Origin of the sequence: Streptomyces sp. NPDC057565 (assembly GCF_042801455.1) — a bacterium.
Taxonomy (GTDB): Bacteria; Actinomycetota; Actinomycetes; order Streptomycetales; family Streptomycetaceae; genus Streptomyces; species Streptomyces yanii.
This window is the reverse complement of sequence record NZ_JBHVFU010000007.1, coordinates 1-115,343: the sequence shown is the minus strand read 5'-3', so window position 1 is coordinate 115,343 and position 115,343 is coordinate 1. Positions and strand designations below refer to the sequence as shown.

The window sequence follows — 115,343 nt, the reverse complement described above, 5'->3', positions numbered from 1 at the left end:
GGACTGCCGGTGGTACGTGACGCCGGGTTCACGGAGATCGCCCCGGGATCCTGCACGGTGGTCGCCGACCATCCGGCACTGCGCCGCTGAACACTTCGGTGCGCCGATACGTATCTCCCGATACTGCCGTCACCGGCACTACTGACCAGTATCTTGAACGACCAGTCAGCCGCCGGTCGTTGGAACCGGACGGTTGATTCGACGCCGTCACGCCTCGGCCCGGGAGATACCTTGTTGCGACGCATCAACGGAACTGCCGTCATCATCGCGGCACTTGTCGCCACGCTCGGCGCGCTCGCCTTCCCCGTCTGGTCCTACGCCGACCGTTCCGGCACCGGTCAGGCCAATCTCAACGCATCGTCCGTCGCGACGCAGTGGGGACCGCTCTCCGCGACCGACCGGGACTTCCTCGTGAAGGTGCGCCTGGCCGGCCTGTGGGAACTGCCCGCCGGGCAGCAGGCCATCCAGCGCGCGCCGAGCGAGGCGGTCAAGGCCGCCGGGGATCATCTGGTGGTCGGGCACACGGATCTGGACCGCCGGGCCCGGGACGTGGCCGCCAAGCTCGGGGTGGAGCTGCCGAACCAGCCGAACGAACAGCAGCAGGGATGGCTGCGCGAGCTGACGGCGGCGAGCGGCGAGGACTACGAGCGGAAGTTCGCCAATCTGCTGCGGGCCGCACACGGCAGGGTCTTCGCGCTGATCGCCCAGGTCCGGAACACCACGCGCAATTCGCTGATCCGTCAGCTGGCCACCGACGCCAACCAGACCGTGCTCGACCACATCACCATGCTGGAGGGCACCGGCTTCGTCGACTTCGACGCGATCGCCCGCGAAGCGGCGGGCGCGGCGACGGCCAGCCCGACCGGGCCCCCCGCGCCGTCCGGGGGCAGGGTGCTGCCGCTGCCGGTGCCCGCGGAGCCGACCGGGGACCAGTCCTTCACCTCGCGTCCGTCCACGATGCCGATGCCCTGAGCGGGACCGCGCCGGTCGGCGTACCGGTCCACACGCCGGTCCCGCTGTGTCCGGAACCTCAAATCATGCTCTGAACGTCCCCCTCTTCGGATTGCGCGCTGCCCGTCGGGGCCATCACCCCTGCACGCAATGGAGGAGGGGGACACCATGGAGCTGGGAATCGGCATCGGCTGGCGGCCGGAGATCGCGGATGCGGTGGAGGCACTGCCGGGGATCGACTGGGTGGAAGCGGTCGCGGAGAACCTCTGCACCGACCATCTGCCCGACTCCCTGGTACGGCTCCGCGCCCGCGGCGTGACCGTGGTCCCGCACGGCGTCTCGCTGGGCCTCGGCGGGGCCGACCGCCCCGACCCCGGCCGGCTCGCGGACCTTGCCGCGCGGGCCACGCTGCTGGGCACACCGCTGGTCACGGAGCACATCGCCTTCGTACGGGCCGGGGGAACACGCACCGCGTCGCCGGGGCTCGAAGCGGGCCACCTGCTGCCCGTGCCGCGGACCTGGGACGCGCTGGACGTCCTGTGCGAGAACGTCCGGATCGCGCAGGACTCGCTGCCGGTGCCCCTGGCGCTGGAGAACATCGCGGCGCTGATCGCCTGGCCGGGCGAGGAGCTGACCGAGGGCCAGTTCCTGGCGGAGCTGGTCGCACGCACCGGGGTCCGGCTGCTGATCGACGTGGCCAACCTGCACACCAACCACGTCAACCGCGGCGAGGATCCCGCGAGGGCACTCGACGAGCTGCCGGTGGAGGCGATCGCGTACGTGCATGTGGCGGGCGGCATCGAGAGGGACGGCGTCTGGCACGACACGCACGCCCACCCGGTGACCCGGCCCGTCCTCGACGTGCTCGCCGAACTCCGCTCGCGGGTCGACCCGCCGGGCGTACTGCTGGAGCGCGACGCCGACTTCCCGCCCGCGCAGGAGCTGGAGGGCGAACTGACGGCGATCCGCGCCACGTTGGACGCGGCAGTGAGGAAGGGGCCCGGACAGGAACAGGGAGCCGGGACGTCCGGAGACGGTGTCGCCCGGATCGGGACCGCCGGGCACCCCACCACTTCGTCCCCCGCACCCGCGACCGATGCCGCCCGCGACCGCGCCGCCGTCGCCCAGACCGCGCTGCTCTCCGCCCTCGTCGCCGGCACCCCCGCCCCCGAGGGCTTCGACCACCGCCGCCTCGGTGTCCAGAGCCGCGCGCTGGCCGCCAAGCGGGCCGATGTCGTCGCCAAGGTGGCGCCCGAGCTGCCCGAAATCCTCGGGGCCGGCTACCGGCGCGCCTTTCTCGCGTACGCCAGGACCCGCCCCATGGCCGCCGGATACCGGCGCGACGCAATGGACTTCGCCGAGCAGCTGCTGATCGCCGGGCGCCCCACCGACGACGCCGCCCGGCGCCGGCTGACCACCTGGTGGCAGGACCGCGCGGCCGCCAGGCCGCCCCGCCGCACGACCCGGCTGGTACGGGCCGCCCGCGCCGCGCTCGTCGGGAGGTGACCGGAATGAACATCGTCGCTCTGCTGGTGACGCTGGCCGTCGCGGTCTCCTCGACCCTCCTGATCGTGGGTATCTCGAACGCCCGGCGCGGCCCCGGTGGCCTCGCCCACGACCTCTACGAAGTGGCATTCCTGAACGGCGGGCCCGGCAGGGTCGTGGACACCGCACTCGCCGCCATGCAGACGGACGGGCGTCTGGCGGTCGGCGGGCCCGGCATCGTCTCCGTCCGGCGGCCGGCCGCCCATGACCCGGTGGAGCGAGCCGTTCTCCAGGAACACGCCGCCGCTCCCAGCGGTGCGCTGCACACCCTGCGGGATGCGGTGATGCGGCACCCGGCGGTGCAGGAGATCGGTGACGGACTCGCGGCCCGTGGACTGCTGGCCGCACCGGAGACCACCGTGAAGTGGCGCCGCTGGGGCCTGTTCCAGGGGCTGGGCTGCCTACTGGCCATCCCGGTCTCCTTCGCGGTGACGGTGTCACAGTTCATGGCGGAGTCCGACGGGCTCGACTTCTCCCTTCCCTTCATCGTCAAGGTGTTCCCCGCCCTGTTCGTCGGCTTTCCGATCGGGCTGATCTGCGCGGGCGTCGCCCGCGCCCGGATCACCAAGGCGGGACGGCGCGCCGCCGAGCAGTACCGCGCCGCTCATGCCTACAGCGCCGAACCCGCCCACCTCGTGGCGAATCTGGGGCTGCGCGCACTGCCCGATCCCGTACTGCGGGCGCAGTTGGCGGCGGCCGCACGGATGCGGACGGTCGGCGGGATGCGGCCGATGTCGCCCTCTCACTCCTCCTCCGGCAGCAACGACCACGTCGTCGCGACGGTGTGGTGCGCCGGTTCGGTCGGTTCCGGCTCCGGCTGCGGGAGCTCCAGCGGTTCGCCGGGCGGGGGCAGCAGTTGCGGAGGAGGCAGCGGGTGCGGCGGCAGTTCCGGATCCAGTTGCGGCGGGTCGGGCGGCTCCGGTTGTTCCGGCAGCAGTTGTTCAAGCAGCAGTGGATCCAGCTGCGGGGGGTCGAGCTGCAGCAGCAGTTCCTGACACCGGCACCTCGCAACGCGGTTCCGAATTCCGAATATTGAACAGGCCATGGCGCTCCCCCGCCCACCTCGCATAGAACTCGGACATGCTCTGGGTTCTGTTGCTGCTGGTCGCATCGGGTGCGGCGGCTCTCTCCTGCCTCCGGCTCTGCCTCGCCGCCGCAGCCGTCGACCGGGCCCGGGACCCCGGTGATGTCGAACTGACCCTGTACGAGACGGCGTTCCTGGCCGGTGGCCCGCATCGGGTCGCCGATCTCGCGCTCGTCACCATGCATCTGCGCAGGCGCCTGCTCCTCGCCCACACCGGGTGGGCGACGGTCGTCGACCCGGAGGGCCGGGACGAGGTCGAACGGACGGTGATCCGTGCCATCGGGCCGGCGGGGCAGTCGCTGATCCCTCCGATACGTGCGGCCACCGCCGCAGCCGATACCGTGCGCGCCCTCGCCGACCGGCTCGTCGCCGCGGGTCTGGCCCTGCCGGGCGGCGAACGGACGGACCTCGCATCGGCGGTACGCACGGTGCGCGGCGCGGCGCTGCTGGAGGTCGCGATGGCCGGTGCGGCGCTGCTGCTGCCCGGTCAGGAGCAAGGTCACGGCGGCCCGTCGACGACCGAGTGGGTCTGGTTCGGACTGCCGCTCGTCCTGACGCTCGGCTGCCTGGTCATCGCCCGGTGGGAGATCCATCCGTGGGACTCCTGGGCCTCTCCCACGGGACAGCGGCTGCTGGACTCGTACGCCGCCCCGGCGGGCGGCGCGGACCGTGACGTGCTGGCGGCGGTCGCCGTACGAGGGGTCGGCGCCGTCGACGATCCGGCTCTGCGGGCCGCGCTCACGGGCGACGGCCGCACAGCACACCGGGACCCTCACCTCTGACGCGAACACCCCGGCCGGTGAGGTGGCCCGCCGGGGCCGCGGACAGCACCTCGCGCTCGATGTCCGCCGGTACCTCCCCCGGTCACTCGGCGATTTCCCAGATGTGGCCGCCGGGGTCGCGGAAGCTGGCGGTCCGTATGCCCCAGGGACGGTCCATCGGTCCGTTGAGCAGCGTCACACCACGCGTGGCCAACTCCTCGCACATCGCGTCCACGTCATCCACGGTGAGGGTGAGCTGGAGTCGGGATCCGGCGTCGGCCGCCGCGACGCGCGCGGGCTCGATCAGCTCGTGCGCGGCAGGGGCCCTCAGCAGGTTGATGAGGGTGTTCCCGAAGCCGAATACGGCCGAGTCGTCGTCCTCGTAGGTCACCGGCAGCCCGAAGACCTCCCGGTAGAAACGTTTCGTGGCGTCCAGGTCCTCGACGAACAGGGTGATCGCGCTGATGCCCCCGGGCCACGCTGTATCGCTTTTCTTGTCGGTCACAGTCACTGAGGATCTCCGAATGGCCGATGCCGTGTACAGGGGGCGGATCCGAAGTCTTCCCGCGAGGACCTGCGGTGGCGCCGGTCACACGGCAGCTCTGTTTCGTCCGGACCGGGGCGGGCCAGGCCGGCCGGGGGGACAGAGGCGATGACAGGACCGGACACGCCACGGTTCGGCACACAGGCGATCCGTGGCTCATCTCGTCTTCGGCAGCAAGGATCCGGCCGACGCGTACGAGCGGGCCCAGGGCGGCACGGACCGTCGTGCCCCCGCGGGAACATGCGAACGGCCCACGCGGAGGTGGGCCGGGGACCTGCGGGGAAGGGCGGTGCGCTTCCCCGCAGGTCTCGGGAACGCCGCAGGCCGGAGCCCTCGGCGAACCCGAAGCCGAACCCGGTGTCGCTGGAGCGGCAGGCAGCGCACAGCCGTGCGCCGGCGCCCGCCGTCTGATCTTCCGGGTTGGGGTGGTCGGAGCCCGCTCGCTACGCGAGCCCGGCCACCAGGTCTGCGACGGACTTCCTGCGGCCCGTGTAGAAGGGAACCTCCTCGCGGACGTGCATCCGCGCCTCGGAGGCCCGCAGATGACGCATGAGGTCGACGATACGGTGCAGCTCGTCGGCCTCGAAGGCGAGGATCCACTCGTAGTCGCCGAGCGAGAACGAGGCCACGGTGTTGGCGCGGACGTCGGGGTAGCCGCGGGCCATCTTGCCGTGGTCCGCGAGCATGCGGCGGCGGTCCTCGTCGGGCAGCAGGTACCAGTCGTAGCTGCGCACGAAGGGGTACACGCTGATGTAGTTGCGCGGCGTCTCGTCGGCGAGGAACGCCGGGATGTGCGACTTGTTGAACTCGGCGGGGCGGTGCAGCGCCATGTTCGACCAGACCGGCTCCAGCGCCAGGCCCAGCTTGGTGCGCCGGAAGAGGTTGTACGCCTCCTGCAGCTCGTCCGCCGTCTCCGCGTGCCACCAGATCATGACATCGGCGTCGGCACGCAGGCCGGACAGGTCGTAGGTGCCACGGACGGTGATGTCCTTGGCCGCGAGCTGGTCGAACAGCTCCTGGACCTCGTCGGCGTAACCGGCACGGTCGACGGGCAGCACATCGCGCAGCTTGAAGACGGACCACAGCGTGTAGCGGATGACCTCGTTGAGGTCCTTGGCCTTCTTACCGGCGTTCGGAATCTTCTCAGACGCACTCATACGGCTATTGTCCCGCCTCGCTCCGTGTGCCCTGAACCAGGGTCCCAGTGGCAAGGATCTCTCCCGCGGTCCCGCCTGTGATGTCCGCGACGATCTCGTCCGCGGCCCGGTGGGCGCCGGCGATGCAGGCGGGGATGCCGACCCCGTCGTACACCGCTCCGCAGACCCGCAGGCCCGGCAGCTTGGCGACCTCGTCGCGGATCCGGGCGACCCTGGTCAGATGGCCGACGGGATACTGGGGCAGGCCGCCGATCCACCGGGTGACCTCGGTGTCCACCGGCTTCGCGCCGAGTCCGGTGGCTTCGGCGAGGTCACGCAGCGAGACGTCGACGAGTTCGGTGTCCTCGCGGTGGAGATGGTCCTCCTCACCGTACCGGCCGACCGAGGTGCGCAGGATGAACAGGTCGGGGGCGGCGTCGGCGACCCACTGCCACTTGTGGGTGGAGAAGGTGGAGGCCTTGATCGTACGGCCGTCGACGGGCGGCACCAGGAAGCCGGAGCGCCCGTCGAGGGCGCCCGTGACCGCCACGTCGGAGCGCCGGAACGCCAGGGTGACCAGCGCCATCGACGCGTACTCGACGCCCGCGAGCTCGGCGGAGGCGGCCGGGGACTCGGCGGCCAGCAGCGTCGACGCGGACCAGGCGGGGGCGGCGAGCACGATGCCGTCGGCGGCGATCACCCGGGTGTCGGTGCGGACGTCCCAGCCGTCGGCGGTACGGGTCAGGCCCAGGACGGGCGTGGCGGTGAGGATCTCGCCGCCTCCGGCGCGCACGGCGTCGGCAACCGCGCCCGGCAGGGTGCCGACGCCGCCGTCGATGCCCTGGAAGACCGGGCCGGTCTGCTGCCGGGCTGCGGCCTGCTGCTGGATGCGCTGCACGCCGTCGAGCAGCGAGCCGCCCTCCTGGACCACCTCGAAGAGCTGCGGCACGGCGGCGCGCATCGAGATCCGGTAGGCGTCGCCCGCGTAGACGCCGCCGAGCAGGGGCTCCACGAGCCGGTCGACGACCTCGCGGCCCAGCCGGTCGGCGACATACGCGCCGACCGCGACATCGTCGCCGACCGCGGTCGGCGTGAGGTCCCGTTCCTGCGCGATGCGGGCGAGGCCCTCCGGGGAGATCACCCCACTGAGTACTGCGGGGTCGCCGGGGACACCCATCACATGTCCCTTGGGCATCGGCCGCAGATCGCCCCGCGTCCAGACCGACGCGGTGGCGGTGGCGGGAGGCTGAAGCCGGTCGCCGAGCCCGACGGCGCGCGCCAGGTCGACCGCCTCGGGGCGTCTGGCCAGCATCGACTCCGCACCCAGATCGACCTGGGTGCCGGCGATCTCACCGGTCATGAGCTTGCCGCCCAGCCGGTCGGTCGCCTCCAGGAGTGTGACCCGCAGTCCTGCGCCGATGAGCCGGTGGGCGGCCGCGAGTCCGGCGATGCCGCCGCCGATGACGACGACATGACCCGTACCTGTGTCCACGCGGTGTGTTGAACGCTGCATGCCTCCACTCTCTCAAACCTCTTCCGAGTCCTGACCGTGACCGCTTCGAAACCGGTAAAGGGCAACCCGCACCCCCGTCTCGCACGTCGAACCGGCACCATCAACCACCCGCCCAGGGGGAGCAGTTATGCAGAGAGCGCGTCATTCGAGCCGTTCGTCCACCCGCCGTCCGCGCGCGGTGCTCGCCGCCGGGATACTTGCCGCGCTGCTCGCGCTGAGCGGCTGCGGCGGCGCCGACGACAGCTCCGACAGCAAGAGCATGGCGGACTCCGCGGACAACAAGGCGGCAGCTCCTGCGGAGCGCGCCGACTCCGCCGGCGGGGAGTCGGACCGGGGTGCCACCGACGGCAGCCCGGCTCGGTCGACCGGGTCCCCCGCGCTGACCACCACCCATGTCATCCGGAAGGCCTCGCTCTCCGTGGAGGTGAAGAGCGTGCCCAAGGCGGCCGCGACGGCCCGTTCGGTCACGGAGGACGCGGGCGGGCTGGTGGCGAACGAGTCCACCGACCGGATCGACGACCTGCGCGAGACGTCGCACCTGGTGCTGCGGGTGCCGCAGGCCGAGTACGACGCCGTGCTGCGGAAGCTGGCGGGCGGCGGAAAGCTGCTGTCCCGTACATCGGAGGCCAAGGACGTCACCGATCAGGTCGTCGACGTGGAGAGCCGGATCACCACCCAGCGGGCGAGCGTCGCCCGGGTCCGGAAACTGATGGACCGGGCCGAGAAGATTGCCGATGTGGTCGCCCTGGAAGGGGAACTGAGCAATCGCCAGGCAGAGCTGGAGTCGCTGCTCGCCCGGCAGGAGTCGCTCAAGGACCGCACCACCCTGGCGACGATCACCCTCGACCTCACCGAGCCGGAGTCCGCTGCGCAGGGCGCGGACGACGACGATCCGGGGTTCGTGGACGCGCTCGGCGGCGGCTGGCACGCGTTCGTGACCATGGTGAAGTGGATCGCGATGGCGGTGGGTGCGGCGGCGCCGTTCCTGGCGGCCGCGGCCGCGCTGCTGCTGCTCTGGCGGCTGGTGCGCACCCGGCCGACCCGGTGGGGCACGCCCCGGGCGGCCGAGCACGCCCCCGTACCGACGGCGGCGCCCGAGCACGCCCCCGTGCCTCCGGAGACTCCGTCCGCTCCCTGAGGGCCGTAGCGTGGGCCCTTCGAACTCGACACTCGAAGGGACCCGGCATGGCAGCGGAGCGACTGGTGGTCATCGGTGGGGACGCGGCGGGCATGTCCGCCGCGTCCCAGGCCCGCAGGCTCAAGGGGCCGGACGAGATGGGCATCGTCGCCTTCGAGCGCGGCCACTTCACCTCGTACTCCGCCTGCGGCATCCCCTACTGGGTCGGCGGGGACGTCGAGCAGCGGGACGACCTCATCGCCCGTACGCCCGAGGAGCACCGGGCCCGCGCCATCGATCTGCGGATGCGCACCGAGGTGACGGAGATCGATGTCGCCGGGCAGCGGGTGCGCGCGCTGGACCGGGAGACCGGCGAGACGTACTGGGCCGGCTTCGACAAGCTGGTGATCGCGACCGGTGCCCGGCCGGTGCGCCCCGCGCTGCCCGGCATGGACGCGGCCGGGGTGCACGGGGTGCAGACCCTGGACGACGGCCAGGCGCTGCTGGACTCCCTGGACCGGGCGCCCGGCCGGCGCGCGGTCGTGGTGGGCGCCGGTTACATCGGTGTCGAGATGGCGGAGGCGCTGCTGAAGCACGGCTTCGAGGTGACGGTCCTCAACCGCGGGGAGCAGCCGATGGCGACGCTCGACCCCGACATGGGGCGCCTGGTCCACGACGCGATGGACGGTCTGGGCATCACGACCGTGAACCGTGCCGGGGTCAGCAAGATCATCACTGGTGCCGACGGCCGGGTCACCGCGGTCGCCACGGAGGAGGGGACCTACCCGGCGGACGTGGTGGTGCTCGGCATCGGCGTCGAACCGGAGACGACGCTGGCCCGCGCGGCCGGCCTCCCGGTCGGCCCGCACGGCGGTCTGCTCACCGATCTGTCGATGCGGGTCGTCGGGCACGACAACATCTGGGCGGGCGGCGACTGCGTCGAGGTTCTCGACCTGGTGGCGGGCCGCACCCGGCATATCGCGCTGGGCACCCACGCCAACAAGCACGGCCAGATCATCGGCTCCAATGCGGGCGGCGGGTACGGGACATTCCCGGGCGTGGTCGGTACGGCGGTCAGCAAGGTCTGCGACCTGGAGATCGCCCGGACGGGGCTGCGGGAGAAGGACGCCCGCGCGGTGGGGCTGCGGTTCGTCACGGCGACGATCGAGTCGACGGGGCGGGCGGGCTACTACCCGGGCGCTCAGCCGATGACGGTGAAGATGCTCGCGGAGTACCGTACGGGCCGGCTGCTCGGCGTACAGATCGTGGGCCGTGAAGGAGCGGCGAAGCGCGTCGACATCGCGGCGGTCGCACTCACCGCGGGGATGACCGTGGACCAGATGACGGCGCTCGACCTGGGATACGCCCCGCCGTTCTCGCCGGTGTGGGACCCGGTCCTGGTGGCGGCACGCAAGACGGTCCAGGCCGTGCGCGCGGCGGGTGTGTAGGGCACTCGCCGTCATCAGGCGGACGGACGATCACCATGGTCATCGGCTGCGACGAAACGAGCACGTTGAATTGAGTCGATCACATGATCCGAAACTCTGCACGCGCGTGCTGCGCCGCCTCACTCGTCATCGCCCCGCTCATCATGAGCACCCCCGCCCACGCCGCGACGTCGTGCACGGTCAACGGCATGCCGACTCCGGGCCCGACCGTGAACGGCACGGCCGGCAGTGACTCGATCCGGTGCTCGTCGGTCGACGCGGGCAACTCGGTCGACGGACGACGGCAGCGACCATCTCTCGGTGAGCGGCTCCGTGGCGCCCGGCAGGCAGGTGCTGGGCGGCGCGCAGAGCGACTTCCTGCAGGTCGCCGTCAACGGTGGCACCGTCGACGGCGGTGCCGGTGCCGACTTCTGCCGGGTGAACTCCGGTGACCCGCCCATCAACGGCCCGTAGCGCCCCCGAACGCACTGCTCACCGCGGAACCCGAGGGTTTCACGGCGAGCAGGGTGCGTTTCGGCGACCGGTTCAGCGGGCCGTCTGCGTGTGGACGTACTCGACGAGCCGGGTCAGTGCGTCCGGGTCGGTCGTCGGCATCACGCCGTGCCCCAGGTTGAAGATGTGACCCTCGAGACCGGCGGCCGCGTCCAGCACCTCACGTGCCTTCGCCTCCACCGTCGCCGTCGGCGCGAACAGCACCGCCGGGTCGAGGTTGCCCTGGAGCGCCTTGCCGGGTCCGACCCGGCGCGCGCCCTCGTCCATCGGGACCCGCCAGTCGACGCCGACGACGTCCGCGCCCGCCTCGCCCATCAGCCCGAGCAGTTCGCCGGTGCCGACACCGAAGTGAATGCGCGGGACACCGTACGGGGCAACCGCGTCGAAGACCTTCGCGGAGGCCGGCATCACGGAGCGACGGTAGTCGGCGGGGGCGAGCGCGCCGACCCAGGAGTCGAAGAGCTGCACGGCCGAGGCGCCCGCCTCGATCTGCACCTTCAGGAACGCACCGGTGATCTCGGCCAGCCGGTCGAGCAGCTCGGCCCAGAGCTCCGGCTCGCCGTACATCATCGCCTTGGTGCGCTCGTGGCTGCGGGACGGGCCGCCCTCCACGAGGTAGCTCGCAAGAGTGAACGGCGCACCGGCGAACCCGATGAGCGGCGTCGACCCGAGTTCCGCGGTGAGCATCCCGATGGCCTCGGTGACGTAGTGGACGTCCTCCGGCGTGAGGTCACGCAGCCGGGCCAGGTCGGCCCGGGTACGGATCGGGTCCGCGATGACCGGACCGATGCCGGGCTTGATGTCGAGGTCGATCCCGATGGCCTTGAGGGGGACGACGATGTCGCTGAAGTAGATCGCCGCGTCGACCTTGTGGCGGCGTACGGGCTGCAGCGTGATCTCCGTGACCAGCTCCGGCATCATGCAGGAGTCGAGCATCGCGATGCCCTCGCGCACCTTCAGGTACTCGGGCAGTGAGCGCCCCGCCTGACGCATGAACCAGACCGGCGTGTGCGGCACGGGCTCACGGCGGCATGCCTTCAGGAATGCCGACTCATGGGTGGCGGAGGTCTTCGTCTGCTGGCCCGAAAGGCTGTGGTTGGCGCTCACGCACAGAATCTTCGCATGAAGCGGTAAGCAGCCGAGTCCCGCAGGGTGTCCCTCCCTGCACGAGGCTCCGGTTCCGCCTACTCTTCCCCGCATGGCTCCGGCTCAGGGACAATTTTCCGAACATTGCGACAGCGCTGACGGCAAGGACAGTGCGGAGGGCAGTTCCGTCCCGCCCGCGTTCCGGTCGGCGGTGGAAGCGTTGCGCTCCGCGCGGCTCCGCCCCGAGCTGGAAGTGGAGCCGACCCGGCCGCCCCAGCGCCTCGCTCCGCACGCATACGCCGTGGAGGCGGCGGTCGTCGACGGCGAGGACGATCTCGCCGACGGCCGCCTCGTGCTGCTGCACGATCCGGCCGGGCATGACGCCTGGCAGGGCACATTCCGGCTGGTGACGCTGGTACGCGCCGAGCTGGAGCCGGAGATGGCGTCCGACCCGCTGCTGCCGGAGGTGTGCTGGTCCTGGCTGACCGGCGCGCTGGAGGCGCGGGGTCTGTTGTTCGGGGAGGCGGGTGGCACGGTCACCCGCGCCGGTTCCCACTACTTCGGGGCACTGGCCGAGCGGCGCCCGGCCACCCAGATCGAGATCCGTGCGTCCTGGACGCCGCGCGAGGGGCGTGGCGGGGTGCCGGACACGGCGGCGCACCTGGCGGCGTGGGGAGATCTGCTGTGCCAGATCGCCGGTCTGCCGCCGTCGGGACCGGCCGACGCGGCGGTGGTGACACTGCCCCAGCGGCGCGGGCCGCAGGCGCCGTAGCGGTGGTTGCGCGGGCGGGCTCCACGGGCCGGCCCCCACGGCCCGGACCGGATGCGCGGGCCGGGCGCGCGGGCCGGATGCGCCATGTGGGTGCGTAGGCCGGATGCGCCATGTGGGTGACCAGGCCGGACGCGGAGGCGGATCCGGCGTACGCCGGTTCCGTATCGCACGGATTCCGTTGTGCCGATTTCCTTCTCGCCGGTCCGGCACCGGATCCAGGACGCAGGTTCGGCGCGTCGGCCGCCGGAAGGGGGTCCAGCACGCCGGTTCGGCACCCCGGCTTCTCACGTCGGCGAGGCCCATCGCTCCGCAGCCGGATCCCGCACGCCCCGTTCCGCCGCCACATCCGCACCCCCGGTCCCGCACGCCCGGTCGCGCCGCCGTACCCGCGGACACCCCCTCCTGCCTGCAGCGTCCCGCCATCGGTGCCGTAACCCGGATCCCGCACGCTCGTCCCGGCCGCCGGAGCACGCGGCACCGGACCGTGCCGCTCGTCCCGGCGGCGGTTCCTGGCCGTGACGGTGCGTCACAGGCTTCGCACAGTTGTCGGCATTATTTTCGTACAATCGATAGCCCGTCCGATTTGCCCGAATTGTTACGCATGAAATCGTGATCTTCCTCTAAAGGAGGACGGGTCTGCTGCCGAAGAGGTCAATGACCCTTCAAGCACGGTTCGCCCCGGCTTCATCCCCGAGCCGGCCCGTCCCGCCACTCCCCAGGAGGCCTGGTGTCCGTTCTCCTAGAGCAGCCCGCAAGCCTGGTCGCCTACCGCCCGAACAAGCCGACGGCCATGGTCGTCGTGGCCGACCCCCGCGTCCGTTCCACCGTCACCCGCCACCTGTGGGCCCTCGGAGTACGTGACGTCATCGAGGCGTCGTCCATCGCGGAGGCCCGTCCCCGCGTCGGCAACCCGCGCGACATCTGTGTTGCCGACGTCCATCTGCCCGACGGTTCCGGGCTGACCCTGTTGTCCGAAACCCGAGCCGCAGGCTGGCCGAACGGCCTCGCCCTCTCGGCCGCCGATGACATCGGCGCCGTACGCAACGCCCTCGCGGGCGGCGTGAAGGGCTATGTCGTCACCGGCACGCGCACCAATATCGGCCACCCGACCCGACCCGGCGTCGCCCCCATCGGCGCCAATGCCGCCCGTATGCACCGCCGGCCCCCCGGCACCCCGAGCCACCCGGGCGGCTACCGCGAACTGTCCGGCCGCGAGGTGGAGGTGCTCCGCCTGGTTGCCGAGGGCCAGTCCAACAAGGCCATCGGCGTCTCCATGGGGCTCTCCGCCCTGACGGTCAAGAGCCACCTCGCCCGCATCGCCCGCAAGCTCGGCACCGGTGACCGCGCCGGAATGGTCGCCGTAGCCCTGCGCACGGGCATCATCCACTGACCCCCACACGCCGGCCGGCGTGTACCGAGATACGGACCCGGCTGGTTTACATTCATCGGCGCCCGTCGACGGAACGTTCCGTCGACGGGCGCCGTACATACACAGATACCCTTGACACGTGACCGACGCCCAAGAGACCGCAGCAGACACTTCACTGCGAACCACCGGGGGCGCTCCCCCGGACGACGTCGCCCCGGCGCCGATCCCCTTGCTCGAACCTCGCGAGGGCATTCCCCCGGTGGTGGCCTCCGACGACGCCCTCGCCCGGGTGGTCGCGGCCTTCGCCGCGGGCACCGGCCCCGTCGCCGTCGATGCCGAGCGCGCCTCCGGCTACCGCTACGGCCAGCGCGCCTATCTCGTGCAGCTGCGCCGTGACGGTGCGGGCAGCACGCTGATCGACCCGGTCGGCTGCCCCGACCTGTCGTCGCTCGGCGAAGCACTGCACGGCAGCGAGTGGATCCTGCACGCCGCCACCCAGGACCTGCCCTGCCTGCGCGAAATAGGGATGACCCCCACCGGGCTCTTCGACACGGAGCTCGCCGGGCGGCTTGCCGGATTCCCGCGGGTCGGCCTCGGCGCGATGGTCGAGAGCGTGCTCGGCTACGCGCTGGAGAAGGGGCACTCCGCCGTCGACTGGTCCACCCGCCCGCTGCCCGATCCCTGGCTCCGCTACGCCGCGCTCGATGTCGAGCTGCTGATCGATCTGCGCAACGCCCTGGAGGGGGAGCTCGACCGTCAGGGCAAGCTGGAGTGGGCACAGGAGGAGTTCGACGCGATCGCGGCGGCGCCCCCTGCTCCCCCGCGCAAGGACCCGTGGCGCCGCACGTCCGGCATGCACAAGGTGCGCCGTCGCCGCCAGATGGCGGTCGTACGGGAGCTGTGGAACGCCCGCGACCAGGTCGCGCAGCGCCGCGACATCTCGCCCGGCAAGGTGCTCGGCGACGCGGCGATCGTCGAAGCGGCCCTCTCGCTGCCGGCCAATGTCCAGGCCCTGACCGCCCTGCCCGGCTTCGGCCACCGGATGGGACGGCGTCAGCTGGAGCAGTGGCAGGCGGCCATCGAGCGGGCCAAGGCGCTGCCCGAAGCCGAGCTCCCTCAGCCGGGCCAGCCTCTCGCGGGCCCGCCGCCGCCGCGTTCCTGGGCGGACAAGGACCCGGCGGCCGCCGCCCGGCTGTCGGCGGCCCGCGCCGCGGTGTCGGAGCTCGCCGAGCGGCTGCACATGCCGCAGGAGAACCTGATCACGCCGGACACGGTGCGCCGCGTCTGCTGGGAGCCGCCGAAGAGTCCGACGCCGGGTGCGGTCGAGGACGTGCTCACCTCGTACGGGGCGCGGCGCTGGCAGGTCGAACAGGTGGCGCCGCTGCTGGTCCGCGCGCTGGCCGAAGCCGCCTGAGCGTTTTCCCGAGGTCGAATTCGGGCCAGGTTGTGCGGCCCGCGGCCGCGCCGTCTCGCCGATCGCCGGGCGGGCTCATCGCGAGCCCGCCCGGCGATCGGCGTTTCCGGCCCGTCCGGCGACGGAGGGTGAAACGACCGCGCGCCCGCCCCTCCCGCATGTGACCTTCGCCGCTCCCGCCGTGGGGGGTGGGCAGTCTGGTTACTCACAAGTAGCATGAGGGGGTGCGGCACGCCTCCGGGGCGTGCTCCGCAGCAGTGCCATCCCGCACCCTGGAGGAGAGCCATCGTGCCTCGTACCATCCGGGACGTCGTCTTCGTCGACGGCGTCCGCACCCCGTTCGGCAAGGCGGGCCCGAAGGGCATCTACCACGAGACCCGCGCCGACGATCTCGTCGTGAAGGCCATCCGGGAGCTGCTGCGCCGCAACCCGGACCTGGACCCCGCCCGTATCGACGAGGTCGCCATCGCCGCGACCACGCAGATCGGCGACCAGGGCCTGACGCTGGGCCGGACCGCCGGAATCCTGGCCGGTCTGCCGCAGTCGGTGCCCGGCTACTCCATCGACCGCATGTGTGCGGGCGCCCTGACCGCCGTCACGTCGACGGCCGGTTCGATCGCCTTCGGCGCGTACGACGTCGTCGTCGCCGGTGGTGTCGAGCACATGGGCCGCCACCCGATGGGCGAGGGCGTGGACCCGAACCCGCGCTTCGTGTCGGAGAAGCTGGTCGACGAGTCCGCCCTCTTCATGGGGATGACCGCGGAGAACCTGCACGACCGGTACCCGCAGATCACCAAGCTCCGCGCCGACGAGTACGCGGTCCGCTCGCAGGAGAAGGCCGCCAAGGCGTACGCCAACGGCAAGATCCAGCAGGACCTGGTGCCGGTCTCCGTGCGCCGCACCAACGCCGAGGCCGGCGAGACGGGCTGGGGCCTGGTCACCGCCGACGAGCCGATGCGTCCGGGCACCACGCTGGAGTCCCTGGCCGGTCTGAAGACGCCGTTCCGTGCGCACGGCCGCGTCACCGCGGGTAACGCCGCCGGTCTCAACGATGGCGCCACCGCCTCGCTGCTCGCCGCCGAGGACGTCGCCCGCGAGCTCGGCCTCCCGGTCAAGATGCGCCTCGTCTCGTACGCCTTCGCGGGCGTCGAGCCTGAGGTCATGGGCTACGGCCCGATCCCGTCGACCGAGAAGGCCCTCGCCAAGGCCGGTCTGTCGATCGGTGACATCGGTCTCTTCGAGATCAACGAGGCGTTCGCCGTCCAGGTGCTCGCCTTCCTCGACCACTACGGCATCGCCGACGACGACGCGCGCGTCAACCAGTACGGCGGCGCCATCGCCTACGGTCACCCGCTGGCCTCCTCGGGTGTGCGTCTGATGACGCAGCTGGCCCGCCAGTTCGAGGAGCAGCCGAACGTCCGCTACGGCCTGACCACCATGTGCGTCGGCTTCGGCATGGGCGCGACGGTCATCTGGGAGAACCCGAACTTCGACGGAGGCAACAAGTGAGTTCCACCACTGAGCTTCTGAAGGGCGCAGCCGAGCTGTTCCCGGGTGAGGTCGTCACGCAGGCGCACGTACGCCACCTCGACCTCCCGGCGGGTGCGGGCAGGTTCGCCCTCATCACGCTGGACAACGGCCTGGACCACACCAAGCCGACGACCTTCGGGCCGCAGTCGCTGGCGAACCTGAACGCCGCCGTCGACCAGGTCGAGAAGGAAGCCGCCGAAGGCGCGATCACCGGTATCGGTATCACCGGCAAGCCGTTCATCTTCGCGGTCGGCGCCGACCTCAAGGGCGTCGAGCTGCTGAAGAACCACGACGACGCGCTCGCCATCGGCAAGGGCGGCCACGACGTGTTCCGCCGCCTCTCCGGTCTCGCGGTCCCGACGTTCGCGTACTACAACGGCGCGGCGATGGGCGGCGGTGTCGAGGTCGGTCTGCACTGCTCGTACCGCACCGTCTCCAAGGCGCTGCCCGCGTTCTCGCTGCCCGAGGTCTTCCTCGGTCTGGTCCCCGGCTGGGGCGGCTGCGCCCTGCTGCCTAACCTGATCGGTGCCGACCGCGCTGTCTCGGTGATCATCGAGAACTCGCTGAACCAGAACCGTCAGCTCAAGGGCAAGCAGGTCTTCGAGCTCGGGATCGCCGACGCCCTCTTCGAGGGTGCGGACTTCCTGGAGCAGTCGCTGATCTGGACCGCGAACGTGCTGAACGGCACGGTCACGGTGGAGCGCCCCGAGATCGACCGCGGCGACGCCTGGGACCAGGCCGTCGCCCGTGGCAAGGCCATCGCCGACTCCAAGGTGCACGGCGCCGCTCCGGCCGCGTACCGCGCGCTGGAGATCATCGCCGCGGCGAAGGACGGTGACCTGAGCGCCGGCTTCGACGCCGAGGACCAGGCCCTCGCCGACCTGATCATGGGCGGCGAGCTGCGCTCCGGGATCTACGCCTTCAACCTGGTCCAGAAGCGTGCCAAGCGCCCGGCCGGTGCCCCGGACAAGTCCCTGGCCCGCCCGGTCACCAAGGTCGGCGTCGTCGGCGCCGGTCTGATGGCCTCGCAGCTGGCGCTGCTGTTCCTGCGCCGCCTGGAGGTGCCGGTCGTCCTGACCGACATCGACCAGGAGCGCGTCGACAAGGGTGTGGGCTATGTCCACGCCGAGATCGAGAAGCTGCTCGGCAAGGGCCGGATCAACCAGGACAAGGCCAACCGCCTCAAGGCCCTGGTCACCGGTGTGCTGGACAAGGCCGAGGGCTTCTCCGACGCCGACTTCATCATCGAGGCCGTCTTCGAGGAGATCGGCGTCAAGCAGCAGGTGTTCGCGGAGGTCGAGGCGGTCGCCCCGGCGCACGCGATCCTCGCCACCAACACCTCGTCCCTCTCGGTCACCGAGATGGCCTCGAAGCTGCAGCACCCTGAGCGGGTCGTCGGCTTCCACTTCTTCAACCCGGTCGCGATCCTCCCGCTGCTGGAGATCGTCCGCGGCGAGCAGACCGACGACGCCTCGCTGGCCACGGCGTTCGGTGTGGCACGGAAGCTGAAGAAGACCGCGGTGCTGGTGAAGGACGCCCCGGCGTTCGTCGTCAACCGCATCCTCACCCGCTTCATGGGCGAGATCCAGAACGTCATCGACGAGGGCACCCCGGTCGATGTCGCCGAGAGGGCCATCGAACCCCTCGGTCTGCCGATGTCCCCGCTGGTGCTCCTGGAGCTGGTCGGCCCGGCCATCGGTCTGCATGTCTCCGAGACCCTGAACCGCGCCTTCCCGGAGCGTTTCACCGTCTCCGAGAACCTCGCGGCGGTCGTCAAGGCCGGCAAGCGCGGCTTCTACGTGTATGACTCGGGCAGGCCGGAGCTGGACCCGGAGGTCGCCGCGCTCCTCAAGCAGGGCGATGTCGTCCTGTCCGAGGAGCAGGTCCGCGACCGCGTCCTGGACGCGGTGGCGCAGGAGATCGGTCTGATGCTGGACGAGGGCGTCGTCGCCGAGGCCCAGGACATCGACCTCTGCCTGATCACCGGTGCGGGCTGGCCCTTCCACCTGGGCGGCATCACGCCGTACCTGGACCGTGAGGGCGTCTCGGAGCGGGTGAACGGCAAGAAGTTCCTGGCGCAGGGCGTGGCGAGCGTTCCGGCATAACACGTCCGCACGCATCTGACGCACCTTCACAAAAAGCGGACAAGAGCCGCCATGGCGGGCCATGCGATTTTGTCGCATGGCCCGCTTTTGGGCATCAAAAGTCCGAAACGTAGCCGGATCGGAATCTTTTATTGTCGACTTCAACCTTACTTTCTTGTTAATCTTCACCTCTATGACATGCTGGTTTCACTCGGCTGCACTGAACGGTGGATGCACCACCCCCACACTCCGCCGGACCGAGCGAACCAGCGCGTCGCTGTCACAGGTACTGGTTGCTCGCCGAGAGGCCGAGCGGGGGGACACGAGGTAATCGAGCGATGGGCAACCCCGAGACGTCTACGCTCGTGCGCCTCTACCGGCGCCTGCTTCCGCACGCATTGCGGCAGCGGATGGTAAGGATCTTCCCGGCGGACAGCCGACTGCTCCTGCAGCACGCGTTGGCAGGCCTGGGTAGCGCATGGCGAGGCCTGCGCAAGCACGTGAGCGTGCGCCTCAGCAAGCGACTCCGTCGCGACGCGCGTCGTACCGGCATGCGGCTCGTCTGGTCCGGGCGCAAGGTCCGCGCGGCCGAGGTCACCGAGGGCCTCACACCTTCCGTCGCCCGCGCCACCAACCTCCTGCGCGTCTGCGACGTTCTGGAGCGGCACGGCATTCCGTACTTCTGTGTGCGCAGCAATTCCGTCACCATGACCGCCGTCGCGGTCCCCGCGCGCGAACGCGCCCGGGCGGAGCGGGCTCTGCGAGTGAGTGCGCTCGCCGAGGGTGCACTGCTCGCGGGCGGCACAACGGGGGGACGCCCGCTGCACGCCGATCAGCGGGGCTCCTGGTCGCAACTCGGCGAAGAATCGATTCTGCGCATCTGGTGGCTGCTCACCGACCCCACGGGACATTGGACGCTTGGTCCCAATCACGCCTGCGTCATCGAATTCTGGGCCGAGCAGGGCGGGCTGCTCATCGCCCCCGTGCCCAATCTCACAGCCACGGCTGTCGTCGCCGCCGAGAATCCCGTACAGGTACCGGTCAGCCACTTCACCGGCCCGATCAGCGGCGCGGTGGGCGCCCTGCCTCAGGTGGACACCCGTTCGGAGTTCACTCTCTCCCTCCCGGACGAGGTCACCTTCCCGGTGGACGCCGTCTACACCTGGGTCGACGGGGCCGACCCGGAGTGGATCCGCCGTCGGGCCAACGCGCTGGGCCAAACCGACTACCACGAGCAAGCCATCAGTGCCGCCCGCTTCACCAGCCGCGACGAACTGCGTTACTCCCTGCGTTCACTCCACCAGTTCGCCCCCTGGCTGCGCACCATTTACCTGGTCACGGACGGGCAGGTGCCGGCCTGGCTGAACAGCGCCCATCCCGGCATCAAGGTCGTCCACCACCGCGACATCTTCACCGACCCGACCGCGCTGCCGACTTTCAACTCGCACGCCATCGAGAGCCAGCTGCACCACATTCCCGGACTCTCCGACCACTTCCTGTACTTCAACGACGACGTCTTCCTCGGCCGCAGCGTCAGGCCGGGCGAGTTCTTCCACGCCAACGGGCTCTCGAAGTACTTCCCCTCGAACGCGCTGGTCCCCATGACACCGCCCTCGCCGGAGGACCCTCCGTCGGAAATCGCCGCGAAGAACAACCGCGTCGTCATCGCCGGGACGTTCGACCGGGTGCTGACCCAGAAGATGAAGCACGTGCCGCACTCGCTGCGCCGCGACATCCTCCAGGAGATCGAGGAGCGGTACGCGGCCGAGCACCGGCTGACGCAGCACTCGCACTTCCGCAGCCCCAGTGACCTGTCGATCACCTCCTCGCTGCACCACTACTACGGGCAGCAGACGAGCCGTTCCGTGACGGGAAAGATCCGCTACACCTACCTGGATCTGGCCGCGCCCAACACCGGGCGGCACCTCAACCGCTTGCTCGCCCAGCGCGATTACCACACGTTCTGCATCAACGACACGGTCGACGACCCCGATACGGCGGAAGCCCGCACGGCGATGCTCAAGAACTTCCTGGAGAGCTACTTCCCCGTACCCAGCCCCTACGAACAACCCGGACCGGGCTCCTCGCGGCCTCCTGCAAACCAGGTCGACGCCTACCGGTCCGCGCAGCACCCAGCACCCCGACCTTTGTGAAGTGGAACGATGACTAATGACCAGCGCATGATCCGCGCAGCAGCTCCGGTGATCGGAGAGGACGAGATCGAGGCCGCCGTGCGCGTACTGCGCAGCGGCATGGTCGCCCAGGGGCCCGAGGTAGCTGCCTTCGAGGAGGAGTTCTCGAAGTTCGTCGACGGCCGGCACTGCGTCGCCGTCAACTCCGGGACCAGTGCGCTGCACCTGTCGCTGATGGCGCTCGGTATCGGTCCCGGCGACGAAGTGATCGTTCCTTCCTTCACCTTCGCCGCCACCGCCAACGCTGTCCGCCTCGTCGGCGCGACCCCGGTCTTCGCGGACATCGAGCCCGACAGCTTCTGCCTCTCCCCGCAGGCCGCCGAGGCCGCGATCACTCCGCGCACTGCAGCGATCATGCCCGTGCACCTCTATGGGCACCCGGCGGCAATGGGTCCGCTCACCGCGCTGGCCGAGCGACACGGTCTCGCGATCGTCGAGGACGCTGCACAGGCCCACGCCGCCTCCCTGGACGGAACACCGGTGGGCGCGTTCGGTGCGGCCGCCTGCTTCAGCTTCTACCCGACCAAGAACATGCACAGCCTCGAGGGCGGCATGGTCACCACCGGCGACGCCAACGTCGCCCGGACGCTGCGCCTCCTGCGCAACCAGGGCATGGAGCAGCGGTACGCCAACGAAATCGTCGGCTTCAACGTCCGGATGACCGATGTCGCCGCGGCGATCGGCCGCGTACAACTGCGCAGCCTGGACACGTGGACGCAGCAGCGCCGCGCCAACGCGGCTGCGCTCGACGCCGGTCTGCGCGGGGTCGTCACGCCGCCGGTTGCCGAGGGGGCGGAGCATGTCTACCACCAGTACACGATCCGGGTGAGTGCCGCGAGCGGCAAGGACCGAGACACTGTCTCCCGCGAGCTTCAGGAACGGGGCATCGGCAACGCTGTCTACTACCCCACCCCGGTGCACCGTCTGGCACCGTTCCAGACCGGCGAGAAGGTCCTCGGCTACGCAGCCGGGGATCTGCCCGAGACCGAGCGGGCCGCAGCGGAGGCTCTCTCCATTCCCGTCCACCCGATGCTCACGCCGCAGGAGCTCGAACGTCTGACGGCCACCGTCAACGAGGTCGTGGGGGTCCTGGCATGAGCACGCAGAATCCGCTGCGGGCCGGGCTGATCGGTCTCGGCTCCATGGGCCGCAATCACGCCCGCGTCCTGCAGGCCCTCGATGGCGTCGAACTCGTCGCCGTGGCGGACCCGGTGGCCGCCGCGGACAGCGCCCCCGCAGGCGTGCCCGTCGTGCGCTCGGTGACGGAGCTCATGGACCTGGGGATCGACTACGCGGTCGTCGCCTGCCCCACAGCCCTGCACGAGGAGGTCGCACTCGGCCTGGCCGAACGCGGCATCCACGCCCTCATCGAGAAGCCGATCGCGCCCTCGGTGGAGTCGGCCGAGACGATCAGCCGAGCCTTCGACGAGCGTGGCCTGGTGGCCGGCGTCGGCCACATCGAGCGCTTCAACCCCGCCCTTCGTGAACTGCGTACGCGCCTGGATCTCGGTGAACTCGGCGATGTCTACCAGGTGGTGACGCGCCGCCAGGGACCGTTCCCAGCCCGCATCGCGGACGTCGGCGTGGTGTACGACCTGGCCACCCACGACATCGACCTGACCGCCTGGCTCACCAACAGCCGTTACGAGTCCGTGAGTTCTGCAACGGTGTCGCGCAGTGGCCGGGCGCACGAGGACATGGTGGCCTTCGTCGGGCATCTCTCCAACGGCGTGGTCACCAGCCACCTCGTCAACTGGCTGTCCCCGCTCAAGGAGCGGGTCACCATCGTGACGGGTGAGCACGGCTGCTTCGTGGCCGACACTCTCACCGCCGACCTCTGGTTCTACGCAAATGGCTCGCAGCCCACCGAGTGGGAGGGACTGCGGCAGTTCCGGGGCGTTTCCGAGGGCGATGTGACGCGATACGCGATCGTCAAGCGCGAACCGCTGCTGGTCGAGCACGAGAGTTTCCGTGACGCCGTGCTCGGCAAGGAAGCCGACATCGTGACGTTGGAGCAAGCCACCGGGACTGTCGCCGTTGCCGAGGCCGTACTCGCCGCGGCCGCGGGCAGGACCGCGATCGATCTGACGCCCGGCCAGCCGCTGGCCACCGTCTGACCCGTCCGGTGCTCGGGGTCCTGCCCCGCAGGGCCCCGGGCCCGACGGAGTCGTTCCGGCGTCTTGAGGACGCACTGATGTACTGGAGTATTCGGTGATCCACCCGATCAATGCCGCGGTCGAACATCCGCAGCGCCCCTTGGCACCGGGCCTGCACGAAATCCCCGTGGGCATGCACCGCCGCCTGGCGCACGTGCAGCCCGGCCTCACACCGCTCGCGGTCCGCGCCCAGCACCTCCAGCTGGTGTCCGCGGCGCTGACGCGGGCCGGCGTCGAGCACTTCGTGGTGCCCGGAACCGAGGACACCTCGTCCGCAATCGGTGTCCGGGACACCCAGAGGGGCCGGGTCGCCCAGACGATGCGGTCGCTCTTCAACGCGAGCCCCGGGTACATCCAGCGCAAAGTGCCCGTCCAGCGCACCAGTGAGTTGCTGCACCTCGGCTCCCGTGAGGCGTCCTGGCAGGGGCTGGAGACCGTCGACGTGCTGCGCGCAGTCTGGTTCCAGGCCGACCCGTCGGGCGATCTGGTGTACGGCACCGAGTACGGCTGCGACATCGAGTTCTGGCGGGAGGAGGAAGGGCGGTTGCTTCCGCCGCGGATCAACCGGGGCGCGAGCTTCCTCCCCGTGCACGGTGAGATGACCCTTGTCTCACCCCACCGCTTCTCCCGCCTCGCGCCCCCGGAGGCGGAGGTCTTGCACAAGCAGCGCCGCTGGGGCCGGAAGCCGGCGCGTATCGGGCTGCCCACTCGCCAGGAGTTCGTCTGCACCGGTGCCGACGAGATCACCTTCCCCATCGACGTCGTCTACACCTGGGTGGACAGCGACGACCCGGCCTGGCAGCGCCGCCGCGCCGAGGCGTCCGGGGACGTCTTCCACGAGGAATCGGCGAGCGCCGGTCGCTACATCAACCGTGACGAGCTGCTCTACTCGATGCGCTCGCTGCACATGTACGCCCCCTGGGTGCGGCACATCTTCCTGGTCACCGACGATCAGGTTCCGCACTGGCTCAATGAGGCCGCAGAGGGCATCACCGTGGTCTCGCACCGGGAGATCTTCCGCGAGACCAGTCGGCTTCCGGTCTTCAACTCCCACGCGATCAGCGCCCAGTTGCATCGCGTTCCGGGGCTTTCGGAGCACTTCATCCACTTCAACGACGATGTGTTCGTCGGCCGGCCGATCACTCCGCACGAGTTCTTCCTGCCCAACGGGGCCTCGAAGTACTACCCGGACACCGTCCGTATCCCCATGGGTCCTGTCCAGCCGGAGGACCTGCCGCACGAGGTGGCCCGCAAGAACGTCCGGGCTCTGCTCGAGGACCGGTTCGGCCGCACCATCATCGACGCGATGAAGCACACCCCCGTGCCGCTGCGACGCAGTGTCCTGGAGGAGATGGAGCGGGAGTTCGCGGAGGTGTTCCGGGCGACCGCGGCCGCGCGATTCCGCAGCCGGACCGATATCGACGTCGGCACCTGCATGTATCCGTACTACTCCTACTTCACGGGGCGCGGAGTGCCCGACACCATTCCGTACGCCTATCTTCATCTCTCCATGGTCCAGCTCTCCAAGAAACTGGACCGATTGCTCAAACGCCGGGACGCGGCCGTCTTCTGCGTGAACGATTCCTTCACCACCGAGGACGATGTGGCCGATCAGGAAGCACTGATCCACCCCTTCTTCGAAGCGTACTTTCCGCTTCCGAGTCCGTACGAGAAGTCCACAGCGTCGCGATGAAGATCGAATTCCTGATTCAGAACGCCTATGCCGCGGACGGCTCCACCCGCGCCGTGCTCAATCTCGCGGGCGCCCTCGCCGATACGCACGAGGTCCGGATCGTCTCGGTGTTCCGCTGGCTCGACCGGGCTGCCATCGCACCCGCCCACGGGGTGAAGGTCGTCTCGCTGCTCGATCTGCGTGAGGGCCGTCGTCCCGACAAACAGGACATCCGCAGGCTCACTCCGTCCCGGATCATTCCGCGTACGCAGGAGATGTCCTGGCGCTACAGCCAGCTGACGGACGACAAGGTCGAGGAGTACCTGTCCTCCACCCAGGCCCAGGTGGTGGTCGGCACCAGCCTCGAGCTGGCCGCCTACGTCGCACGCTGGGGCCGGCCTCGAGCGCTGCGCCTGGGCCAGCTGCACCAGCTGAGCACCGTGCTGTCCCCTCAGGAGCAGAGCCGCGCCTGGGCGGGGCTCGGCCGACTCGACGCGGTCGTGGTGCCCAGTGCCGACGAGGCCGAGGCGGTGACCAGGGCGGGGCTGCCGGGTGATATCGCGGTCTACGCACATCCCGACTGCGTACCCGATCCCCGGGTTCGTCCCGCCGACGGGCGTTCCCGAGTGGTGATGGCGGCCGGACGCCTTGTTCCGGAGAAGCGCTTCGACCTGCTCATCCAGGCATTCGCGCAGGTCGCGGGAGTTCGCCCCGACTGGCAGCTGCGGATCTTCGGGACCGGTCCGGAGTACGGCCAGCTCCGGGCCCTGATCGCCGAACTGGACATGTACAACCACGTGTTCCTGATGATGGAGGAACCACGGCTGGAGGCCCAATGGGCCGCGGCCGCCATCGCCGCCGGGACATCGGACCGGGAGTCCTTCGGCCTGTCGCTCGCCGAGGCCATGCGCTGCGGGCTGCCCGTCGTCTCCACCGCCTGCCCCGGCGGGCCGCAGGAGATCGTCCGTCACGAGGTCAACGGTCTGCTCACCCCGGTGGGCGACGTCGACGCCTTTGCCGCCGCGCTACTGCGCCTGATCGATGACGAACCGGCACGCGTCGCGCTGGGTCGCCAGGCGCGGGAGGATGCCCGTGCCTACGGTCCGGAGGTCTCCGCGGGACGGTTCGAGAGCGTCATCAGAATGGCCCGCCGGACTCGCCGTGAGGGCCGACCCGCTGCCGAGGTCTCCGTCTCCTGTGCGGTGGATCGGAGCGGGCTGATCAACCTGCGCCTGGAGGGCGTGCGCGAGGGCCGCAACGACCTCGAACTGGTGCTGCACAAGCGGAAGGCGGCACGCGACGAACGGCCCGTCAGGATCCCGCTGCTGCCGGCCGAAGGGCCGTTCCCGCATCTGTACGAGGCGCTCGTTCCGTCGGATCCCGGGGTTCTTGCCGAAGGCCGCTGGGACGTCCATCTGGACACCGGCGACGGCAAGCCGGCAAAGGTCCGGCCGGGCACCCTGGATCTGCGTGGCTTCGGTCCGGTGGCCACCGGACCCGCCTACACCGTTGTGCAGCTTCCCTACGCCACCGAGAGCGGCCATCTCGCGCTGCGTACGTGGACCCGTGACCGGCACGCCGAGGCGACCGAGGTCTGGGTCGACGGGGGAGTCATGCATCTGCGGGGACTGCTCTACGGCTCCGACTTCGGTTCTGCGGAGCCTCTGCTGCTGATGCGCAGGCGCGGTGTCGAGGAATCGGGCTTCTGGCTGCCCGGCGTCTCCTCGGGCGGCGCCGACTTCGCTTTCTCGCTGCCCGCGTCCGATCTGGCCGAGCATCTGGTGTCCCGGCACGAGTTGTGGGACCTGTGGGTGGGGCTGCGCCACGACCCTGTCGTTGCGCGACTGGGCCGCTTTCTGACGGACGTGGTGGACGTGAAGAGCGTGTTCGCTTACCCCACCATGGTGGTGCCCACCGGCGAAGGCCAGCCGGTCATGGTGAAGCCGTACTACACGGCCGGCACCGAACTGTCGGTCCGGGTCTCCGAGAAGGCCGATTGACGGCGGCGCGTGAACATGACTCGCACATCGGGCGTACAGGGGAGCCGGGCGCGGACCACCAGCACCGGCTCACAGCCGGAGCCAGCTCTCCAGCGCCATTCCCTGCTGGTCGGCACGCTGCCTGGTGACCTTCATCCGGCCGTCCCCGCCGACGACCGCGACGACCAGCCGCCCGTCGCGGTCCAGAGCAAGCGCCGGGGTGCCCTCACAGGGTTCGCGGGTGTCCGCCCACCAGGCCCCGGCGGATTCCAGTTCGGTCGGGTAGGCGGTGAGGGCGAGGGTGCCTGTCTCCTCCGTCTGGGCCAGGACGGTGCAGTCGTAGCCGTCGACGAGGCACCGGCTGAGGGCGAGGGGACCACGCCCCGAGTGGCCGCCCAGCGGGGCGGGCGCGATATCGGGGACGCCTGCCGTCGGGAGGCGGTAGGCCACGACCTCGCCGGACCCCTCGTCACGCCAGTAGTGAGTGACCCTGCCTTCGTAGGTCTCGGTGCCGGAGGCCGTGTCCGGCCGGGCGATGAAGACCAGATTGGGGGCGCGGTCCAGCGGGCCTCCCGGGGTCTCCTGCCGCCAGACGTACACGCCTTTGTCTGCGGGCATGAAGAGCTCGATGCGGCCGGAGCGGGTGACAACGGCGGACAGCCCCTCACGTACCCGCTTGCACGGCATGGGCGTCCACTTGCCCCACACGCCGTTCGCGTCACGTCTGCGCGCGGACACTCCCCCCAGGGCGTTGCGGACGAACACGTGCAGTGTGTCGGCGCCGTCGACGACGGCAACGGGGGCGCCGATGGCCGACGCCTTCGCAGCGTCCTTGCCGTGCGGGTTACCGGCCGAGTGCCAGCCGGTCATCGGGCGGCCGGCCTGGTACTGGGAGGCGTAAACGATCTCGAGGGGGGACTGGGGGCTGTCGCCCGTACGCCTCAGGCCGAACAGGTCGACAAAGCCGCTCGGACCGTTGGCCACGCACGCATACGGCAGCAGCCGGGCATCGGACAGGAGGAGTTCGGGGGCCGCCCAGCCGTCGCGGCCCGTGGCGGACTCCGTCCAGCGAACGATGCCTCCGGTCCTGGCCGGGGCGTACGCAGTGAGGCGGCCATCGGGTGCGGACACCAGCCACCCCGTCTTCAGCGGTGGTGCGGCCAGGACTTCGGAGTGCCTGGCAACGTGCTGGGCCGATGCGGCAGAGGCCCTCCCGGCAGGAACTGCGGCACGGCTACGCCCAGTACGCAAACTCATCGTTCCCCGACCGTTCTCACTGAATGCCTTCTCCGGTGCCGAACGGCGTTGGGCGGAGTCCCATGTGTCTCTATTGAGCGCCCAGTTTCGCCTTAACGGCAACAACTGGTGTCACAATAATACTCGACAGGGTCGATTTCCGAGTGATTCCTGTCGCACAATGCGACTTTGAGGCACGAATCATGCCTGGGCAGAAGCGCGGTACCCCACGGAGCGACTTCGGCACAACATGGACCGCCCACCACCCATTCCTCCCCTCTCGCACGCGTTCTGGCGTGTCCCGACGGAAGAACTAGACGAGCCCATGACAGATCAGACCTCCGGTACCGAATCGCACGCGCCCCTTGCACCCCCGTCAAGACGAGCGCCCCGCAAGCGCCGTCGCGGCCTCAAGATCACGCTCGGCATCCTGCTCGTGCTGCTCCTCGCCGCGGGCGGAACCGTCTACTGGCTGTACAGCAAGCTGGACGGCAACATCAAGGGCGTCGACATCAACAAGGCACTGGGCGACGACCGGCCCGAAAAGCTGCCGACCAGCGGGCAGAACCTGTTGGTCCTCGGTTCGGACTCGCGGGCCGGCGCCGAGAACAAGGAACTGGGCGGCGGCGGCAGCGTCAGCGGCGCCCGGTCCGACACCGCGATGGTGGTGCACATTCCGGAGGGCCGCACCAGGGCCGTCGCCGTGTCCATACCGCGCGACACCCTCGTCACCCGACCCGAGTGCACGAAGGCCGATGGTTCAACCGTACCGTCGGCGAACCGCGTGATGTTCAACTCCGTCTACTCGCAGGTCGGTCCGGCCTGTGTGGTCAAGACCGTCGAGAAGATGTCCAAGGTGCGGATCGACCACTACCTGGAGATCAACTTCGCCGGGTTCAAGGATCTGGTCGACGCGATCGGCGGCGTCACCGTCGACGTCCCGCAGGACATTCACGACAAGTCGTCCGGCCTCGACCTCACAGCAGGCCAGCACAGGCTCGACGGCACCCAGTCCCTCGCGTACGTCCGCACCCGGCACGGAATCGGCGACGGCAGCGACCTGGGCCGGATCGGGCTCCAGCAGCAGTTCCTCCTCGCGCTGCTGAGCGAGGTCAAGTCGCAGGATCTGCTGAGCAGTCCGACGAACTCGTACAAGATCGCCAACTCGGCCACCAAGTCGCTGACCACGGACTCCGGGCTCGCCTCGCTGAAGTCCCTTGCCGAGTTCGGCCGGTCCATGAACGGTGTGGACCCGAGCACGATGGAAACGATCATGCTTCCGGTGGCGTACGACAAGCAGGACCCGAACCGTGTGGTGGCCGCCCAGCCGCAGGCCGGTGACCTCTGGAAGGCGATCCGCAAGGACGGCACGATCCCGGAGTCGGCGAAGAAGTCCCCCGCCACCGGCGGCTGACGGACCGTGCGGCGGCCGGAGCGTGACACCCTTCCGGCATGCCGACCGAACGGACCCTGGTGATCGTGGACGCGGCCAACGTGTTCGGGTCGGTGCCGGACGGTTGGTGGCGGGACCGGCAGGGCGCGGCCGAGCGGCTGCGGGACTCCCTGGTCCCGTTCGCCGCTGACGGTCTGCCCGGGCATCCCGGCCCCGTCGAGCTGGTGCTGGTCGTCGAGGGCGCGGCCCGCGGTGTCGCGTCGGTGCCGGGGGTACGGGTGGAGTCGGCGCCCGGCAGCGGGGACGACCTGATCGTCGAGCTGGTCGCCGCCGAAGCGGCCCGGCCGGCGGGCCACGGCTGTGTCGTGGTCACCGCCGACCGGGAGTTGCGGCAGCGGGTGGCGGCGTACGGGGCTCGGTGCGCGGGTCCCCGTACCGTGCGGCCGCTGCCGCCGTCGCGTGCGGACTGACTCACCGGCGGCGGGTATCGAGGTTGAGCCGGCTGTGACTGCGTCCGTACGTGAAGTAGATGATCACGCCGATGGCCATCCAGATGCCGAACCGGAGCCACGTCTCGGCCGGCAGATTGAGCATCAGCCACACCGACGCGGCCACCGAGAGGATCGGGAGCACCGGCACCCACGGGGTGCGGAACGCGCGGTGCAGATCGGGGCGGGTACGGCGCAGCACCACGACTCCCAGGGCGACGACGACGAACGCGAAGAGCGTGCCGATGTTCACCAGTGTCGCCAGCTCGTTGATGCTGGTGAAGCCGGCGACGATCGCGATGATCACGCCGAGCAGGATGGTCGGGCGGTACGGGGTGCCGAACTTCGGGTGCGTCTTGGAGAAGAACCGCGGAAGCAGCCCGTCGCGGCTCATCGCGAAGAACACCCGGGTCTGACCCAGCAGCAGGATCATGCACACCGTCGTCAGGCCGACGGCCGCGCCGAAACTGATGAACCCGGCGTAGACGGGATGGCCGACGGCCTTGAAGGCATCGGCCAGGGGGGCGCTCACCGACAGTTCGGTGTAGTGCTCCATGCCGGTGACCACCAGCGAGACGGCGACGTAGAGCACCGTGCAGATGAAGAGCGAAGCGAGGATGCCGCGTGGCATGTCTCGCTGCGGGAGCTTGGTCTCCTCGGCGGCGGTCGCGACGACGTCGAAGCCGATGAAGGCGAAGAAGACGATGGAGGCTGCGGTGAAGATCCCCATGATGCCGAAGTTGGTCGGTGCATAGCCGAACATCAGCTGGATCAACGGCGCGCTCAGCCCGGAGCCGGCCGGCTGCGGCTGTGCCGGCGGGATGAAGGGCGAGTAGTTGGCGGCCTTGATGAAGAAGAGCCCCGCGATGATCACGATCATGACAACGGCCAGCTTGATGGCGACCACGACCGTCGTGACCCGGGCGGAGAGCTTCATGCCGAGCACCAGGATGACGGTCAGGACGACCACCAGGGCGAAGGCCAGAACGTCGAAGCCGAATCCTGGGGCCACATCCGGACCGGAGAGCACGTCGGGCATGTGCCAGCCGACGTTCTCCATCAGCGAGCGGACGTAGCCGGACCATCCGACCGCCACCACCGCCGTGCCCAGGGCGAACTCCAGCACCAGGTCCCAGCCGATGATCCAGGCGACCAGCTCGCCCAGCGAGGCGTACGAGAAGGTGTAGGCGGACCCCGCGACCGGCACGGTGGAGGCGAACTCGGCGTAACAGAGCGCGGCCAGGGCGCAGACGATGCCCGCGACCACGAAGGCGAGGGACGTCGCGGGTCCCGCGGTCTCCTTCGCCACTTTGCCGGTGAGGACGAAGATGCCGGTGCCGATGATGACACCCACCCCGAAGACCGTGAGGTCCAGGGCAGAGAGTGACTTCTTGAGCGCGTGCTCCGGTTCCTCGGTGTCGAGGATGGACTGCTCGACCGTCTTGGTCCGGAACAGTCCGCCCTTCCTGGGTGGTGTGTCCTGCTGGGCAGTCACCGGCGTACCTCCACGCACTCGTCGTGTACGCCATGATTGGGACCTCATCGGTCGCGGGAGGCTCCGCACCGGACGATTTCACGCAGATGGGCCGGTCGAACCACCCGTACAGGGTGGCCGACCGGCCCATCTGCCGTATCGCCCGCCGGTCGCGGGGACCGTGCTCGAAGGGGTCAGTCGCGCGCGGGTTCGATCACGGAGCGGCTGTCGGCGCCGCTGTCGAAGCGGCCGTCCAGCTTGGCGACGAGCCCGGTCACCTGACGGGCGATGTCCGGCGCGGTCAGCCCGATCTCTGCCATGACCTCCTTGCGGGAGGCGTGGTCGAGGAAGCGCGGCGGGATACCGAAGTCGCGCAGCGGTACGTCGACCCCGGCGTCGCGCAGCGCCTGGGCGACAGCGGAGCCGACACCGCCGGCCCGGCTGTTGTCCTCGACGGTGACGACGACGCGGTGCTGCTCGGCGAGCGGCGCCATGGCCTCGTCGACGGGCTTGACCCAGCGCGGGTCGACGACCGTCGTCGTGATGCCCTGGGCGTCCAGCAGATCGGCGATCTCCAGGCACATCGGGGCGAGGGCGCCGACGGACACCAGGAGGACGTCCGGGCGGGCCGTGTCGGCCCTGCGGAGCACGTCCATGCCACCGACCTTGCCGACGGCCTGGACGGACGGGCCGACCGCCCCCTTGGAGAAGCGGACCACGGTCGGGGCGTCGTCGACCTCGACGGCCTCGCGCAGCTGGGCGCGGACCTGGTCGGCGTCGCGCGGAGCCGCGATCCGCAGGCCCGGCACGCACTGCAGGATCGACATGTCCCACATGCCGTTGTGCGAGGCACCGTCGGTGCCGGTGATACCCGCCCGGTCCAGGACGAACGTGACGCCGCAGTTGTGCAGCGCGACATCCATGAGGACCTGGTCGAAGGCCCGGTTGAGGAACGTGGCGTACACCGCGAAGACGGGGTGCAGTCCGCCGGTGGCGAGGCCCGCCGCGGAGACCGCGCCGTGCTGCTCGGCAATGCCGACGTCGTAGATCCGGTCCGGGAATTCCTTCTCGAATTTGGTGAGGCCGACCGGCTGGAGCATGGCCGCGGTGATCGCGACGATGTCCTTGCGCTCCTTGCCGAGCTTGACCATCTCCTCGCCGAAGACGGACGTCCAGTCGAGGCCGGAGGTGGCGATGGGGAGGCCGGTGTCGGGGTGGATCTTGCCGACGGCGTGGAAGCGGTCGGCCTCGTCGAGGAGGGCGGGGGTGTAGCCGCGGCCCTTCTCGGTGAGGCAGTGCACGATGACCGGGCCGCCGAAGCGCTTGGCCCGCTGCAGCGCGGACTCCAGGGCCTCGATGTCGTGGCCGTCGATCGGGCCGACGTACTTCAGACCGAGGTCCTCGAACATGCCCTGCGGGGCGATGAAGTCCTTCAGCCCCTTCTTGGCGCCGTGCAGCGTCTCGTACAGCGGCTTCCCGACGACGGGGGTGCGCTCCAGGATGTCCTTGCCGCGGGCCAGGAAACGCTCGTAGCCGTCGGTGGTGCGCAGGGTGGCGAGGTGGTTGGCGAGGCCGCCGATGGTCGGGGCGTAGGAGCGCTCGTTGTCGTTGACGACGATGACGAGCGGACGGTCCTTGGCGGCGGCGATGTTGTTCAACGCCTCCCAGGCCATGCCGCCGGTGAGCGCGCCGTCACCGATGACCGCGACGACGTGGTCGTCCTTCTTCAGTACCTCGTTGGCCTTGGCGAGTCCGTCGGCCCAGCCGAGGACGGTGGAGGCGTGCGAGTTCTCGATGATGTCGTGCTCGGACTCGGCGCGCGAGGGGTAACCGGACAGGCCCCCCTTGCTCTTGAGCTTCGAGAAGTCCTTGCGACCGGTGAGCAGTTTGTGCACATAGCTCTGGTGGCCGGTGTCGAAAAGCACCTTGTCCTTCGGCGAATCGAAGACCCGGTGCAGGGCGATGGTCAGCTCGACCACACCCAGGTTGGGGCCGAGGTGGCCACCGGTCTTGGAAACGGCGTCGACGAGGAAGGTCCGGATCTCTTCGGCGAGCTGGTCCAGCTGCTCGGGAGTGAGCCGGTCCAGGTCACGCGGTCCACCGATGCGGGTCAGCAGAGCCACCCGTGCCTCCTTGCGTTTCGAGCTGGTCGAGCATGCCGATCCGATGAGTCTAATGTTCCGTCCGCGCGCGAGGTCATCGGGCGGCGTGTTCGGGACCGGATCCGGCTGCGGACGTTCTCTTCGATGCGTACGTGCCTGCGTACGTGCGTGTGCCCGGCACCGCGATGGGTGCCGGGCACACGCGCGGGTTCCGCGGTCAGGCGCGGCCCGCCGTCTTCTGGGTCTTGCGGGTGACTGCGTCGATGACGACCGTGGCGAGAAGCACACCACCGGTGATCATGTACTGGATCGGCGAGGCGATGCCCTGCAGGGCGAGGCCGTACTGGATCGAGATGATGACCAGCACGCCGAGCAGCGCGTTCCAGGTGCGGCCGCGGCCGCCGAAGAGGCTGGTGCCGCCGATGACGGCCGCCGCGATGGCGTTCATCAGAAGCTCACCGCTGCCCGCGCCCTGGTTGGCGGAGGTGATCTTGGAGGCGATGAAGAGTCCGCCGATGGCGGCGAAGGTGCCGGAGATCGCGTAGACCGAGGTCCGGATCATCACCACGTTGATACCGGCGCGGCGGGACGCCTCGACGCTGCCGCCGAGCGCGAAGATCTTGCGGCCGTACGAGGTGCGGCGCAGGACGAAGTCGGTCGTCACCAGCATGACCAGGAAGATCACCACGGCGAGCGGCAGACCCTTGTACTGGTTGAACATGATGGCGACGGCGAAGGCCACCACGGCCAGCGCGACCGTGCGCACGATGATCTCGCTCAGCGGGCGGGACGGGACGCCCACCGCCTCACGGCGACGGTTGTCGAGGAAGGACGACAGGAAGTACGCCGCCACGGCGACTGCGGCGAGGCCGTAGCCGGCCGCGACATCGCTGAAGTAGTAGCTGGTCAGCTTGGCGACCAGACCCTCGGAGTCGAGGTTGATGGTGCCGTTGGAGCCGAGGATCTGGAGCATGAAGCCGTTCCAGAACAGCAGACCGGCCAGGGTGACGGCGAAGGCGGGGACACCGATCTTGGCGAAGACGTAGCCGTGGATCGCGCCGGCCGCCGCGCCGGTGAGGATCGCCAGGATCAGGGCCAGCCACTCGGACATGCCGTGGGTGACATTGAGGACCGCGAAGGTGGCGCCCGCGACACCGCTGACCGAGCCGACCGAGAGGTCGATCTCGCCGAGCAGCAGGACGAAGACAATGCCGACCGCGATCATGCCGGTGCCGACCATGGCGACCGAGATGTCCGAGAGGTTGCCCGCGGTGAGGAAGTTCGAGTTGAGGCTCTGGAAGATCGCCCAGATGATGATCAGGCCCACGACGACGGGGATCGAGCCCAGGTCGCCGGCCTTCATCTTGCGCTTGAACTCGCCGAGGTATCCGGAGAGGCCCTGCTCGCGGACGAGCAGCCGGGGGTCGACGGCGGTGACGGAGCCGTCCGCCGCGGCGGGGTTCTCGGCGGGCGCGTCGGCAGTCGCCAGCATCGGCTTGGAGGTGTTGTCGGTGCTCACTTCTGGGCCTCCCCGTTGCGCGCCGCGCGGCGGGTCACGGCATTGTCCGTGGCGCCCGTGATCGCGGAGATGATCTCTTCCTGCGAGGTGGTCGCGACGTCGAAGACGCCGTTGTTGCGGCCCAGCCGGAGCACGGCCACCTTGTCGGCGACCGCCTTGACGTCGGCCATGTTGTGGCTGATGAGGATCACCGCGTGACCGCGCTCGCGCAGCCGCTCGACGAGGTCGAGGACCTGGGCGGTCTGCTCGACACCGAGGGCCGCGGTCGGCTCGTCGAGGATGACGAGCTTCGGCTCACCGAGCATCGAACGGGCGATGGCCACGGTCTGGCGCTGACCGCCGGAGAGCGAGGCGATCGGGATACGGACGCTGGGTATGCGGATCGACAGCGTGCTGAGAAGCTCGCGGGAGCGGCGCTCCATCTCGACCTCGTTGAGGACACCGAACTTACGGAGCTCCCGGCCGAGGTAGAGGTTGCCGACGACATCGATGTTGTCGCAGAGCGCCAGGTCTTGATAGACGGTCGCGATGCCCAGGTTCTGGGCGTCGTGCGGCCGGTTGATCTGGACGCCCTTGCCCTCCCACTCGATGACTCCGTCATCGATGGGGTGAACCCCGGCGATCGTCTTGACCAGCGTTGATTTACCGGCGCCGTTGTCGCCGACCAGGGCGACCACCTCACCGGCGTGGACCTCGAGCTCTACATCGGTGAGCGCCTGAACGGCACCGAATCGCTTGGAGACCCCTCGCAACGCCAACACGGGCGTAGCGGACACGTGAACCATCTCCTTCGCCGCCTGACCGGCGGGGATGCCGCGCCGGGGGAGGGCGCGGTGGTCGAGCAGAAGAGAACAAAAGAGTGCGGAAGCGTTCCGCCCGGCGCCCCGCCCGATAGCGGGACGGTTGATGTGCGGGGCGCCGGACAGGCTTCCATGGTGCAAGCCGCCGAGAAATCAGCGGACTTGCTGCCGGAGCACAGTCAACTCGCCTTGCATGCAAGGCGATTGCCCGACCGCGCTTACGGCGAGGGTGCAGCCTACTTCAGGCCGAGCTTGTCGCAGGCGGCCTTGTAGTTGGCCGTGCAGATCTCGTCCAGCGTGTAGACGCCGTCCTTGAGGACGGTGTCCTTGATGTTGTCCTTGGTCAGCGAGACGACCGGGACCAGGAACGTGGGAACGCCCTTGTCGGTGGGGCTGTCGACCGTGGAGGTGGCGATCGAGTCGAGGCTCTTGCCCTGGGCCAGCGCCACGGCCATCGCGGCAGCGGCCTCGCCCTCGGGGCCGTACGGCTTGTAGACGCTCATGAACTGCTCACCGGCGACGATGCGCTGCACGCCGGCCAGTTCGGCGTCCTGGCCGGTCACCGGCGGGAGCTTGGAGAGACCGGCGGCCTTGAGGGCGGTGATGATGCCGCCCGCCATGCCGTCGTTGGCGGAGTAGACGCCGTCGATCTTGCCCTTGCCGAGGGCCGAGATCGCCGCCTCCATGTTGGCGTTGGCGTTCTCCGGCTTCCACTCCTTGGTGTCGTACTCCTTGCCGACCTTGACCTTGCCGTCGAGCTCCGCCTTGGCACCCTTCTTGAAGAGCGCGGCGTTCGGGTCGGTGATCGCGCCGTTCATCATCACGATCGTGCCGCCGTCGGCCTTGGAGCCCATGGCCTCCAGCAGGGCCTTGCCCTGGACGTGGCCGACCTCTTCATTGTCGAAGGAGGTGTAGGCGTCGATCGGCCCCTCGGCGAGACGGTCGAAGGCGACGACGGGGATGCCCGCGTCCTTGGCCTTCTTCACCGCGCCCGCGATGGCCTTGGAGTCCACCGAGTCGACGATCAGCGCGTCGACCTTGTTGGTGATCATGGTGTCGACCTGCTGCGTCTGCAGCGTGGCGTCCTGCTTGGCGTTGGCGTAGACGACCTTCGCCTTGCCGTCGGTGAGATCGCTGATCTTCTTCTCGATGATCGGCTTGTCGAACTTCTCGTAACGGGCCGTCTGGTTCTCGGGAAGGAGCAGACCGATCTTGAGATCGTTGCCCTTCTTCGCGGAGCCGGTGTCCGTGGCCTTGTCGCCGGACTCCTTGGCGCTGCCGCAAGCGGCGAGCGAGACAGCCATCGCGGTGGCGGCAACGGCAACGGCGGCACGACGCATACGCGTGTTCATTCTCGAACCTCCCTGACGAGGCCGCGACGTTGCGGCCGAGGTGGCTGGAAGTCAACTCGGCTGCGACGTCAGCGTCAAGGAGTAAATCCTTAACGAGATGACAACGGTGCCATTCGTTATCTAAGTGAAGGCAGGTGTGGCCGTGGGCAGAGTGCTCTCCAAAAGGGTTGAATCCCCCATTTCGCTGAGCACGAGAGCCAGCGCACCGAGCACCTCGGCCCGGCCGCCGAGGGCCCCCGGAAGGACCGACAGCTGCCGGGCGGCGCTGGGGATGGCGTAGCGCGACACCGAGTCGCGGATCGGCCCGAGGACCAGCTCCCCCGCCTCGGCGAGGGAGCCGCCGAGGACCACCCGGCTGGGGTTGAGCAGGTTGCACAGGTTGGCGACGCCGCTGCCGATGTGCCGCCCGACGTCCCCGATCACCCGGCGGCAGCCCGGATCGCCCTCCCGGGCCAGCTGGACCACCCGTTCCATCGTGAGATCGGGCCCGTGGCTGGGCTGGAGCAGGGGCAGGACGTACCGCGCGGCCGTGAAGGTCTCCAGGCATCCGCGGTTGCCGCAGCGGCAGACGGGACCCGATTCGTCGAGCGTGATGTGGCCGATCTCGCCGGCCGTGCCGCCGGGCCCCCGGTAGATGTGTCCGTCGATCACCAGACCGGCGCCGACACCGCTTGCGACCTTGATGTACGCGAGATCCTTGACCCCCCTGCCGCTCCCCCAGACCAGCTCTCCCAGCGCCCCGAGGTTGGCGTCGTTGTCGACGTACACCGGCACGCCCAGCCGTGCGGCGAGCTCCTCGCTCGGGTTGATGCCCGTCCAGCCCGGCAGGATCGACGTGGAGCCCAGCGTGCCGGACTCCACATCGATCGGACCGGGAACGCCGAGGCCCACTCCGATCACCTTGTCCGGGCCGATCCCGGTCGTCTCGATCAGCCGCTTGACCAGCTGTTCCGCCCGGCCGAAGCCCTCCGCCGACGAGGCGTCCACATCCAGCGGCTCGGACTCCTCGGCGAGCACCTGGTGGGCAAGGTTGCCGACCGCCACCCGCAGATGCGTATGTCCGAAGTCGACGCCGATCACGATGCCCGCGTCACCGCTCAGGGAGACGCTGCGGGCCCGGCGGCCGCCCGCCGAGGTGGGGGTCACCTCGACCGTGCCGCCGTCCTTCAGTTCGCGAACGATATTGGAGACCGTGGCCGCGGAGAGGCCGGTGCTTCTGGCGATCTCCGCCTGGGTGAGCGAACCCGCCATACGTACGGCGCGCACGACCCGCTCAAGGTTGGCGCGATGCAGAGATGTCTGCGACCCCGGAGTCTCCATCGACTCTCTCACTCCTACCGTTTTCTCTAACATGTGAACTCTAAGCTGAGCGTTTTGGGGCACTCCCCGTCAAGACCTTGAGCAGTCCGAGCCTCGGATGAGCGGACAGGCCCCGATGAGCGGACACGAAGAACGGACGAACCGCCCGTCGGCACAGGGCCGACGGGCGGTTCGTCCGTCCATGCGGTGTCCGGCGGGCCGCTACTTCACGGCCCCCGCGGTCAGGCCCGCGACGACCTGACGCTGGAAGACGATGTAGGCCGCGAGGACCGGCAGCATCGCCATCACCAGACCGGCGAAGAGGCCGGACCAGTCACCCTTGTATCCCTGGCTGGTGGCCAGTTCGACCAGGCCCTGGGAGAGCACCCGGTGATCCGGTTCGGTGTTCAGCACCGTCGGCAGCATGTACTGGTTCCACTGCCCCAGGAAGTTGAAGATACCGACGCTGATCAGGCCGGGCTTCGCCATCGGCAGCATGACCTGGAAGAACGTCCGGGTGTGCGACGCCCCGTCGAGCATCGCCGCTTCCGCCACCGAGGTCGGCAGCGTCCGGAAGAACGAGGTGAGGAAGAAGACGGTGAAGGGCAGGGAGTACGCGATGTAGACCAGGATCAGTCCGTGCACCGTGTTCAGCAGTCCCATGTTGTTCATCACGAAGAACAGCGGGACCAGCGCCAGGATGATCGGGAAGCTCATCCCGCCGATGAAGAGGAAGTACAGGAAGCGGTTCCCCGGGAAGTCGAACCGCGCCAGTACGTACGCCGCCATGGAACCGAGCAGCAGCGTGCCGATGAGCGAGCCGCCCACCACGACGATCGTGTTGAAGAAGTAATCGCTCATGTGCGCCTGGCTCCAGGCGCGCGACCAGTTCTCGAAGTGCAGCTTGTCGGGCAGCGCCCACGGCGTCGACAGGATCGAGTCGTCCGTCTTGAAGGACGCCATCACCGCCCAGAGCAGCGGCATGACGACCAGGATCGCCCAGATGATCAGCACGCCGTGCGAGAACACGTTGAGGACGGAGCCCTCGCTGCTCTTCTCCTTCTTGCCGCCGGGCACGGTCACCGTCGACACGGGCACGCGGTCCGCCGCAGGCGCGGGAGGGGTGTCAGTGGTCTTCATCAGAACTCCAGCCGCTCGCGCCGGCCCAGTCGCATCACGATGGCCGCGAAGGCCATGGTGACGATGAGCAGTCCGACACCGATCGTTGTTGCGTATCCTGCCTGGCCGTCACGGAAGGCCGTCTGGTACACGTACAGCGGCAGGACCGTGGTCGAGTAGTCGGGACCGCCGGGACCCACGGTCATGACCTGTACGGCCGTGAACGCCTCCACGCCGAGCGCCAGAATTCCCATGTAGACCCAGCCCGACTGCACCGTGTCCCAGAGCAGCGGCAGAGTGATCCGGAAGAACGTCGTGATGCGGTTGGCGCCGTCGAGGAGCGCCGCCTCGTAGAAGTCCTTCGGAATGGACGCCATTCCGGCGGAGAACAGGACGACGAAGAATCCGACCGTCGACCAGATCAGCACCGACATGACGCAGATGAGCGCGAGGCTCGGATCGCCCAGCCAGTCCGGCTGGACGGAGCCGAGACCGATGCCCTTCAGGGTCGAATTCAGCATCCCGTCACTGGGGTTGAACGCGAACTGGAAGAGCAGGGCGACGATCACGATCGAGAGCACCTGCGGGAAGAAATAGGCGATCTTGTAGAAGCCCGAGCCCCGCACGCCGGCGACCGTGGCGTTCTTACGCCGCCTGCCGCCGACATTGAGCATGAAGGCGAAGAAAAGCGCGAGGCCCAGCGTCACCAGCGGCAGCAGCAGCACGAGCAACACGCTGTGCTGCAAGGACTTCCAGAAAATGTCGTCCTTCAACATCCTGGTGTAGTTGTCGAAGCCGACCATCTTGAAGTCCGGGCTCAGACCGGTCCAGTCCGTGAAGGAATAGTAGATGGACTGGATGAACGGCCAAATGACGAAGACCGCGTACAACGCCAGTGGGACTGTCAAGAACCCCACAATGAAGCGGTACTTGCCGTGCTGCATCGTTTACCGACCCCGATCTTTCCGCGGGTGCCGCCGCTGGTGACGGTTGCTCACTGGTGCTTGTAGTGCTTGATGGACTGGTCCTTGGCCGCCGCGTCCGCGAAGGCCTGGATCTTCTGGATGGCCTCGGCCGGGGTCGCGCGGCCCGCCATCATCTCGCCGATGCCGGCGACGCCGATCTGCTCCTTCTGGAGCTTCACGTACCAGTCCTGCAGGCGCGGGTTCACCACGTTGTCGCCGGCCTTCTTCAGCGCGTCGACGCCGGCCTGCATGGCCGTGGACAGGGTCAGACCGTCGGTGCCACCGTTGAAGGCGCTGAGGGACTTGACCTGCTTGGTGAAGTTCTTCGAGGACTCCTCGGAGAGCATGATGCGCAGCTGCTCCATGCCGCCCTCGGGGTTCTTCGCCTTGGCCGGGACGACGAAGGGCTCACCGCCGGAGGCCCAGATGGTGCCGAACGGCATCTTGTCGGACGCGTCCAGGCTGGACGGCGCCGCGACCATCATCTTGAAGTCCTTGGGCGTGGTGGGCGCCGCCTCGTTCTCCACCCACGAACCGTTCGGGATGAAGAGCGCCTTGCCCTTGGTCCACGCGGTCTGCGACTGGATGTGGGTCATGCCGGGGGTGCCCTTGAGGATGTACCCCTTCTTGTACAGCTCGTAGTACGCCTCGAACGCCGCCTTGACCGCGGGGTCCTTCCAGGCGTTCGGCTCCAGGTTGTCGATCTTGTCGAGAACCTCCCGGCCACCGATCTTGGCGATGAACGGGTAGAGCGAGAACGGCAGGTAGTACGGGTACTTACCGGCGTACGTCCAGCCGGCGATGCCCTTCTTCTTCGCCTTCTCGCAGAGGGCGAGCATGTCGTCCCAGGTCTCGGGGTACTGCGCGTCGAGGTTGTCCAGCGCGGTCTGCGAGTACCAGACACCGTAGACCGTGTACGCGTAGTACATGATCCAGACCGGGTCGCCGTCGAACTGGCCCATTTCCAGGACACCGGGACGCAGCGTGTCACGGACCTTCTTGCTCGGGTCGTCGATGGACGGGGCGTCCATCAGCGGCGTCAGGTCGAGCAGCTGCTTCTTGCCGACGAGGACACCCATGTCCATCTGCTCGGCGCCCGAGTTGTCGATCAGGTCCGGCGGGGTGCCACCGTTGAAGCGCGGCTGCAGCTGCGACTGGATCTTCTGGGTCGCGGTGTGCTTGACCTTCGGGGCCTTGGGGAAGGCCTCGTTGTACTTCTTCTCCGCGTCGATCGCGTACTGCTGACCGAAACCGCCGTCGAAGATGACGACGTCGAGGGCAGCGGTCTCATTGACGCCGAGCGGGTTCTTGGCGCTCGTCTTGCCCTTCTTGACCGAGTCGTCGGTGCCGCTGTCGCTACTCGCACACGCCGACAGGAAGCTCATGGTCGGAACGGTGATCAGACCGAGTGCGGCAGACCGCTTGATCACGTCGCGACGGCCGAGGCCCTCATTCGTGTGGCCGGAGGTGGATCCCATGCTCAAGTCCTCGCCTTCTCCAGGACTCAGGCGGTGTGTACCGGTCGCCCGTCGAAATTCGCCTCAGGCGAAGGGCCCCGCCACCGCGGTCAGTTGCGCTTGGGTCGTGCTGATTTTGCAGGCTAGCCGGATGCAGTGGGGGATTCGGGAGATCGAGCGGCGGATGCACCTCATGGCATCCCCTCGACCGTTCCCCCGGCCCCCCTTGTCCGCCCGCACGGAAAACGGCGGGGTAGACGCCGACAGGTATAGTCCACTTGCAGCCAACTGAGCAAGATCGAATGCAGCTTTGAGCGGCAGTCTTTCCCGAGTTGAGACCTCGCGGATACATGGACCCCGTGCGCCCTCGTCCGCGTGTAACGATTTCCGCAATACGGTCGATTCGCCCGGCCGTCCATGCCCAACACCCTTGACACATCCAGCCACTTGGCTCCCTACTGGATCCTGCGCATCACTCTGACAACGTTGTCCAACGCGCACTTCCTCGGGAGGATTGGCTCGGCATGCAGCCCCGACATGGTTCTCGCAAGAGACAAAGCCGCACAGCCGCACTCATTGCGGCTTCACTGGTCCTGGTCGTGACCGCCCCGACTTCGGCCTTCGCCCAGTCGGCACGTTCCCTCGAAAGGGGTGAAAAGCCCACAGCCGACCAGACGTTCACCTCCTCGTTCGAGGCAGACGAAAAGCAGCCGGACTGGCGCAATACCGTGGAGGAGGGGTCTGACGGGACGAAGCGGTCGTCGGGTATCGATGGCGGCTTCTCGTCCGGAATACCGGGCAATGTCACGGACAAGGTCACCGATGTCCGCGCCAGTGACGAGAACACCGGCGGTGGTGAGGTGAAGGAGAACCTCATCGACGGAGAGTCCGCCACCAAGTGGCTGACCTTCGAGCCCACCGGCTGGCTGGAGTTCGATCTCGCCGAACCGGTCAAGGTCGTGACCTACGCGCTCACCTCGGCCAACGACTACGACGAGCGTGACCCGAGGAACTGGACACTCCAGGGCTCCGCCGACGGCAAGACGTGGGTGGACCTCGACTCCCGGACCGACCAGTCCTTCAGCGAGCGCTTCCAGACCAAGTCGTACGACATCACGGGCGACACGGCCTACCAGCACTTCCGTCTGGACATCACGAAGAACAACGGCGCCTCGAACATCACTCAGCTCGCCGACGTCCAGTTCTCCGACGGCAACACCGGCACACCGGCACCCGACGAGATGCGCAGCCAGATCGACCGCGGTCCGTCCGGCTCCCCCACGGCCAAGGCCGGCGCGGGCTTCACGGGCAAGAAGGCTCTGCGCTACGCGGGCACGCACAAGGCGGACGGCCGGGCGTACTCGTACAACAAGATCTTCGACGTCGACACGGCCGTCACCCGGGACACCGAGCTCTCCTACCTCGTCTACCCGCAGATGGGCGAGACGGACCTCTCGTACCCGGCCACGCATGTGGCGGTCGACCTCGCGTTCACCGACGGCACGTACCTGAGCGATCTGGGTGCCACCGACAGCCACGGCGGTCCGCTGACCCCGCAGGGCCAGGCCGACGCCAAGCGGCTGTACGTCAACCAGTGGAACAAGGTCGCCTCGCGCATCGGCACGGTCGCGGCCGGGAAGACCGTCGACCGGATCCTGGTGGCGTACGACTCCCCCAAGGGCCCGGCGAAGTTCCAGGGCTGGATCGACGACATCAAGCTCGCCCCGAAGGCCCCGGAGGAGCGCCGGGCGCACCTGTCCGACTATGCGTCGACGGTCCGCGGCACCAACTCCAGCGGCGGCTTCTCGCGCGGAAACAACTTCCCCGCCACCGCCGTCCCGAACGGCTTCAACTTCTGGACGCCGGTCACCAACGCCGCTTCGACGAGCTGGCTGTACGACTACCAGCGCGCCAACAACGACGACAACCTGCCCACTCTCCAGGCGTTCAGCGCGAGCCATGAGCCGAGCCCGTGGATGGGCGACCGGCAGACGTTCCAGCTGATGCCGTCGGTGGCCAAGGACACCCCGAACGCCTCCCGCACGGCGCGCGCCCTGCCGTTCAAGCACGAGAACGAGACGGCGAAGCCGCACTACTACGGAGTGACGTTCGAGAACGGCCTCAAGGCCGAGATGACGCCGACCGACCACGCGGCGCGGATGCGGTTCACGTACCCCGGTGACGACGCGTCCGTCGTCTTCGACAACATCTCCAACGACGGCGGACTCACTCTCGACCCGGCAACCAGCTCCTTCACCGGCTTCTCCGACGTGAAGAGCGGCCTCTCCACCGGTGCCACCCGGCTCTTCGTCTACGGCGTCTTCGATGCCCCGGTCACCGCGAGCGGCAAGCTCAAGGGCGGCGGCGGTGACGACGTGACGGGCTACCTCCGCTTCGACGCCGGCAAGGACCGTACGGTCAACCTCCGTCTGGCCACCTCGCTGATCAGCATCGACCAGGCGAAGCAGAACCTCGCCGCCGAGATCCCCGCGTCCCGCTCCTTCGGCCGCGTCGAGGACCGGGCGCAGCAGGCCTGGGACGACATCCTGGGACGGGTGGAGGTCGAGGGCGCCGATGCCGACCAGCTGACGACGCTCTACTCCAGCCTGTACCGGCTGTACCTCTACCCGAATTCGGGCTTCGAGCGGGTCGGCGGCAAGGACCAGTACGCCAGCCCGTTCTCCCCGCAGATCGGCCCGGACACCCCCACCCACACGGGGGCGAAGATCGTCGACGGCAAGGTGTACGTCAACAACGGCTTCTGGGACACCTACCGGACGACGTGGCCCGCGTACTCCTTCCTCACGCCGGACAAGGCCGGCGAGATGGTCGACGGTTTCGTCCAGCAGTACAAGGACGGCGGCTGGATCTCCCGCTGGTCCTCCCCCGGCTACGCCGACCTGATGACCGGCACCTCGTCGGACGTCGCGTTCGCGGACGCGTACGTCAAGGGCGTGAAGTTCGACGGCGAGGCGGCGTACGAGGCGGCCCTGAAGAACGCCACGGTGGTTCCGCCGTCGTCGGGTGTGGGCCGGAAGGGGATGGAGACGTCCCCGTTCGCGGGATACGCGAACACGTCGACGCACGAGGGTCTGTCCTGGTCGCTGGAGGGCTACCTCAACGACTACGGCCTCGCGCAGATGGGCCAGGCGCTCTACAGGAAGACGAAGAAGGAGCGGTACAAGGAGGAGTCGGAGTACTTCCTGAACCGGGCCCGCAACTATGTCGAGCTGTTCGACTCCAAGGCGGGCTTCTTCCAGGGCAGGAATGCCAAGGGTGACTGGCGGGTCGCCTCCGACACGTACGACCCGCGCATCTGGGGCTACGACTACACGGAGACGAACGGCTGGGGCTACGCGTTCACGGCTCCGCAGGACAGCCGCGGTCTGGCCAACCTGTACGGCGGCCGCGACGGCCTGGCGAAGAAGCTCGACACGTACTTCTCCACGCCGGAGACGGCCGGTCCCGAATTCGTCGGCTCGTACGGCGGTGTCATCCACGAGATGACGGAGGCCCGTGACGTACGGATGGGCATGTACGGCCACAGCAACCAGGTCGCGCACCACGTCACGTACATGTACGACGCGGCGTCGCAGCCCTGGAAGACCCAGGAGAAGGTCCGCGAGGTCCTCGGCCGCCTCTACACGGGCAGTGAGATCGGCCAGGGCTACCACGGCGACGAGGACAACGGCGAGCAGTCGGCCTGGTACCTCTTCTCCTCGCTCGGCTTCTACCCCCTGGTGATGGGCAGTGGCGAGTACGCCATCGGCTCGCCGCTCTTCACGAAGACCACCGTCCACCTGGAGAACGGCCACGACCTCGTGATCAAGGCCCCGAAGAACAGCGCGAAGAACATCTACGTGCAGGGTCTGAAGGTCAACGGCAAGAAGTGGACGTCCACATCGCTGCCGCACGAGGTGCTCGCCAAGGGCGGCGTCCTGGAGTTCGACATGGGCGCCAAGCCGTCGGCCTGGGGCACGGGCAAGAACGCGGCCCCGACGTCGATCACCCAGGACGACAAGGTGCCGTCGCCGAAGAAGGACGTCCTGAAGGGCGAAGGCGCGCTGTTCGACAACACGTCGGCCACGACGACGACGGTGACCGGCGCGGTGGAGCTCCCGGTCGGGTCGGCGACGAAGGCGGTCCAGTACACGCTGACCTCGGGCGCCGCGGCGAAGGCGCCGACGGGCTGGGTCCTGCAGGGCTCGACGGACGGCACGACGTGGAAGGACCTCGACAAGCGGTCCGGGCAGTCGTTCGCCTGGGACAAGCAGACCCGGGTGTTCTCGGTGGGCACGGCGGGAACGTACGCGCACTACCGCCTGGTGCCGGACGGTGAGGGGACGCTGGCGGAGGTGGAGCTGATCTCCTGACCTCCCCACTCCTGTGAACGGCCGGTACCTCGGGTGAGGTACCGGCCGTTCGTTCATCCCACTGGGCGCCGGACCAGGAGTAGTTGGCCTCGACGCCCCTGTAGGAGGAGCTCACAAAATGCTGTGCGTCGCGCGCAGACTGATCCGCCACCGGAGCCGTCGCTCCCGCAGCGGATGCCGAGGAGGACGGATCCCGAAGAGGTACGGGGACGGCATCCCCGGCCCGGCCATGGCGCTCGGGCTCAGGACGACACGGCCGCAGCCGATGTCCCCTTGAGCTCGATCTCGACGAAGGCCAGCCAGGCACTGCCGGTATTGACGACATCGTGCTCACCACCGGCCGGGCGGGCGTACGACTCACCGGCCCGCAGCTGCGACTCGGTCACCGACCCGTCGGGCGCGAAGGCACTGATGACACCGTCGACAACCGGCACGACCACATAGTCGTACGCATGGACATGGCGGCCGGTACGCGTTCCGGGCTCGAAGTCCCAGCGGGTGACCCTCACCCGGTCGTCCTCGTGCTGCACGCTCGGGCGCGCGGTTGTCGTCATCGACCTGCTCCTCGCTGTTGGTCCACACTCGTTCTCCGGGCCATAAAAGCCCACGTCACAGGCTTGATCGCCGTGTCGTACCAGCCGAATATACGTGCCGCCGCCAGCGCCGCACCGGCGCGCCGGGATCCGGCAGGAGGGTCTGTTCAGGGGGCCCGCCCCTCTCCTACGCTGCCGCGATGAGCTGGATAACGGTCGTCAGCACGGTCGCAGGCGCGGTCATCGCCCTCAGCTCGGCGCTGGTCATCGAACGTCGCCGGGATCTGCGGGAGACCAGGCGGGAGTGGCGGACGAGCCGACGGGACCTGTACAGCGCCTACTTGTCCGCTCTGGCCAAGGCGCGCAGTGAACTCTGGGCGATCGCGCGGGACAGGTCCCGGTCCGCGGAGGAGCGCTCCCGGGCCGCCCGCGCCTGCTTCACGGACTGCTACGAACTGCGCTATCAGTTCGAGGTCTTCGCGCCACGAGCAGTCGTCGAACCTGCGCTCCTGTACTTCCGACGGGTCCGTGACCTGCGCGACGCGGTCGCCGACGGTCTCCTCCACGGAATGCCGGAGTACGAGCACCATGCCGCCCAGGTGCTGGAGGCGCTGACCCGGGTGCGGGACGCGATGCGTGCCGACATGGGGACGGACGCGATGGACTGAACGGCGTGGACATGCTCAGGTCTGCTCGGGCGACTCCGGGACGGCGGCGTGGAAGAGACTCTCGGGCAGGGCCAGGTTCAGGGCGGTGATGACGGGCTGCCCGTGCTCGGTGCCGAGCCGCGAGACGGCCCCCGTGACGAGCTGGAACATGGCGCCCCCGGCCGGAGCCAGCCCCAGATAGCGGGCGGTGAGCACGCGCAGGAAGTGGGAGTGCGCCACGAGAGCGATGTCGGCGTCCCCCACCTGTTCGGCGGCCGTCCGGACCTCGGTGAGCACGCGGTCGGCGCGCTTGCCCACCTCAGCCGGCGTCTCCCCGGGGTACGCCTCGGGGCCGGGGGTGACGCCATCGGTCCACAGGTTCCACGAGGGCCGGGTCCGGTGGATCTCGACGGTGGTCACGCCCTCGTAGCCGCCGTAGTCCCACTCGCGCAGGTCAGGTGTGACACGGGGCGAGTCAAGGCCGGCGAGCTCGGCGGTGCGCCGGGCGCGCAGGGCCGGGCTGACCAGGGTGAGCCCGATCTTCCGGCCGGCGATCAGCGGCACGAGAGCACGGGCCTGACGCTCGCCGAGGTCGGTCAGGGGCAGATCGGTGTGGCTCGTGTGCCGCCCGTTCCGGGACCACTCGGTCTCGCCGTGCCGGATAAGGATCAACTCGCCCATGGGTGCCATCCGCTCTCTGTGCTGTTCGTGCCGCGTGCTGCGAAGGTTGCAAACCCGCTGATCCACGATCGCATTCCGGGCCGTCCACGATGGGGTGGCCGGTACGTCGTTTCCGAGTCCGGCGACCTGGTGTCCGGCTGGATTCCGCCACATGCCGCAACCCGAGGAACTGGACCCGTACACCAATCCGCGAGCCTTCTACGGCTGCGAGTTACGCCGCCTGCGCGAGGCCGCCGGGCTGTCCCAGGAGCAGCTGGGCGACCGTAGCGGGGAGCATCTGGAACGGTTGTGCCGGCCGGCCAGGAAGTCGAAGGTGGCGGACTACTTCGCCGAGGCCGCGGAACCGGAACAACGGGCAACTGCGATCGACGAGTTCGCCCCGATGGTGATCCCGGGCTCGGCCGCCTGGTGCAAGTCCTCCTGCAGCAACGGGGACGGCGGCAGCTGCGTGGATGTGGCCGACGGCGCTCCGGACCTCGTCCCCGTGCGCGACAGCAAGATCACGGACAGCCCGGCGTTCGTCTTTCACGCGGCCGGCTGGGTGTCCTTCATCAAAGGTGTCAAGAGCCGTGCGTTCTGAAGCAGTTCAGTAGGCACATCGAAGGTCCGGCCGGTAGCCGCACGCCGTCGGCCGCCGCTTCCGGAGTCGGCGGCGCGGGTCGCCGAGGCCCATGAGCCGTGGTGGACCGAGCCGGGGGTGCACGACTTCCGGTCGATGCCGGGCAGTGATCACATCGCTGAAACCTCACCGTCGTTCCATCGACAAATCAGCCTGTTACGGTCGCTCGTATGCGGCCGCCGTTGCCCGCCCCGACAGCCCCAGATCTGTGTCCGGCCGGTGTACGAGGAGGTCAGCCGTGCGTGTCCCGGCTCATAGAGGTGTCCGGTCCGGCCGACGGCCCGCGCCCGCCTGGCTCACCCACGTCGTGAGCCGACGCGCGGCCCCTGTCCCCCGGACCGCGATGGTGCGCGGCGCGCTCGGGGCGGGGCCGCTGCTCGGTGCCGGTATCGCCACGGGACATCCGGGGCCGGGGGTACTCGCGGCACTCGGGGCGATGCTTGCCGGGGTCAACGACCGCCCGGGGACCCGGCGCAAGGGGTTGGTGGGCATCGGGTTGCCCGCCGTGGCCGGATCGCTCGGACTGCTCGTCGGCGCCCTGGTTGCCGACTGTGCCGGGCGCTGGGCCGCGGTGCCCGTGCTCTTCCTGGTCGGGTGGGTCTCCGGTGCGCTGAGCGCGGTGGGTGCGCTGTGGTCGGCGGCGGCCCTCCAGATGCTGGTCACCACCACGATCGGCATGGGGATGCCGATGCCGGGGCCTGCCTGGGCCAAGGCCCTCTGCTTCCTCTCCGGCGCGATCTGGCTGCTGCTGTTGCGGCTGGTCCTGCGGGCGCCCGGGCACGGCGGGCCCGCACGGTCGAGCGGCGAGCACGAGGCGGTCGCCGCCGTCTTCGACGCCCTGGCGGACGCGCTCAACGCACTCGGCGGACCGCATGCCTCCGCTGCGCGTCGCAGGCTGGTCGCCGCGCAGCAGCAGGCGGACGAGGCGCTGCGTCTCATGCGGCTGCTGCCCTGGCCCGGCCGGGGCGGTGCCGCGGGCCATCCACTCGCCGAACGATTCGGCGCGGCGGTCGCGCTGTGCGAGGCGAGCATCGCGCTGCTGTGGGAGGGGCGGGTCGTCCCCTGCGAGGTCGCCGACGGACCCCGCAGGCTGGCCGCCGCCGTGCGGACCGGCGGTCCTGCGGGGCTGTTGCCGAGCCCGGTTTCGGACTCGGTCGAGCGGGCGGCGTTCGACCGTGCGCTGCTTCAGACCGCCGTCGTCTTCGACCGTACGCTGCACGGCGCTGCCGCCCCGGGCACGCGGAACACCGCCGCGCCGTCCCGGTCCTGGCGGAGCATGCTCTCGCCGGCGGGGCGGGAGTACGGGCTGCGGGTGGCGCTCTGTGTCGCGGCCACCGGTACGGTCGCCCTGATCCTGCACCAGGTCCACTGGTACTGGCTGCCGGCCACCGCCGCGTTCCTGGTGAAGCCGGACATGGGGCCGTTGTTCTCCCGGGTGGTGAACCGGTTCGCGGGCACGGTCGCCGGAGTCCTGGCGTTTCTGTTGTGCACCACGGTTCTCGGCGGCTTCGGCGCTCCGGCCACGGTGGCGCTGGTCGTCGTGGGCGCCGCGCTGGTCCCGTTCTCCGTCCGGCACTTCGGTCTGCAGACCGCCGTGATCACGGTGCTGGTGCTCTCCTTCGTCCGCACGGCAGGTGACACGGAGGCCGCGCCCGCCCGGCTGCTGGAGACCTCGCTGGCCTGCGCCATCGTGCTGCTCGTCGGGCACCTTCCCCGGCTGGCCGATACCCGAGTGCGGGTGGGGCACCGATACGCGGTCACCCTGCGCTGCACGGAGCGGTATCTGCGCCATGTGCTGACCGGACCGGGAGGGGCGCACGCCCCGCGCAGGTCGGGCGCAGAGGGTCTGGCCCTGCGCAACGCCGCGTACCGCGCGCTCGCCGAGGCACGGGCGGCGGCCGAGACGGCGGCGGCCGAACTGCCGGGCCCGTACGGCGGGAAGAAGCGTGACTGGGCGGCCGTGACGGCCTCCGCCGAACTCATCGTCGACGCGGCGACCGTGTGTGCGCTGCGGGTCGAGCTCGGCGTACCCCGGCCGTCGCCCGCCGAGGTGGAGCAGGTGACGAGTGCGCTGTCGGCGACGGCCGACGCACTGGAGGACGGTCATGGTGCGATGCGGCCCGCGCCGGGTGCGGGGCCGCGCAACTGCCGCTCGCTGCGGGACGTCATGACGCAGCTGCACGGTATTCACACGCTCACCACCGCCGCGTGACGCCGAAGGGCCGCACCCCGTCACCGGGATGCGGCCCTTCCTGCTGCTGCCGGACCTTACTTGCGGATCAGGCTGCGGAGCACGTACTGCATGATGCCGCCGTTGCGGTAGTAGTCCGCCTCACCGGGAGTGTCGATGCGGACGACCGCGTCGAACTCCACACCGGTGTCGGTGGAGACCTTCACCGTGCGCGGCGTGGTGCCGTTGTTCAGCTCGGTCACGCCGGTGAAGGAGAAGGTCTCCTCGCCGGTGAGGCCGAGGGCCTCGGCGGTCGCGCCCTCCGGGAACTGGAGCGGGAGGACGCCCATGCCGATGAGGTTCGAGCGGTGGATGCGCTCGTACGACTCGGCGATGACGGCCTTGACACCGAGGAGCGCGGTGCCCTTGGCGGCCCAGTCGCGGGACGAGCCGGAGCCGTACTCCTTGCCCGCCAGGATGACCAGCGGGGTGCCGGCGGCCTGGTAGTTCTGCGAGGCGTCGTAGATGAACGACACCGGCGCGTCGGCCTGGGTGAAGTCGCGGGTGTAGCCACCCTCGGTGCCCGGGGCGATCTGGTTGCGCAGGCGGATGTTCGCGAACGTGCCGCGAATCATGACCTCGTGGTTACCGCGGCGCGAGCCGTACGAGTTGAAGTCGCGGCGCTCGACGCCGTGCTCCGTCAGGTACTTGCCGGCCGGGGTGTCGGCCTTGATCGCACCGGCCGGGGAGATGTGGTCGGTCGTGACCGAGTCGCCCAGCTTCGCCAGCACGCGGGCGCCGGTGATGTCGGAGACCGGGGTGGTCTCCATCGTCATGCCCTCGAAGTAAGGGGGCTTGCGCACGTAGGTGGACTGCGGGTCCCATTCGAAGGTGTTGCCGGTCGGGATCGGCAGCGCCTGCCACTGGGCGTCGCCCGCGAAGACGTCCTGGTAGGACTTGTTGAACATGTCCTCGCCGATGGAGTTGGCGACGACGTCGTTGACCTCGGCCTCGGTGGGCCAGATGTCCGCGAGGTAGACCGGCTTGCCGTCCTGGTCGATGCCCAGGGCGTCCTTGGTGATGTCGACCTTCATCGAACCGGCGATGGCGTACGCGACGACCAGCGGCGGGGACGCCAGGTAGTTCATCTTGACGTCGGGGTTGATCCGGCCCTCGAAGTTACGGTTGCCGGAGAGCACCGAGGTCACGGCCAGGTCGTGCTCGTTGACCGCCTTGGAGACCTCCTCCGGCAGCGGGCCGGAGTTGCCGATGCAGGTGGTGCAGCCGTAGCCGACGAGGTTGAAGCCGACCTTGTCGAGGTACGGGGTCAGGCCCGCCTTGTCGAAGTAGTCGGTGACGACCTTGGAACCCGGGGCGAGCGTGGTCTTGACCCACGGCTTGCGGGTCAGGCCCTTCTCGACCGCCTTCTTGGCCACGAGCGCCGCGGCGACCATGACGTACGGGTTCGAGGTGTTGGTGCAGGACGTGATCGCGGCGACGGTGACGGCGCCGTGGTCGATCTCGTACGTCGTTCCGTCGGGGGCCGTGACCGTGGTCGGACGCGACGGCACACCGTTGATGGAGGCCGGGGCGTCGGACGCCGGGAAGGACTCCTTGCCGGCCTCCTCGTCCTCGGCGACGTAGTTGCGGACGTCCTGCGCGAACTGCTGCGAGGCGTTGGCGAGGACGATGCGGTCCTGCGGGCGCTTCGGGCCGGCGATGGAGGGGACGACCGTGGCGAGGTCGAGCTCCAGCTTCTCGGAGAAGTCCGGCTCCGCGGCCGGGTCGAGCCAGAGGCCCTGCTCCTTGGCGTACGCCTCGACGAGCGCGACCTGCTGCTCGTCACGGCCGGTCAGGCGCAGGTACTTCAGCGTCTCGTCGTCGATCGGGAAGATCGCGGCGGTGGAGCCGAACTCCGGCGACATGTTGCCGATGGTGGCGCGGTTCGCGAGGGAGGTGGCGGCGACGCCCTCACCGTAGAACTCGACGAACTTGCCGACGACGCCGTGCTTGCGGAGCATCTCGGTGATGGTCAGCACGAGGTCGGTGGCGGTGGTGCCGGGCTTCAGCTCGCCGGTCAGCTTGAAGCCGACGACGCGCGGGATGAGCATGGAGACCGGCTGGCCGAGCATCGCGGCCTCGGCCTCGATGCCGCCGACGCCCCAGCCCAGCACGCCGAGGCCGTTGACCATGGTGGTGTGCGAGTCGGTGCCGACGAGGGTGTCGGGGTACGCCTGGCCGTTACGGACCATGACCGTACGGGCCAGGTGCTCGATGTTGACCTGGTGGACGATGCCGGTGCCCGGGGGGACGACCTTGAACTCGTCGAAGGCGGTCTGGCCCCAGCGCAGGAACTGGTAGCGCTCCTTGTTGCGGCCGTACTCCAGCTCGACGTTCTGCGCGAACGCGTCGTTGGTGCCGAACTTGTCCGCGATGACGGAGTGGTCGATGACCAGCTCGGCCGGCGCGAGGGGGTTGATCTTCGCCGGGTCGCCGCCGAGCTCCTTCACGGCCTCACGCATGGTGGCGAGGTCCACGACACACGGAACACCGGTGAAGTCCTGCATGATCACGCGGGCCGGCGTGAACTGGATCTCCTGGCTGGGCTGGGCCTGGGAGTCCCAGCCACCCAGCGCCCGGATGTGGTCGGCGGTGATGTTCGCGCCGTCCTCGGTGCGGAGCAGGTTCTCCAGCAGCACCTTCAGGCTGTAAGGGAGGCGCGCGGAGCCCTCGACCTTGTCCAGCTTGAAGATCTCGTACGACTCGTCGCCCACGCGCAGCGTGCTGCGGGCGTCGAAGCTGTTCGCCGACACGACAGTCTCCTTCATCAATGTGCGCGTACTACCGCGCCGCGCCTCATTACGGCGGGCGCCGCGTGGTGCCGCCTACGGCTCCTCGACCATCCGCTAAGGTAAGGCTTAGTTAGGTAACCCTTACCGTTCGGCGGCTGCGGTGCACCTTCGGCAGATATCTCGATGTCGAGATAACTCTAGTACATCACCGCTGAACGGTCATGCCCACCTGCCCGTGGGATGCCGCCCGCTCCCACACGGACCCCCTCGGCACGGCGCTGCGGCGCGGCGGTCGTCCGCCCGGCAGCGCACGGCAGCCGCCCGACCCGGCTCCCGGCCGCACTCAGGGGTCCTCGGCCAGGACCTCATTGCGCGGCACGGCGCTCCTCCGCTCCTGCACACGGGCATGGGCCACGAGGCCGAAGAGGAGCGCGAGGAGCGCGAGCGACGAGCCCACCGTCCCGAGGTCGAGACCCCCCTTCGCGACAGGCTTGGTGAGGAAATCGCCGACGGTGGCCCCGAGCGGGCGCGTGAGCACGAACGCGATCCAGAACAGCAGGACGTTCGGCACGACAGGCACCCGCATGAGCGCGAGAAGCACCGTGAGCAGCCCGGTGACGAGAAGCGCGCCACCCGCATAGCCGAGTCCGGAGCTGTCGGACAGGAAATCACCCATGGAAGTGCCGAGCGTGTTCGAGACGAGAATCGCCGACCAGAAGAGAGCCTCCCCGCGGAAAGTGACGATGTCGCGGATGGAGAACGTCAGCCCGGTGAATTTCCAGATGACGAAGACGGCAATCAGGAGCGAAATCAGGATCGCGGCTCCCGTGGGGTACCCCAGCCCCAGGCCTTGCGGCCCCCAGCCCAGCGACGTGGTCCCGCCGGAAAGGTATGCGGCGCTGGCGTCACGGTTCATGAAGTCGGACATCGTGGTGCCGGCCATGCTGGTGGACAGGATGACGGTCCAGTAGAAAAAGGGGTTGTAGTGGGTGGACCTCAGCTGCACGACCAGCGTGACGACGAAGATCAGGAACAGCGCGACCGTGGTGAGGAAGTAGCCGAGTCCGAGGGTCTGGGCGAACAGATCGCCGGCCGTCTCACCGAGCGTCGTCGCGGCGATCTTCATGATCCAGAAGGCCAGGGTGACCTCCGGCAGCTTCTTCATCACGGAGCGATCGATGCCGGCGTTCACGTCGGTAAGCAATTCAGACTTTTCCAATGTCAATCACTCCTGGTCGGCCGATCGGCGCCTCGCTCTCCCGGAGTGAGCACCTTCCACGTCGCGAATGAGTGGACATCACAGTGTTGCGGGCGCAAGGCATCCCGATACTCGGCGCCGCTGCGTGTCCGCAGGTATTTATTACTTCTTTGAATACGGAGACGAGCGTGCCGCCTTCGGCTCATTCGAGGACGCGGTGGCAGTCGTTGTTTTCGGTGTCATGGAAGCCGACCGTTCCTGCCCGGCACATCACCCGGGCGCCGGGCCACGGTGCCGACGCCCGCAGGGGCGGGAGCAGGACGCCGGACACGCTGCGCCCGACCGCTGTCACGCCAGGGCGCCACGACGCAGTCGCGCGCCACAGCATCGGCGATCCCGCTGCCGCGGCGGACGAGACGCGAACACAAAAGCTCGCCCCGCCGGGGCGCACCGACTCGGCGAGACCCGCCGCGCCACGGCAGGATCGCGCTGTCCGCGGTGTGGCACTCGCACGGATGCGCGCGGCGCGCTCCGGCGCCACCCGCACGGACGCACCCCGCGTGCCGGACCGCCGCACCGGGCGGACGATGGGAACGGCCGGCAGGCACCCGGAATCGGAAACGGGGCCGGCGCGGCAACCGTCACCGCCCACCTCCCCCACCATCCCCCACACTTCCCCTCCTCACCTGCTCTCACCACACCCATCACCCGAATGCCACACCCCCATCCGATCTTCATCTCATATCTGAGATAACCTGGCGCCATGTCAGACGACTACCTCGTACGCATCGGCAAGCTCATACGTGACGCGCGTCAGCACCGGGGCTGGACTCAGAGCCAGCTCGCGGAGGCGCTCGCCACCAGCCAGAGCGCCGTGAACCGCATCGAGCGCGGCAATCAGAACATCAGCCTTGAGATGATTGCCCGTATCGGTGAAGCACTCGACAGTGAGATCGTGTCGCTCGGCTATGCCGGACCGATGCATCTGCGGGTCGTCGGCGGGCGTCGGCTCTCCGGCTCGATCGATGTCAAAACCAGCAAGAACGCCTGCGTGGCCCTGCTCTGCGGCTCGCTGCTCAACAAGGGCCGTACGGTACTGCGCCGGGTCGCCCGGATCGAAGAGGTCTACCGCCTCCTCGAAGTGCTGAACTCCATCGGTGTGCGCACCCGATGGATCAACGACGGCACCGATCTGGAGATCGTCCCGCCGGCCCGGCTCGACATGGCCGCCATCGACGCGGACGCCGCCCGGCGGACCCGGTCCATCATCATGTTCCTCGGCCCGCTGCTGCACCGCATGGACCAGTTCAAGCTGCCGTACGCGGGCGGCTGCGACCTCGGCACCCGGACCATCGAGCCGCACATGATCGCGCTGCGCCGGTTCGGCCTGGAGATAGCCGCGACCGAGGGTCTCTACCACGCCCGGATAGACCACTCGGTGACCCCGGACAGGCCCATCGTGCTGACCGAGCGCGGCGACACGGTGACGGAGAACGCGCTGCTGGCCGCCGCCCGCCACGACGGCACGACCGTCATCCGCAACGCCTCGTCCAACTACATGGTCCAGGACCTGTGCTTCTTCCTGGAGGCGCTGGGCGTACGGGTCGACGGCGTCGGTACGACGACGCTGACCGTGCACGGTGTCCCGCACATAGATGTGGATGTCGACTACTCCCCCTCCGAGGACCCGGTCGAGGCGATGAGTCTGCTCGCCGCCGCCGTGGTGACGGAGTCCGAGCTGACGATCCGCCGGGTACCGATCGAGTTCCTGGAGATCGAGCTCGCGGTGCTGGAGGAGATGGGCGTCGACTGCGACCGCACGACGGAGTACCCGGCGGACAACGGCCGTACCCGGCTGGTCGATCTGACGGTCCGGCCCTCCAAGCTGGAGGCCCCGATCGACAAGATCCACCCGATGCCGTTCCCCGGACTCAACATCGACAACGTGCCGTTCTTCGCGGCCATCGCCGCCTCGGCGCAGGGCAAGACGCTCATCCACGACTGGGTCTACGACAACCGCGCGATCTACCTGACGGACCTCAACCGCCTGGGCGGCCGGCTCCAGCTCCTGGACCCGCACCGGGTCCTGGTCGAGGGCCCCACCCGGTGGCGCGCGGCCGAGATGATGTGCCCGCCGGCGCTGCGGCCCGCCGTGGTCGTACTGCTCGCGATGATGGCGGCCGAGGGGACCTCCGTACTGCGCAATGTGTATGTGATCAACCGCGGCTACGAGGAGCTGGCGGAACGGCTCAACTCGGTGGGCGCGCAGATCGAGATCTTCCGCGACATTTGATTCAGCCGCAGGTCAGGACGCCTTTTCTGCCTCCTGGGCCGTCTGTGGGCCGTCGTCGGTGTCTCCGCCCTCGCGGAAGACGCTGTCGACGGCCCGCCTCGCCCGCGCCTGGCTGTTCGGCATGAGGTGGGTGCAGGTCCCCAGGGTGAAGCCTGGATCGCCGTGGCCGAGATATGCCGACAGATCTTTGACGTTCTCCCCCGCGTCCAGCAGTACGGGGGCGTAGAAGTGCCGTAGCGCGTGCATCCCGTGCTCGCGCGACTCCGCGAACCGCTGCGGGCAGAGGGCTTTTTCACACGGTCAGGGGGACTGGGTGGATCTCGTCGGCCCGGTGACCAGCGCGTTCGTGAATGCGCTGGACCGCTTCAGCCGAGGGGGCCTCAGAGAGGCAGTAGACAGTTCCAGACTCCGGGTCCGCCCAGGCCTTCTCGAAGTGGACGCCTTCCTCCTTCTCGATGGCCAGGTCGGCCTTGTGGGTTTCCTTCAGCTGGTCGGCCGTGAGGCCCTTCATTCCGTGGTGGACGTCCATGAACTGGGGCATGGTGTCGTGCCTCCTTCCGACTGCCGCGTCCCGGCGGATGCTGAGTCGCTTGCCAGCTTCGTTATGTCCATCCTGTGCCTCTACGACCGCGATGGCGACCGTGCGGCACCCGCCAGCCGGTTTCCAGCGCATGTGACATCGGACGAGAGGCCAGGACTGCCGGCGCGACAGCAAGCCGTGCGTGCCCTCCACGTGCCCGATCCAGCAGTACCGGACGGGGAACGACGGGGAACCACAGCGACCGCCCCCGGAACGAGCAGGTCAGAGTCTCGGCAGGTCAGCCCCCATCCAGTTGCGCGATCTTCCAAGCCAAGGGCTGTCCCCCAGGGATTACGGGACAGCCCTTGGTGCTCTGGCGCGGTTGACGGAGGCCTGCCCATTTGGTCGGCTCCGACCATGACTGCGGACCCGAGCGAGTACGAGAAGGCCATGCCCGCGGTGTCGGCGTTCCTGAAGAAGATGGAACGAGGCGTCGACCGTACGCGAGCGACGCACACGGGGCAGCCGTACTCAACAGTCCGGCAGGCCCTTGTCCTCGCCCTGGAGGAAGAAGGGGCTCACCCGATGGTGCCGCACGTGGTCGACGAGCTGGCCCGGCAGATCTCCGAGGGGACCAACCGCTGACACGGGCTCCCCCTGTTGGTCCACGGCGAGCGTGTCGGATGCGTGCCGGGTAGGGCGGGGAACAGCGGTCAACGGCGGGTGCCGGAGTGAGCCCCACGGGTCTCCCAGGCATCGAGATGGTCGGCGTCTCTCAAACGGGCGATGTCCCGGCTCGAAGTTCCCGGGCCGCCGCTGGGCCGTATGAGGGCAGCCCACGACAACTGGCAACGACCACTTCCCTGCTGGTCAATGGCATCTGAGGGTGCATCCCCTCGGGTTGCAGCGAATTCCGGACCGGGATATGTCGCCGCATCCAGCCTGACCAGCAAGAGTGCGGGCAGGAACGGGCGCGGCGACATCCGTGGGACCGCTCTGGGACTTTGCGCCGCACCAGGTTGTTTCCGGCGACGTCGGCCGTCGGATGCGTCAGCCGACCGGCGCCGGGGGCTTCGCCGTGCTCCGGCGGATCACCAGTCTGGTCGGAACCAACGTCGTGCCCCGCTCTTCCGCGTCCGATCCGATCTGCCGCAGTGCGCCCTCGACACAGCGTCTGCCCACCTCGGCGAAGTCCTGATGCACCGTCGTCAGCGGTGGTACGAACGAGCCGGAGTCCGGAATGTCGTCGAACCCGACGACGCTGACCTGGTCGGGTACGGTCCGTCCGGACTCGTGCAGCGCCCGCAACACCCCCAGCGCCATCTGGTCGTTGGCCGCGAAGATCGCCGTGCAGTCCGGCTCCTGGGCGAGGCGGAGTCCGGCCCGGTAGCCCGACTCCGCCGACCAGTCCCCGCGCAGCGGTGCCGGTACGTCCCGACCGGCCTCCTGGAGCGTGGCCCGCCACGCGTCGGTCCGGCGCTGCGCGGCGAACGACTCCTCGGGGCCCGCCAGATGCCAGACCGTTTCATGGCCGAGGTCGAGGAGATGCCGTACCGCCTCCCGGGCTCCGCCGGCCTGATCGGTGTCGACGACGCTGTAGCGGTCCCCGGCGTCCGAGTCCGCCACCACCACCCCGACGTTGGGCGGCAGTGACACGGTGGCCGCGTCGAGCAGATGAACCTCCATGATCACGATGATGGCGTCCACCGCCAGCTCGCCGAGGCGCGTGAAGGCTCCGCGGACCTCGTCCTGGGTGGGGATCGCCACGGGGAGAAGGGTGGTGGCGTAGCCGTGCTGGGCCGCCGAGGTCGCGATGGCTTCGAGGGTGCGCACGTTGCCCGTGGTGGAGAGCGAGAACGTGATGATGCCGATCGTGCGGAACTCGCCCCGTTTCAGGGCGCGGGCGGCGCTGTTCGGCCGGTAGCCGAGCTCCTTCATCGCGGCGAGGACCTGGCGTCGCGTGGTGTCGACGACGCCGGGGTGCCCGTTGGAGACCCGGGAGACGGTCTGCGAGGACACACCGGCCCGCCGGGCGACGTCGGCCATGGACACCCGCCGCTGCCGACGTGCCCCGTCGGCCGGGCCCGATGCCGCCGCCCGGTCGCCCGCGCCTGCGCTGCCGATCATCTGGTCCACCCGTGGCCTCACGTTTCGTCTTCGGCGGGTCAAGTGACATCGATGTAAATCTTGACGCCCTCCGAGAGGAGTGTAAGCATCTCACCGCGCGATGTTTACGTAAACATCTCGCACCCCCCTCCACCGCTCGCCCTGGCACATCTGCGCCTATTTCCGCCCGATTCCAGGTCCCCGGTACGACCAGCGAGGAAACCGCATGACGACGCTGTCACCGCCTGCCACGGCGGGCCGCCCAGCCCCGCCGCCCCGAGGGCCCCACCGCAGGCGAGCATGGGTCGGCTGGGGTTTCGTCGGACCGTTCGTCGCGGTCTTCGCCCTGGTGTTCCTGGCGCCGATCGCGTACTCGGTCTACCTGAGCCTCTTCCGCGCCCAGCTCGTCGGCGGCACCTCGTTCGTCGGCCTGGACAACTACAGCCGTGCGATGCAGGACCCGCAGTTCTGGTCGGCCCTCGGCCGGGTGAGCCTCTTCCTGCTGATTCAGGTGCCGGTCATGCTGGGGCTCGCGCTGCTCGTCGCCCTGGCCGTGGACAGCGGGCGGCTGCACGGCAGGAACTTCTTCCGTGTCGCGATCTTCCTCCCGTACGCCGTGCCCGCCGTGGTCGCCTCCCTGATGTGGGCGTTCATGTACGGCACGCGCTTCGGGCTGGTCGGCAACATCAACGACACGTTCGGTGTCTCGCTGCCCGACCCGCTCTCCCCCGGTCTGATCCTCGCCTCCATCGGCAACATCGTGACCTGGGAGTTCATGGGCTACAACATGCTGATCTTCTACGCCGCGCTACGGGTGATCCCGCATTCGCTGTACGAGGCCGCGGAGATCGACGGCGCCGGACAGCTTCGGGTCATCACCGCGATCAAGCTTCCCGCCATCCGCGGCGCCCTGGTCGTCGCCACCATTTTCTCGATCATCGGCAGCTTCCAGCTGTTCAACGAGCCGAGCATCCTGCAGAACCTGGCGCCCAACGCGATCACCACGTACTTCACGCCCAACTTCTACACCTACTCGCTGGCCTTCTCCGGCCAGCAGCACAACTACGCGGCCACGGTGGCGATTCTCATGGGCATCTTCACCATGATCATCGCCTACGCCGTGCAACTGCGCGGCATGCGAAAGGAAGCGTGACGATGGGAGCCTCCGCACCGACCGCCGCCCCTCTGCCGGAGGGCCTCCGCCCGCGCCGGGCCTCCGCGTTGCGCACGCCGCACGCGAAGTCCATGGGCAGACGGCCCCGGCGCAGCGTCCTGCTCACCGTGCTCACCGGCCTGATGCTGGTCTACGCACTGGTGCCGCTCGTCTGGCTCGCCATCAATGCCACCAAGACCCAGCAGGGACTGCTCCATTCGTTCGGCCTGTGGTTCGACGACGATTTCGCGCTGTGGAGCAATATCGGCGACACCTTGACGTACGACGACGGCGTCTTCGTACGGTGGCTGCTGAACACACTGCTCTACGTGGTGGCGGGCGCGGGTGGAGCGACGTTCCTCGCCGTGCTCGGCGGCTACGCACTCGCCAAGTTCGACTTCCCGGGCAAGCGTGCGATCTTCGCCGTGGTCATCGGTGCGGTGGCGGTCCCCGGCACGGCGCTGGCCGTACCGACGTTCCTGATGTTCAGTCAGATGGGGCTGACCAATACGCCCTGGGCGGTGATCATCCCCTCGCTGATCTCCCCGTTCGGCCTCTATCTCATGTGGGTCTTCGCCGCCGACGCGATCCCCGTGGAGCTGCTGGAGGCTGCGCGCATCGACGGTGCGAGCGAGCTGCGCACCTTCTTCACCGTGAGCCTCCCCCTGCTCGCCCCGGGCATCGTCACGGTGCTCCTGTTCACCATGGTCGCCACCTGGAACAACTACTTCCTGCCGCTGATCATGATCAAGGATCCGGACTGGTACCCGCTCACGCTGGGCCTGAGCTCCTGGAACGACCAGGCGTCCACCGCGGGCGGTGAACCCGTCTTCAACCTCGTAATCACCGGATCGCTCCTCACCATCGTCCCGCTGATCGCCGCATTCCTGCTTCTCCAGCGGCACTGGCAGTCGGGACTGGCCGCCGGAAGCGTCAAGGAGTGAACCGCGCCACCGATTTCCCTCTCGTTCCCGGCTGTTCACCGACAACGAAGTGAGACAACACAGATGATCAAGAAAGCACGCCGTACCGCGAGAGCCGCTGGAGTGGCCTGCGTGCTCACGCTCGCACTCGGTCTGACGGCCTGCGGTTCCTCCGACTCCGGCACCGACGGCGCGGGCGACCCGCAGGCAGCGCTCGAAAAGGGTGGCACGATCACGGTCTGGGCGTGGGAGCCCACCCTGAAGCAGGTGGCCAAGGACTTCGAGGCCGAGCACCCCAAGGTCAAGATCAAGCTGGTCAACGCGGGCACCGGCGACGACCAGTACAAGGCGCTCCAGAACGCGATCTCGGCCGGCTCCGGCGTGCCCGACGTCGCCCAGATCGAGTACTACGCGCTGGGTCAGTTCTCGCTGGCCAAGTCCCTCACCGACCTGTCCGGTCTCGGCGCGGGCAAGCTGTCGAGCAGCTACTCGCCCGGCCCGTGGAACGCGGTCGAGGACGGCGGCAAGGTCTACGCGCTGCCGATGGACTCCGGCCCGATGGCGCTCTTCTACAACAAGGACGTCTTCGACAAGCACCACATCAAGGTGCCGACCACGTGGGACGAGTACGTCGAAGCGGCCCGGAAGCTGCACAAGGCCGATCCGCACGCCTACATCGCCAACGACACCGGCGACGCCGGTTTCACCACCAGTCTGATCTGGCAGGCCGGCGGACGCCCCTACGGTGTCAAGGGTACGGACGTGTCCATCGACTTCTCCGACGCGGGGACCACCACCTACACCAAGACCTGGCAGAAGCTCCTCGACGACGACCTGCTGGCACCGGTCAGCAGCTGGAGCGACGAGTGGTACAAGGGCCTGTCGGACGGCACCATCGCCACCCTTGCCACCGGCGCCTGGATGCCGGCCAACCTGGTGTCGGGTGCCCCCGACGCCGCCGGGTCCTGGCGGGCCGCTCCGCTGCCCCAGTGGAAGGCTGGTGACCCGGCGAGCGCCGAGAACGGCGGCAGTTCGCTGGCCATCCCCGAGAAGAGCGGCAAGAAGGACCTCGCGTACGCATTCCTGGAGTACGCCAACGCGGGTGCCGGTGTGAAGTCCCGCATCAAGAACGGCGCGTTCCCGGCCACCACGGCCGACCTCAAGTCCAAGGAGTTCCTGGACGCCACGTTCGACTACTTCGGCGGGCAGCAGGCCAACAAGGTCTTCGCCGAGTCGGCGGCCAACGTCGCGGACGACTGGTCGTACCTGCCGTTCCAGGCGTACGCGAACTCCATCTTCAACGACAAGGTGGGCAAGGCCTACTCCTCGGGCACCCGGCTGGCCGACGGGCTCACCCAGTGGCAGGACGCCTCCCGCACGTACGGCACCGAACAGGGCTTCAACGTCGGCAAGTGACGTCGGCCGCACCGGCGGCGGGTGGCAGCCGAGCTGCCACCCGCCGCCCACCCCCATCCTCACAAGGAGCACGATGACCCCCGCCCCCTCGCCCCGCTGGCTGCGCTGGCCGGCCGGCACCCCCACACAGCGGTTCGCGTACGGCGCCGACTACAACCCGGAACAGTGGCCGTGCGAGGTGTGGCACGAAGACATCCGGCTGATGCGCGACGCGGGTGTCAACATCGTGTCGCTGGCCATCTTCTCCTGGGCGCGCATCCAACCGGGCCCGGAGGTATGGGACTTCGAGTGGCTCGACGAGATCATGGACCTGCTGCACGCGGGCGGCATAGCCGTTGACCTGGCCACCGCGACCGCTTCTCCACCGCCGTGGCTGACCACGCTGCACCCGGAGATCCTGCCGGTCAACGAGGTCGGCGAGACCGTCTGGCCAGGTGCCCGCCAGCACTGGCGGCCCACGTCGCCGGTGTTCCGGGAGTACGCACTGAAGATGGCCGCCGCCATGGCCGAGCGCTACGCCGGCCATCCCGCACTGGCGGCCTGGCACATCTCCAACGAACTGGGCTGCCACAACATCTACGACTACTCCGACGACGCGGCCCGCGCCTTCAGGACCTGGCTGACCGCGCGGTACGGCACCCTCGATGCGCTCAACTTCGCCTGGGGCACGTCGTTCTGGTCGCAGCGCTACTCCGACTGGGACCAGATTCTTCCGCCCAGGCTGGCCGCCTCGCACCCCAACCCGACCCAGCAGATCGACTTCAAACGGTTCTCCTCCGACGCCCTCAAGGACTATCTGCGGGCCGAACGCGACCTGCTGTCCCGGATCACCCCGGACGTGCCGGTGACCACCAACTTCATGGTGATGGGCGAAACCAAGGGCATGCACTACGCCGACTGGGCCGCCGAGGTGGACTTCGTCTCCAACGACCACTACCTCCACCCGGGACCGCAGGGCCTGGACGAACTGTCCTTCTCCGCCAACCTCACCGGCAACATCGCGGGCGGACACCCGTGGTTCCTGATGGAGCACTCCACCAGCGCCGTCAACTGGCAGGACGTCAACGCCGCCAAGCGGGACGGTGCGCTGGCCCGCGACTCGCTGCTCCATGTGGCCCACGGAGCGGACGCGGTCTGCTTCTTCCAGTGGCGCCAGTCGGCAGCGGGCGCCGAGAAGTACCACTCGGCCATGGTTCCGCACGCCGGGGCCGACAGCGACGTGTTCCGTGCCGCGGCCGGTCTCGGCAGCCTGCTGGGCGAACTGCGCGAGGTCGTCGGGTCGTCGCGGCTGCCCGCCCGCGCCGCGATCCTCTTCGACTGGGAGTCGTGGTGGGGCGCCGAGCTGGACTCCCACCCGACTTCCCGGCTGCGCTACCGGCAGGAGGCACTCGACTGGTACTCGGCGTTCCTCGGCCTCGGGGTGCGGGCCGACGTCATCCACCGGGGCACCGCACTCGACGGCTACGACCTGGTGGTCGCACCGACTCTCTACATGGTGCCGCGCACCCTCGCCAAGGAGCTGACGAACTACGTCGAGGGAGGTGGCCACCTGGTGACCACCTACTTCTCGGGTGTCGTCGACGAGAACGACCACGTCTGGCTGGGGGGTTACCCGGGCGCGCTGCGCGAGCTGCTCGGCATCAGGATCGAGGAGTTCGCGCCGCTGCCCGACGGACAGGGCGTCGCACTGGACAACGGCTGTGCCGGAACGCTGTGGACCGACCGGATCACCGTCACCGACCCGGCCGTCGAGGTGCTGTCCTCCTACCGCACGGGGGACCTGGCCGGCCGACCCGCCCTCACCCGGCGCCGCGTGGGCCGGGGCTCGGCCACCCATGTGTCCACCCGGCTGGGCGTGGAGGGCCTTGCGGACGTCCTGTCGCATCTGCTCGGGGAGGCGGATGTGTCCAGCGAACTGCCGGAAGCGGTACGGGGCCGGGTCGAGCTGGTGGTCCGCGGCTCCGGCACCGCCGCGTACTGGTTCCTGGTCAACCGCACGGACGAGCCGGTGGAACTGAAGGCGCTGCACGGTGAGTTGCTCGCCGGAACGGCCGGCAGCCCTACCCCGGGTCCGGTGGCGCGAGTCGTTCTGGAGCCCCGCGGCGTGGTCGTCGTACGCAAACCCGGCAGCGCCCCTGTCGCGGAGAGCGAACTCCCGTGACCCGCCACGTACTCGCCGCCTTTGCGGTGTTGTACGTCCTTCATGTCGCATCGAGCCGGGCGTCGGCGGCCGGGAGCCCACCCATCCGGAGACAGTCGACTTCGGCGCGGGGGTCACGGCCACCGCCACGTCCGTCTACCGACTGATGACGACGGCGGGCCGATTCCTGGTGACACCGCTCGCACTGCGCTTCTCCGCACCTTCCCTCATCGCTGTGTCCTGTGCAGGCATGACGGTCTGCCTGTTGCTGTCCTCGATACCGGAGTTCGCCCGCGTACGCGTACGCGGGCGTCGGCCTGTTCACCTTTCAGCGTCCGCCATTCGAGTGAAGGTGCGTCGGCTCTGCGTGTACGGAGACCGGGCCGCCCGCCTCCCCGTATCAGATAGCGGCAATGACCACGGTTCGAGAAGCACGATGACGGCCCCCGGCCCGGCGCGGGAGGCGGCCCCCGTTGCCTCGCGGACAGGCCTTCCGGAGCAGCCGCGCGAACGGGTACGGACAGCACCCGGCAGGACGGCGAACGCCCGTCCCGTACCGGCGTGGAGGACGCTCTGGCCGGCTGCGCTCTGTCTCCTGCCACTCGGTCTGCTCGGGGCGGCGGCGTGGTACGGGCGGTGGGTCCGGCCCGGGGCGGACGAGTGGTGCTTTCTGCCCGTCGTGCGGGACGAGGGGCTCCCCGGGATGGTCGGGAAGTTCTATCTCGGGGACAACGGACGGATCGCGAACGCCGTTCTGGTCTGGGCGTACGGGACGTTCGGCGTCGCGGGGCACCAGTGGTTCGGGCTGGTCAGCGGTGTGGTCACGCTGGGGATCCTGTGGGCGGTGACCGTATCGGCGCTGCGCCGGGGCGGTCTGACGGCGCCACGCGGAATCCCCTTGCTCGTGGCGTCGATGGTGACGGCCGTCTTTCTGTTCGCGACACCCAACACGTACAAGACGTTCTACTGGCCCGCGTCGTCCGTCTCGCACACCATGGCACCGGTTCTGGCCTGTGCCGCGGCTGTTCCGCTGCTCCGGGCCCGGTCGCGCAGGGGGAGACGCTGCGCGCTGGTCGCCGTTTTCGTGGCGGGTCTGTGCATGGGGACGCTGTCGGAGGAGGCGTCCGTCGTCGTGCTCGTTGTCCTGTCGGCCGTTCTGCTGGTACTCGCCGGGCGGCTCCGTGCCGGTGTGCGGCGGTGGTGCCTGGCGGGCATGGCGGGGACCGTGACCGGGACGCTGGTGCTCTACACGTCGCCGGGCGCGAGGATCCGGCGGGAGCGATTCGACACGGACGGGGTGTCCTTCCTCGCGCCCGACTCGCTTCTCGGGTCCCTGCGCGGCTTCGGGCACATCCTGGGAACGCTCCTCACCACGTGGGCCTATCTGGGGGCGGTCGCGGCGGGGGTCCTGCTGGGGCTGCTCATCAGGGGGCCCGGTGGGCGGCGCGTGGTCCTGCCGGGGCGCTGGCCGCTGCTGTCCTGCGCCGGTGTCCTCGCGTTCCTGGTCTCCGGCTATCTCTGCACGGTCGTCGCGTATCCCGCCTTCGGCGCGAGCGTGATGACCTCCTCGCGGGTCTGGAACGACTACCTGCTGCTGTACGTCGCGGTGCTCGTCGGGGCCGGTGCGCTGGTGGGACTCGCCCTGGGTGTGCGCGTGCGGCGCACCGGTGCGGTGCAGGCGGCCGGTGCGGGGGTGTGTGCCGTCGTGTGCCTCGCGCTCGCCGTCCCACTGGGTCAGCTCGAACGTGACATGCGCGTCCGGGCGGTGAAGTGGGACCGTCAGGACCGGTGGATGCGCGCGCATGCGGCGGAGGGCGACCGGGTTCTCCCGTACATGCCGCTGTCGGTCGGCGGCATGGTGGAACCGTTCCGTAAGCACGGGCGGAAGGTCTGGCCGGCCACATGCGTCGCCGACTACTACCACCTGGAGCGGATCACCTACTCGCTGCGGCTCCCCTGACCGGGCCGGACGCCTTCGTGATCGCGATCAGGACGGCGTCGTCGCCCAGGTGCCCGCCGGCGTGCCGCAGCAGATCGGTCCGGAGATGCTCGACGAGGGCGTCGGGGCCGGTGCCCTTCCAGGTGGCGAGCCGGTCGGCGAGCGGGTAGAAGATGCCGCTGTGGTCGCGTGCCTCGATGACGCCGTCGGTGTAGAGGAGCAGCAGATCGCCGGGGCGAAAGCCGAAGGTCTCGACCTCGTAGTCGTTCGCCGACACGATGACCAACCCCAGCGGGAGCGCGGGCTCCCTGACCTCCAGCGTCTGTACCCGGCCGTCGCGGAGCAGCAGCGGAGGGGGATGCCCGCAGTTCACCAGCCGGACGCAGTGGTCGTCCTCGTTGACGTCCAGGACCAGCGCCGTCACGAACGATTCGTCGTACTCCGGGTCCGTCTCGGCGAGCTGAGCCATGTTCCAGTACGAGGCGTTGGCGATGTGCGCCACGGCTCCGGGCAGCGAAAGGTTCTCGTACGCCGCCCCGCGGAACGCCCCCACCACCACCGCGGCGTCGTCGACGGCGGGCAGGCCGCTGCCGCGGACGTCGCCGACCACCAGGCGGGTGCCGCCCGGGGCGGGCACCGCGGCGTACAGGTCACCGCCGATCTGTGCCTCCTCCTCGGCCGCGATGTACACGGACGCGATGCTCAATGGGCCGATCCGGTGGGGCAGCGGGTGCAGCAGGACCTGTTGTGCGATGACGGCCACCGAACGCACCCGGTCCAATTGGTGCTCGTGGCGGTCGAGGGCATGGCGAAAGACCACCAGGAAGATGGAGATCACGACCACGGCAGCGATCTGGGCCTCGTGGTTCGGTGTCCCGACGCCGCCGTGCAGAGCCGCTATGACGACCTGGGCCGCCACGGCCAGTGCTCCGACGACGGCCGTCAGGCCGGGGCCGGCGAAGGAGGCGGTGATCGCGGGCGCGGTGACGAGGAACGGGCCGAGGTGGATGGACTCCGGGCTGTTGAGGTCGATCAGAGCGACGGTCGCGATGATGGCGATCGGCACGGCCAGCAGGCCCTGGCTCAGCCGCCGGGACGGGGTGAGGCGGTTCTCTCTGTGCCGCACGCGCATGTCTTCTGCTTACACCCCTGTCGATCGGTCCGCGCCCCGTGGACGTCAGGGGATCCTCACGTGCGTCACCCGCACGGACCCCGTGCGTTCGCGGGCTCCGGGCGCCCGGTCCACGATCGGGGTCCGGGTACCCCGAGGGGAGAAAACCGATCGTGGACACATGGGATTCGCAGAACAGCTACGGGCAGCCGCAGCAGCAGACCGGATACCTCCGCCCGAAACCGCCCCGGCTCCGTGTCGACGCGGCGCGGCTGTGGGCGGGCGGCGCCATGACCGCCGTCATCGCCGCGCTCACCGCCGTCGTCGGGGTGCTCCTCGTCCGTGGGGTCCTGGGCGTGCCTCTCTTCGCGCCGAAGGGCGACGGAGCGATCGGCGACACCTCGACGGGGTTGCTGGCCGCCGGGGCCGCGCTGGCAGCGCTGGCGGGGACGGCGCTGATTCATCTGCTGATCCTCGCGACGCGGCAGCCGGGCCCGATCTTCGTCTGCATCGTCGTCCTCGCCACTGCCGTCATGGTGTTGCTGCCCTTCACCACATCGCTCCCGATCGACGCCAAGATCGGCTCGGCGGCCGTCTGTCTCGCCATCGGGATCGCGATCGGTTCCCTGCTGTCCGCCGCCGGCCGCAGCTCGGTACGACGCTCCCCCTACTGACGGCCGGATCCGGGGCGTGCGGGCGCACGGTCTCGGCGCGGGCCGCGTCCGTACGAGGTGTCGCTCCCGCCGGCCGGGACCCGCCGGAGCTGTCATTTCTCCTCGGTCAGCTGGGCGTCGAGTTCGTCGAAGAGCAGCTCGCCGTGGTCGATCTGGCCGGTCCGGTACGCGGAGCGCGCCACCAGGTGCGCGGCGACCGGTCCGGTCATCATCTGGAAGAACCCGATCAGTGCGAGCGTGGCGAGGTCCATGCCGCTGCGCAGTCGCAGCGCGACCCCGGCGAGGACCAGCAGCATGCCGAGGCTCTGCGGCTTCGTCGCGGCGTGGCTGCGCGACAGGACGTCCGGCAGCCGCAGCATGCCGATCACTCCGAGCAGACAGACGGCGGCCCCGATGAGGACCAGGACCGCGCCGGCCGTGTCGACGATCTGGAGCCAGAGGTTCACTTGCCTCCTTCATTCTGCTGTCGCGTTTTCTTCGGCCGGTCGCGTACGGCGATGAAGCGCGCGATGCCCACCGATCCGGTGAACCCGAGGAAGGCGAGCACCAGCATGATCGGGAAGTAGAAGGGGTCGCGGGCGAAGGCGGACTTAGCGCCGAGCCCCGCGATGATGAGGGCCGCGCAGACATCCAGCGAGATCGCCCGGTCCAGCATCGAGGGGCCACGCCAGACACGGGTGAGGAGCCCCGCTCCGGCGATGACGATCAGCACGACGGCGGCGGTGAGGAGCGCCCGGTCGACGGTCTCGGGTCCGCTCATGAGGTCATTCCTGCGGCAGGGAGCTGTGGCATCGGCGGGGGTGGCTCGGCGACGCGGGCGATCTCGTCGCGGGTGCCGAATGCCCGTACGGTCAGCTCCTCCAGCCGCCAGACCGAGCGCCGGGCCGCATCGAGCGTGGCGGGCCGGTCGGCGTCGAGGACGTGCAGGAAGACGGTGGCCGTGGCGCGGCGCACCTCGACGACCGATCCGCCGGGCACGTTCGACACGGCGACGGCGGTCGCCGCGAGCATCAGGTCGGAGCGGCAGCGCAGCGGTACTGCGATGACAGCGGCCCGGTGCGGATGGTCGACGAAGATCTGCCGGGTGACCTTCACGCCCGAGGTGTACATGTCGTAGAGCAGATAGCCGACGAGCAACACGATGCCCCAGGGGTGCAGCCGGAGCCCCAGGTCGACGCGGGGCAGCGGGAAGGCCAGGCAGACGGCCACCGCGACGAGCACGCCCGTCAGCACATTGGCCCAGTTCAGGCTTGACCAGAGCAGTACCCAGATGGCGGTGAGCCAGGCGATCAGCGGGAGGTCGAGCACCCGGCGACGGCTGCCGAATTGGCAGCTGAGCGGTGGCAGTTCCGCGTTCCGGTTGGGCAGGATGATCCAGCGTTTCACCGGCCGAGCACCGCCTCGGTGTAGGGGGTGCGAGCGAGGAGCTCGGCGGCCGCGCGGTCGGTGTAGGAGGTCAACGGTCCGGCGAGCACGGTGAAGAAGAGGCCGAGGGCGACGGCCGCCGCGGTGGCACCGGTCATCAGACGCGGCAGTTTCGTCGTGGTGGTGACGGCATGGCCGTGGAGGGTGGCGGCCACCGCGCGGCCGGCGGGCTGGTGCCGGGGGAAGACCGGTTCGTCGCCGGTGCCGGGGATGCGGTCCGGGCCCTCGTCGGCGTCCTCGTCGTTGTCGTCCTCGTCGTCGGACTCCAGGACCGTGCCGTCCGCCGCCTGGCCGGGTGGCGCGGCCCGCCAGAACGCCAGGTTCCAGACCTTGGCCATCACGTACAGGGTCAGGAGGCTGGTCACCGCGGAGCCGATGACGAGGATCCAGGCCCAGACGCTCCCGTCGGCGACACCGGCCCGCATCAGTCCGAGCTTGCCGATGAAGCCGGAGAGCGGCGGGATCCCGGCGAGGTTCATGGCGGGCACGAAGAAGAGGGCGGCGAGCAGCGGGGCGGCCTTGGCGAGTCCGCCGATCCGGGTGAGTTCGGTGGTGCCGCCGCGGCGCTCGATCAGTCCGGCGACGAGGAACAGCGTCGTCTGGACCGTGATGTGGTGGGCGACGTAGACGATCGCGCCGCCGTACGCGTCGCGGGAGGCGAGACCGATCCCGAAGACCATGTAACCGATGTGGCTGATGAGGGTGAAGGAGAGCAGACGCTTGAGGTCGGTCTGGGCGACGGCTCCCAGGATGCCGATCACCATCGAGGCGAGTGCGGCCGCCATCAGCAGGTCGCCGAGCCGGTTGCCGGGGAAGAGCAGGGTCTCCGTTCGCAGCATGCAGTAGATGCCGACCTTGGTGAGCAGGCCGGCGAAGACGGCGGTGACGGGGGCGGGTGCGGTCGGGTACGAGTCGGGTAGCCACGCGGCGAGCGGGAACACGGCGGCCTTGATGGCGAAGACGGTCAGCAGCATGGCCTGGATCGACGTCTGTACGCCGAGCGGGAGTGCGCCGAGCCGCCCGGCCAGCTGGGCGAAGTTGGCGGTGCCGGTGGCCGCGTACGTCATGGCGATGGCCGTGAGGAACAGCATCGACGAGAAGAGGGAGATGATCACGTACGTGGAACCGGCCCGGACGCGAGGGCCGGTTCCGCCGAGGGTGAGCAGGACGAAGCTGGCCACCAGCATGATCTCGAAGCCGACATACAGGTTGACGAGGTCTCCGGCGAGGAACGTGCAGGAGACCCCGGCGACGAGGATCAGATACGCGGGGTGGAAGACCGCCACGGGTGTCTCTTCGTCCCGGTCGGCCATGCCCTGGCCGATGGAGTAGACCAGAACGCAGAGGGTGATGGCCGAGGAGACGGTCAGCATCAGTCCGGACAGCCGGTCGGCGACCAGCGTGATGCCGAGCGGCGGGGCGAAGTCGCCGAGATCGACGCTGAGCGGGCCCCGGATGTCGGCGGAGATCATCAGGGCGACGGCGAGCGCGAGCACGGCGGTGAGCACGACGACGCTGATGAAGCGCTGGAACTGTTTGAGCCGCGTGCCGAAGGCGAGACTCAGGCCGGTGGCGCAGAGCGGCAGCAGCACCGGCAGTGGGACGAGTGCGTTCACCCGGTGTCTCCTCGGTCGGCGTCCGTTCCGGTGTTCCGTTTCGTGGCGTAGTCCTCGGGGTCCGCGCCCAGCACGTCGTGCCAGAGGTCTCCGGTGGCGTCGCGGCCGCGGGCCTGGAGGGCGCGGTCGGCGCGCAGCCGGGCCCGGAGGCGCCTCCGCTCCTCCCGGTAGCGGGCGCGTTCCTCCGGTGTGCGCTCGGACACGGACCGGTACTGCTCGCGCAGTTCGTCCCGCTCCCCCAACACCTCGGCGCGCAGCGCGATGCGCCGGTCCTCCAGGTCGTCGTGGACCTCGTCGGTACCGGTCAGCTGGTGGCTGCGGTAGGCCATCGCGAGAAGGAATGCCGTGGTGGCGAGGGTGATGACGATCGCGGTGAGGGCGATGGCCTGCGGCAGCGGGTCGGTGACCTGGTGGAGCGGGACGCCGTACAGGAGGGGTTCCCGCCCCGCCCTTCCGGTGGCGGAGAGGACGAGCAGGTTGATCCCGTTGCCCGCGATCACCGCGCCGAGCAGGATCCGGGTGAGGGGGCGGGTGAGCATGAGGATACCGCCGACGGCGCAGAGCACGGCGGCCGTGGCGAGGAGCGAGGCGCTGACCGTCACCGGACCGCACCTCCCGCCTCGGGCTCCGGTCCCGTTCCCGCCGCGGCGGCCGCTTTCTCCGCGGCGGCCCGCTCGATCTGCCGGTCGATCTTGGCGCCGAGAGCGCGCACGATGTCCAGCACCACGCCCAGGACCAGCAGGTAGACGCCGAAGTCGAAGAGTACGGGCGTGGCCAGGTGGTACGCGCCGATCACGGGCAGTCTGCCGTAGTAGGTCCACGCGTGCAGGACCGTGCCCTCGACGAGGCCGAGCAGCGCCACGCCGGTGGAGAGGAACAGCCCGAGGCCGGTGAAGAGTCCGGGCTGCAACGGTGCGGCTTCGGCGAGTTCGAAGCGGCCGCCGGCCAAGTAGCGGGTGATCAGGGCGAGTCCGGCGACGAGTCCGGCGACGAACCCGCCGCCCGGCATGTTCTCGGCGCAGAACAGCAGATAGACGGAGAGCACCAGGACCGGGTGGAACAGCAGTCGGGCCACGACCTCGAAGACGACGGACCGGTGTTCGGGGGCGAGCGTGGCCCCCGCCGCGAGCCAGGACCGCTCCGGCGCCCCTTCGTCGCCCCGCAGCACCCCGGTCAGTTCCGGCGCCGTCAGCGACCAGGCCGTACGCCTGGGTACGTCCTCGCGCAGCCCGGATCCGTCCGCGCGGCGGTGCAGATAGAGCAGGCTCGTCACGCCGATCGCCGCGGCGGCGAGCACGGCGGACTCCCCCATCGTGTCCCAGGCCCGCAGGTCGACCAGGATGGTGGCGACGACGTCCTTGAGCCCGTGGTGCGCGGTCTCCTCGACCATGGCCGCCCCGGCGGGGTCCGCGGTGCGTGCGGCTGCCGCGACCCACACCACCACGCCGAGGGTCGCCGCCGCGGCCAGCGCCACCGGGATGCGTACGGCGCGCCGCCACGTACTGACCGACTCCTGGAAGCGCACCGGCATCCGCCGCAGCACCAGCACGAACACGATCATCGACACGGTCTCGACGCAGAACTGGGTGAGCGCCAGGTCCGGGCCGCCCTGGACGACGAAGAGCAACGCGGTCCCGTACCCCGTCAGTCCCGCCAGCACCACGGCCTTCATGCGGCGGCTGACGGTGAGACAGAGCAGCGCGGACGCGCAGGTCAGCGCCGCCGCCGCCCCTTGCAGCGGTACGTCCCAGATGCGTGGCGCCGAAGCACCGTGCCAGGGCCGGTCCACCCCGAGCACGGCGAGCTGCCCGACGAGCATCACGAGCAGCGTGGTGGCGAGGTAGACGGAGAGCGAGCCGCGCTGGACGAAGCCGGTGACCTCGAGCGAGATCCGTTCCAGGCCGAGCAGCAGACGTCCGAAGACCCGGTCGGCGGTCGGCCAGGCGATCCGCCGGGAGAGCCGGGTCACCGTGGCCTGCCCCGCGAAGAGCACCGCACCGCCCGCCACGGCGACGGCCGAGAGCAGCAGGGCCGTACCGAATCCGTGCCAGAGCGCGAGGTGGTACGGATGCGCGGGTACGGGGAACGTGTCCGCGTACGCACTGAGCAGCCCGTACGTCCAGCCGACGCCCGGTCCGAGCACCAGACCGCAGAGGGCCAGCAGGCCGGGCGGCCCGAGGAACGCCCAGCCGACCCGGTGCACCGGAGTGGAGTCGACCCCGGGCTTGCGGGCGAACGCGCCCCAGACGAACCGCAGGGTGTACGCGACCGTCAGCGCGGATCCCGCGACGGTGACGCCGAGCGCCCAGCGGTCCGCGCTGTCGCCGTGCAGCAGCGCGTCGAACGCGGCCTCCTTCGCGGCGAAGCCGAGCATCGGGGGCAGCGCGGCCATGGACGCGGCGGCGAGCACCGCGACCGCGCACACGTGCGGCAGCGTCCTGCCCACGCCGGAGAGCCTGCGCAGGTCACGGGTACCCGCCGCATGGTCGACGATGCCGGTGACGAGGAACAGCGGCGCCTTGAACAGGGCGTGACCCAGGATCATGACGGCCGCGGCGAGCGCCGCGTCCCGGTTGCCCACCCCGGCGAGCACGGTCAGGAAGCCGAGCTGACTGACGGTGCCGTAGGCGAGGACGAGTTTGAGGTCGTTCAGTCGCAGCGCCCGCCAGCCGCCGAGCAGCATGGTCGCGCAGCCGAGCACCATGACGACGGGCCGCCAGACGGGGACGTCGGCGAAGCCGGGGGCGAGCCGGGCCACCAGGTAGACGCCGGCCTTGACCATGGCCGCGGCGTGCAGATAGGCGCTGACGGGGGTGGGCGCGGCCATGGCGTTCGGCAGCCAGAGGCTGAACGGCCAGATCGCCGACTTCGACAGCGCCCCGCACAGGATCAGCGCCACGGCCACCTGGACGGCGAGGCCGGTGCCCGGCGGGTCGGCGACGATCGTGGAGATCCGGTAGGTGCCGGCCGCCTGACCGAGGATCAGGAAGCCCACAAACATGGCGAGACCGCCGAGCGTGGTCACGGTGAGGGCCTGGAGCGCGGACCGGCGGCTGTGCTTGAGCTCGCTGCTGTGCCCGATCAGCAGAAAGGAGAAGAGCGTGGTCAGTTCCCAGAACACATAGAGGGAGATCAGGTCGTCGGCGAGGACCAGAGCGAGCATGGCGCCGGCGAAGGCGAGCAGGTTTCCGGCGAACGCGGGGAGCTGCGGGGTGTCGTCGGAGAAGTACGAGGCGCAGTACAGCAGGACGAGCGCGCCGACCCCGGCCGCGAGGAACACCATGAGTTCGCCGAGCGCGTCCAGGCGCAGGTCGACGGAGACGTCATACGCCGGCATCCACGGCCACGACGAGGTGACGGACCCGCCGGACGCGGCGGTGTTCCACTGTGCGGCCGCCCACACCGTGGCGGCGGCGGGCGGCAGCGCGAGGACGACGAAGGCGCGGCTGCCCAGTCGCCGCACCAGCGGGCGCGCGCACGCGGCGAGAACGAAGTGGCAGACGATGAGCGTGGTCACAGGGTCCCGGAGGGCGTCCGGGGCCGCTGCGCGACATGACGGGCGAAGGGCACCAATTACAGATATATCCCCGGTCGCACTTCACCCGTACGGCGCGCCGCGCCGACCGCCCCCACTCGGTTCGCTCGGGGTCGCCGCAGCCCCGCAGTGATCGCAGGAGGGGTGTTGCCGGGGAGCGCGGAATCGGCTCGCCGCTGCGGACGCGGCTGTACGGCGACCGCTACACCCCCCGAGTACACCGGATTCGACAACTGGCGGGTGACGGTGCCCCGTCAGCCGCAGGTGCAGGGTGTGGTGATGGGCGCCGCGGGCAAGGACGCCATGGCGCTGCTCACCCCGATCCCTGACGAACTGATGTACCTGGGGGCGGTGTTCGCCGGGGCGGCGGACTTCCGGCCGGACCCGGAGCGCGCGCACGAGCAGCTCACGGAGCGGCTCTCCGCGTTCTCCGGACCGGTCGCCGAGGCGCTCGCCACGGTCACCGACCCGTCCTCCGTGGTGTATTCACGGATCTCCTAGGTGACGGTCGAGGAGCCGTGGCACGTCGGCCGGGTGGTCCTGGCCGGTGACGCCGCGCACGCCGGCACTCCGCACATCGCGCAGGGCGCGGCGATGGCTGTCAAGGACATGACCGTGCTCGCCGAGTCCCTGGACGGCGAGGCCGATGTGCCAGCCGCCCTCGCCGCCTGGGAGGCGCGCCGCCGACCCCGGGCCATGTGGGTGCAGTCCATGTCGCGTGCCGTGCTCAAGCAGGAGACGGGCGCCGCGACGACGCCCGAGGAGGACGAGCTGCTGAAGGTCGGCATCCCGGGTGCGGCACATGTGCTGGTGCAGCCGTACTGATGCGCTTGCCGTGCGGGCGTGGCGTCACGTCACGCCCGCACGGTGTGTTCACGGCAGTACGGCGATGCCGTCGAGCTCGACGAGTGCCTGTTCGTCCCAGAGCCTCGCCGCCCCGATGACCGCCATCGCCGGGTAGTCGCGGCCGGCCAGCCGTTTCCAGATCCGCCCGAGTTCGGGCGCGTGGGCGCGGTAGTCGGCGACATCAGTGGCGTAGACGGTCACCCGCGCCAGGTCGGCCGGGGAGCCCCCGGCCGCACGCAGCGCGGTGAGCAGATTGGTCAGGGCCGTCGCGAACTGCTCGGGCAGCGTGGCCCCGATGACCTTGCCGTCCCGGTCGAGGGCGGTCTGCCCGGCCAGGAGGACCAGGCTGCTGCCGGTGGCCGTGACGGCATGCGAGAAGCCCGTGGGCGGGGACAGTTCGGCGGGGTTGATCCGGTGTATCGGGCTCATACGGCAGGCTCCTGATTCACGGTCGGCGCCGGGCGCGCGGTCCCCGTCGCTGTCTCCGTCGCCGCCGCGTACAGCTCCTTGGCGACGATCGTGCGCTGGACCTCGCTGGCGCCCTCGTAGATCCGCGGGGCACGCACCTCCCGGTAGAGGTGTTCGAGCAGATGGCCGCGGCGCAGCGCGCGGGCGCCGTGCAGCTGGACCGCCGCATCGACGACGTACTGGGCCGCCTCGGTGGCGTACAGCTTCGCCATCGCCGCCCGGCCAGGTACGCCGGGTTCCCCCGCGTCGTACGCCGCCGCGGCCGCGTAGACGAGAAGCCGGGCGGCCTCCGTGCGGGTGGCCATCTCGGCTACCTGGTGGGAGACGGCCTGCAGTTCCTTCAGCGGACCACCGAACGCGGTGCGTTGCGCGGTGTGGGCGAGGGTCGCGTCGAGGGCGGCGCGGGCCATGCCGACGGCGAACGCGCCGACGCTGGGACGGAACAGATTGAGGGTGTTCATGGCGACCCCGAAGCCGCGGTCCGGTTCGCCGAGCACATCATCGGGCGTGACCGGCACGCCGTCGAAGGCGAGGGCGCCGATCGGGTGCGGGGAGAGCATGTCGAGGGCGGTGCCGGTCAGTCCCGGGCGGTCGGCAGGGACCAGGAACGCGGTCACGCCGCGGGCTCCGGCGCCTGGTGTCGTACGGGCGAAGACGGTGTAGAAGTCGGCCTCGGGGGCGTTGGAGATCCAGCGCTTCTCACCGGTCAGCCGCCAGCCGTCCGGGGCGCGCTCGGCCGCCAGGGCGAGCGCCGCGGCGTCGGAGCCGGCGCCGGGCTCACTCAGTGCGAAGGCGGCGACGGCACGCCCGGCCCGGACCTCGGGAAGCCAGCGCGCCCGGTGGGCCGGGGTACCCGCCTGGACCAACGGGTATGTGCCGAGTCCCTGGAGGGCCAGCGCGGTCTCGGCCTCCGTGCAGGCGCGGGCGAGGGACTCCCGCAGCAGGCAGAGGTCGAGGGCGCCGGAGGAGAAAAGGCGGTCGAGCAGGCCGAGTTCGCCGAGGGCGGCGATCAGCGGGCGGTTGACGTGCCCCGGTTCGCCCTTCTCGGCGAGGGGGCGCAGCTCCTGTTCGGCCAGGGCGCGCAGTTCTTCGCACCAGGCGGTCTGTGCCGGATCGAGTGAGAATGCCGTCATACCGGCGCCTCTCCTGTCCCCTATCGCGAACTGTTGACTACCGTCATTCAAACGATACGCTCCAAGGGCGACAAGGGGGCGATCCGTTATGGACCCGAAGACCTCAGCGCACCATGACACCTTTGCCCGGGAGCATCTACCACCCCCGGACCAGTGGCCGGAACTGGTCTTCGGCCTCCCCGAGCTGAACTATCCGGACCGGCTGAACTGCGCCGCCGAGCTGCTCGACGGCACGGTCGCCCGCTTCGGCCCCGACCGCCCCGCCTTCCATACGCCCCAGGGCGCGATCTGGAGCTACGGGGAGCTCCAGGACCGGGTCGACCGGATCGCCCATGTCCTGACTGCCGATCTGGGGGTCGTCCCCGGCAACCGGGTTCTGCTCCGCGGGCCCACCACGCCCCACCTCGCCGCCTGCTGGCTGGCCGTGCTGAAGGCGGGCGCGATCGCGGTGACCGTACTGGCCCAGCAGCGGGCCCAGGAGCTCTCCACCATCTGTTCGATGGCCCAGGTCGGTCATGCGCTGTGCGACATCCGGTCGGTCGACGACCTGGTGAAGGCGGGGGTACCGGGGCTGCGGATCACGGTGTACGGAGGTGACGGTCCCGACGATCTGCTGCACCTGGCCGAGGGGCGGCCGGGACCCTACCGCGCTGTGGACACGGCCGCGGACGATGTCGCGCTGATCGCGTTCACCTCGGGCACCACCGGACGTCCCAAGGGCTGCATGCACTTCCACCGCGATGTGCTGGCCATCGCCGACACCTTCTCCCGCCACGTGCTGCAGCCCCGTCCCGACGACGTGTTCGCGGGCAGTCCGCCGCTCGGCTTCACCTTCGGGCTCGGCGGTCTGGTGGTCTTCCCGCTGCGGGCCGGGGGGTCGGCTCTGCTGCTGGAACAGGCCGGTCCGCGGCAACTGCTGCCCGCGCTGGCCGCCCACCGCGTCTCGGTCCTGTTCACCGCACCGACCGCCTACCGCGTGATGCTCAACCACCTCGACAAGCACGATCTCGCCGCGCTGCGGCGCTGCGTGTCGGCGGGCGAGAACCTGCCCTTGGCCACCTGGCAGTCCTGGTACGAGCGGACCGGCCTGCGCATCATCAACGGCATCGGCGCCACCGAACTGCTGCACATCTTCATCTCCGCCGCCGACGACGTGATCCGCCCCGGCACCACCGGCGTTCCCGTGCCCGGCTGGGAGGCGCGCGTGCTGGACCGGGACGGCCGCGCGGTGCCCGACGGGGAGCCGGGGCTGCTCGCCGTCCGCGGCCCGGTCGGCTGCCGCTATCTCGCCGACATCCGCCAGTCGGAGTACGTACAGCACGGCTGGAACTTCACCGGCGACACGTACACGCGTGACAGCGACGGCTACTTCCACTACGTCGCGCGCGCCGACGACATGATCATCTCCTCCGGGTACAACATCGCGGGTCCCGAGGTCGAGGACGCCCTGCTGCGCCATCCCGAGGTCGCCGAGGTGGCGGTGGTCGGGCATCCGGACGAGCTGCGCGGGCAGATCGTGGTGGCGTACGTGGTGCTGCGCGAGGGCGGCGAAGCGTCGGCCGACGAGCTGCGCACACACATGAAGAACGAACTCGCCCCCCACAAATGCCCGCGCGTCATCGAATTCGTGCCGGCGCTCCCCCGGACCGCCACCGGCAAACTGCAGCGGTTCCGGCTGCGGAGCGACGGGGACCGGACCGACGGACGGGACCTAGAGTGATCACGTGGCCGAGCAGCACACCCCCAGATCCCTGATCGTCACCCTCTACGGCGCGTACGGTCGCGCCCCCGGCAATGCACCGCTGCCGGTGGCCGAACTGATCCGGCTGCTGTCCGTCCTCGGTGTCGACGCCCCGTCCGTACGCTCCTCCGTCTCCCGGCTGAAGCGGCGCGGGCTGCTCGTCCCCGCGCGTACCGTGAGCGGTGCGGCCGGGTACGCGCTGTCGTCCGACGCCCGCCAGCTGCTGGACGACGGCGACCGGCGGATCTATGCGCACCCGTCGCCGCCGCTCCAGGACGGCTGGGTGCTCGCCGTCTTCTCCGTACCGGAAGCGGAACGGCACAAGCGGCACCTGCTGCGCTCGCGGCTGGCCCGGCTCGGCTTCGGCACGGCGGCGCCCGGGGTGTGGATCGCGCCCGCCGCACTGTACGACGAGACTCGGCACACGCTGGAGCGGCTGGAACTCGCCCCGTATGTGGACCTGTTCCGCGGGGAACACCTCGGCTTCGCCGCGACGCGCGAGTCCGTGGCGCGCTGGTGGGACCTCGACGCGATCGCCCGGCTCCACGTGGACTTCCTGGAGCAGCACGAACCGGTGCTGCGGGCCTGGGAGTCACGCACCGGTGCCCCTGATCCCGAGACCGCCTACCGCGACTATCTGGCGGCCCTGGACTCGTGGCGGCAGCTGCCGTACGCCGATCCCGGCCTGCCGGAGGAGCTGTTGCCCAAGGAGTGGCCCGGGGGCCGGTCGGCGGAGGTGTTCGGGCTGCTGCACGCCCGGTTGCGTGACGCGGGGGAGGAGTTCGTACGGGGCGGGCCGGGCGGCTCGTAAAACGTGTGCACGGCACGGGCCCGACTGGCCATCATGGACCATGACCTGGACCTTCACTGACGATGCCGATGTGTTCCTGAAAACGGCCGGTGCATGGCTGGCCACGCGGCCCGCCGAGAACACCCTGGTGCTGACCATCGCCGCGACGCTGCGCAGCAGCGGCGCTCAGGCGTACGGCGACGGCGCCCCGGTGCTGGGCTGGTGGCGCGGGCCGGACGGTGAGGTGGCGGGGACCCTGGTGCAGACCCCTCCGCACCCACCCCTGCTCGGTGTCGTTGCCCCGGAGGCTGTCGGTCCGCTGACCACCGCGTTCCCGCTGACCACTGTCAACGCGGACCGGGCCACGGCCGATGCGCTGGCCGCCGAGTGGCCCGGCCACCGGGTCGACAAGGAGCAACGTCTGTACCGACTCGGCGAGTTGATCCCACCCTCACCCGCGCCGCCGGGCGGCCCCAGGTCCGCGACGACCGCCGACCGCGCCTTGCTGATCGCCTGGCACCATGCGTTCGCCGCAGACGTCGGCCAGCCGAACGCGCGCGCCGAGCGAATGGTGGACGAGCGGACGGCGGCCGGCAGGCTGACGCTCTGGGAGACCGGCGGGGTCCCGGTGTCGATGGCCGGTGTCTCCTTGCAGGTCGCGGGTTCGGTACGGGTGGCGCCCGTGTACACACCGCCGGAGCACCGGGGCCGCGGGTATGCGGCGGCGGTGACGGCCGAGGTCAGCCGGGCGGCACGGGAGGCGGGCGCGGACGAGGTGGTGCTGTTCACGGACCTCGCCAATCCGACCAGCAACGGCGTGTATCAGCGGATCGGGTTCCGGCCCGTCTCGGACCGGCTGCTGATCAGTGCGCAGGGCAACGGTGTGGAGGAGAGATGACCGAGTCCGGTGAGGTCCGGGAGCCGCTCTGGCTGATCGCCGCGAATGTGGTGCGCTTCCGGCGGTACGGGGAGGGCGGTCAGGAACTGCGGCCCGGCACCAAGTCGTTCCGGGGAGGTTCGAAGGTGTACGTGATCGGTGGCTACGGCGGCATGGCGTACGAGGAAGTGACGGTCATCGGTCGGGGTCGGCATACCGGCGCCTACATCACGATCGATATGGCCACCCGCAATCTGCACTCCTTCCGGCCGGCCCTGGTCCGCAGCCCTGCGGTTCTCCGCCGGTACGACGAGGCCACGAGCGGGTGGTACGGGGACGAGACCCGAGAGGCGTCGGAGGCGATGGCCACCTTGCTGGCGGTCAAGGCACGCGCCGAGAGAACCGAGCACTGGCGCGGCTCCCCGCATCCGGATCCGTGCCGGTGCCACGAGTGTCTGACGCTCACCCCAGAGTGAGCCGCGGCTTCGGTGCGTCCGTGCGGCCGGTCGGGGGTGTGCGGCTGCCCGCGCGGTACGGGAGCGGCCAGGGGGCGCCCTGTCCGGCGTAACCCTGTTCGGCCGCCGCGTGCAGGGTCCAGTGCGGGTCGTAGAGGTGCGGGCGGGCCAGGGCGCAGAGGTCGGCGCGGCCCGCCAGCAGCAGGGAGTTGACGTCGTCCCAGGAGGAGATCGCGCCGACCGCGATGACGGGCACGACCAGGGTGTTGCGGATCCGGTCGGCGTACGGGGTCTGGTACGAGCGGCCGTACTCGGGGCGTTCGTCCGGGACGACCTGGCCGGTGGAGACGTCGATGGCGTCGACGCCGTGCGCGACGAACGCGCGGGCGATCTCGACGGCCTCCTCGGCCGTCGTGCCTCCTTCGGCCCAGTCGGTGGCGGAGATCCGGACGGTCATGGGCCGGTCGTCGGGCCACTCGGCGCGTACCGCGTCGAAGACTTCGAGGGGGAAGCGCAGTCGGTTCGACAGCGGTCCGCCGTAGGTGTCGGTGCGTCGGTTGGTGAGCGGCGAGAGGAAGCCGGACAGCAGGTAGCCGTGCGCGCAGTGGAGTTCGAGCAGGTCGAAGTCGCAGGTGACGGCATGCCGGGCGGCCGCGGCGAACTGGGCGCGGATGACCTCGAGTCCGGCCCGGTCCAGGGCGTGCGGGACCTGGTTGACTCCTTCCGCGTACGGGATCGGGGAGGCGGCGGACAGGGGCCAGTTGCCCGCGTCGAGCGGCTGGTCGATGCCGTCCCACATCAGCTTGGTGGAGCCCTTGCGGCCGGAGTGGCCGAGCTGGATGCCGATCGCCGTGCCGGGCGCCGAGGTGTGGACGAAGTCGGTGATCCGGGTCCAGGCGTCCGCCTGTGCGGGGGTGTAGAGGCCGGCGCAGCCGGGGGTGATGCGGCCCTCGGCGCTCACGCACACCATCTCGGTCATGACGAGCCCGGCGCCGCCGAGCGCGCGGGCGCCCAGGTGGACGAGGTGGAAGTCGCCGGGAACGCCGTCGACCGCCGAGTACATGTCCATCGGCGAGACGACGACACGGTTGCGGAGTTCGAGTCCGCGCAGCCGCAAGGGGGTGAACATCGGCGGGGTGTCCGGGGCGCAGCCGAACTCCTCCTCGACGGCCGCGGTGAATCCGGCGTCGCGCAGCCGCAGGTTGTCGTGGGTGACGCGGCGGCTGCGGGTCAGGAGGTTGAAGGCGAACTGGCGGGGCGCCTGGTCGACGTACGTACCGAGCTCCTCGAACCAGCGCAGGCTGGCCGCGGCGGCGCGCTGGGTCGATTCGACGACGGGGCGGCGCTCGGCCTCGTATGCGAAGAGGGCGGCGGGCAGGTCGGGCTGTTCCTCGATGCAGGCGGCCAGCGCGAGGGCGTCCTCGACGGCGAGTTTCGTGCCGGAGCCGATGGAGAAGTGGGCGGTGTGGGCGGCGTCGCCGATGAGGACGGTGTTGGCGTGCGACCAGCGGGCGTTGACGACGGTACGGAAGGTGAGCCAGGAGGAGTTGTTGGAACGCAGCGGGCGGCCGCCGAGGACATCGGCGAAGATCTTGGCGCAGCGTTCCGTCGAGGCTGCGGCGTCCATGGTGTCGAGCCCCGCCGCGCGCCAGACCTCCTCGCGCATCTCGACGATGACGGTGGAGGCACCGGCCGAGAAGGGGTAGGCATGCAGCTGCATCACGCCGTGTTCGGTCTCGGCGATCTCGAAGCGGAAGGCGTCGAGGGCGAAGTCGGCGGCGAGCCAGATGTAGCGGTTGCGGTGGGCGGTGAGGGTGGGCCGGAAGGTGTCGGCGTACGCCTCGCGGGTGGCGCTGTGCACCCCGTCGGCGGCAATCACCAGATCGTGCGTCGCGGCGAGTTCGGCGGCGGGCGGGGCCTCTTCGCGAAAGCGGAGCCGTACCCCCAGCGACTTACAGCGCTCGTGAAGGATCTCCAGGAGCCGTCGGCGGCCCAGCGCCGCGAAGCCGTGGCCGCCGGATGTCTGGGTCCGGCCGCGGTGGACGATGTCGATGTCGTCCCAGCGCACGAACTCGGCCTGGAGCGCCCGGTACACCACGGGGTCGGCGTGCTCGATGCCACCGAGCGTCTCGTCGGAGAGGACGACTCCGAAGCCGAACGTGTCGTCCGGGGCGTTGCGCTCCCAGACGGTGATGGAGCGCTCCGGGTCCAGGCGCTTGAGGAGCGCCGCGGCGTAGAGTCCGCCGGGACCGCCGCCGATGACCGCGATCCGCCTCGTGCCGTACCGCATCGCGTTACCTGCCCTGCCATTTCGGCGGCCGCTTCTCCGTGAACGCGGCGTGGAACTCGGCGTAGTCGTCGCCGTGCATCAGCAGCGCCTGGGTGGCGGCGTCCATCTCGACGGCGGCGGCGAGCGGCATGTCGAGTTCGGCGGTGAGCAGCGCCTTGGTCTGGGCGAGGGCGAGGGCGGGTCCTTCGGCGAGGCGGTGTGCGAGCGCCGCGGCGCGTGCGTCGGCCTGCCCCTCCTCGGTCAACTCACTGATCAGCCCGATCCGTTCCGCCTCGGGGGCGCGGACCTGCTCGCCGAGCATCAGCAGCCGGGTTGCATGGCCGAGACCGACGACGCGCGGCAGCAGATACGCAGCTCCCATGTCGCCGCCGGAGAGTCCGACCCGGGTGAAGAGGAAGGCGAACCGGGCGGACGGGTCGGCGACACGGAAGTCGGCGGCCAGCGCGAGGACGGCACCGGCGCCCGCGGCGACCCCGTGGACGGCCGCGATGACAGGGAAGGGGCACTCACGCAGCGCCCGTACGACCTGTCCGGTCATGCGGTTGAAGTCGAGCAGCTGCGCGGTGTCCATCGCCAGGGTGGCGCCGATGATCTCGTCGACGTCGCCGCCGGAGCAGAAGCCGCGCCCCTCGCCGGCCAGCACGAGGGCGCGCACGGAGCGTTCTCGGGACAGCTCGGCAAGGAGATCGCGCAGATCGGCATAGGCGCCGAAGGTGAGCGCATTGAGTTTCTCGGGGCGGGCCAGGGTGACGGTGGCGACGCCGTCGTCCGTCGTCAGCCGCAGATGGCGCCAGTGCTCGGTGCGCGGCGCGGAGCTGGGAAACGGGCTCATGGAGGGTGGTCCCCTTCAGCCGTCGGGCTGCTACCTGCCCTCGAATTTATCACTCATCCGTGACTCCCGTCACGAGTGCGCAATAAAGGGACGGTGAGAGCGAAGTGGCGAAGGTCCCATTCGTACCGGTCGCTCGCCCCTTGTCTGCGTCGTTGCACTTCGTATGGTTGAAACCGAGAAGTCTTGAGCTCCAGAAAGTCGTGCCCTCCGGAACGGATTCCTGCTGTGCCCCCCGACGTACCGATCCCCGCCTCCTGGCGTATCGCGCTGCCGCACTCGACGGCGGCGGTGCCGATCGCCCGCGCCCTGATCCGTACGGCGCTGACGGACATCGGCGCCTCTGCCGACTCCCTCGACACCGCGGAGCTCCTCACCGCCGAACTGGTCGCCAACGCCGTGGAGCACACCGCCGGCGACGATCCGATCGAGCTGGTGGTGGAGATTCTGGAGACCGGCTGCCAGGTGGAGGTCCACGACCGCGACCCGGCTCCACCGGGCGATCTCTCCCGGCCCGGTCCGGGCAGCGAACCGGACCCCTGGCAGGAGCACGGCCGGGGCCTGCTGCTCATCCGCACCCTCAGTTCGTCCTGCGGCCATCGCACGACGGAACACGGCAAGACGGTCTGGTTCACCCTGCCGTCGCCTCAGCCCCAGCACTAGTGCCCCTCCCGGCAAGCTTTGCCCCGTCGCACCGCCCGGCACGCGCTCCCCCAAGGCCTTAAGGGCCAGGGGGGACCCCCTTCCGCGTTGGCCAAAAGCCCTGGTAGCTCCTTCCCCAAGCTCTCAACTCCGTTCGAGCAGGGGAGACCCCATCCAAGGACTTCCGGCCGCCTTGCGATCGCACGCACCGGACGGCGCCCCTCATGGGGCAAACATTGCCGGTCAAGGCACTAGGCCCGGTCCGCACCGGCCAGCCGGGACCGGCGTCGCCCGTAGCAGGCGTACACCGCCGCACCGGCCAGCAGGAAGACCGCGAACTGCACCCAGGTCGCCCAGCCCGTCCCGTACATCAGGTAGAGGCAGAAGCCGACGCCCAGGATCGGGCTGGCCGGATAGAGCGGCACCCGGAAGGAACGCTTCAGCCCGGGGTGGCTGCGGCGCAGCGCGATCACCGCGACATTGACCGCCACCATGGTGGCGAGCGTGCCGATGGTGGTCAGGTTCACCACCGCGTCGAGAGAGGCGAAGGCCGCCGGAACCGCAAAGACGACGGCGACGATCCAGGTGTTGGCGACGGGTGTCGCGGTCCGCGGCGAGACGCGTTCGAAGACCCGCGGGACCAGGCCGTCACGGGACATCGACATCAGGATGCGGGTCTGCCCGTACATCACCGCGAGCACGACGGACGCGATGGCGACGACCGCACCGAAGGCGATGATGCCGCCGCCGACAGTCGAGTCGGTGACCTGGTCGACGATCAGCGAGAGCGCGGCCGGCTTGTCGGAGACGGCGTCCGCGCCGAGTGCCCCGATGGCGGTGAGGGCGACCGCGCAATAGAGCAGGGTGGCGACACCGATGCAGATCATGATCGCGATCGGGATGTTCCGGCGGGGGTTCCTGACCTCTTCGCCGGCGGTGGTGATGGCGTCGAAGCCGATGTACGAGAAGAACGCCAGCGAGGCACCGGAGGTGATCCCGGCCACGCCGTGGGTGGCGAACGGCGAGAGGTGTCCTGCCTCGAACGCGGTGAACGCGATGGCGCAGAACGCGATCAGAATGCCGATCTTGAGGACGGCCATCGCGGCCGTGGCTCCCGCGCTCTCCCGGACGCCGCGCACCAGCAGGGTGGCGGCCATCATGATCACCACGACGGCGGGGAGGTTGATCACGCCGCCGTCGGCGGGCCCTGCGGACAGGGCGGCGGGCAGGTGCCAGCCGACGATGCTGTTCAGCAGCTCGTTGACGTACTGGCTCCAGCCGACCGCGACCGCGGAGACCGAGACGCCGTACTCCAGCAGCAGGCACCAGCCGACGAGGAACGCGGTGCGTTCGCCGAGGGTGGCGTAGGCGAAGGAGTAGGAGCTGCCGGAGACCGGGATCGCGCCGCCCAGCTCGGCGAAGGAGAACGCGGTGAAGATGCAGGTGATCGCAGCGAGGACGAAGGAGACGACGACGGCGGGACCGGCCTCGGCGACGCTGTCGGAGAGGCCGACGAAGATGCCGGTTCCCACGATGGCGCCGATGCCGAAGCACACGAGCTGGAAGAGCCCCATGGTGCGCTTGAGGCCGTGCCCCTCCAGGTCGGCGCCGGATTCGGCGACCAGCTGGGTGGGGCTCTTGATGCGCAGTCCCGGCCGGGGCGACAGGCTCTGCGGGCGGAGCGGACTCACGGGGATGATCTCTTCTCTGGTGGAGCATGTGGGGGGTCGTGCGCGCGGAGCCGGCGGGGGCTCCGGTCGGCTCCGTGGGGGGAGCGCGTCAGACACGACGATGGGGTTCGAGCCCGCGAGCTCGAACCCCACCAAGTGGAACCATTGTAACCAATTGCCTGCATGTTCACCCAATCGGGCGCATGTTCATGCAGACCTGGGCGGCGACCCGTCAGACGGCGGCCAGGGTCGCCACCAGGACGGCCTTGATCGTGTGCATCCGGTTCTCGGCCTCGTCGAAGACGATCGAGTGCGCGGACTCGAAGACCTCGTCGGTGACTTCCAGCTCGGTCAGCCCGTGGGCGGCATGGATCTCGCGGGCGACCTTGGTGCCGAGGTCGTGGTAGGCCGGGAGGCAGTGCAGGAACTTCACATCGGCGTTCCCGGTGGCGTTCAGGACGTCCATGGTGACGGCGTACGGCGCGAGCGCCGTGATGCGCTCGGCCCAGACCTCCTTGGGCTCGCCCATGGAGACCCACACGTCGGTGGCGACGAAGTCGGCACCGCGGACGCCCTCGGCGACATCCTCGGTGAGGGTGACGGTCGCACCGCTGGCCTCGGCGAGCTTGCGGGCCTGCGCGACGATCTCCTCGGCCGGCCAGTAGGACTTCGGGGCGACGATCCGGACGTCCATGCCCAGCAGCGCACCGGTGACCAGGTACGAGTTGCCCATGTTGAAGCGGGCGTCGCCGAGGTAGGCGAAGGCGATCCGCTCCAGCGGCTTGTCGCTGTGCTCGGTCATCGTGAGGACATCGGCGAGCATCTGGGTCGGGTGCCAGTCGTCGGTGAGCCCGTTGAAGACGGGGACTCCGCCGTACGCCGCGAGCTCCTCGACGGCCGCCTGACTGTCACCGCGGTACTCGATGCCGTCGAACATCCGGCCGAGTACGCGGGCCGTGTCCTTCACCGACTCCTTGTGGCCCATCTGCGAGCCCGAGGGGTCGAGGTACGTGGTCGAGGCACCCTGGTCGGCGGCGGCGACCTCGAAGGCGCAACGCGTGCGGGTCGAGGTCTTCTCGAAGATCAGCGCGATGTTCTTGCCGCGAAGCCGCTGCACCTCCGTACCCGACTTCTTGGCCGCCTTGAGCTCGGCGGCCAGGTCGATCAGGCCGCGGAACTCCTCGGCCGTGAAGTCCAACTCCTTGAGGAAGTGGCGGCCTGCGAGGTCTATGGCCATGGTGGCTGCTCCTGGGTCGGGCGAGGGTCGCGCGTACAGTTCTCTGGAAGTCTATACGAGAGAGCGCATTGCTATACAGGCCCCGCGCGGTCGTGCCGCCTTCCGTACTCCCGCGGGGTCCCGTGTTCCCCCGTTCGGTCGCACGCTCCCAGCACCAGTACCCCTCCCGGCAAGCTTTGCCCCGTCGCGCCGCCCGGCACGCACGCACCGGACGACGCTCCTCACGGGACAGCCCTCAGACCGCATCGCGGACCACCGGGCAGCTCATGCAGCGGGGACCGCCCCTGCCCCGGCCGAGTTCGCTGCCGCGGATCTCTATGACCTCGATGCCTTGCTTGCGCAGATACGTGTTGGTGGTCGCGTTGCGTTCGTACGCGACGACGACGCCCGGCTCGACGGCCAGCACATTGCAGCCGTCGTCCCACTGCTCGCGCTCGGCCGCGTGCACGTCCTGGGTGGCCGTGAGGACCCGGATCGAATCCAGCCCCAGCGCCGCCGCGATGGCCCGGTGCATGTGCTCGGGCGGATGGTCGGTGACCTTGAGCTCCCGCGGTCCGCTGCCGGGCTCGATGGTGTAGGAGCGGAGCATGCCCAGCCCCGCGTACTGGGTGAAGGTATCGCCGTCGACCATCGTCATCACCGTGTCGAGGTGCATGAACGCCCGCCTCTTGGGCATGTCGAGCGCCACGATCGTCCGGGCGGAACCCGCGTCGAACAGTCCGCGGGCCAGCATCTCCACCGCCTGCGGGGTGGTGCGCTCGCTCATCCCGATCAGGACGGCGCCCTGCCCGATGACCAGGACGTCGCCGCCCTCGATGGTGGACGGATAGTCGTCCTGCCCCTCGGACCAGTGGTGGAAGGCTCCCGCCTCGGAGCCGGTGAAGAGGGGGTGATGGCGGTAGATCGCCTCGAAGTGGACGGTCTCGCGCTGCCGGGCCGGCCAGCGCATCGCGTTGATGGACACCCCGTCGTATATCCAGGCGGACGTGTCCCGGGTGAAGAGGTGGTTGGGCAGCGGACCGAGCAGGAAGTCGTCCAGGTCCATGACATGGAAGCGGACGGATGTCGGCTCGCTGTGCCGTTCCAGGAACTCCCGCTTCGTCATCCCGCCGACCAGCGCCTCGGCCAGCTCGGCGGCGGGCAGCTCCTCGAAGGCGGCCCGCAGGTGTTCGGTGGCGAGCGGGCCGTACTCCTTCTCGTCGAAGACCCGGTCGAGGACGAGCCGCTTGGCCACCGGGATGTCCAGGGACTCACGCAACAGATCGCCGAAGAGGTGCACCTCCACCCCGCGGTCGCGCAGGACGTCCGCGAAGCCGTCGTGCTCCTGCCGGGCGCGGCGCACCCACAGCACGTCGTCGAAGAGGAGCGCGTCCTTGTTGCTGGGGGTGAGCCGCTTCAGTTCCAGATCGGGGCGGTGCAGGATGACGCGGCGCAGCCGCCCGGCCTCGGAGTCGACATGGAATCCCATGCCTCCATCCTCACCGCGCGGAGCGCCGTTCACCCGGCGAATCGCCACCGAGTTCGCCACCGGATGCGATGCCGGGTCCGGCATCGCATCCCGGCGCGTTCCGGCTGCGGTCAGAGCCTCGGGTCGACGGGCTCCGACTCCAGGGCGAGCACCGCGAACACCGCCTCGTGGACCCGCCACAGCGGCTCGCCCTCGGCCAGCCGGTCCAGGGCCTCGAGGCCGAGCGCGTACTCACGGAGCGCCAGCGACCGCTTGTGGCCGAGGAACCTGGAGCGCAGCCGCTCCAGATTTTCCGGACGCGTGTACTCGGGGCCGTAGATGATCCGGAGGTACTCCCGGCCGCGCACCTTGATGCCCGGCTGGACCAACCTGCCCTTCTCGTCCCGCACGAGCGCGGCAAGGGGTTTGACGACCATGCCTTCGCCGCCGCGGCCGGTCATCTCCAGCCACCAGTCGATGCCGGCGCGGACCGATGCCTCGTCGCCGGTGTCGACGACGAGCCGCCGGGTGACCTGGAGCAGCCCCGTGGGGTCGTGCTCCACCAGCCGGTCGAGCCAGGCCAGCTGCTCGTCGTGCGGTACGGCGGCCAGCGAACGGCCCTGCACGGCGAGGATCTGGAACGGGGCGATCCGCACCCCGTCCAGGCCCTCGGTGGTCCAGCAGTAGCGACGGTAGGCGTCGGTGAACGCCGCCGCGTCGGCCGTACGGTCCTGCTGACGCGCAGCCAGCTCGGCGACGTCGACACCGCGTGCCGCCGCTGCCGCCAGAGCCGCGTCGACCTCGGGGAGTACGGCACCGGACGCGGCGCCGACCGCCGCGTACTGGGAGCGCAGCAGCCCGCCCGCCTTGAGGGACCAGGGCATCAGCTCGGCGTCGAGCAGCACCCAGTCGGTGTCCCACTCCTCCCAGAGCCCTGCGGCGGCGACGGCCGTACGCAGTCTGCCGAGGATCACCTCGGTCAGGGCGGCGTCGTCGAGGAACGGCCGACCGGTGCGGGTGTGCAGCGCCCCGGTCGGGCCCTCGACCCCGAACCGCTCGCGGGCCGCGTCCGCGTCACGGCAGACCAGGGCCACCGCCCGCGAGCCCATGTGCTTCTCCTCGCACACGACCTGGGCGACCCCGTCGGCCCGGTACTGCGCGAAGGCCTCGGCGGGGTGCTCCAGGAAGCCCTCCTCGTGGGAGGTCGCGGTGGGCGCCATCGTCGGCGGGAGGTAGCCGAGCAGCCGCGGGTCGACGGCGAACCGGCTCATCACTTCGAGCGCCGCCGCGGCGTTCTCCTCCCGCACCGAGATGCGGCCCATGTGCCGGGTCTCCACGATCCGCCGGCCCTGCACATCGGCCAGGTCGAGCGGACGCCCCTCGCGACCCCCGGGCGCCTCGGTGACGAGCGGTTTCGCGGGCTCGTACCAGACCTTCTCGGCCGGTACGTCGACGAGTTCGCGCTCCGGCCAGCGCAGCGCGGTCATCTTCCCGCCGAAGACCGCGCCCGTGTCCAGGCAGAGGGTGTTGTTGACCCAGGACGTGCTGGGCACGGGGGTGTGGCCGTAGACCACGGCGGCGCGGCCGCGGTAGTCCTCCGCCCACGGGTAACGCACCGGCAGGCCGAACTCGTCGGTCTCGCCGGTGGTGTCCCCGTACAGCGCGTGCGAGCGGACCCGTCCGGAAGTGCGCCCGTGGTACTTCTCGGGCAGCCCGGCGTGGCAGACGACCAGCTTCCCTTCGTCCAGCACGTAGTGACTGACGAGCCCGTCGATGAACTCCCGTACCTGCTCTCGGAAGGCCGGATCCCTGACGTCCTCGCGGTCCAGCTGCTCGATGGTCTCGGCGAGCCCATGGGTGTGCTGGACCTTGCGGCCCTTGAGGTAGCGGCCGAGCTTGTTCTCGTGGTTCCCCGGCACGCACAGGGCGGTGCCCGCCGCCACCATGGACATGACGCGGCGCAGTACGCCGGGGCTGTCGGGGCCGCGGTCGACGAGGTCGCCGACGAAGACCGCCATACGCCCTTCGGGGTGCGCGCCGTCGACGTAACCGAGCTTGCCGAGCAGGGTCTCCAGCTCGGAGCTGCAGCCATGGATGTCACCGATGATGTCGAACGGCCCGGTGAGATGACGCAGGTCGTTGTAGCGGCGCTCCAGCACCACGTCGGCGTGGTCGACCTCTTCCTCGGTGCGCAGGATGTGCACCTTGCGGAACCCCTCGCGCTCCAGGCCGCGCAGCGAGCGGCGCAGCTCGCGGCGGTGGCGCTGGACGACGTGGCGGGGCATGCCGGCGCGGTCGGGGCGGGTGGCGTTGCGCGCCTGGCAGACCTCTTCGGGCAGATCGAGGACGATCGCGATGGGCAGCACGTCGTGGGTCCGGGCCAGCTGCACCAGCTGCCTGCGGCTCTCGGCCTGGACGTTGGTGGCGTCGACGACGGTCAGCCGTCCCGCGGCGAGCCGCTTGCCCGCGATGTAGTGCAGGACGTCGAAGGCGTCACCGCTCGCGCTCTGGTCGTTCTCGTCGTCTGCGACGAGGCCGCGGCAGAAGTCCGAGGAGATGATCTCGGTGGGCTTGAAGTGCTTGCGCGCGAACGTGGACTTGCCGGAACCGCTGGCCCCGATGAGCACGACGAGGGAGAGGTCGGTCACCGGCAGCGTGCGGTGCGCGTCGGTGCTCTTTTCGGTGTCGTCGTCGGTCATGCTGCCTTCGCCTCCTTCTTCTTCGTGTCGTCCTCGGCGGTCTTCGTGAACACGGCCATCTGTGTGGGCGGCCCCACCTCGGGGTCGTCGGGTCCCACCGACACGAAGCCGACTTCGTATCCGTGCCGCTGCGCCACTTCCTGCGCCCAGCCCCGGAACTCGGCCCTGGTCCATTCGAAGCGGTGGTCGCCGTGGCGCACGTGGCCGGCGGGGAGGCTCTCCCAGCGGACGTTGTACTCCACGTTCGGCGTCGTCACGAGCACCGTCTGCGGCCGGGCCGAGCCGAACACCGCGTACTCCAGCGCGGGCAGCCTCGGCAGGTCGAGGTGCTCGATGACCTCGCTGAGCACGGCCGCGTCATACCCGCCCAGCCGCTTGTCGGTGTATGTGAGCGAGCCCTGCCTCAGCGTGACGCGGCCGGCCTGCCGCTCGCCCATCCGGTCCAGCTTCAGCCGACGCGAGGCGACGGTCAGGGCCCGCATCGAGACGTCGACGCCGACGATCTCCGTGAAGCGCACGTCCTTCAGCAGTGCCTGCACCAACTGCCCCTGTCCGCAGCCGAGGTCCAGCACCCGGCTCGCCCCGGCGGCCCGCAGCGCCTCAAGGATCGCTTCACGCCGCTGCTCGGCGAGCGGCACCGGCTTCTCCTCGGTGTCCGTCGTCTCGTCCACGGCATTGTCGACGCTCTCCACCGCCAGGTCGTCCAGCTCGGCGAGCCGTACCAGTTCGAGCCGTTCCATCGCCTGCCGGGTCAGCCCCCAGCGCCGGGAGAGATAGCGGCTGGTGATCAGCTTGTGCTCCGGGTGGTCGGCCAGCCAGCCGTCACCGGCTCGCAGCAGCTTGTCCACCTCGTCGGGCGCGACCCAGTAGTGCTTGGCGTCGTCGAGCACCGGCAGCAGGATGTACAGCTGCCGCAGCGCGTCCGCGAGCCGCAACTCGCCCTCCAGCACCAGTCGTACGTACCGCGAGTCGCCCCACTCCGGGAACTGCTCGTCCAGCGGTACGGCCACCGCGTCCACGCTCGTCCAGCCGAGCGGACCGAAGAGCTTCGTCACGAGCTCCGCGCCACCACGCGCCGGGAGCGCGGGCACCTCGATCCTGAGCGGCAGGGGCGCCGCCGCGCGCTCGGGCAGGGCCCGGCACACGCCGTTCAGAGCGGACTTGAAGACGGTGCTCATCGCGACGGAGAGCAGCGAGGACGCCGCGTACGGCCGGTCGTTGACGTACTGCGCGAGCGCCGCGTCGGGAGCGCCGCCACGGCCCTTGCCCTTGCCCCGGCGCACGAGCGCCACGGGATCCACCTGCAGCAGCAGGGCGGCCGTGCAGCGCTCGGCGGATGCCTCGGGATAGAAGACATGCGCGGTGCCGTGGGAGGTGGAGAACGTCTGCGCCTTCTCGGGATGCTTGTGCAGCAGGAAGCCGAGGTCGGTTGCGGGGCGCTCAGGGGTGCCGGTCGTACCGATAGTCAGGAACACACGTCCGAGTATGGTCTGGATCACTGCCCCCGACCAGGCATTTTCGTGGTGCCTACGGGACGGCCCTCAGGGTGTCCGGGGTTCTTCTCTCCCTGCCTTCGGCCCGGCCCCCAGCAGCCCGGCCAGCTCCGCGATCGGTCCGGGACCGACCCGGCAGCAGCCGCCGACCAGCCGCGCACCGGCCTCCTGCCAGCCCCTCACCCGGCGAGGGTCGAACGTGGCACCACCGGTCCATCCCCGGCCCTCGGCGTCCCACTGCTCCCCGCTGTTCGGGTAGACGACAACCGGTTTCCCGGTCGTCTCGGCCGCCGTCACCACCGCCCGGTCCGCGTCCGCCGGATCGCAGCAGTTCACCCCCACGGCCACCACCCGGTCGTGCCCGGCGGCGAGCCCGAACGCCGTCTCCAGCGGCTGCCCCGCCCGGGTCCGGTCGCCCGCCACGCTGTACGAGAGCCAGACCGACAGCCCGTAGTCGTCGACCACCCGCAGCAGCGCCTCGGCCTCATCGGTGTCCGGCACCGTCTCCAGCGCCAGCACATCGGGGCCGGCGGCGGCCAGCGCCTCGATCCGGGGCCGGTGGAAGCGCTCCAGCTCCCGCACCGAGAGCCCGTACCGCCCGCGGTACTCGCTGCCGTCCGCGAGCATCGCCCCGTACGGGCCGACGGAGCCGGCGACCCAGACCTCCCGGTCCGCCGCCGCACCGGCCCGCCGGGCCAGCTCCACGCTGGAGGCGAAGAGCTCCGTCGCCCGGTCCCGGCCGATCCCCCGCCGCGCGAACCCTTCGTACGTCGCCTGGTAACCGGAGGTGATGAGCACCTGCGCACCCGCCCGCACATACGCCCGGTGCGCGGCCTCGATCTGCCGCGGCTCGTCGACCAGCAACCGGGCCGACCACAGTTCGTCGGACAGGTCGCAGCCCTGCGCCTCCAGTTGGTTGGAGAGACCGCCGTCGAGGAGGACGATTCCTTCGGCGAGCGCGGCGGCCAGCGGGCGGGCGGGTTGCACAGCTGCTCATTCCCTCCGGTCGACCACCTGCCCAGGTGCGTGCGCGGGTCGCGGCGATACGGTCCTCGTCGGCCGGGGACCGCAGGAGGCCCGGATCCCACGACAGCCGGACGATCGCCACCAGGGCCTTCTGCATGTCGGTGACGAGGAGCGCGCAGGTGTGTGTACGACCCACGGTAGCGGTCCTCCTCCGGGCAGCGAGGTGATCGCGGAGAAACGGCCTGAGTACGCCGGCGTACCGTGCCCTCCGCACGCCGTGACGCGTGTGCGACAGCGGTTCAAGGCGAGTCCGTGAGTACACCACGGGCATGATGGACGCATGGATCTTCGTGTCTTCACAGAACCGCAGCAAGGGGCGACCTACGAGACGCTGCTCCGCGTCGCCAAGGCAGCCGAGGAACTCAACTACGGAGCCTTCTTCCGCTCGGATCACTATCTGCACATGGGAGCCGTGGACGGCCTCCCAGGACCTACTGACGCCTGGATCACGCTTGCCGGTCTCGCGCGCGAGACGACGCGGATCCGCCTCGGAACCCTCATGACCGCCGGCACCTTCCGCCTCCCCGGTGTCCTCGCGATCCAGGTTGCGCAGGTCGACCAGATGTCCGGCGGACGGGTGGAGCTGGGGCTCGGCTCCGGCTGGTACGCGGAAGAGCACGCGGCCTACGGCATCCCGTTTCCCAAGGAGAAGTTCGGACGCCTGGAGGAGCAGCTCGCGGTCGTCACCGGGCTGTGGAACACCCCCATCGGCGAGCGATTCGACTTCACCGGGACGTACTACCAGCTTTCGGACTCCCCCGCGCTGCCCAAGCCCGCCCAGGCCAGGGTGCCGGTCCTGATCGGCGGCCACGGAGCCAGGAGGACACCCGCTCTTGCCGCTCAGTACGCCGACGAGTTCAACATTCCGTTTGCGTCCCTTGCCGACACGGAGCAGCAGTTCAAGCGCGTGCGTGCGGCGGCTGAAGCCTACGGGCGCAGGGCGGACGACCTCGTCTACTCCAATGCCCTCGTCGCCTGTGTCGGCAAGACCGACGCGGAGGTGAAGCGCCGGGCGGAAGCCATCGGCCGCGACGTCGACGAACTGAAGGCCAACGGTCTTGCCGGGTCTCCCGCGGAGGTCGTCGAGCGCATCTCGGCGTTCCGGGCCGTCGGCTCACAGCGGATGTACCTGCAGATGCTGGACCTTGACGACCTGGACCACTTGGCATTGATCGCGTCCGACGTGATGCCGCAACTCTCGTAGCGAACCGGGTCGGGAAGTCGTGGGGGCCTGTCGACCGACTCGGCCGGCCGATGCGGTCGTTGCCTCAACCTGCAGACGGGTGCGCCGGTCGACCTGCGACGGGTGATGTTCGGCCGCGGGGGCAGTCCGCTGTTCGCGCTGCCCCCGCCCCGGAATCCGGCGGCCCGTCCGCGGCCACCCCGACCCGTCAACTCACCCCCGGGGGAAGGGCGATGCTGCCGCCGAACACTCCACGGTTCTCCTCGCTCACGTCCTGGGTGTACGTGATGTCCTGCCCGCCGTTCGGAATCAGGAAGGCGAACCGGAACGCGTGGGCTTCCACCTTCCCCGTCCTGGCATCCAGCGTCAGCGTCTCGGTCAGCCGGGACAGGGTGACCTGAGACTTGTCCACCGCCACGCCGGCCCCTCGGAGTTGGTCGAGGACGGGCTCCACCTCTCGTACGGCGGACTTCACATAGGCACGGTCCTGCACCTCGGGCACCTTGCGCGGCGAGGCCACCCGCACCTGGAGCCGCACCTTGCCGTGACTGTCCGCCTCGGTGAGGGTGACGCCCCCCTGCTTCAGGTAGGTCCGGAACGTCTGGACGGCGGCGACGGGATCCTCGACCTTGTTCGCGATCACCGGATCAGTGAGGGCCCCGTGCTTCCAGGTGCCTGCGTCGCCCTCCTTCACGTACCCCGTACCGCCGACGACGAAGACCTCTTCGGGCTTGCGCTGCCCTTTACTGCCGATGATGACCCCATGGGACTGGAGCGCCTCGGGATCACTGGTGCGCCGCACGGTGGCCGTATAGGACGCATTGCTGGGCTGCTGCCCTTGCAGGGTGAGCCCTTCCTTCCCGCGCACGGCGAAGGTCCATCCGTGCTGCGCCGCCATGGCCTTCTCGGCGAGGTCGAGAAAGTCGCCGGGGGTCTCGGGCGAGGCGGGCGCCTTCTCCGATGCAGCCGCGGATGCGGATGCCGCTACCGACTTCGCCGCGGCCGGCTGCACATCCTCCCCGCCCACGACGGAGCAGCCAATGGCCGCAGAACAAAGGGGCGCAACCACCCCGACAAGCCCGACCCGCCTCTTCATCTACGTGCCCCTCCTCCGGCCCCCCGCCTGACGTGGGGTAACGAGGCGCGGACTATATAGCAAGGTGCGCGGCTCAGTCGCGGCAGCGGACAATCCGCCCATTCCGATGGGCAGCCACGAGGGCCACCGGGCGGGAATGGTTCGAAGGTCAGCACGCCCTGTCATGAGGGAACGCGGAGGAGCAGGTCAAGCTCCAGCCTCATTCTCGCGCCGTCACGGCGGGCCCGCCGCCGAGCCCGCCGGTCCGCGCACCGCACCGTACGCACCCTCCCGCTCCCTCTGCCGGTCCTGCTCCCGGTCCTGCTCGGCGAGGAGCCGGAGCATGCTGTGCACCCGGTCCAGCGCCTCGTCGGCCGCATCGATCGCCTCGATGCACTGCCAGTAGAGGCTCTCCTCGCCGGTGTCACAGGCCACCGCGACGAGAGCCATCCCCATCTCCCCCAGCAGCGCGCCGAGGCCGGTCAGTGCCGCCCGGGGATCGGCAATCTCGGCAAGCTGCGCGGCCCGCGGCGTGCCGGTCCGCACCACCGGATGGTCCGCTGCCCCGCCGCCGCTTCCCCCGATCTCGCCGAGCCCCCGTGCCTCGCCCCGCAGCACCTTCGGCCCGTGGGCCGCCAGGTGCTCGCCGATCGCCTGGGCCAGCGCCTGGACCTGCCAGGCCTCCGCCATGACGGACGGCGCGCCCCGGCTCTGCGCCAGAGCTCGCCGACTTACCTCTATGAGCCGCTCCGCTTCCATACGTCGCCCCCGTCCGAACGAAAACCCGCTCACCCCATCCACTACCCACAGTGAAGGGAGCGGTACCGAAACGCCAGGGGATTTCGGAAATCTGTGGACACGAAATCGACTGTGAAGAAGTCGATCACTCCGAAGAGTGACGATTTTGAGACTCTGGAGGCTTCGGAACCGGGAAGCGCGCTTCGTTCCTGTCGATCTTCTCCGCCAGCGCCGCCAGCGCATCGATGCCCAGCACCTCGCAGAACTGCAGCAGATACGCGAGCACATCCGCGACTTCGTCCGTCACCCGATGCGCCGTCTCGGGCACCTCCATCACCTGCGCGGACTGCTCCGGCGTCAGCCACTGGAAGATCTCGACCAGTTCGGACGCCTCGACGCTGAGCGCCGCCGCCAGGTTCTTCGGGGTGTGGTACTGCTCCCAGTCACGGGCGGCCGCGAACGCGGCGAGCCGTCGCTGCAGTGTCTGCACATCGAGTCCGTTCACGGTCCCAGGTGTACCACCGTCGCACCGGCGGCCCCACGGGCCCGTGCGGCGGCCGCCTCGGCGACCGTCCCCACCAGCCTGAGGTGCCCGGTCGAGCCGACCGACGCGGCCAGGGTCAGCAGTTCCGCCATCTGCCGTCCGTCCAGGTCCCGGTCCAGCCCGTCGACCAGGACGGTGAGCGTCTGCATGGCCGACGGCACCTCCGCCGCGGCGTCCATGGCCAGCACCCCGGGGCCGGTGAGCAGGACCAGAGCGAGCGCCAGATACCTCAACTCGCCGTCGCCGAGCCGCCCGACCGGGGTGAGGTGACCGCCGTCGCGCTCCACCACGGCGCGCAGCAACCCGTCCGGGAGCCGTTCGACGCCCAGCCCGCTCACCGTCCCCGCGCATCCGGCAGCGGCCGCCGCAACCAGCCGGGCATGCCGCTGTCCGCACTGGGTGTGTGTCCGTTCCAGTACCGCCGCAAGGTTGTCGCAGTCCCGGCGCAACCGGCCCTCCCCGCCGGACACCGGCGCCCGCATCCGCTGCGGCTGCGGTTCGCAGACGAAGACGGAGCGCAGGGCCACGACCATCTGTTCGGCGGCGGCGAGGACCCGTAACTGTCCCTCGGTCGTGCCCGCGACCCGCAGCGGCAGCAGCGCCGTGCCGAGCAGGTCGTCCGGCAGTGGGGCCCGGGTCACCGGGACGGTGCCGGCCGTGTGCCAGGCCGCCTGGACCGTCGAGCCCCTGGGGTCGCGCAGCGCGGTGGTCAGCAGCGTCTCGCCGCCGCCGGTCAGCCGTTCGCCGACGATCCGGAGGGCGGGCTCGGCCTGCACGGCGAGGTCGAGCCGGACCGGTCCTGCCGGGCCGGTCGCCGTGCAGCCGATCCGGAAGCCGCGGCGCCCCTGGGTGTCGGGACCGGCCCGTTCGGGTACGTACGCCGCCGGGTCCGGGAACACCTCGTCGAGCGGGTCGCCCGCGCCCAGCCGGGCCAGCGCCTCGTACGCCCGCAACACGCTGGTCTTCCCACTGCCACCGGCCCCCGCGAACAGCGTGAGCGGGCCCACCGGGAGGACGGTGCCACGGTGCGAGGCGAAGGCGGAGAGCCGCAGTTCGGTGACGACGGGGCCGGCGGACCGGACCGCACCGTTTCGGGGAGGTCCGGTTCGGACAGCCTCGGTTCGGGCTTCTCGGACGGCCGATGCCTCTGGGGTCGCCCACGGGTTTTCCGGGCAGCGTGCAGTCATGAGCGGACCGTAAGCACGCCGTCGACCGGCGAACCGTTCCGCCCGCGTGACCTTCCTACGATCGGGGGACGCCCGCGACCGCGACCCCTTCGACCTCCATGCCGGCCGGCGACAGAAGAAACACGTTCCGGTCGACGCGGTGCATTCCGCTGCCGAGCCCGAAGACCACACCGCTGGCGAAGTCCAGGATCCGCTTGGCCACATCGGTCTCGGCACTGGTCAGATCGAGCAGGACCGGGATCTGTGCGACCAGATACTCGGCCACCTCGCGCGCGTCCGCGAAGACCTGCACCCGCAGCACGACCATGCGCCGCTGTTCGACGGTCTCGTGGTCGTCGGGGACCGCGCGGTGGTCGACCCGTGACGGCCATTCGTTGCGGCTGCGCAGCGGTACGACCTGGGCCAGTCCCTCCCACTGCTCGTCCGTGACGTCATACCTGTCGTACCTGCTCACCGGACCACCCCGTCTGTGCTTCGGTCGGCGTTGCGCCGGCTGCGCTCGCTGTTCATCGGGCAATTCTCGCGCCCCTCACCCGTTCGGCGTACCACCGACACGGGTCATCGACTGATCGACACCTCCGACGGGGCCGAGAGCGCTGTGTCGCCGGTCACGTCGAGCGGGGTGAAACGGACCGGGAGATGTACCAGTGCGCGGTGGAACGGACCTGGCCGCCACATCAGTTCACTCGCCGGAACAGCCAGTTCCGCATCGCACAGCTGGCTGGTCAGCTGCTCGATCGCGGTCATCGCGATGAGCAGTGCCGGCTGCTTCGCGGGGCACCGGTGCGGCCCCGCCGACCAGGACAGATGGGCGCTGCCTCCGGAGCGCACGCCGGGGTCCGAAGGGGCGGGCGGGGACTGGGTGTTGGCCCCGGCGAAGGAGACCAGGAGCAACTGCCCCGCGCGCAGCCGGACGCCGTGGAACTCGGTGTCGTGGCGGGGGTAGTGGGCGGCGAAATTGGCCAGCGGCGGGTCCTGCCACAGGACTTCGTTGATCGCCTCGTGGGCCGTCATCGCTCCGCCGTGCAGCGAGCCGGCGTAGCGCTCGTCGGTGAGCATGTGCAGCAACGCGTTGCCGATCAGGTTGGTCGTCGGGTCGTGGCCCGCGCTCATGACCAGCGTGATCTGACGCACAGTCTCGTCGTTGTCGAGGCCGGCCGGGTGGCCGAGGAAGTAGGAGGTGAGGTCGCGGCGGGGGCGGGCACGCCGTTCGGCGACCAGCTCGGTGACGACGGTGACGAGGTCGGCGTACGCGGCGGCGGAGTCCTCGGCGGAGTTGAACATGCCGCCGATGCCGTCGACGATCCGTTCGCTGTCCTCGGGCGGTACGCCGAACCAGGTGGTGAAGACGTGCAGCGGAAGCCGTCGGGCGTACTGGGCGACGAGGTCGCCGCTGCCGGTGGCCGCGAACTCCCGGATGAGCTGCCGGGCGACGCGGGCGACCTCGGCCCGCAGGATGTGCGGTTCGATCAGGGCCAGGCTGTCGTTGATCGTGTCGCGGTAGCGGGCGTGCACGTCGCCGTCACTGAAGAGTGCGGTGGGCCGGTGGCCGAGCATCGGCAGGACCGGCGAGTCGGCGGGGACGGTCGCCTGCCAGGCGCGGGGGTCCTTGGTGAAGGTGTGGGTGTCGCGGAGCAGGTCGACGGCCGCCTGGTAGTCGGTGACCAGAAGGGCGTCGATGCCCGGGGCGATCCGGACGGGGGCGAGCGGGCCGTGCGCGCGCAGCTGCCGGTAGTGGCTGTGCGGGTCGGCGGCGAAGTCGGGGCCGTACAGCGCGAGGGGCTGCGGCGGCTGTACGGAGCGGGCCGGGCGCGCGGAGTGGGCGGGGGACGTCATGACGGGTCCTGAGGCTGGGGCAGGCGTGTCAGCACGTGCTCGGCGAGGGCGATCAGGGCGTCGATGCTGCCGCGACGTTCACGGGCGTCGCACTGGAGCAGCGGGGTGTCGGGGTGGAGGTCGAGGTGCTTGCGCAGGACCTCGTCGGTATGGACGGGGGCGTCGGGGAAGCGGTTGACGGCGACGGCGTACGGCAGTCCCTGCTCCTCGACCATGTCCATGACGGCGAAGGAATCGCCGAGCCGACGGGTGTCGACGAGGACGAGGGCACCGAGGGCGCCGCGGGCGATATCCTCCCAGAGCGGGAGGAACCGTTCCTGTCCAGGGGTCCCGAACATGTAGAGCACCAGGTCGTCCTGGACGGTCAGTCGGCCGAAGTCGACGGCGACCGTGGTGGTCGTCTTGTCCGGGAGCCCGGCGGTGTCGTCCAGCCGGGTACTGGACTGGGTCATCGCCTCTTCGGTGTGGAGCGTGGGTATCTCCGACAGCGTACGGATCAGGGTTGTCTTGCCCACGCCGAAGGGACCCGTGACGACGAGCTTCATCAGGGTCTGGGCGGCAGGCGGCAGATAGCCGATGCCGGTCCGGTCAGTGGAGGGAGCGGAGTCCAACGAGCAGCCTCTCGACGAGCGACCGGTCGGTCCCCCCGGCACTGGGGATCGGCGGTCGGGTGTGCAGATGTCCGGAGGCCGCGAGGTCCGTGGCCAGGAAGACGGTGGCACTGACCGGCAGTTCCAGGTGGGCCGCGCATTCGACGACGGTGAGCGCGCCCGGTTCCAGCAGCTCGCACAGCCTGTGCTGCTCCGAGCCGAGGTCCGGCGGCAGGGCCGTGTCGGTGCGTACGAGCACGGCGAGCCGGTCGAGTGCGGGTCCGGTGGGCCGGGTCCGGCCACCGGTGACCAGATAGGCGGGGATCAGGCGGCGTCCTGGGCCGGGGCTCATGGCCGGGCGGCGGTGTCCGGTTGGCGGGCGGGTGCGTTCATCGCCCGGGTCAGCGCGTTGACCTGCACCTGCATCTGGTACGCAATGTCGCCGAGCCTGGCCCCGGGTTCGGCGAACAGGGCGAGCGTGGTGTTCCTCCCTGCCGGTACGACGATGGCGAAGCCCTGGTCGGACTCCACCACCGTCTGGGCCAGCCGCGGCGCCTCGACATCGGTGAACGCGGTGGTGAAGGCGCGGGCCGCGGCGTGCAGGGTGGCGGTCATGGCGGCGACCCGCTCGCCGGACGCCCGGTCCAGGCCGGGCGAAGCTCCTTCGACGAGCCCGTCGCCGGTGGCGACCACGGCGTGCTGCACTCCGGGCAGTTCCAGCAGAGGGGTCAGCACCCATGCGAGGTCACCGGTGGTGGGGGTAGGGGTGCTGCTCACGTCTCGTCGTCTCCTTCGTCGTTCCTGGCGTTCCGGGCGTTCCGGGCGTTCGGGTCTTCGTCGTGCTCCGATGCCGAGGGAGCGGCCGGGGCGGGGGCGCTTCGACCGCTGAGGGTGCCCTGCTGGAGCGCCGCCCAGGACGCCTCGGCCTGTTCGGGGGTACGGGGCGCCGGCGGGCCGGCCGGGGGCACCGGGGCGGCGGGCGTGGACCGTACCGCTGCCGGGCGGGGTGATCGGCGGCGCCGGCTGGGCAGCTCGGTGCGTACCTCGGCAGTGGGCTCCGGCTCGGCCGCAGCGGGGGCCGTGGGCTCGACGCTGGCCGGCGCCGCAGTGTGCGCGTGCACCGGTTTCGGGGCGAGGGCGGAGAGGCTGGGGGCGTCCTGCAGCACCGTCAGGAGGTGGGCGGGCACTCTCAGAATCGTCCGCATCCCGCCGAAGGGCGACGCCTCGATGTGGCAGCTGAAGCCGTACTGCACGACCAGTCGGCCGACGACGGCGAAGCCGGCCTGCGGCGGATCGCCCAGCTCGGTCAGGAGGACTTCGGACGGGCCCGCCAGCAGGGCTCGGGCTCGTTCCAGCGCGTCGTCGTCCATGCCGATGCCCGCGTCGTCGATCACCAGGAAGGCGCCGCGGCCGCCACTCTGCTGGACCGTCACCTGGACGTCGGTGTCGGGGTGCGAGTAGGCGGTGGCGTTGGCCAGCAGCTCCGCGAGGGCGATCGCGAGCGGTTCGGCGGCGCGGGCGACGACGGCGAGCCACTCGTCGCGCAGATGGTTGGCGACCTTGATCCGTTCGTAGCCCGCGACCCGGGACTGGGCGCCGAGCACGATCTCGACGAGCGGCGAGTTCTGCCGGGCCAGCCCCGGCCAGGCGTCGCAGAGCACCGCGGTGGCCTGGGTACGGCGCAGCGCCAGTTCGTTGCGGAAGTCCAGCTGCAGGATCCGCGGGTCGTCGTACTCGTGCTGGAGTTCGTGCAGCAGCTGCTGGGACTGGTTGAGCAGCGACTGGATCTTGGCGAAGGTGCCGCGCATCGCCGCGCGCGCGGCCGCGTCGACGCGCTGCCGCTCCTCGACGACCGCCGCGCGTGCGGCCTGCACCGCCTCGGTCAGCAGAGTCGCGGATCCGCCGTCGACCTCGGCCGCCTCCCGCAGTCCGGGGACCGGCGCGCTGGGGTGGGAGAGGGCGAGCGCGGCGGCGGGTATCCGCTTCCGGGCGAGCTGCCGGATCTCGTCGGTGAGGGCGGCGGTACGGGCATCGGCCGCCTTCGCCTGGCGTTCGGCCAGCTCGGCGCGGGCCCACGCCACATGGGCGTCCCGGGCCGCGTTCCGGGAGCGGACCACGGCCACCACGGCGGTGACGACGGCTGCCAGCGCCACGATCCATGCCATGCCGTCACCGTATTTCTGTGGTCGGGTCGGCCTCCCCGCCCGGGCGGCGGGAGATCCGGGTGTCACCCCTCGCGGTCTGCCGTCCCACGGGACTGCTCCACTTCTTGAGCGACGACGGCGACATCGGTCATCACCTGGAGCACGCTGGGCAGTTCCGAGCCGTCGAGCTGCCGGTACTCGCTGCCGATCGTCACCACAAGGCGTTCGGCCAGGCCGAGTTCGGGGTGGCGCCCCTCGGCGATCACCCGGCGGGCCGCCTCCAGTGCGGGCACCCCGGCCGCGTGGAGGGCGTGGGCGCGCTCCCGTACGTGTTCGAGGTAGCCGATGTGCGCGCGCACACCGGCCGGGTCGAGGACCGGACCGTGGCCCGGGACGATGGCCTCGGCGCCGGTGGCCAGCACCTGTTCGCAGGCGGCGATCACGTGGGAGAGGGGGCCCGCCCAGTGCACCGGGTGGTCGCCCGGCTGCTCCGGCGTGGAGGCGAAGATGACGTCGCCGCTGAACACGGTCTGCTGCGCGGGCAGGTGCACGATCAGGTCGCCCGTGGTGTGGGCGGGGGGCAGGGCCGTCACCTGGACGGGGTACTCCCCCAGGGTCAGTTCGAGTTCGCCGGTGAAGTACGTGGTCGGCTGCACGGGTTCGGTCCGTGACCAGTCGAACGGGCCGAAGTGGCGCTTGAGGTACTCACCGAGCGCGGTGGCCGGATCGCTTCCCTGGACGAGGGCGTGCTGCTGCTTCGGGGTGGGTTCGTAGTGAATGTGTTCCCGGGCCTCGCGGGTCGCGATGATCTCCGCGTCCGGGAGTACGCCCGCGCCCCAGAAGTGGTCCCCGTTGGCGTGGGTGACGATGACCCGGTCGATGGCGGCGCCGTCGGGCAGCCGCTTCGTGGACTCCGTCAGGAACTGGCCGGCGAGCACGGGGTCGTACGGGGTGTCGATCCAGATCGCGCCACGCGATGACGTCAGGAGACCGCAGTTCGCGAGGCCCCAGCCCCGTTTCGGCGGGAGCCATGCGTACAGGTCCCGCCCCAGCTCGACGAAGTCTCCGCCCGTGATCGACATGGACGCGATTATGCCGACCGCGATCCGGCAACGCGTTCGAACTCGGCCACCGAGGGATCCGGTTGGCGCAAAACCGCCGCTTGCTCGCACCGGTTGCGGTGCGGTGGTGACGGTACGAGACCGGGCATCCTCACCCCTGTACGACATCTTCCGGACGTTCGGCTTCATTTCCCCCGACGGCGTCACGCCTCGCTGCCGTGGTCGATCGGGCGGCCGCCAAACAGGAAGAGGCCGATTACCCACCGAGCATGGCTGAAAACAGAGGCAGAGAGACCTCCGGCGACGGTGCCTGACAGCGCTGCCCCGGAGGTCCCCACGGCTTTCCGGCCGGGTGCTCCCAGTACCGTGACCGGCCATGTCTGCCGGTCACAGCACTGGGGCGTGTGTCGGAAGTCCCGCCGTCCGCCCGAAGGGCGGGCCCGGCGGCGTCCGGTGCGTGCGATCGCAAGGCGGAGGGTCGCCCTCGTACGGGACGTACTCGGGCGAGCCCGACAACGCAGCGAGCGTGCGTGCCGGACGCCGCCGGGCAGGCGGGACTTCCGACACGCGCCCCAGTGCTGTGACCGGCAAACATTGCCGGTCCCGGCACTACCGGACCTGACCGCGTTCGAAGTACGCGATCAGCTCGGGGTCGAGGGCCGGCACGTCGTACGGTGCACCGCCCTCACGCAGCGAGCGGGTCGCGAGGACCCCGGCGGCGACGCTCATCCGGGCGGCGACAGGAGAGGTGTCCGTGACACCGCCCTCGCGGACGAACCGGCAGAACTCCTCCATGATCCGGGTGTCACCGCCGCCGTGCGAGCCATTGGCCTCCGGCACCCGGTAGGTGATGTCGGCCTCGGCGCGGTATCCGCTGGGTCCGGTGTTCCAGACCTTGACCTCGTCACCGGGGCTGTCGCCGAAGTTCTCCAGCCGGCCCTCGGTGCCGATGACGGTGTAGTTCCGCCAGTAGTCCGGGGTGAAGTGGCACTGCTGGTAGGCGGCCACGACGCCGTTGTCGAGCTGCATGTTCATCACCGAGACGTCCTCGACGTCCACGATGTGGTGCAGGTCCTTGCGGGCCGTCGGCGGCCAGTCGAACTCCCGCAGCCAGTTGTCCGGGCGCGGGGTGTCCGCCTCGCGGCGCGGCAGGTCGCCGTAGACGAGGAGGTCGCCGAGGGCGTTGACGCGGCGGGTGTAGCCGCCGGCCAGCCAGTGCAGGACGTCGATGTCGTGTGCGGCCTTCTGGAGCAGCAGTCCGGTGGTGCGGGTCCGGTCGGCGTGCCAGTCCTTGAAGTAGTAGTCACCGCCGTAGCCGACGAAGTGCCGCACCCACACGGCCTTCGGTTCGCCGATGTCACCGCGGGCGATGATGTCGCGCATCAGCCGCACGACGCCCATGTGGCGCATGTTGTGACCGACGTACAGCCGGGTCCCCGTCTCGTACGCGGCGCGCAGGACGTTGTCGCAGCTCTCCACGGTGATACCGAGCGGCTTCTCGACGAAGACCGCCTTGCCGGCCCGCAGGGCATCGATGGCGATGACCTCGTGGGTGTCGTCCGGGGTGGCGATGATGATCGCGTCGAGGTCGTCCCGGTCGAGGAGCAGTTTGTAGTCCTCGACCGCGACATCGGTGCCGAAGCGCTCGGCCTCGCGCTGCCGCACCTCGGGGTCGAGGTCGCAGACGGCAGTGATCGCCGAACCCTGTCCGGGGTGGTGGGCGGACATCGCGATGGAGCGGCGGAGGCCGAGCCCGATGACGCCGAGTCGCAGGTCTGACACGGGGGTCCCTTCTGTCTGTACGGGTGGTGCGGGCGGAGACTACTTACCGGCGATCGAGGCCTCGAACTCGGCCCGGATCTCGTCGCCGCCGCCCGAGCGCCACTTCTTCACCTGGTCCTGGAAGGCGGAGATCGGCTTGCGGCCCGCGACGACGTCGAGGACGGTGTCGCTCACCGCGGTGCCGATGGAGGCGCCCTTCTTCGTCGAGGCGTCCGAGAAGTGACCGCTGGTGGGATTGGCCTTGCCCATCTTGAGGAGTTCTTCCTGCCAGCCGTGGATCTTCGAGGCCATCTCGGACTTGCCGGGCAGGTAGACGTATTCCGGGGTGTTGGCGAGGAAGGCCAGCGGCATGGCGGTGGTCACGGCCTCGGCGTTGCCCTTGGCGGTGAGCTTGATGTCGCCGTTGGAGGTACGGGTGTAGTGCGTGCCCTCGATGCCGTTGTCGAGGAAGAGCCGCTCCTCGGTGCCGAACGGGGCGGCGAGGTAGTCGAGCACGCGCAGCAGCATCTCGACGCGCTTGGCGTCCGCCTTCTTGGAGATGGCGGTGTAACCGACCGAGCCGTAGCCCAGGGTGTACGACGGGGTGGCACCGGCCTTGCCGGCGAACGGCACGATGACGCCGAACGGGAAGTCGTACGTCTTGACGTCGGTCAGGAAGCTCGGGAAGGACTGCACATAGGCGCCGAGCGAACCCTGTGCCACCTTCTCCATGGTGGTGCTGAGGTTCGGGTCCGGCCAGAACAGACCGGCCTTGCGGACCTTGACCGCGAAGGCCACAGCCTCCAGGTACTCCTCGGTCTCGTACAGGTGGGTGAGCTTGCCGCCCTCCAGCCGCCAGCTGGCGGGCGCGCCGAACCACTGGGCGAACTGACCGACGTGGTTCACGTACGCCGGCTCCAGGACGTACTTGTTCCGCTTGGCGTCGAGGAGTTCCTTGCCCTTGGCGAGGAAGTCCTCGGCGCTGGTGAACTCGGCGCCGCCGACCGGCTTCCAGAAGTCCTGGTTGACGACGTAGACCTGGCCCATGGAACCGTACGCGACGGCGACACCGCGGATCTTGCCGTTGATGACGGCGGTCTTCCACGCGGAGGTGGGCAGGTTGGCCAGGTTCGGGTACTTCTTGACCGCGTCGCCGGACAGGTGCGGCGTGAGGTCGTGGAACTTGGCGTCCAGCAGCTCGGGGACGTGCTGGAGGCCCTGGTTCGGCGGGAACCACACCAGGTCGGGGATGTCCCCGCTGGCGACGATCGCGTTGAACTTGCCGGGGTAGCCGGCGCCCTCCTCGACCACGATGGTCATGTCGAACTGCGAGCCGAGGCGCTTGTTCAGCTCCTGCCAGTAGGCGTTCTTGCCCTGGGCCGGGGCGGGCGTCGTGAAGGTCTCGGTCAGCGCCGTGATGCGGCTGCCGTCACCGGGAGCCTCGGCCACCGACTTGGTGAGCTTCTTCGGGTACCGCAGGTACGTGGCGTCCAGTCCCGAGGCGTTGCCTGCAAGGTCCGCGGGGGCGGTCTGCGCAGGGACGTACGTCGGGAGCTTCAGCTTGGCGGAGGCCTTGGCGCCGCCCTTGCTGACGGTGGCACCACTGCCGCACGCGGTCAGGGACGACAGGCCGGCGACGGTCAGGCCGGCTATCCCCGCCGCGCCCATGAAGCCGCGCCGGGACAGGTGTGTGGACATGGGTGCTCCTTGAAGTGTGTGAAGTGCGTGGGGCGATGTCCGCGAGGACGGATCAGCCCTTGATCGCCCCGGTGAGGACGCCCTTGACGAAGAACTTCTGCAGGAAGGGATAGACGCAGAAGATGGGCACGATCGCGATGATCAGCACGGCCATCTGCAGCGAGGTCGCGGGCGGAATCGCGTGGACTCCCATGGCCTGCGCGTTGATGCTCTGGCCGTTGAGGACGTAGGAGCGCAGGATCACCTGGATGGGGAACTTGCCCGAGTCGTTGAGGTAGAGCACCGCGTTGAAGAAGCTGTTCCAGTAACCGACCGCGTAGAAGAGACCGACCACGGCGAGAACCGCCTTGGAGAGGGGAAGGACGATCCGGAACAGGACCGTGACCTCACCCGCACCGTCGATCCGTGCGGCGTCGTACAGCTCCTCGGGAATGCTCTGGAAGAAGGAGCGGACGACGACGATGTTGAACGCGTTGAGGAGTACGGGAAGGATCAGCGAGGCATAGGTGTCGAGCAGCTTGAACTGCTGGACCGCCAGGTAGGTGGGGATGATGCCGGGGGCGAAGAGGAACGTGCCCAGCACCATCAGGAGGATCGGCTTCCCGAGGACCGTGCCGGGCCGCGAGGTTCCGTACGCGATCATCACCGTGCACGCCAGGCTCAGAGCCGTGCCGATCAGCGTGATGAAGATGGAGACGATGGCGGCCTGGGTGACGACCCCGCCCGAGAGGATGACCCGGTAGGCCTCCAGCGTCGGGTGCTTCGGCAGCAGGACGTAGCCGCCGTTGGCGTTGAGCTCCTCGCGGCTCGCCAGGCTGGTACCGACGGCGAGGACGAACGGGTAGAGCACGATCACGGTCAGGACGATCAGGGCCAGGGCCTTCGCCCCCTGCCCGTACCAGTGCGGTCGCTCCATCCACGGCGGGCGGCCGGACGCCGTGCGGCTGCGGATGGTGCCCGGGGGGCCGAATCGCGCCGTGCGCAGTCGGGACGCAAGGGTCTGCTGACTCATCGGTACACTCCCTGCTCACCGAAGCGGTGCGCCAGCTTGTTGGCGGCGAGGATGAGGGCGAATCCGATGACGCCCTTCATCAGGCCGGCGGCCGTACTCATCCCCCAGTCACCGTCGATGACCCCGTGGTAATAGACGTAGGTGTCCATGACCTCGGCGGCGTCCTTCCCGACGGCGTCGCGCTGCAGGATGATCTGCTCGAATCCCACCGAGAGGATGTCGCCGAGCCGCAGGATCAGCAGCATGAGGATCACCGGCCGGATACCCGGCAGGGTGATGTGCCAGATCCTGCGGAGCCAGCCGGCGCCGTCCATGGCGGCGGACTCGTACTGGCCCATGTCGATCGAGGCGATCGACGCCAGGAAGATGATCGTCCCCCAGCCGCAGTCCTTCCAGATGGCCTGGGCGGTGATCAGCAGCTTGAAGGTACCGGGGTCCGTCATCACATTGCCGATGTTGACCCCGTGCTCCATCAGGAGCGTGGTGACCGAACCCGCACCGCCGAGCACCTGCTTGAACATCGCGACGACGACCACCCACGACAGGAAGTGCGGGAGGTAGACGATCGTCTGGATGAAGCGCTTGATCTTCTCGCTGATCAGCGAGTTGAGCAGGAGCGCCAGCGCGATCGGGGCCGGGAAGTAGAGGAGCAGCTGGATCGCGGTGATCTGCAGCGTGTTGGAGACCGCGCTCCAGAACTCCGGCTCGGAAAGCAGCGCCGTGAAGTTGGCCAGACCGACGAACGGACTCTGCTTGAAGCCCAGGAACGGTTGGTAGTCCTGGAAGGCGATGACGTTGCCCGCGAGCGGCAGATAGAAGAAGAGCACGAAGTACAGGACGCCCGGCAGGCAGAACAGCAGGAGCGCCTTGTCCCGCTTCAGTCGGTACCGCAGCGGCTGCCGTATTCGGCCTTTGGCTCGCTTCTTCCCGGCGGGTGAGTCCGCGTCATCGGGGTCACGGGGCTGCGGCACCGGCGACCGCACGGATGAGACCGGCGCATCTGCCATCGTCACAGGCACCTCCAGGGCTGATGGAGCAAGGGGGAGTGTCCCGCGATCACGGCTGCGGCACGCACCGGTGACGGTGCGGCCGCTGCTTCCTCGCGGCGACAGCCACATAGTTCACGACAGTGCGCCTCGATGGCAAGAGTTGTTCATTTCGCACAGGTAACGAACATCTATAGACATAGAAAAGCTGGAGAAGGTTCGATTGAACCGCGCCGGGGCGCGGATCTGGGCACGGCAGGGATGCGAAACGGGTACGTAAGCACCTCGATGAGATAAACGAACCCCTTGCCAGCGGGTTCATCGTGGGTCCAGGATGCGACCTCGTGCTCGATCTTGCACTGACGAGCACAACTCCCAACATTCTCAAACAGAGGCGGGTAAGCCCGTATGAGCTCTCGCACGCCCAAGTCCGGCTTCGGTCGGCTCGGCCGCATCGCCGGAAGTGCCGTCGCGGCACTGGCACTTGCAGCCGGTATCGGAATGTCCACTGCGGCCACGGCGGACGCCAATGAGGACGGCTGGGGGGACACCCCCGGCACATACACGCACTACACCTTCCCCGCCGGAACCCCGGACCTGTCGTCCGTGACGTGGAGTACCACGGTCACTGCCGACCCCGGCTTCACCTCGCACACCTTCTGGTCGCATCAGTTCGGCTTCAACCAGGGGAACGGCGGCTACATCGGCATGCAGGACAACGGGGGCGAGGACCAGCTGTTCCTCTTCTCCGTCTGGGACGTGAACCAGGCCAAGCCCGGCAGCAGGGGCAGCTGGTGCCAGGACTTCGGCGGCGAGGGCACCGGCTACAGCTGCCGGATGAACGTGCCGTGGAAGGCCGGTCACACCTACACGTTCAACGTGGCCTCGGAGGGCGGCGGCTGGTTCGGCGCCACCGTCGAGGACACCACCGCCCACACCTCGTTCGAGCTGGGCAGCATTCTGACTCCGGCGACCGGGATCAAGACGGCCGGCATGGTCGACTGGGTCGAGTACTACGAGTGGAGCATGCCCCGCTCCACCTGTATGCAGCAGCCCTACAGCGCGGCGACCTTCGGTCTTCCCAAGGCCACGACCCTGAACAACACCCAGGTCACCGGCACGGCCACCCGGCCCGAGAACAACGGTGACTGCGCCAACGTCACCAGCACGATCGGCCCCGACGGCGGCGAGCAGGTCCTGGGCATCGGCAACTCCACCAGGGACGCCGTGACCGACCGGGCGGGCAACTGCCTGGACGTGGAAGGCGTGGACCACGCGCAGCTCGAATGGGCCGAGGACGCCGATCTGGCCGCCGACGAGAACCGGGCCGCGGTCGTCGAGACGTGCCACCGGCGCACCGACCAGGGCTGGGTGCACGGCGCCGACCGGACGCTGCGTCTGGTGAACAACTTCTGCCTGACCGCCGCGCCCGAGGCGGCCGGGAATGACAAGAAGGTCCCGGTCACGATCACGACCTGTGCCGGCACCCCTGGACCGCTGACGACCTGGACGTACGGCGCGCAGGGCTCGATCGTGAACGACGCGACCGGCCAGTGCCTGTACGCCCCGGGCGGCAACGAGACCGGGCACCGTGTGGAACTGCGCGACTGCACCGGCAAGGCCGACCAGCAGTGGACCGCGCCCCGCGCCTGATACCGCGGGACGGCGTCACCGCCGGACGGGCCGGTGTCACCCTCACACAGCGATGACGGTGACACCGGCCTCGGTGAAACGGGCCTTCGCGTCGCGAGTGATGCCGGTGTCGGTGACCAGGAAGTCGACCTGGCTGAGATCGCAGACCCGGGCGAAGGCACGCTTGCCGATCTTCGAGGAGTCGGCGGCCACGACCACCCGCTGCGCCTGCTGGGCGAGCAGCCGGTTGATGCTGGCCTCGCCCTCGTGGTGGACGTACGCCCCGCGCTCGGTGTCGATCGCGTTGACGCCCAGCACGGCGACATCCAGCGTTATCTCACCGAGCACTCCACTGGCCAGCGGCCCCGTGAGCTCGTACGACTGCGGCCGGGCCACTCCACCGGTCACCACGATCTTGATCTGCGGCCGTATCACCAGCTCGTTGGCGATGTTGAGGGCATTGGTCACCACCGTCAGGGTCGGCTGCCCCCCGGCCCCGGGGCCGGTGTCACCGACGAGGTCGGAACGCACGGCCAGCGAGCGGGCGACCTCGGTGATCGTGGTGCCGCCGGTCAGTCCCACCACCTCGCCCACCGCCACGAGTTCGGACACGGCGCGACCGATGGCCTGCTTCTCCGGGGCGTTGCGTCCCGTCTTGTAGCGCAACGCCAGTTCGTAACTGACTCCGTGCGCGACGGCGCCGCCGCGGGTTCGGGTGAGCAACTGCTGCTCGGCGAGCTGGTCCAGGTCACGGCGGATGGTCGCGGCCGAGACGTCCAGCGTCGTCGCGGCGTCCTCGACCTCCACCCGGCCGTGTTTGCCGACCAGCTCAAGCAGCGCGTCCCACCGAGCATCCCTGGACAAGTGAACTCTCCTTACGGGCCCGGGATTCGAACGCCCATCCCCTTGGGCAATGTCACCGGACATGCGCAAGGGTCGCACAAGGCGCCGATCAGTCAAGCCTCATGCAAGCAGAATGCTTGATAATGATCGTAGTACGTGTATAACGTGCGTGAACGAGCATCCAACCACCCATACGGAGTGCAAAAGTGTCGTTTGTCGAGATTGAGACTGCCAGCCAGCCGGAGTGCTGGCGTCGCGCCGCAGACCTGGCACAGAGCCAGTCGGCCGCCCTGCCCGCCACGGGCGAGCGCATCGCCGTCGTCGGCTGCGGCACCTCGTTCTACATGGCCCAGGCGTACGCCGCACTCCGCGAGGAATCCGGACAGGGCGAGTCCGACGCTTTCGCCGCATCGGAGTTCCCCTTCGGCCGCAGCTACGACCGGGTCGTGGCGCTCACCCGCTCGGGCACGACGACCGAGGTGCTGGAGCTGCTCGACCGCCTCCGTGGCGTCACCCGCACCGTCGCGATCACGGCCGACCCGAACACCCCGGTGATGACGTCCGCCGACGATGTCGTCGTCCTCGACTTCGCCGACGAGCAGTCCGTGGTGCAGACCCGGTTCGCCACCACGCTGCTCACGCTGCTCCGTGCCCACCTCGGCCTGCACACCGACGCCGTGGTCCGTGACGCGGAGACCGCACTGGCCGAGCCGCTGCCCGAAGGGCTGCTGGAGTGCACCCAGTTCACCTTCCTCGGCCGGGGCTGGACGGTCGGTCTCGCCAACGAGGCCGCGCTCAAGATGAAGGAGGCGTCGCTCTCCTGGACCGAGTCCTACCCGGCGATGGAGTACCGCCACGGTCCGATCAGCATCGCCACCACCGGCACCGCCACCTGGGTGTTCGGTCCCGCCCCCGAGGGTCTTGAGGAGCAGGTCACGTCGACCGGCGCCCGCTGGGTGGCGAGCGGCCTGGACCCGCTGGCCGAGCTGGTCCGCGTACAGCGTCTGGCGATCGCCCGCGCCGAGGCGGCCGGCATCGACCCGGACAGCCCCCGTCACCTGACCCGCTCGGTGGTTCTCACCGACGCCTGACCGGCGGATGGGCGTCATCGAACGCGCACTCACCGTTCCGCACGACGGTGTGCGCGGGGGCGCGTGCGAGGGGTTCCTCGCCGCGCCCGCACGGGGCGGCGACACCGGTGTCCTCGCCCTTGCCGGGAGGGTCACCAGGGCGTGTGTCGGAAGTCCCGCCTGCCCCGCGACGCCCGGCACGCACGCTCGCCGCGTTGTCGGGCCCGCCCGAGTACGTCCCGTACGAGGACGACCCTCCGCCTTGCGATCGCACGCACCGGACGCCGCCGGGCCCACCCTTCGGGCGGACGGCGGGACTTCCGACACACGCCCTAGCTTGATCTTTAACCTCGGAGGTCGAACGGCTCCTCGTACTTGATCACTCGGACTGGCAACCGCCTTACACGAGGGCGGCCTTCGGCCGAGC

The 115,343-nt window shown here is 69.7% G+C and carries 95 protein-coding genes and 2 pseudogenes (1 of these 97 running past the window's edge); 42 read left to right on the top strand and 55 right to left on the bottom strand.

From position 1 onward, the window contains the following. The 5 genes from ACFU8W_RS17045 to ACFU8W_RS17025 form a co-directional block, all read left to right on the top strand. Nucleotides 1-90, top strand: the end of a protein-coding gene (locus ACFU8W_RS17045) for a peptidyl-tRNA hydrolase (protein WP_384037369.1). The gene continues 660 nt to the left of window position 1, outside the view; 90 of the gene's 750 nt are visible here — the last part of the coding sequence; the start codon falls outside the window, past its left edge; its stop codon occupies nt 88-90. 144 nt (nt 91-234) lie between these two features. Continuing rightward, the gene (locus ACFU8W_RS17040) at nt 235-972 is read left to right on the top strand and encodes a DUF4142 domain-containing protein (RefSeq protein ID WP_345514504.1); all 738 of its coding nucleotides are present in this window, start codon (nt 235-237) and stop codon (nt 970-972) included. A gap of 147 nt (nt 973-1,119) precedes the next feature. Next, the gene (locus ACFU8W_RS17035; RefSeq protein ID WP_384037366.1) at nt 1,120-2,457 is read left to right on the top strand and encodes a DUF692 domain-containing protein; all 1,338 of its coding nucleotides are present in this window, start codon (nt 1,120-1,122) and stop codon (nt 2,455-2,457) included. A 5-nt stretch (nt 2,458-2,462) separates the two neighbouring features. Beyond that, nucleotides 2,463-3,491 carry a TIGR04222 domain-containing membrane protein gene (locus ACFU8W_RS17030; RefSeq protein WP_384037363.1) on the top strand — a complete coding sequence of 343 codons (1,029 nt, stop codon included), beginning with the start codon at nt 2,463-2,465 and terminating at the stop codon, nt 3,489-3,491. An 85-nt stretch (nt 3,492-3,576) separates the two neighbouring features. Next, nucleotides 3,577-4,362 carry a TIGR04222 domain-containing membrane protein gene (locus ACFU8W_RS17025; protein WP_384037360.1) on the top strand — a complete coding sequence of 262 codons (786 nt, stop codon included), beginning with the start codon at nt 3,577-3,579 and terminating at the stop codon, nt 4,360-4,362. Between the two features lie 82 nt (nt 4,363-4,444). Here the strand turns inward: ACFU8W_RS17025 and ACFU8W_RS17020 are convergent, their stop codons facing one another. From ACFU8W_RS17020 to hemG, 3 genes are all read right to left on the bottom strand, one after another. Then, entirely contained in the window at nt 4,445-4,846 is a 402-nt protein-coding gene (locus tag ACFU8W_RS17020; RefSeq protein WP_384037357.1) for a VOC family protein, read from the bottom strand. Nucleotides 4,847-5,328: 482 nt separating this feature from the next. Continuing rightward, a complete protein-coding gene (gene hemQ / locus ACFU8W_RS17015) occupies nt 5,329-6,042 on the bottom strand; it encodes a hydrogen peroxide-dependent heme synthase (RefSeq protein ID WP_345514075.1) in 714 nt (237 codons plus the stop codon). Between the two features lie 4 nt (nt 6,043-6,046). After that, complete coding sequence (gene hemG, locus ACFU8W_RS17010) at nt 6,047-7,534, bottom strand: protoporphyrinogen oxidase (RefSeq protein WP_384037354.1); 1,488 nt, start codon at nt 7,532-7,534, stop codon at nt 6,047-6,049. Nucleotides 7,535-7,661: 127 nt separating this feature from the next. Between hemG and ACFU8W_RS17005 the strand changes: the two genes are divergently transcribed. Then, entirely contained in the window at nt 7,662-8,672 is a 1,011-nt protein-coding gene (locus tag ACFU8W_RS17005; RefSeq protein WP_384037351.1) for a DUF4349 domain-containing protein, read from the top strand. Nucleotides 8,673-8,719: 47 nt separating this feature from the next. Next, complete coding sequence (locus ACFU8W_RS17000; RefSeq protein WP_384037348.1) at nt 8,720-10,099, top strand: FAD-dependent oxidoreductase; 1,380 nt, start codon at nt 8,720-8,722, stop codon at nt 10,097-10,099. Between the two features lie 79 nt (nt 10,100-10,178). Here the strand turns inward: ACFU8W_RS17000 and ACFU8W_RS16995 are convergent, their stop codons facing one another. After that, nucleotides 10,179-10,364 carry a hypothetical protein gene (locus ACFU8W_RS16995; protein ID WP_384037345.1) on the bottom strand — a complete coding sequence of 62 codons (186 nt, stop codon included), beginning with the start codon at nt 10,362-10,364 and terminating at the stop codon, nt 10,179-10,181. Nucleotides 10,365-10,399: 35 nt separating this feature from the next. Between ACFU8W_RS16995 and ACFU8W_RS16990 the strand changes: the two genes are divergently transcribed. Further along, nucleotides 10,400-10,552 carry a hypothetical protein gene (locus ACFU8W_RS16990; protein ID WP_384037342.1) on the top strand — a complete coding sequence of 51 codons (153 nt, stop codon included), beginning with the start codon at nt 10,400-10,402 and terminating at the stop codon, nt 10,550-10,552. A gap of 72 nt (nt 10,553-10,624) precedes the next feature. Here ACFU8W_RS16990 and hemE read toward each other — a convergent pair whose 3' ends face one another. Then, entirely contained in the window at nt 10,625-11,698 is a 1,074-nt protein-coding gene (hemE, locus tag ACFU8W_RS16985) for a uroporphyrinogen decarboxylase (RefSeq protein WP_384037339.1), read from the bottom strand. A 91-nt stretch (nt 11,699-11,789) separates the two neighbouring features. Here hemE and ACFU8W_RS16980 point away from each other — a divergent pair, with 91 nt between their 5' ends. The 10 genes from ACFU8W_RS16980 to ACFU8W_RS16935 all read left to right on the top strand — a co-directional run bounded on the left by ACFU8W_RS16980 (nt 11,790) and on the right by ACFU8W_RS16935 (nt 26,866). Next, complete coding sequence (locus tag ACFU8W_RS16980; protein ID WP_345514081.1) at nt 11,790-12,449, top strand: DUF3000 domain-containing protein; 660 nt, start codon at nt 11,790-11,792, stop codon at nt 12,447-12,449. Nucleotides 12,450-13,176: 727 nt separating this feature from the next. Next, nucleotides 13,177-13,839, top strand: a complete 663-nt coding sequence (locus ACFU8W_RS16975; RefSeq protein WP_024488613.1) for a response regulator transcription factor — start codon at nt 13,177-13,179, stop codon at nt 13,837-13,839. A gap of 118 nt (nt 13,840-13,957) precedes the next feature. After that, nucleotides 13,958-15,232 (top strand): ribonuclease D, encoded by a 1,275-nt coding sequence (locus ACFU8W_RS16970; RefSeq protein ID WP_384037336.1) that lies wholly within the window; start codon nt 13,958-13,960, stop codon nt 15,230-15,232. Between the two features lie 288 nt (nt 15,233-15,520). Further along, on the top strand, nt 15,521-16,741 hold the full coding sequence (locus tag ACFU8W_RS16965) for a thiolase family protein (protein WP_384037334.1): 1,221 nt from the start codon (nt 15,521-15,523) through the stop codon (nt 16,739-16,741). Beyond that, entirely contained in the window at nt 16,738-18,867 is a 2,130-nt protein-coding gene (locus ACFU8W_RS16960) for a 3-hydroxyacyl-CoA dehydrogenase NAD-binding domain-containing protein (RefSeq protein WP_384037331.1), read from the top strand. The genes ACFU8W_RS16965 and ACFU8W_RS16960 overlap by 4 nt, the downstream gene beginning before the upstream one ends. Before the next feature lie 485 nt (nt 18,868-19,352). Next, a complete protein-coding gene (locus ACFU8W_RS16955) occupies nt 19,353-20,999 on the top strand; it encodes a stealth family protein (RefSeq protein WP_384037328.1) in 1,647 nt (548 codons plus the stop codon). 9 nt (nt 21,000-21,008) lie between these two features. Then, nucleotides 21,009-22,136, top strand: a complete 1,128-nt coding sequence (locus tag ACFU8W_RS16950; protein ID WP_384037326.1) for a DegT/DnrJ/EryC1/StrS family aminotransferase — start codon at nt 21,009-21,011, stop codon at nt 22,134-22,136. Next, a complete protein-coding gene (locus tag ACFU8W_RS16945) occupies nt 22,133-23,155 on the top strand; it encodes a Gfo/Idh/MocA family oxidoreductase (RefSeq protein ID WP_384037323.1) in 1,023 nt (340 codons plus the stop codon). The genes ACFU8W_RS16950 and ACFU8W_RS16945 overlap by 4 nt, the downstream gene beginning before the upstream one ends. A gap of 94 nt (nt 23,156-23,249) precedes the next feature. Continuing rightward, nucleotides 23,250-24,887, top strand: a complete 1,638-nt coding sequence (locus ACFU8W_RS16940) for a stealth family protein (protein ID WP_345514091.1) — start codon at nt 23,250-23,252, stop codon at nt 24,885-24,887. After that, nucleotides 24,884-26,866: a glycosyltransferase gene (locus tag ACFU8W_RS16935; protein WP_384037319.1), complete on the top strand. Its 1,983-nt coding sequence runs from the start codon at nt 24,884-24,886 to the stop codon at nt 26,864-26,866. The genes ACFU8W_RS16940 and ACFU8W_RS16935 overlap by 4 nt, the downstream gene beginning before the upstream one ends. Before the next feature lie 69 nt (nt 26,867-26,935). Here the strand turns inward: ACFU8W_RS16935 and ACFU8W_RS16930 are convergent, their stop codons facing one another. Then, nucleotides 26,936-27,976, bottom strand: a complete 1,041-nt coding sequence (locus tag ACFU8W_RS16930; protein WP_345514094.1) for a hypothetical protein — start codon at nt 27,974-27,976, stop codon at nt 26,936-26,938. 430 nt (nt 27,977-28,406) lie between these two features. Between ACFU8W_RS16930 and ACFU8W_RS16925 the strand changes: the two genes are divergently transcribed. Then, the gene (locus ACFU8W_RS16925; RefSeq protein ID WP_345514095.1) at nt 28,407-29,495 is read left to right on the top strand and encodes an LCP family protein; all 1,089 of its coding nucleotides are present in this window, start codon (nt 28,407-28,409) and stop codon (nt 29,493-29,495) included. Between the two features lie 38 nt (nt 29,496-29,533). Next, complete coding sequence (locus ACFU8W_RS16920) at nt 29,534-29,944, top strand: NTP pyrophosphohydrolase (protein ID WP_384037315.1); 411 nt, start codon at nt 29,534-29,536, stop codon at nt 29,942-29,944. Nucleotide 29,945: 1 nt separating this feature from the next. On the opposite strand, the gene ACFU8W_RS16915 is transcribed toward ACFU8W_RS16920, so the two are convergent. The 9 genes from ACFU8W_RS16915 to ngcE all read right to left on the bottom strand — a co-directional run bounded on the left by ACFU8W_RS16915 (nt 29,946) and on the right by ngcE (nt 42,070). Then, on the bottom strand, nt 29,946-31,457 hold the full coding sequence (locus ACFU8W_RS16915) for an amino acid permease (protein ID WP_384037312.1): 1,512 nt from the start codon (nt 31,455-31,457) through the stop codon (nt 29,946-29,948). A 173-nt stretch (nt 31,458-31,630) separates the two neighbouring features. Beyond that, nucleotides 31,631-33,559: a 1-deoxy-D-xylulose-5-phosphate synthase gene (dxs, locus tag ACFU8W_RS16910; RefSeq protein WP_345514099.1), complete on the bottom strand. Its 1,929-nt coding sequence runs from the start codon at nt 33,557-33,559 to the stop codon at nt 31,631-31,633. Nucleotides 33,560-33,755: 196 nt separating this feature from the next. After that, nucleotides 33,756-35,057, bottom strand: coding sequence for a sugar ABC transporter permease (locus ACFU8W_RS16905; RefSeq protein WP_384037307.1), 1,302 nt, complete (start codon nt 35,055-35,057; stop codon nt 33,756-33,758). Continuing rightward, nucleotides 35,054-35,842: an ATP-binding cassette domain-containing protein gene (locus tag ACFU8W_RS16900; protein WP_328886390.1), complete on the bottom strand. Its 789-nt coding sequence runs from the start codon at nt 35,840-35,842 to the stop codon at nt 35,054-35,056. The genes ACFU8W_RS16905 and ACFU8W_RS16900 overlap by 4 nt, the downstream gene beginning before the upstream one ends. A gap of 251 nt (nt 35,843-36,093) precedes the next feature. Further along, a complete protein-coding gene (locus ACFU8W_RS16895; protein ID WP_345514102.1) occupies nt 36,094-37,209 on the bottom strand; it encodes a substrate-binding domain-containing protein in 1,116 nt (371 codons plus the stop codon). Nucleotides 37,210-37,329: 120 nt separating this feature from the next. Then, complete coding sequence (locus ACFU8W_RS16890) at nt 37,330-38,529, bottom strand: ROK family transcriptional regulator (protein WP_345514103.1); 1,200 nt, start codon at nt 38,527-38,529, stop codon at nt 37,330-37,332. 201 nt (nt 38,530-38,730) lie between these two features. Beyond that, on the bottom strand, nt 38,731-39,648 hold the full coding sequence (locus ACFU8W_RS16885; RefSeq protein ID WP_345514104.1) for a carbohydrate ABC transporter permease: 918 nt from the start codon (nt 39,646-39,648) through the stop codon (nt 38,731-38,733). Beyond that, nucleotides 39,648-40,571, bottom strand: a complete 924-nt coding sequence (locus ACFU8W_RS16880; protein WP_345514105.1) for a sugar ABC transporter permease — start codon at nt 40,569-40,571, stop codon at nt 39,648-39,650. Before ACFU8W_RS16880 ends, ACFU8W_RS16885 begins: the two co-directional genes overlap by 1 nt. A gap of 50 nt (nt 40,572-40,621) precedes the next feature. Further along, the gene (gene ngcE / locus ACFU8W_RS16875) at nt 40,622-42,070 is read right to left on the bottom strand and encodes an N-acetylglucosamine/diacetylchitobiose ABC transporter substrate-binding protein (protein WP_384037301.1); all 1,449 of its coding nucleotides are present in this window, start codon (nt 42,068-42,070) and stop codon (nt 40,622-40,624) included. A 503-nt stretch (nt 42,071-42,573) separates the two neighbouring features. On the opposite strand from ngcE, the gene ACFU8W_RS16870 reads away from it, so the two are divergent. Beyond that, nucleotides 42,574-46,422 carry a GH92 family glycosyl hydrolase gene (locus tag ACFU8W_RS16870; protein WP_384037298.1) on the top strand — a complete coding sequence of 1,283 codons (3,849 nt, stop codon included), beginning with the start codon at nt 42,574-42,576 and terminating at the stop codon, nt 46,420-46,422. A 242-nt stretch (nt 46,423-46,664) separates the two neighbouring features. Here ACFU8W_RS16870 and ACFU8W_RS16865 read toward each other — a convergent pair whose 3' ends face one another. Further along, nucleotides 46,665-46,976, bottom strand: coding sequence for a cupin domain-containing protein (locus ACFU8W_RS16865; protein ID WP_366693082.1), 312 nt, complete (start codon nt 46,974-46,976; stop codon nt 46,665-46,667). A gap of 179 nt (nt 46,977-47,155) precedes the next feature. On the opposite strand from ACFU8W_RS16865, the gene ACFU8W_RS16860 reads away from it, so the two are divergent. Continuing rightward, nucleotides 47,156-47,623 carry a hypothetical protein gene (locus ACFU8W_RS16860; protein WP_345514109.1) on the top strand — a complete coding sequence of 156 codons (468 nt, stop codon included), beginning with the start codon at nt 47,156-47,158 and terminating at the stop codon, nt 47,621-47,623. A gap of 15 nt (nt 47,624-47,638) precedes the next feature. On the opposite strand, the gene ACFU8W_RS16855 is transcribed toward ACFU8W_RS16860, so the two are convergent. Next, complete coding sequence (locus tag ACFU8W_RS16855; protein WP_384037293.1) at nt 47,639-48,283, bottom strand: histidine phosphatase family protein; 645 nt, start codon at nt 48,281-48,283, stop codon at nt 47,639-47,641. 151 nt (nt 48,284-48,434) lie between these two features. Here ACFU8W_RS16855 and ACFU8W_RS16850 point away from each other — a divergent pair, with 151 nt between their 5' ends. Continuing rightward, nucleotides 48,435-48,863 carry a DUF397 domain-containing protein gene (locus ACFU8W_RS16850; protein ID WP_384037290.1) on the top strand — a complete coding sequence of 143 codons (429 nt, stop codon included), beginning with the start codon at nt 48,435-48,437 and terminating at the stop codon, nt 48,861-48,863. A gap of 277 nt (nt 48,864-49,140) precedes the next feature. Continuing rightward, complete coding sequence (locus ACFU8W_RS16845; protein ID WP_384037287.1) at nt 49,141-51,114, top strand: FUSC family protein; 1,974 nt, start codon at nt 49,141-49,143, stop codon at nt 51,112-51,114. Between the two features lie 56 nt (nt 51,115-51,170). Here ACFU8W_RS16845 and acnA read toward each other — a convergent pair whose 3' ends face one another. Beyond that, nucleotides 51,171-53,885 (bottom strand): aconitate hydratase AcnA, encoded by a 2,715-nt coding sequence (gene acnA / locus ACFU8W_RS16840; RefSeq protein WP_384037284.1) that lies wholly within the window; start codon nt 53,883-53,885, stop codon nt 51,171-51,173. Between the two features lie 322 nt (nt 53,886-54,207). Next, nucleotides 54,208-55,056, bottom strand: a complete 849-nt coding sequence (locus ACFU8W_RS16835; RefSeq protein WP_345514113.1) for a hypothetical protein — start codon at nt 55,054-55,056, stop codon at nt 54,208-54,210. A gap of 769 nt (nt 55,057-55,825) precedes the next feature. Here ACFU8W_RS16835 and ACFU8W_RS16830 point away from each other — a divergent pair. After that, the gene (locus ACFU8W_RS16830; protein ID WP_266980305.1) at nt 55,826-57,355 is read left to right on the top strand and encodes a UDP-N-acetylglucosamine 1-carboxyvinyltransferase; all 1,530 of its coding nucleotides are present in this window, start codon (nt 55,826-55,828) and stop codon (nt 57,353-57,355) included. Between the two features lie 12 nt (nt 57,356-57,367). On the opposite strand, the gene ACFU8W_RS16825 is transcribed toward ACFU8W_RS16830, so the two are convergent. Both ACFU8W_RS16825 and ACFU8W_RS16820 read right to left on the bottom strand, forming a co-directional pair. Further along, nucleotides 57,368-57,601, bottom strand: coding sequence for an integrase (locus ACFU8W_RS16825; RefSeq protein WP_384037281.1), 234 nt, complete (start codon nt 57,599-57,601; stop codon nt 57,368-57,370). Nucleotides 57,602-57,647: 46 nt separating this feature from the next. Further along, nucleotides 57,648-57,896, bottom strand: coding sequence for an SCO4226 family nickel-binding protein (locus ACFU8W_RS16820; protein ID WP_266980349.1), 249 nt, complete (start codon nt 57,894-57,896; stop codon nt 57,648-57,650). A 396-nt stretch (nt 57,897-58,292) separates the two neighbouring features. On the opposite strand from ACFU8W_RS16820, the gene ACFU8W_RS16815 reads away from it, so the two are divergent. Continuing rightward, the gene (locus ACFU8W_RS16815) at nt 58,293-58,520 is read left to right on the top strand and encodes a hypothetical protein (RefSeq protein ID WP_345514115.1); all 228 of its coding nucleotides are present in this window, start codon (nt 58,293-58,295) and stop codon (nt 58,518-58,520) included. A gap of 405 nt (nt 58,521-58,925) precedes the next feature. Here ACFU8W_RS16815 and ACFU8W_RS16810 read toward each other — a convergent pair whose 3' ends face one another. Further along, nucleotides 58,926-59,921 carry a LacI family DNA-binding transcriptional regulator gene (locus tag ACFU8W_RS16810; RefSeq protein WP_384037810.1) on the bottom strand — a complete coding sequence of 332 codons (996 nt, stop codon included), beginning with the start codon at nt 59,919-59,921 and terminating at the stop codon, nt 58,926-58,928. Nucleotides 59,922-60,207: 286 nt separating this feature from the next. Between ACFU8W_RS16810 and ACFU8W_RS16805 the strand changes: the two genes are divergently transcribed. From ACFU8W_RS16805 to ACFU8W_RS16780, 6 genes and pseudogenes are all read left to right on the top strand, one after another. Next, nucleotides 60,208-61,134, top strand: a complete 927-nt coding sequence (locus ACFU8W_RS16805; RefSeq protein WP_384037276.1) for a carbohydrate ABC transporter permease — start codon at nt 60,208-60,210, stop codon at nt 61,132-61,134. Nucleotides 61,135-61,136: 2 nt separating this feature from the next. Further along, a complete protein-coding gene (locus ACFU8W_RS16800) occupies nt 61,137-62,078 on the top strand; it encodes a carbohydrate ABC transporter permease (RefSeq protein WP_384037272.1) in 942 nt (313 codons plus the stop codon). Nucleotides 62,079-62,141: 63 nt separating this feature from the next. Further along, nucleotides 62,142-63,473, top strand: coding sequence for an ABC transporter substrate-binding protein (locus tag ACFU8W_RS16795; RefSeq protein ID WP_384037269.1), 1,332 nt, complete (start codon nt 62,142-62,144; stop codon nt 63,471-63,473). Between the two features lie 73 nt (nt 63,474-63,546). Next, entirely contained in the window at nt 63,547-65,634 is a 2,088-nt protein-coding gene (locus tag ACFU8W_RS16790; RefSeq protein ID WP_384037266.1) for a beta-galactosidase, read from the top strand. An 8-nt stretch (nt 65,635-65,642) separates the two neighbouring features. After that, nucleotides 65,643-65,936: pseudogene (locus ACFU8W_RS16785) on the top strand (MFS transporter); the annotation flags it as partial. 113 nt (nt 65,937-66,049) lie between these two features. Next, nucleotides 66,050-67,573: a DUF6056 family protein gene (locus ACFU8W_RS16780; RefSeq protein ID WP_384037264.1), complete on the top strand. Its 1,524-nt coding sequence runs from the start codon at nt 66,050-66,052 to the stop codon at nt 67,571-67,573. Here ACFU8W_RS16780 and ACFU8W_RS16775 read toward each other — a convergent pair. Next, nucleotides 67,548-68,684 (bottom strand): PP2C family protein-serine/threonine phosphatase, encoded by a 1,137-nt coding sequence (locus ACFU8W_RS16775; protein ID WP_384037261.1) that lies wholly within the window; start codon nt 68,682-68,684, stop codon nt 67,548-67,550. The two genes, ACFU8W_RS16780 and ACFU8W_RS16775, sit on opposite strands and share 26 nt — an antisense overlap. 152 nt (nt 68,685-68,836) lie before the next feature. On the opposite strand from ACFU8W_RS16775, the gene ACFU8W_RS16770 reads away from it, so the two are divergent. Next, nucleotides 68,837-69,337, top strand: coding sequence for a DUF6069 family protein (locus ACFU8W_RS16770; RefSeq protein ID WP_384037258.1), 501 nt, complete (start codon nt 68,837-68,839; stop codon nt 69,335-69,337). A 92-nt stretch (nt 69,338-69,429) separates the two neighbouring features. Here ACFU8W_RS16770 and mnhG read toward each other — a convergent pair whose 3' ends face one another. The 6 genes from mnhG to ACFU8W_RS16740 are packed head-to-tail and all read right to left on the bottom strand — an operon-like array spanning nt 69,430 to nt 75,895. Continuing rightward, nucleotides 69,430-69,783 carry a monovalent cation/H(+) antiporter subunit G gene (mnhG, locus tag ACFU8W_RS16765; protein WP_384037255.1) on the bottom strand — a complete coding sequence of 118 codons (354 nt, stop codon included), beginning with the start codon at nt 69,781-69,783 and terminating at the stop codon, nt 69,430-69,432. Continuing rightward, nucleotides 69,780-70,097 carry a monovalent cation/H+ antiporter complex subunit F gene (locus ACFU8W_RS16760; protein ID WP_345514122.1) on the bottom strand — a complete coding sequence of 106 codons (318 nt, stop codon included), beginning with the start codon at nt 70,095-70,097 and terminating at the stop codon, nt 69,780-69,782. The genes mnhG and ACFU8W_RS16760 overlap by 4 nt, the downstream gene beginning before the upstream one ends. Next, complete coding sequence (locus ACFU8W_RS16755) at nt 70,094-70,723, bottom strand: Na+/H+ antiporter subunit E (RefSeq protein ID WP_384037252.1); 630 nt, start codon at nt 70,721-70,723, stop codon at nt 70,094-70,096. The genes ACFU8W_RS16760 and ACFU8W_RS16755 overlap by 4 nt, the downstream gene beginning before the upstream one ends. Beyond that, nucleotides 70,720-72,378, bottom strand: a complete 1,659-nt coding sequence (locus ACFU8W_RS16750; RefSeq protein ID WP_384037250.1) for a Na+/H+ antiporter subunit D — start codon at nt 72,376-72,378, stop codon at nt 70,720-70,722. The genes ACFU8W_RS16755 and ACFU8W_RS16750 overlap by 4 nt, the downstream gene beginning before the upstream one ends. After that, nucleotides 72,375-72,980, bottom strand: a complete 606-nt coding sequence (locus ACFU8W_RS16745) for a Na(+)/H(+) antiporter subunit C (RefSeq protein WP_384037247.1) — start codon at nt 72,978-72,980, stop codon at nt 72,375-72,377. Before ACFU8W_RS16745 ends, ACFU8W_RS16750 begins: the two co-directional genes overlap by 4 nt. Further along, complete coding sequence (locus ACFU8W_RS16740; RefSeq protein WP_384037244.1) at nt 72,977-75,895, bottom strand: Na+/H+ antiporter subunit A; 2,919 nt, start codon at nt 75,893-75,895, stop codon at nt 72,977-72,979. The genes ACFU8W_RS16745 and ACFU8W_RS16740 overlap by 4 nt, the downstream gene beginning before the upstream one ends. A 164-nt stretch (nt 75,896-76,059) precedes the next feature. Here ACFU8W_RS16740 and ACFU8W_RS16735 point away from each other — a divergent pair. Next, nucleotides 76,060-76,738 (top strand): annotated as a pseudogene (locus ACFU8W_RS16735) (FAD-dependent monooxygenase); the annotation flags it as partial. A gap of 48 nt (nt 76,739-76,786) precedes the next feature. Here ACFU8W_RS16735 and ACFU8W_RS16730 read toward each other — a convergent pair. Beyond that, nucleotides 76,787-77,188 carry a RidA family protein gene (locus ACFU8W_RS16730; protein ID WP_345514127.1) on the bottom strand — a complete coding sequence of 134 codons (402 nt, stop codon included), beginning with the start codon at nt 77,186-77,188 and terminating at the stop codon, nt 76,787-76,789. Beyond that, nucleotides 77,185-78,360 (bottom strand): acyl-CoA dehydrogenase family protein, encoded by a 1,176-nt coding sequence (locus tag ACFU8W_RS16725; RefSeq protein ID WP_384037240.1) that lies wholly within the window; start codon nt 78,358-78,360, stop codon nt 77,185-77,187. The genes ACFU8W_RS16730 and ACFU8W_RS16725 overlap by 4 nt, the downstream gene beginning before the upstream one ends. Before the next feature lie 88 nt (nt 78,361-78,448). Here ACFU8W_RS16725 and ACFU8W_RS16720 point away from each other — a divergent pair, with 88 nt between their 5' ends. From ACFU8W_RS16720 to ACFU8W_RS16705, 4 genes are read left to right on the top strand one after another with little or no spacing between them, the layout of a single operon-like run. After that, a complete protein-coding gene (locus tag ACFU8W_RS16720) occupies nt 78,449-80,080 on the top strand; it encodes an AMP-binding protein (protein ID WP_384037237.1) in 1,632 nt (543 codons plus the stop codon). Between the two features lie 4 nt (nt 80,081-80,084). After that, nucleotides 80,085-80,912, top strand: a complete 828-nt coding sequence (locus tag ACFU8W_RS16715; RefSeq protein WP_345514130.1) for a PaaX family transcriptional regulator C-terminal domain-containing protein — start codon at nt 80,085-80,087, stop codon at nt 80,910-80,912. Nucleotides 80,913-80,952: 40 nt separating this feature from the next. Further along, nucleotides 80,953-81,789 carry a GNAT family N-acetyltransferase gene (locus tag ACFU8W_RS16710; protein ID WP_384037233.1) on the top strand — a complete coding sequence of 279 codons (837 nt, stop codon included), beginning with the start codon at nt 80,953-80,955 and terminating at the stop codon, nt 81,787-81,789. After that, nucleotides 81,786-82,244 (top strand): hypothetical protein, encoded by a 459-nt coding sequence (locus ACFU8W_RS16705; protein WP_384037230.1) that lies wholly within the window; start codon nt 81,786-81,788, stop codon nt 82,242-82,244. The genes ACFU8W_RS16710 and ACFU8W_RS16705 overlap by 4 nt, the downstream gene beginning before the upstream one ends. Here the strand turns inward: ACFU8W_RS16705 and ACFU8W_RS16700 are convergent. Continuing rightward, nucleotides 82,231-84,513 carry a bifunctional salicylyl-CoA 5-hydroxylase/oxidoreductase gene (locus ACFU8W_RS16700; protein WP_384037228.1) on the bottom strand — a complete coding sequence of 761 codons (2,283 nt, stop codon included), beginning with the start codon at nt 84,511-84,513 and terminating at the stop codon, nt 82,231-82,233. The genes ACFU8W_RS16705 and ACFU8W_RS16700 overlap by 14 nt on opposite strands. 4 nt (nt 84,514-84,517) lie before the next feature. Further along, nucleotides 84,518-85,345, bottom strand: coding sequence for an enoyl-CoA hydratase family protein (locus ACFU8W_RS16695; RefSeq protein ID WP_266980389.1), 828 nt, complete (start codon nt 85,343-85,345; stop codon nt 84,518-84,520). A 225-nt stretch (nt 85,346-85,570) separates the two neighbouring features. Between ACFU8W_RS16695 and ACFU8W_RS16690 the strand changes: the two genes are divergently transcribed. Continuing rightward, complete coding sequence (locus ACFU8W_RS16690; RefSeq protein ID WP_384037224.1) at nt 85,571-86,005, top strand: ATP-binding protein; 435 nt, start codon at nt 85,571-85,573, stop codon at nt 86,003-86,005. Nucleotides 86,006-86,235: 230 nt separating this feature from the next. Here the strand turns inward: ACFU8W_RS16690 and ACFU8W_RS16685 are convergent, their stop codons facing one another. The 6 genes from ACFU8W_RS16685 to mmuM all read right to left on the bottom strand — a co-directional run bounded on the left by ACFU8W_RS16685 (nt 86,236) and on the right by mmuM (nt 95,517). Then, complete coding sequence (locus ACFU8W_RS16685; protein ID WP_384037221.1) at nt 86,236-87,675, bottom strand: amino acid permease; 1,440 nt, start codon at nt 87,673-87,675, stop codon at nt 86,236-86,238. A 211-nt stretch (nt 87,676-87,886) separates the two neighbouring features. Next, entirely contained in the window at nt 87,887-88,891 is a 1,005-nt protein-coding gene (gene argF, locus ACFU8W_RS16680; RefSeq protein WP_345514139.1) for an ornithine carbamoyltransferase, read from the bottom strand. Nucleotides 88,892-89,126: 235 nt separating this feature from the next. Continuing rightward, the gene (locus ACFU8W_RS16675; RefSeq protein WP_345514140.1) at nt 89,127-90,359 is read right to left on the bottom strand and encodes an arginine deiminase; all 1,233 of its coding nucleotides are present in this window, start codon (nt 90,357-90,359) and stop codon (nt 89,127-89,129) included. Between the two features lie 110 nt (nt 90,360-90,469). Then, entirely contained in the window at nt 90,470-93,037 is a 2,568-nt protein-coding gene (locus tag ACFU8W_RS16670; protein WP_384037216.1) for a polynucleotide kinase-phosphatase, read from the bottom strand. After that, entirely contained in the window at nt 93,034-94,512 is a 1,479-nt protein-coding gene (locus ACFU8W_RS16665) for a 3' terminal RNA ribose 2'-O-methyltransferase Hen1 (RefSeq protein WP_384037213.1), read from the bottom strand. Before ACFU8W_RS16665 ends, ACFU8W_RS16670 begins: the two co-directional genes overlap by 4 nt. 66 nt (nt 94,513-94,578) lie before the next feature. After that, the gene (gene mmuM, locus ACFU8W_RS16660; protein WP_384037211.1) at nt 94,579-95,517 is read right to left on the bottom strand and encodes a homocysteine S-methyltransferase; all 939 of its coding nucleotides are present in this window, start codon (nt 95,515-95,517) and stop codon (nt 94,579-94,581) included. Between the two features lie 319 nt (nt 95,518-95,836). Here mmuM and ACFU8W_RS16655 point away from each other — a divergent pair, with 319 nt between their 5' ends. Further along, nucleotides 95,837-96,760, top strand: a complete 924-nt coding sequence (locus ACFU8W_RS16655) for an LLM class F420-dependent oxidoreductase (RefSeq protein WP_384037208.1) — start codon at nt 95,837-95,839, stop codon at nt 96,758-96,760. 187 nt (nt 96,761-96,947) lie between these two features. Here the strand turns inward: ACFU8W_RS16655 and ACFU8W_RS16650 are convergent, their stop codons facing one another. The 15 genes from ACFU8W_RS16650 to ACFU8W_RS16580 form a co-directional block, all read right to left on the bottom strand. Continuing rightward, complete coding sequence (locus ACFU8W_RS16650; protein ID WP_384037205.1) at nt 96,948-97,766, bottom strand: hypothetical protein; 819 nt, start codon at nt 97,764-97,766, stop codon at nt 96,948-96,950. A 282-nt stretch (nt 97,767-98,048) separates the two neighbouring features. Next, on the bottom strand, nt 98,049-98,573 hold the full coding sequence (locus ACFU8W_RS16645; protein WP_384037203.1) for a DUF6099 family protein: 525 nt from the start codon (nt 98,571-98,573) through the stop codon (nt 98,049-98,051). A 124-nt stretch (nt 98,574-98,697) separates the two neighbouring features. Next, nucleotides 98,698-99,042 (bottom strand): nucleotide pyrophosphohydrolase, encoded by a 345-nt coding sequence (locus ACFU8W_RS16640; RefSeq protein ID WP_384037200.1) that lies wholly within the window; start codon nt 99,040-99,042, stop codon nt 98,698-98,700. Between the two features lie 11 nt (nt 99,043-99,053). Continuing rightward, a complete protein-coding gene (locus ACFU8W_RS16635) occupies nt 99,054-100,283 on the bottom strand; it encodes an AAA family ATPase (protein ID WP_384037197.1) in 1,230 nt (409 codons plus the stop codon). A 55-nt stretch (nt 100,284-100,338) separates the two neighbouring features. After that, nucleotides 100,339-100,737: a cell division protein SepF gene (locus ACFU8W_RS16630; RefSeq protein ID WP_384037194.1), complete on the bottom strand. Its 399-nt coding sequence runs from the start codon at nt 100,735-100,737 to the stop codon at nt 100,339-100,341. A gap of 104 nt (nt 100,738-100,841) precedes the next feature. Further along, a complete protein-coding gene (locus tag ACFU8W_RS16625; RefSeq protein WP_384037191.1) occupies nt 100,842-102,119 on the bottom strand; it encodes a cytochrome P450 in 1,278 nt (425 codons plus the stop codon). Further along, nucleotides 102,116-102,730 carry an ATP/GTP-binding protein gene (locus tag ACFU8W_RS16620; RefSeq protein ID WP_384037188.1) on the bottom strand — a complete coding sequence of 205 codons (615 nt, stop codon included), beginning with the start codon at nt 102,728-102,730 and terminating at the stop codon, nt 102,116-102,118. Before ACFU8W_RS16620 ends, ACFU8W_RS16625 begins: the two co-directional genes overlap by 4 nt. Next, nucleotides 102,708-103,061 carry a DUF742 domain-containing protein gene (locus ACFU8W_RS16615; protein ID WP_384037185.1) on the bottom strand — a complete coding sequence of 118 codons (354 nt, stop codon included), beginning with the start codon at nt 103,059-103,061 and terminating at the stop codon, nt 102,708-102,710. Before ACFU8W_RS16615 ends, ACFU8W_RS16620 begins: the two co-directional genes overlap by 23 nt. Next, nucleotides 103,058-103,486, bottom strand: a complete 429-nt coding sequence (locus ACFU8W_RS16610; RefSeq protein ID WP_384037182.1) for a roadblock/LC7 domain-containing protein — start codon at nt 103,484-103,486, stop codon at nt 103,058-103,060. Before ACFU8W_RS16610 ends, ACFU8W_RS16615 begins: the two co-directional genes overlap by 4 nt. Further along, nucleotides 103,483-104,874, bottom strand: a complete 1,392-nt coding sequence (locus ACFU8W_RS16605) for an ATP-binding protein (RefSeq protein ID WP_384037179.1) — start codon at nt 104,872-104,874, stop codon at nt 103,483-103,485. The genes ACFU8W_RS16610 and ACFU8W_RS16605 overlap by 4 nt, the downstream gene beginning before the upstream one ends. Before the next feature lie 62 nt (nt 104,875-104,936). Further along, nucleotides 104,937-105,935, bottom strand: a complete 999-nt coding sequence (locus tag ACFU8W_RS16600) for an MBL fold metallo-hydrolase (protein WP_384037176.1) — start codon at nt 105,933-105,935, stop codon at nt 104,937-104,939. A 588-nt stretch (nt 105,936-106,523) separates the two neighbouring features. Beyond that, nucleotides 106,524-107,696: a Gfo/Idh/MocA family protein gene (locus tag ACFU8W_RS16595; protein WP_266980423.1), complete on the bottom strand. Its 1,173-nt coding sequence runs from the start codon at nt 107,694-107,696 to the stop codon at nt 106,524-106,526. A gap of 39 nt (nt 107,697-107,735) precedes the next feature. Further along, nucleotides 107,736-109,373, bottom strand: coding sequence for a hypothetical protein (locus ACFU8W_RS16590; protein WP_384037171.1), 1,638 nt, complete (start codon nt 109,371-109,373; stop codon nt 107,736-107,738). A 52-nt stretch (nt 109,374-109,425) separates the two neighbouring features. Then, the gene (locus ACFU8W_RS16585) at nt 109,426-110,385 is read right to left on the bottom strand and encodes a carbohydrate ABC transporter permease (protein ID WP_384037168.1); all 960 of its coding nucleotides are present in this window, start codon (nt 110,383-110,385) and stop codon (nt 109,426-109,428) included. Beyond that, on the bottom strand, nt 110,382-111,392 hold the full coding sequence (locus ACFU8W_RS16580; RefSeq protein ID WP_384037165.1) for an ABC transporter permease: 1,011 nt from the start codon (nt 111,390-111,392) through the stop codon (nt 110,382-110,384). The genes ACFU8W_RS16585 and ACFU8W_RS16580 overlap by 4 nt, the downstream gene beginning before the upstream one ends. Before the next feature lie 387 nt (nt 111,393-111,779). On the opposite strand from ACFU8W_RS16580, the gene ACFU8W_RS16575 reads away from it, so the two are divergent. Next, nucleotides 111,780-113,024, top strand: a complete 1,245-nt coding sequence (locus tag ACFU8W_RS16575; protein ID WP_384037162.1) for a DUF3472 domain-containing protein — start codon at nt 111,780-111,782, stop codon at nt 113,022-113,024. Between the two features lie 42 nt (nt 113,025-113,066). Here ACFU8W_RS16575 and ACFU8W_RS16570 read toward each other — a convergent pair whose 3' ends face one another. Further along, nucleotides 113,067-113,867: a DeoR/GlpR family DNA-binding transcription regulator gene (locus ACFU8W_RS16570; RefSeq protein ID WP_345514160.1), complete on the bottom strand. Its 801-nt coding sequence runs from the start codon at nt 113,865-113,867 to the stop codon at nt 113,067-113,069. Between the two features lie 185 nt (nt 113,868-114,052). On the opposite strand from ACFU8W_RS16570, the gene ACFU8W_RS16565 reads away from it, so the two are divergent. Further along, entirely contained in the window at nt 114,053-114,937 is an 885-nt protein-coding gene (locus ACFU8W_RS16565; protein WP_266980431.1) for an SIS domain-containing protein, read from the top strand. Nucleotides 114,938-115,343 lie beyond the last annotated feature (406 nt).

Excerpts from the sequence above, each read along its gene's own strand:
- ACFU8W_RS17035 (WP_384037366.1), top strand. The coding sequence starts at position 1,120 with ATGGAGCTGGGAATCGGCATCGGCTGGCGGCCGGAGATCGCGGATGCG.
- ACFU8W_RS17030 (WP_384037363.1), top strand. The coding sequence starts at position 2,463 with ATGAACATCGTCGCTCTGCTGGTGACGCTGGCCGTCGCGGTCTCCTCG.
- ACFU8W_RS17025 (WP_384037360.1), top strand. The coding sequence starts at position 3,577 with ATGCTCTGGGTTCTGTTGCTGCTGGTCGCATCGGGTGCGGCGGCTCTC.
- hemQ (WP_345514075.1), bottom strand. The coding sequence starts at position 6,042 with ATGAGTGCGTCTGAGAAGATTCCGAACGCCGGTAAGAAGGCCAAGGAC.
- hemG (WP_384037354.1), bottom strand. The coding sequence starts at position 7,534 with ATGCAGCGTTCAACACACCGCGTGGACACAGGTACGGGTCATGTCGTC.
- ACFU8W_RS17005 (WP_384037351.1), top strand. The coding sequence starts at position 7,662 with ATGCAGAGAGCGCGTCATTCGAGCCGTTCGTCCACCCGCCGTCCGCGC.
- ACFU8W_RS17000 (WP_384037348.1), top strand. The coding sequence starts at position 8,720 with ATGGCAGCGGAGCGACTGGTGGTCATCGGTGGGGACGCGGCGGGCATG.
- ACFU8W_RS16980 (WP_345514081.1), top strand. The coding sequence starts at position 11,790 with ATGGCTCCGGCTCAGGGACAATTTTCCGAACATTGCGACAGCGCTGAC.
- ACFU8W_RS16950 (WP_384037326.1), top strand. The coding sequence starts at position 21,009 with ATGACTAATGACCAGCGCATGATCCGCGCAGCAGCTCCGGTGATCGGA.
- ACFU8W_RS16945 (WP_384037323.1), top strand. The coding sequence starts at position 22,133 with ATGAGCACGCAGAATCCGCTGCGGGCCGGGCTGATCGGTCTCGGCTCC.
- ACFU8W_RS16935 (WP_384037319.1), top strand. The coding sequence starts at position 24,884 with ATGAAGATCGAATTCCTGATTCAGAACGCCTATGCCGCGGACGGCTCC.
- ACFU8W_RS16925 (WP_345514095.1), top strand. The coding sequence starts at position 28,407 with ATGACAGATCAGACCTCCGGTACCGAATCGCACGCGCCCCTTGCACCC.
- ACFU8W_RS16920 (WP_384037315.1), top strand. The coding sequence starts at position 29,534 with ATGCCGACCGAACGGACCCTGGTGATCGTGGACGCGGCCAACGTGTTC.
- ACFU8W_RS16900 (WP_328886390.1), bottom strand. The coding sequence starts at position 35,842 with ATGGTTCACGTGTCCGCTACGCCCGTGTTGGCGTTGCGAGGGGTCTCC.
- ACFU8W_RS16895 (WP_345514102.1), bottom strand. The coding sequence starts at position 37,209 with ATGAACACGCGTATGCGTCGTGCCGCCGTTGCCGTTGCCGCCACCGCG.
- ACFU8W_RS16890 (WP_345514103.1), bottom strand. The coding sequence starts at position 38,529 with ATGGAGACTCCGGGGTCGCAGACATCTCTGCATCGCGCCAACCTTGAG.
- ACFU8W_RS16885 (WP_345514104.1), bottom strand. The coding sequence starts at position 39,648 with ATGAAGACCACTGACACCCCTCCCGCGCCTGCGGCGGACCGCGTGCCC.
- ACFU8W_RS16880 (WP_345514105.1), bottom strand. The coding sequence starts at position 40,571 with ATGCAGCACGGCAAGTACCGCTTCATTGTGGGGTTCTTGACAGTCCCA.
- ngcE (WP_384037301.1), bottom strand. The coding sequence starts at position 42,070 with ATGGGATCCACCTCCGGCCACACGAATGAGGGCCTCGGCCGTCGCGAC.
- ACFU8W_RS16870 (WP_384037298.1), top strand. The coding sequence starts at position 42,574 with ATGCAGCCCCGACATGGTTCTCGCAAGAGACAAAGCCGCACAGCCGCA.
- ACFU8W_RS16865 (WP_366693082.1), bottom strand. The coding sequence starts at position 46,976 with ATGACGACAACCGCGCGCCCGAGCGTGCAGCACGAGGACGACCGGGTG.
- ACFU8W_RS16860 (WP_345514109.1), top strand. The coding sequence starts at position 47,156 with ATGAGCTGGATAACGGTCGTCAGCACGGTCGCAGGCGCGGTCATCGCC.
- ACFU8W_RS16855 (WP_384037293.1), bottom strand. The coding sequence starts at position 48,283 with ATGGGCGAGTTGATCCTTATCCGGCACGGCGAGACCGAGTGGTCCCGG.
- ACFU8W_RS16850 (WP_384037290.1), top strand. The coding sequence starts at position 48,435 with ATGCCGCAACCCGAGGAACTGGACCCGTACACCAATCCGCGAGCCTTC.
- ACFU8W_RS16830 (WP_266980305.1), top strand. The coding sequence starts at position 55,826 with ATGTCAGACGACTACCTCGTACGCATCGGCAAGCTCATACGTGACGCG.
- ACFU8W_RS16825 (WP_384037281.1), bottom strand. The coding sequence starts at position 57,601 with ATGCACGCGCTACGGCACTTCTACGCCCCCGTACTGCTGGACGCGGGG.
- ACFU8W_RS16820 (WP_266980349.1), bottom strand. The coding sequence starts at position 57,896 with ATGCCCCAGTTCATGGACGTCCACCACGGAATGAAGGGCCTCACGGCC.
- ACFU8W_RS16815 (WP_345514115.1), top strand. The coding sequence starts at position 58,293 with ATGACTGCGGACCCGAGCGAGTACGAGAAGGCCATGCCCGCGGTGTCG.
- ACFU8W_RS16810 (WP_384037810.1), bottom strand. The coding sequence starts at position 59,921 with ATGGCCGACGTCGCCCGGCGGGCCGGTGTGTCCTCGCAGACCGTCTCC.
- ACFU8W_RS16805 (WP_384037276.1), top strand. The coding sequence starts at position 60,208 with ATGACGACGCTGTCACCGCCTGCCACGGCGGGCCGCCCAGCCCCGCCG.
- ACFU8W_RS16800 (WP_384037272.1), top strand. The coding sequence starts at position 61,137 with ATGGGAGCCTCCGCACCGACCGCCGCCCCTCTGCCGGAGGGCCTCCGC.
- ACFU8W_RS16795 (WP_384037269.1), top strand. The coding sequence starts at position 62,142 with ATGATCAAGAAAGCACGCCGTACCGCGAGAGCCGCTGGAGTGGCCTGC.
- ACFU8W_RS16790 (WP_384037266.1), top strand. The coding sequence starts at position 63,547 with ATGACCCCCGCCCCCTCGCCCCGCTGGCTGCGCTGGCCGGCCGGCACC.
- ACFU8W_RS16780 (WP_384037264.1), top strand. The coding sequence starts at position 66,050 with ATGACGGCCCCCGGCCCGGCGCGGGAGGCGGCCCCCGTTGCCTCGCGG.
- ACFU8W_RS16775 (WP_384037261.1), bottom strand. The coding sequence starts at position 68,684 with ATGCGCGTGCGGCACAGAGAGAACCGCCTCACCCCGTCCCGGCGGCTG.
- ACFU8W_RS16760 (WP_345514122.1), bottom strand. The coding sequence starts at position 70,097 with ATGAGCGGACCCGAGACCGTCGACCGGGCGCTCCTCACCGCCGCCGTC.
- ACFU8W_RS16730 (WP_345514127.1), bottom strand. The coding sequence starts at position 77,188 with ATGAGCCCGATACACCGGATCAACCCCGCCGAACTGTCCCCGCCCACG.
- ACFU8W_RS16725 (WP_384037240.1), bottom strand. The coding sequence starts at position 78,360 with ATGACGGCATTCTCACTCGATCCGGCACAGACCGCCTGGTGCGAAGAA.
- ACFU8W_RS16720 (WP_384037237.1), top strand. The coding sequence starts at position 78,449 with ATGGACCCGAAGACCTCAGCGCACCATGACACCTTTGCCCGGGAGCAT.
- ACFU8W_RS16710 (WP_384037233.1), top strand. The coding sequence starts at position 80,953 with ATGACCTGGACCTTCACTGACGATGCCGATGTGTTCCTGAAAACGGCC.
- ACFU8W_RS16705 (WP_384037230.1), top strand. The coding sequence starts at position 81,786 with ATGACCGAGTCCGGTGAGGTCCGGGAGCCGCTCTGGCTGATCGCCGCG.
- ACFU8W_RS16700 (WP_384037228.1), bottom strand. The coding sequence starts at position 84,513 with ATGCGGTACGGCACGAGGCGGATCGCGGTCATCGGCGGCGGTCCCGGC.
- ACFU8W_RS16695 (WP_266980389.1), bottom strand. The coding sequence starts at position 85,345 with ATGAGCCCGTTTCCCAGCTCCGCGCCGCGCACCGAGCACTGGCGCCAT.
- argF (WP_345514139.1), bottom strand. The coding sequence starts at position 88,891 with ATGGCCATAGACCTCGCAGGCCGCCACTTCCTCAAGGAGTTGGACTTC.
- ACFU8W_RS16675 (WP_345514140.1), bottom strand. The coding sequence starts at position 90,359 with ATGGGATTCCATGTCGACTCCGAGGCCGGGCGGCTGCGCCGCGTCATC.
- ACFU8W_RS16670 (WP_384037216.1), bottom strand. The coding sequence starts at position 93,037 with ATGACCGACGACGACACCGAAAAGAGCACCGACGCGCACCGCACGCTG.
- ACFU8W_RS16655 (WP_384037208.1), top strand. The coding sequence starts at position 95,837 with ATGGATCTTCGTGTCTTCACAGAACCGCAGCAAGGGGCGACCTACGAG.
- ACFU8W_RS16645 (WP_384037203.1), bottom strand. The coding sequence starts at position 98,573 with ATGGAAGCGGAGCGGCTCATAGAGGTAAGTCGGCGAGCTCTGGCGCAG.
- ACFU8W_RS16635 (WP_384037197.1), bottom strand. The coding sequence starts at position 100,283 with ATGACTGCACGCTGCCCGGAAAACCCGTGGGCGACCCCAGAGGCATCG.
- ACFU8W_RS16625 (WP_384037191.1), bottom strand. The coding sequence starts at position 102,119 with ATGACGTCCCCCGCCCACTCCGCGCGCCCGGCCCGCTCCGTACAGCCG.
- ACFU8W_RS16615 (WP_384037185.1), bottom strand. The coding sequence starts at position 103,061 with ATGAGCCCCGGCCCAGGACGCCGCCTGATCCCCGCCTATCTGGTCACC.
- ACFU8W_RS16605 (WP_384037179.1), bottom strand. The coding sequence starts at position 104,874 with ATGGCATGGATCGTGGCGCTGGCAGCCGTCGTCACCGCCGTGGTGGCC.
- ACFU8W_RS16600 (WP_384037176.1), bottom strand. The coding sequence starts at position 105,935 with ATGTCGATCACGGGCGGAGACTTCGTCGAGCTGGGGCGGGACCTGTAC.
- ACFU8W_RS16590 (WP_384037171.1), bottom strand. The coding sequence starts at position 109,373 with ATGTCCACACACCTGTCCCGGCGCGGCTTCATGGGCGCGGCGGGGATA.
- ACFU8W_RS16585 (WP_384037168.1), bottom strand. The coding sequence starts at position 110,385 with ATGAGTCAGCAGACCCTTGCGTCCCGACTGCGCACGGCGCGATTCGGC.
- ACFU8W_RS16580 (WP_384037165.1), bottom strand. The coding sequence starts at position 111,392 with ATGGCAGATGCGCCGGTCTCATCCGTGCGGTCGCCGGTGCCGCAGCCC.
- ACFU8W_RS16575 (WP_384037162.1), top strand. The coding sequence starts at position 111,780 with ATGAGCTCTCGCACGCCCAAGTCCGGCTTCGGTCGGCTCGGCCGCATC.